General features: G+C 39.7%; 105 protein-coding genes, 1 tRNA gene, 1 other RNA gene, 1 pseudogene, 1 riboswitch and 2 other annotated features. Of the genes and pseudogenes, 99 read left to right on the top strand and 9 right to left on the bottom strand.

Features of this window, described 5'->3' with window-relative positions; genetic code table 11:
- Positions 1-637 precede the first annotated feature (637 nt).
- The 13 genes and pseudogenes from ltrA to CLV38_RS01480 all read left to right on the top strand — a co-directional run bounded on the left by ltrA (position 638) and on the right by CLV38_RS01480 (position 11,072).
- Positions 638-2,536, top strand: coding sequence for a group II intron reverse transcriptase/maturase (gene ltrA / locus CLV38_RS01540; protein WP_106190819.1), 1,899 nt, complete (start codon positions 638-640; stop codon positions 2,534-2,536).
- Between the two features lie 129 nt (positions 2,537-2,665).
- A pseudogene (locus CLV38_RS01535) lies at positions 2,666-2,812 on the top strand (JAB domain-containing protein); the annotation flags it as partial.
- A gap of 192 nt (positions 2,813-3,004) precedes the next feature.
- Positions 3,005-3,205: a cold-shock protein gene (locus tag CLV38_RS01530; protein ID WP_034302391.1), complete on the top strand. Its 201-nt coding sequence runs from the start codon at positions 3,005-3,007 to the stop codon at positions 3,203-3,205.
- A gap of 217 nt (positions 3,206-3,422) precedes the next feature.
- Complete coding sequence (locus CLV38_RS01525) at positions 3,423-4,433, top strand: rod shape-determining protein (RefSeq protein WP_106190593.1); 1,011 nt, start codon at positions 3,423-3,425, stop codon at positions 4,431-4,433.
- A 137-nt stretch (positions 4,434-4,570) separates the two neighbouring features.
- Positions 4,571-5,422 (top strand): rod shape-determining protein MreC, encoded by an 852-nt coding sequence (gene mreC / locus CLV38_RS01520; protein ID WP_106190590.1) that lies wholly within the window; start codon positions 4,571-4,573, stop codon positions 5,420-5,422.
- Position 5,423: 1 nt separating this feature from the next.
- On the top strand, positions 5,424-5,981 hold the full coding sequence (mreD, locus tag CLV38_RS01515; protein WP_106190588.1) for a rod shape-determining protein MreD: 558 nt from the start codon (positions 5,424-5,426) through the stop codon (positions 5,979-5,981).
- Between the two features lie 17 nt (positions 5,982-5,998).
- Entirely contained in the window at positions 5,999-6,676 is a 678-nt protein-coding gene (locus CLV38_RS01510; protein ID WP_106190586.1) for a septum site-determining protein MinC, read from the top strand.
- Positions 6,677-7,471 carry a septum site-determining protein MinD gene (minD, locus tag CLV38_RS01505; RefSeq protein WP_106190584.1) on the top strand — a complete coding sequence of 265 codons (795 nt, stop codon included), beginning with the start codon at positions 6,677-6,679 and terminating at the stop codon, positions 7,469-7,471.
- 47 nt (positions 7,472-7,518) lie between these two features.
- Positions 7,519-7,591 (top strand) — a sequence feature (ribosomal protein L21 leader region).
- Between the two features lie 47 nt (positions 7,592-7,638).
- Positions 7,639-7,950 carry a 50S ribosomal protein L21 gene (gene rplU, locus CLV38_RS01500; RefSeq protein ID WP_106190581.1) on the top strand — a complete coding sequence of 104 codons (312 nt, stop codon included), beginning with the start codon at positions 7,639-7,641 and terminating at the stop codon, positions 7,948-7,950.
- Between the two features lie 24 nt (positions 7,951-7,974).
- A complete protein-coding gene (locus tag CLV38_RS01495) occupies positions 7,975-8,316 on the top strand; it encodes a ribosomal-processing cysteine protease Prp (protein WP_106190578.1) in 342 nt (113 codons plus the stop codon).
- 13 nt (positions 8,317-8,329) lie between these two features.
- A complete protein-coding gene (gene rpmA / locus CLV38_RS01490; RefSeq protein WP_106190575.1) occupies positions 8,330-8,617 on the top strand; it encodes a 50S ribosomal protein L27 in 288 nt (95 codons plus the stop codon).
- Between the two features lie 237 nt (positions 8,618-8,854).
- Entirely contained in the window at positions 8,855-9,865 is a 1,011-nt protein-coding gene (locus tag CLV38_RS01485) for a class I SAM-dependent methyltransferase (RefSeq protein ID WP_106190573.1), read from the top strand.
- Between the two features lie 19 nt (positions 9,866-9,884).
- Positions 9,885-11,072 (top strand): acetate/propionate family kinase, encoded by a 1,188-nt coding sequence (locus tag CLV38_RS01480; RefSeq protein WP_106190571.1) that lies wholly within the window; start codon positions 9,885-9,887, stop codon positions 11,070-11,072.
- Between the two features lie 52 nt (positions 11,073-11,124).
- Here the strand turns inward: CLV38_RS01480 and CLV38_RS01475 are convergent, their stop codons facing one another.
- The 3 genes from CLV38_RS01475 to CLV38_RS01465 form a co-directional block, all read right to left on the bottom strand.
- The gene (locus CLV38_RS01475) at positions 11,125-11,580 is read right to left on the bottom strand and encodes a universal stress protein (protein WP_106190568.1); all 456 of its coding nucleotides are present in this window, start codon (positions 11,578-11,580) and stop codon (positions 11,125-11,127) included.
- A 127-nt stretch (positions 11,581-11,707) separates the two neighbouring features.
- Positions 11,708-11,895, bottom strand: a non-coding RNA gene (gene ssrS, locus CLV38_RS01470) — 6S RNA.
- 78 nt (positions 11,896-11,973) lie between these two features.
- Complete coding sequence (locus CLV38_RS01465) at positions 11,974-13,239, bottom strand: replication-associated recombination protein A (RefSeq protein WP_106190566.1); 1,266 nt, start codon at positions 13,237-13,239, stop codon at positions 11,974-11,976.
- Positions 13,240-13,427: 188 nt separating this feature from the next.
- Here CLV38_RS01465 and gshAB point away from each other — a divergent pair, with 188 nt between their 5' ends.
- The 6 genes from gshAB to recD2 all read left to right on the top strand — a co-directional run bounded on the left by gshAB (position 13,428) and on the right by recD2 (position 21,930).
- Entirely contained in the window at positions 13,428-15,698 is a 2,271-nt protein-coding gene (gene gshAB, locus CLV38_RS01460) for a bifunctional glutamate--cysteine ligase GshA/glutathione synthetase GshB (RefSeq protein ID WP_106190564.1), read from the top strand.
- Between the two features lie 19 nt (positions 15,699-15,717).
- On the top strand, positions 15,718-16,866 hold the full coding sequence (locus CLV38_RS01455; protein WP_106190561.1) for a cysteine desulfurase family protein: 1,149 nt from the start codon (positions 15,718-15,720) through the stop codon (positions 16,864-16,866).
- 45 nt (positions 16,867-16,911) lie between these two features.
- Positions 16,912-17,256, top strand: coding sequence for a DUF1831 domain-containing protein (locus CLV38_RS01450; RefSeq protein ID WP_245920513.1), 345 nt, complete (start codon positions 16,912-16,914; stop codon positions 17,254-17,256).
- Positions 17,257-17,420: 164 nt separating this feature from the next.
- Positions 17,421-18,545: a tRNA 2-thiouridine(34) synthase MnmA gene (gene mnmA, locus CLV38_RS01445; RefSeq protein WP_425427758.1), complete on the top strand. Its 1,125-nt coding sequence runs from the start codon at positions 17,421-17,423 to the stop codon at positions 18,543-18,545.
- Positions 18,546-18,684: 139 nt separating this feature from the next.
- Complete coding sequence (locus CLV38_RS01440; RefSeq protein WP_106190553.1) at positions 18,685-19,440, top strand: helix-turn-helix transcriptional regulator; 756 nt, start codon at positions 18,685-18,687, stop codon at positions 19,438-19,440.
- Between the two features lie 51 nt (positions 19,441-19,491).
- Positions 19,492-21,930 (top strand): SF1B family DNA helicase RecD2, encoded by a 2,439-nt coding sequence (gene recD2 / locus CLV38_RS01435; protein WP_106190550.1) that lies wholly within the window; start codon positions 19,492-19,494, stop codon positions 21,928-21,930.
- 45 nt (positions 21,931-21,975) lie between these two features.
- Here the strand turns inward: recD2 and CLV38_RS01430 are convergent, their stop codons facing one another.
- Complete coding sequence (locus CLV38_RS01430) at positions 21,976-22,890, bottom strand: diacylglycerol/lipid kinase family protein (RefSeq protein WP_106190548.1); 915 nt, start codon at positions 22,888-22,890, stop codon at positions 21,976-21,978.
- Positions 22,891-23,095: 205 nt separating this feature from the next.
- On the opposite strand from CLV38_RS01430, the gene CLV38_RS01425 reads away from it, so the two are divergent.
- The 11 genes from CLV38_RS01425 (at position 23,096) to CLV38_RS01375 (ending at position 33,331) form a co-directional block, all read left to right on the top strand.
- Positions 23,096-23,989, top strand: coding sequence for a YitT family protein (locus CLV38_RS01425; RefSeq protein WP_106190545.1), 894 nt, complete (start codon positions 23,096-23,098; stop codon positions 23,987-23,989).
- 310 nt (positions 23,990-24,299) lie between these two features.
- Positions 24,300-26,948: an alanine--tRNA ligase gene (gene alaS, locus CLV38_RS01420; protein ID WP_106190816.1), complete on the top strand. Its 2,649-nt coding sequence runs from the start codon at positions 24,300-24,302 to the stop codon at positions 26,946-26,948.
- 159 nt (positions 26,949-27,107) lie between these two features.
- Positions 27,108-27,365 carry an IreB family regulatory phosphoprotein gene (locus tag CLV38_RS01415; protein ID WP_106190543.1) on the top strand — a complete coding sequence of 86 codons (258 nt, stop codon included), beginning with the start codon at positions 27,108-27,110 and terminating at the stop codon, positions 27,363-27,365.
- The gene (gene ruvX / locus CLV38_RS01410) at positions 27,366-27,791 is read left to right on the top strand and encodes a Holliday junction resolvase RuvX (RefSeq protein WP_106190540.1); all 426 of its coding nucleotides are present in this window, start codon (positions 27,366-27,368) and stop codon (positions 27,789-27,791) included.
- A gap of 13 nt (positions 27,792-27,804) precedes the next feature.
- Entirely contained in the window at positions 27,805-28,134 is a 330-nt protein-coding gene (locus tag CLV38_RS01405) for a DUF1292 domain-containing protein (RefSeq protein WP_106190538.1), read from the top strand.
- Between the two features lie 176 nt (positions 28,135-28,310).
- Complete coding sequence (mltG, locus tag CLV38_RS01400; RefSeq protein ID WP_106190535.1) at positions 28,311-29,396, top strand: endolytic transglycosylase MltG; 1,086 nt, start codon at positions 28,311-28,313, stop codon at positions 29,394-29,396.
- Between the two features lie 83 nt (positions 29,397-29,479).
- Positions 29,480-30,118, top strand: coding sequence for a uridine kinase (gene udk, locus CLV38_RS01395; RefSeq protein WP_106190533.1), 639 nt, complete (start codon positions 29,480-29,482; stop codon positions 30,116-30,118).
- A gap of 161 nt (positions 30,119-30,279) precedes the next feature.
- Positions 30,280-30,753 (top strand): transcription elongation factor GreA, encoded by a 474-nt coding sequence (greA, locus tag CLV38_RS01390; RefSeq protein WP_106190530.1) that lies wholly within the window; start codon positions 30,280-30,282, stop codon positions 30,751-30,753.
- A 145-nt stretch (positions 30,754-30,898) separates the two neighbouring features.
- Complete coding sequence (liaF, locus tag CLV38_RS01385; protein WP_170068780.1) at positions 30,899-31,642, top strand: cell wall-active antibiotics response protein LiaF; 744 nt, start codon at positions 30,899-30,901, stop codon at positions 31,640-31,642.
- Positions 31,639-32,691: a sensor histidine kinase gene (locus tag CLV38_RS01380; RefSeq protein WP_106190526.1), complete on the top strand. Its 1,053-nt coding sequence runs from the start codon at positions 31,639-31,641 to the stop codon at positions 32,689-32,691. The genes liaF and CLV38_RS01380 overlap by 4 nt, the downstream gene beginning before the upstream one ends.
- Positions 32,692-32,695: 4 nt before the next feature.
- Positions 32,696-33,331: a response regulator transcription factor gene (locus CLV38_RS01375; protein ID WP_106190524.1), complete on the top strand. Its 636-nt coding sequence runs from the start codon at positions 32,696-32,698 to the stop codon at positions 33,329-33,331.
- 152 nt (positions 33,332-33,483) lie between these two features.
- Here CLV38_RS01375 and rnjA read toward each other — a convergent pair whose 3' ends face one another.
- Entirely contained in the window at positions 33,484-35,154 is a 1,671-nt protein-coding gene (gene rnjA / locus CLV38_RS01370) for a ribonuclease J1 (RefSeq protein WP_106190521.1), read from the bottom strand.
- Between the two features lie 242 nt (positions 35,155-35,396).
- On the opposite strand from rnjA, the gene CLV38_RS01365 reads away from it, so the two are divergent.
- From CLV38_RS01365 to CLV38_RS01355, 3 genes are all read left to right on the top strand, one after another.
- A complete protein-coding gene (locus tag CLV38_RS01365) occupies positions 35,397-36,176 on the top strand; it encodes a Cof-type HAD-IIB family hydrolase (RefSeq protein WP_106190518.1) in 780 nt (259 codons plus the stop codon).
- A 113-nt stretch (positions 36,177-36,289) separates the two neighbouring features.
- Positions 36,290-36,362: transfer RNA gene (locus CLV38_RS01360), tRNA-Ala, on the top strand.
- 45 nt (positions 36,363-36,407) lie between these two features.
- Positions 36,408-37,742, top strand: a complete 1,335-nt coding sequence (locus tag CLV38_RS01355; RefSeq protein ID WP_106190515.1) for a DUF1576 domain-containing protein — start codon at positions 36,408-36,410, stop codon at positions 37,740-37,742.
- A 34-nt stretch (positions 37,743-37,776) separates the two neighbouring features.
- Here the strand turns inward: CLV38_RS01355 and def are convergent, their stop codons facing one another.
- Entirely contained in the window at positions 37,777-38,352 is a 576-nt protein-coding gene (def, locus tag CLV38_RS01350; protein WP_106190513.1) for a peptide deformylase, read from the bottom strand.
- A 445-nt stretch (positions 38,353-38,797) separates the two neighbouring features.
- Between def and pdhA the strand changes: the two genes are divergently transcribed.
- From pdhA to pnp, 27 genes are all read left to right on the top strand, one after another.
- Positions 38,798-39,904, top strand: a complete 1,107-nt coding sequence (pdhA, locus tag CLV38_RS01345) for a pyruvate dehydrogenase (acetyl-transferring) E1 component subunit alpha (protein ID WP_106190511.1) — start codon at positions 38,798-38,800, stop codon at positions 39,902-39,904.
- A 2-nt stretch (positions 39,905-39,906) separates the two neighbouring features.
- A complete protein-coding gene (locus CLV38_RS01340; RefSeq protein WP_106190508.1) occupies positions 39,907-40,884 on the top strand; it encodes an alpha-ketoacid dehydrogenase subunit beta in 978 nt (325 codons plus the stop codon).
- An 87-nt stretch (positions 40,885-40,971) separates the two neighbouring features.
- The gene (locus tag CLV38_RS01335) at positions 40,972-42,378 is read left to right on the top strand and encodes a dihydrolipoamide acetyltransferase family protein (protein ID WP_281260029.1); all 1,407 of its coding nucleotides are present in this window, start codon (positions 40,972-40,974) and stop codon (positions 42,376-42,378) included.
- Positions 42,379-42,390: 12 nt separating this feature from the next.
- A complete protein-coding gene (gene lpdA / locus CLV38_RS01330) occupies positions 42,391-43,800 on the top strand; it encodes a dihydrolipoyl dehydrogenase (protein ID WP_106190505.1) in 1,410 nt (469 codons plus the stop codon).
- 117 nt (positions 43,801-43,917) lie between these two features.
- The gene (locus tag CLV38_RS01325; RefSeq protein WP_106190502.1) at positions 43,918-44,694 is read left to right on the top strand and encodes an inositol monophosphatase family protein; all 777 of its coding nucleotides are present in this window, start codon (positions 43,918-43,920) and stop codon (positions 44,692-44,694) included.
- 194 nt (positions 44,695-44,888) lie between these two features.
- Positions 44,889-46,721: a translational GTPase TypA gene (gene typA, locus CLV38_RS01320; protein WP_106190499.1), complete on the top strand. Its 1,833-nt coding sequence runs from the start codon at positions 44,889-44,891 to the stop codon at positions 46,719-46,721.
- A gap of 109 nt (positions 46,722-46,830) precedes the next feature.
- Positions 46,831-47,106: a DUF1507 family protein gene (locus CLV38_RS01315; protein WP_106190497.1), complete on the top strand. Its 276-nt coding sequence runs from the start codon at positions 46,831-46,833 to the stop codon at positions 47,104-47,106.
- Between the two features lie 72 nt (positions 47,107-47,178).
- Positions 47,179-47,484: a YlbG family protein gene (locus CLV38_RS01310; protein WP_106190494.1), complete on the top strand. Its 306-nt coding sequence runs from the start codon at positions 47,179-47,181 to the stop codon at positions 47,482-47,484.
- A 22-nt stretch (positions 47,485-47,506) separates the two neighbouring features.
- On the top strand, positions 47,507-48,064 hold the full coding sequence (gene rsmD, locus CLV38_RS01305; RefSeq protein ID WP_106190492.1) for a 16S rRNA (guanine(966)-N(2))-methyltransferase RsmD: 558 nt from the start codon (positions 47,507-47,509) through the stop codon (positions 48,062-48,064).
- Positions 48,065-48,562 carry a pantetheine-phosphate adenylyltransferase gene (coaD, locus tag CLV38_RS01300; RefSeq protein ID WP_106190489.1) on the top strand — a complete coding sequence of 166 codons (498 nt, stop codon included), beginning with the start codon at positions 48,065-48,067 and terminating at the stop codon, positions 48,560-48,562. It abuts the gene before it with no gap.
- Positions 48,563-49,600, top strand: a complete 1,038-nt coding sequence (locus tag CLV38_RS01295; RefSeq protein WP_106190486.1) for a SepM family pheromone-processing serine protease — start codon at positions 48,563-48,565, stop codon at positions 49,598-49,600.
- A 97-nt stretch (positions 49,601-49,697) separates the two neighbouring features.
- A complete protein-coding gene (locus CLV38_RS01290; protein WP_106190483.1) occupies positions 49,698-50,333 on the top strand; it encodes a helix-hairpin-helix domain-containing protein in 636 nt (211 codons plus the stop codon).
- A 90-nt stretch (positions 50,334-50,423) separates the two neighbouring features.
- The gene (locus CLV38_RS01285) at positions 50,424-50,897 is read left to right on the top strand and encodes a ComE operon protein 2 (RefSeq protein WP_106190811.1); all 474 of its coding nucleotides are present in this window, start codon (positions 50,424-50,426) and stop codon (positions 50,895-50,897) included.
- Between the two features lie 185 nt (positions 50,898-51,082).
- A complete protein-coding gene (locus tag CLV38_RS01280; RefSeq protein WP_170068779.1) occupies positions 51,083-53,251 on the top strand; it encodes a DNA internalization-related competence protein ComEC/Rec2 in 2,169 nt (722 codons plus the stop codon).
- A gap of 14 nt (positions 53,252-53,265) precedes the next feature.
- Entirely contained in the window at positions 53,266-54,291 is a 1,026-nt protein-coding gene (gene holA, locus CLV38_RS01275; RefSeq protein ID WP_170068778.1) for a DNA polymerase III subunit delta, read from the top strand.
- Between the two features lie 169 nt (positions 54,292-54,460).
- The gene (gene rpsT / locus CLV38_RS01270; protein ID WP_106190475.1) at positions 54,461-54,712 is read left to right on the top strand and encodes a 30S ribosomal protein S20; all 252 of its coding nucleotides are present in this window, start codon (positions 54,461-54,463) and stop codon (positions 54,710-54,712) included.
- 94 nt (positions 54,713-54,806) lie between these two features.
- Positions 54,807-56,792 (top strand): excinuclease ABC subunit UvrB, encoded by a 1,986-nt coding sequence (gene uvrB / locus CLV38_RS01265; RefSeq protein ID WP_106190472.1) that lies wholly within the window; start codon positions 54,807-54,809, stop codon positions 56,790-56,792.
- A 465-nt stretch (positions 56,793-57,257) separates the two neighbouring features.
- The gene (gene pyrR / locus CLV38_RS01260; protein WP_106190470.1) at positions 57,258-57,800 is read left to right on the top strand and encodes a bifunctional pyr operon transcriptional regulator/uracil phosphoribosyltransferase PyrR; all 543 of its coding nucleotides are present in this window, start codon (positions 57,258-57,260) and stop codon (positions 57,798-57,800) included.
- A gap of 214 nt (positions 57,801-58,014) precedes the next feature.
- Entirely contained in the window at positions 58,015-58,935 is a 921-nt protein-coding gene (locus tag CLV38_RS01255) for an aspartate carbamoyltransferase catalytic subunit (RefSeq protein WP_106190467.1), read from the top strand.
- A 15-nt stretch (positions 58,936-58,950) separates the two neighbouring features.
- On the top strand, positions 58,951-60,234 hold the full coding sequence (locus tag CLV38_RS01250) for a dihydroorotase (RefSeq protein WP_106190464.1): 1,284 nt from the start codon (positions 58,951-58,953) through the stop codon (positions 60,232-60,234).
- Entirely contained in the window at positions 60,231-61,322 is a 1,092-nt protein-coding gene (locus tag CLV38_RS01245) for a carbamoyl phosphate synthase small subunit (RefSeq protein WP_106190461.1), read from the top strand. The genes CLV38_RS01250 and CLV38_RS01245 overlap by 4 nt, the downstream gene beginning before the upstream one ends.
- On the top strand, positions 61,315-64,494 hold the full coding sequence (gene carB, locus CLV38_RS01240; RefSeq protein ID WP_106190458.1) for a carbamoyl-phosphate synthase large subunit: 3,180 nt from the start codon (positions 61,315-61,317) through the stop codon (positions 64,492-64,494). The genes CLV38_RS01245 and carB overlap by 8 nt, the downstream gene beginning before the upstream one ends.
- Before the next feature lie 33 nt (positions 64,495-64,527).
- Positions 64,528-65,457 (top strand): dihydroorotate dehydrogenase, encoded by a 930-nt coding sequence (locus tag CLV38_RS01235; protein WP_106190456.1) that lies wholly within the window; start codon positions 64,528-64,530, stop codon positions 65,455-65,457.
- Positions 65,447-66,160, top strand: coding sequence for an orotidine-5'-phosphate decarboxylase (pyrF, locus tag CLV38_RS01230; protein ID WP_106190453.1), 714 nt, complete (start codon positions 65,447-65,449; stop codon positions 66,158-66,160). Before CLV38_RS01235 ends, pyrF begins: the two co-directional genes overlap by 11 nt.
- A gap of 4 nt (positions 66,161-66,164) precedes the next feature.
- Positions 66,165-66,791, top strand: coding sequence for an orotate phosphoribosyltransferase (gene pyrE, locus CLV38_RS01225; protein ID WP_106190451.1), 627 nt, complete (start codon positions 66,165-66,167; stop codon positions 66,789-66,791).
- 138 nt (positions 66,792-66,929) lie between these two features.
- Entirely contained in the window at positions 66,930-67,199 is a 270-nt protein-coding gene (gene rpsO, locus CLV38_RS01220; RefSeq protein ID WP_106190448.1) for a 30S ribosomal protein S15, read from the top strand.
- A gap of 237 nt (positions 67,200-67,436) precedes the next feature.
- The gene (pnp, locus tag CLV38_RS01215; RefSeq protein WP_106190446.1) at positions 67,437-69,566 is read left to right on the top strand and encodes a polyribonucleotide nucleotidyltransferase; all 2,130 of its coding nucleotides are present in this window, start codon (positions 67,437-67,439) and stop codon (positions 69,564-69,566) included.
- A gap of 83 nt (positions 69,567-69,649) precedes the next feature.
- Here the strand turns inward: pnp and CLV38_RS01210 are convergent, their stop codons facing one another.
- The gene (locus CLV38_RS01210; RefSeq protein WP_106190444.1) at positions 69,650-70,630 is read right to left on the bottom strand and encodes a biotin--[acetyl-CoA-carboxylase] ligase; all 981 of its coding nucleotides are present in this window, start codon (positions 70,628-70,630) and stop codon (positions 69,650-69,652) included.
- A 167-nt stretch (positions 70,631-70,797) separates the two neighbouring features.
- Between CLV38_RS01210 and CLV38_RS01205 the strand changes: the two genes are divergently transcribed.
- From CLV38_RS01205 to CLV38_RS01175, 7 genes are all read left to right on the top strand, one after another.
- Entirely contained in the window at positions 70,798-72,480 is a 1,683-nt protein-coding gene (locus tag CLV38_RS01205; protein ID WP_106190442.1) for a ribonuclease J, read from the top strand.
- A 24-nt stretch (positions 72,481-72,504) separates the two neighbouring features.
- Positions 72,505-72,611: riboswitch (TPP riboswitch) on the top strand.
- A gap of 89 nt (positions 72,612-72,700) precedes the next feature.
- Entirely contained in the window at positions 72,701-73,267 is a 567-nt protein-coding gene (gene thiT, locus CLV38_RS01200) for an energy-coupled thiamine transporter ThiT (protein ID WP_106190439.1), read from the top strand.
- Positions 73,268-73,354: 87 nt separating this feature from the next.
- Positions 73,355-74,809 carry a cardiolipin synthase gene (cls, locus tag CLV38_RS01195; RefSeq protein ID WP_106190437.1) on the top strand — a complete coding sequence of 485 codons (1,455 nt, stop codon included), beginning with the start codon at positions 73,355-73,357 and terminating at the stop codon, positions 74,807-74,809.
- 434 nt (positions 74,810-75,243) lie between these two features.
- Positions 75,244-76,410 (top strand): betaine/proline/choline family ABC transporter ATP-binding protein, encoded by a 1,167-nt coding sequence (locus CLV38_RS01190; protein WP_106190434.1) that lies wholly within the window; start codon positions 75,244-75,246, stop codon positions 76,408-76,410.
- An 11-nt stretch (positions 76,411-76,421) separates the two neighbouring features.
- Complete coding sequence (locus CLV38_RS01185) at positions 76,422-77,054, top strand: ABC transporter permease (RefSeq protein WP_106190432.1); 633 nt, start codon at positions 76,422-76,424, stop codon at positions 77,052-77,054.
- A 14-nt stretch (positions 77,055-77,068) separates the two neighbouring features.
- Complete coding sequence (locus tag CLV38_RS01180) at positions 77,069-78,028, top strand: osmoprotectant ABC transporter substrate-binding protein (RefSeq protein WP_342751962.1); 960 nt, start codon at positions 77,069-77,071, stop codon at positions 78,026-78,028.
- A gap of 1 nt (position 78,029) precedes the next feature.
- Positions 78,030-78,719, top strand: coding sequence for an ABC transporter permease (locus CLV38_RS01175; protein ID WP_106190429.1), 690 nt, complete (start codon positions 78,030-78,032; stop codon positions 78,717-78,719).
- 55 nt (positions 78,720-78,774) lie between these two features.
- On the opposite strand, the gene CLV38_RS01170 is transcribed toward CLV38_RS01175, so the two are convergent.
- Complete coding sequence (locus tag CLV38_RS01170; RefSeq protein ID WP_106190427.1) at positions 78,775-79,095, bottom strand: hypothetical protein; 321 nt, start codon at positions 79,093-79,095, stop codon at positions 78,775-78,777.
- Between the two features lie 311 nt (positions 79,096-79,406).
- Here CLV38_RS01170 and CLV38_RS01165 point away from each other — a divergent pair, with 311 nt between their 5' ends.
- From CLV38_RS01165 to CLV38_RS01060, 22 genes are all read left to right on the top strand, one after another.
- Positions 79,407-80,279: a DegV family protein gene (locus CLV38_RS01165; RefSeq protein WP_106190425.1), complete on the top strand. Its 873-nt coding sequence runs from the start codon at positions 79,407-79,409 to the stop codon at positions 80,277-80,279.
- A gap of 114 nt (positions 80,280-80,393) precedes the next feature.
- Positions 80,394-80,440 (top strand) — a sequence feature (sodium ion sensor (DUF1646 type); this cis-regulatory element may regulate processes involved in with the transportation of sodium ions).
- Between the two features lie 41 nt (positions 80,441-80,481).
- Entirely contained in the window at positions 80,482-80,835 is a 354-nt protein-coding gene (locus tag CLV38_RS01160) for a hypothetical protein (protein WP_106190422.1), read from the top strand.
- Positions 80,795-82,753, top strand: a complete 1,959-nt coding sequence (locus CLV38_RS01155) for a V-type ATP synthase subunit I (protein WP_106190420.1) — start codon at positions 80,795-80,797, stop codon at positions 82,751-82,753. The genes CLV38_RS01160 and CLV38_RS01155 overlap by 41 nt, the downstream gene beginning before the upstream one ends.
- Before the next feature lie 35 nt (positions 82,754-82,788).
- Positions 82,789-83,265 carry a V-type ATP synthase subunit K gene (locus CLV38_RS01150; protein ID WP_106190418.1) on the top strand — a complete coding sequence of 159 codons (477 nt, stop codon included), beginning with the start codon at positions 82,789-82,791 and terminating at the stop codon, positions 83,263-83,265.
- Between the two features lie 111 nt (positions 83,266-83,376).
- A complete protein-coding gene (locus CLV38_RS01145) occupies positions 83,377-83,955 on the top strand; it encodes a V-type ATP synthase subunit E (protein WP_106190416.1) in 579 nt (192 codons plus the stop codon).
- A gap of 15 nt (positions 83,956-83,970) precedes the next feature.
- A complete protein-coding gene (locus tag CLV38_RS01140; protein WP_106190414.1) occupies positions 83,971-84,972 on the top strand; it encodes a V-type ATPase subunit in 1,002 nt (333 codons plus the stop codon).
- Positions 84,965-85,276, top strand: coding sequence for a V-type ATP synthase subunit F (locus tag CLV38_RS01135; protein ID WP_106190412.1), 312 nt, complete (start codon positions 84,965-84,967; stop codon positions 85,274-85,276). Before CLV38_RS01140 ends, CLV38_RS01135 begins: the two co-directional genes overlap by 8 nt.
- A gap of 66 nt (positions 85,277-85,342) precedes the next feature.
- Positions 85,343-87,073 (top strand): V-type ATP synthase subunit A, encoded by a 1,731-nt coding sequence (locus CLV38_RS01130; protein ID WP_425427759.1) that lies wholly within the window; start codon positions 85,343-85,345, stop codon positions 87,071-87,073.
- Positions 87,066-88,442: a V-type ATP synthase subunit B gene (locus CLV38_RS01125; protein ID WP_106190408.1), complete on the top strand. Its 1,377-nt coding sequence runs from the start codon at positions 87,066-87,068 to the stop codon at positions 88,440-88,442. Before CLV38_RS01130 ends, CLV38_RS01125 begins: the two co-directional genes overlap by 8 nt.
- Positions 88,443-88,447: 5 nt before the next feature.
- Positions 88,448-89,080 (top strand): V-type ATP synthase subunit D, encoded by a 633-nt coding sequence (locus CLV38_RS01120; RefSeq protein ID WP_106190406.1) that lies wholly within the window; start codon positions 88,448-88,450, stop codon positions 89,078-89,080.
- A gap of 136 nt (positions 89,081-89,216) precedes the next feature.
- Entirely contained in the window at positions 89,217-90,581 is a 1,365-nt protein-coding gene (locus tag CLV38_RS01115; RefSeq protein WP_106190404.1) for a patatin-like phospholipase family protein, read from the top strand.
- A 98-nt stretch (positions 90,582-90,679) separates the two neighbouring features.
- Positions 90,680-91,297: a guanylate kinase gene (gmk, locus tag CLV38_RS01110; RefSeq protein WP_106190402.1), complete on the top strand. Its 618-nt coding sequence runs from the start codon at positions 90,680-90,682 to the stop codon at positions 91,295-91,297.
- Positions 91,298-91,510, top strand: a complete 213-nt coding sequence (gene rpoZ, locus CLV38_RS01105) for a DNA-directed RNA polymerase subunit omega (RefSeq protein ID WP_106190400.1) — start codon at positions 91,298-91,300, stop codon at positions 91,508-91,510.
- 154 nt (positions 91,511-91,664) lie between these two features.
- Positions 91,665-92,864 carry a bifunctional phosphopantothenoylcysteine decarboxylase/phosphopantothenate--cysteine ligase CoaBC gene (gene coaBC / locus CLV38_RS01100; RefSeq protein ID WP_106190398.1) on the top strand — a complete coding sequence of 400 codons (1,200 nt, stop codon included), beginning with the start codon at positions 91,665-91,667 and terminating at the stop codon, positions 92,862-92,864.
- 13 nt (positions 92,865-92,877) lie between these two features.
- Positions 92,878-95,292, top strand: a complete 2,415-nt coding sequence (gene priA, locus CLV38_RS01095) for a primosomal protein N' (RefSeq protein ID WP_106190396.1) — start codon at positions 92,878-92,880, stop codon at positions 95,290-95,292.
- Positions 95,293-95,310: 18 nt separating this feature from the next.
- A complete protein-coding gene (gene fmt, locus CLV38_RS01090; RefSeq protein WP_106190394.1) occupies positions 95,311-96,276 on the top strand; it encodes a methionyl-tRNA formyltransferase in 966 nt (321 codons plus the stop codon).
- On the top strand, positions 96,263-97,609 hold the full coding sequence (rsmB, locus tag CLV38_RS01085) for a 16S rRNA (cytosine(967)-C(5))-methyltransferase RsmB (RefSeq protein ID WP_106190806.1): 1,347 nt from the start codon (positions 96,263-96,265) through the stop codon (positions 97,607-97,609). Before fmt ends, rsmB begins: the two co-directional genes overlap by 14 nt.
- Before the next feature lie 73 nt (positions 97,610-97,682).
- The gene (locus CLV38_RS01080) at positions 97,683-98,441 is read left to right on the top strand and encodes a Stp1/IreP family PP2C-type Ser/Thr phosphatase (RefSeq protein WP_106190392.1); all 759 of its coding nucleotides are present in this window, start codon (positions 97,683-97,685) and stop codon (positions 98,439-98,441) included.
- Positions 98,442-100,478, top strand: a complete 2,037-nt coding sequence (gene pknB, locus CLV38_RS01075) for a Stk1 family PASTA domain-containing Ser/Thr kinase (RefSeq protein WP_106190390.1) — start codon at positions 98,442-98,444, stop codon at positions 100,476-100,478.
- Between the two features lie 5 nt (positions 100,479-100,483).
- Complete coding sequence (gene rsgA / locus CLV38_RS01070) at positions 100,484-101,407, top strand: ribosome small subunit-dependent GTPase A (RefSeq protein WP_211295387.1); 924 nt, start codon at positions 100,484-100,486, stop codon at positions 101,405-101,407.
- A 3-nt stretch (positions 101,408-101,410) separates the two neighbouring features.
- The gene (gene rpe / locus CLV38_RS01065) at positions 101,411-102,061 is read left to right on the top strand and encodes a ribulose-phosphate 3-epimerase (RefSeq protein WP_106190803.1); all 651 of its coding nucleotides are present in this window, start codon (positions 101,411-101,413) and stop codon (positions 102,059-102,061) included.
- 2 nt (positions 102,062-102,063) lie between these two features.
- A complete protein-coding gene (locus tag CLV38_RS01060) occupies positions 102,064-102,708 on the top strand; it encodes a thiamine diphosphokinase (protein WP_106190386.1) in 645 nt (214 codons plus the stop codon).
- A gap of 64 nt (positions 102,709-102,772) precedes the next feature.
- Here CLV38_RS01060 and rpmB read toward each other — a convergent pair whose 3' ends face one another.
- Entirely contained in the window at positions 102,773-102,961 is a 189-nt protein-coding gene (gene rpmB / locus CLV38_RS01055) for a 50S ribosomal protein L28 (protein ID WP_106190383.1), read from the bottom strand.
- Positions 102,962-103,347: 386 nt separating this feature from the next.
- Between rpmB and CLV38_RS01050 the strand changes: the two genes are divergently transcribed.
- The 10 genes from CLV38_RS01050 to CLV38_RS01005 all read left to right on the top strand — a co-directional run bounded on the left by CLV38_RS01050 (position 103,348) and on the right by CLV38_RS01005 (position 115,053).
- Complete coding sequence (locus tag CLV38_RS01050) at positions 103,348-103,713, top strand: Asp23/Gls24 family envelope stress response protein (protein ID WP_106190380.1); 366 nt, start codon at positions 103,348-103,350, stop codon at positions 103,711-103,713.
- 45 nt (positions 103,714-103,758) lie between these two features.
- Positions 103,759-105,408 (top strand): DAK2 domain-containing protein, encoded by a 1,650-nt coding sequence (locus CLV38_RS01045; RefSeq protein ID WP_170068777.1) that lies wholly within the window; start codon positions 103,759-103,761, stop codon positions 105,406-105,408.
- A gap of 81 nt (positions 105,409-105,489) precedes the next feature.
- Positions 105,490-107,532, top strand: a complete 2,043-nt coding sequence (gene recG / locus CLV38_RS01040) for an ATP-dependent DNA helicase RecG (protein ID WP_106190378.1) — start codon at positions 105,490-105,492, stop codon at positions 107,530-107,532.
- Between the two features lie 21 nt (positions 107,533-107,553).
- The gene (gene plsX, locus CLV38_RS01035; protein WP_106190375.1) at positions 107,554-108,555 is read left to right on the top strand and encodes a phosphate acyltransferase PlsX; all 1,002 of its coding nucleotides are present in this window, start codon (positions 107,554-107,556) and stop codon (positions 108,553-108,555) included.
- A 169-nt stretch (positions 108,556-108,724) separates the two neighbouring features.
- Positions 108,725-108,964, top strand: a complete 240-nt coding sequence (gene acpP, locus CLV38_RS01030) for an acyl carrier protein (protein ID WP_106190373.1) — start codon at positions 108,725-108,727, stop codon at positions 108,962-108,964.
- Between the two features lie 218 nt (positions 108,965-109,182).
- Positions 109,183-110,187 carry an ABC transporter ATP-binding protein gene (locus CLV38_RS01025; RefSeq protein WP_106190371.1) on the top strand — a complete coding sequence of 335 codons (1,005 nt, stop codon included), beginning with the start codon at positions 109,183-109,185 and terminating at the stop codon, positions 110,185-110,187.
- Between the two features lies 1 nt (position 110,188).
- Positions 110,189-111,181, top strand: a complete 993-nt coding sequence (locus CLV38_RS01020) for an ATP-binding cassette domain-containing protein (RefSeq protein WP_106190369.1) — start codon at positions 110,189-110,191, stop codon at positions 111,179-111,181.
- A 2-nt stretch (positions 111,182-111,183) separates the two neighbouring features.
- Complete coding sequence (locus CLV38_RS01015; protein WP_106190367.1) at positions 111,184-112,143, top strand: ABC transporter permease; 960 nt, start codon at positions 111,184-111,186, stop codon at positions 112,141-112,143.
- Positions 112,144-112,179: 36 nt separating this feature from the next.
- Positions 112,180-113,127, top strand: coding sequence for an ABC transporter permease (locus tag CLV38_RS01010; RefSeq protein ID WP_245920512.1), 948 nt, complete (start codon positions 112,180-112,182; stop codon positions 113,125-113,127).
- 18 nt (positions 113,128-113,145) lie between these two features.
- Positions 113,146-115,053 carry an oligopeptide ABC transporter substrate-binding protein gene (locus CLV38_RS01005; RefSeq protein ID WP_106190365.1) on the top strand — a complete coding sequence of 636 codons (1,908 nt, stop codon included), beginning with the start codon at positions 113,146-113,148 and terminating at the stop codon, positions 115,051-115,053.
- The last annotated feature ends 290 nt before the right edge of the window (positions 115,054-115,343 follow it).

Genomic DNA, 115,343 nt, shown 5'->3' with positions numbered 1-115,343 from the left:
TGATACTCCGACATGCAATATTCGAATGTGTATATGAATATTGTGTGAAGCTCGGTAAAGTCGGCTGAAAGTTGTCGTAGTGCTAATTTTAGTAACCGAAAGCTAACCAGAGGTGGTTGGTACAACTGATAGGTCGGGAGTCGTAAAAAGCTTAATATGGTGAGAATGTGGTAAAACACTGACGAACTAGCGAATGAAATGTCTGTAAGTGGCGAACACTCAGAAATGAGTGTGCTTGATGAAAGAGTCAAGTGCGTTCCGTGGGCGAGTACCTATGGTGGTTTCGAAAGCTCCATGCACCGTTAAAGGCGGTGGAGAGAACGTCAGGCAAGAGCTAGCACCTACGTTTAGATATGGATAGAGTGAAGGGAACGTGGAAAGCTATCGACATGGAGAGTACACACTCGATGAAGTGGTAGGGAGGAAAGGATTCATCCATAACTTCCTTTAACGGTAGTGAGAGTAGTGGCATGAGCGTTGAAGTTCTTGTAATGAGAACCGAGCAATAGCCACAAGTCGAATGTCTATCAAATATTTCAACTCAATCACCTCAAGGATTCTCGTATGACTAAAAAGGTCACGAGTCCAGTTTGGAGCGTGATAAACCTTGAAAGAAAATTATAAGAAAATCCCAAGAATGAAAAACACACGGTTACGCCATGCTGAATATTATGGAATGACCGAAAAGTTGGATAAGCTTTTTGCAGAAAGTGAAGAAAACAAAAAATTTACGAATCTAATGTCGATTATCACCTCAAACGACAACATTCTACTCGCTTACCGTAATATTAAGCGAAATAACGGGAGTGCTACGGCAGGGGAAGACAAAGTTACAATCAATGATATCGAAAAATTAAGTACCAACGATTTCATTGCCATTGTAAAGAAACGATTCGTGCATTATAATCCTCGAAAAGTAAAACGAGTGGAAATCCCAAAGCCTAATGGAAAAATTAGACCTCTTGGGATACCTTCTATGTGGGATAGAATAGCACAACAATGTATCTTGCAAGTTTTAGAACCGATATGTGAAGCTAAATTCTATAAATACAGTTTCGGTTTCCGACCAACCAAATCTGCCGAAAATGCGATTTCCGCTTGTGCAGGCCGAATAAACAATAACAAAATGCAATATGTTGTGGATGTTGATATTCAAGGTTTCTTTGATGAAGTAAAACATTCAAAACTGATGCAACAAATATGGACTATGGGCATCCGAGATAAACAGTTACTCGTTATTATTCGGAAAATGCTCAAAGCTCCAGTCGTCCTACCAGACGGTAAAATTGTTTATCCAACTAAGGGGACACCGCAAGGCGGTATACTTTCCCCCTTGCTAGCCAATATCAATCTGAATGAATTTGATTGGTGGATTGCTAACCAATGGGAAAGTAAAAAGTGTCGTAACATAAACGACTACCTTAATAAGAAAACGGGACTGTATAGCCATCAATATAGATATAATCAGCTACGTAAAACTTCTAAACTGAAAGAAATGTACATTGTCCGCTATGCTGATGACTTTAAAATTTTTACGACAACACGCTCCAACGCCGATAAAATATTTATGGCTAGTAGAATGTGGTTGGAAGAACGTTTAAATCTTCCGATTTCTGAAGAGAAATCTCAAATCACAAACCTGAAAAAGAAAAGCAGTGAATTTCTTGGGTTTGAACTGAAGATGGAACGAAAAGGAACCGACCGTTCTGGGCGGAAAAAGTTTGTCTGTCAGTCCTATATAGCAGAAAAAGCACGAACGAGGATTAAAAAGCAACTTAAAGACCAAATCAAACTTATGCAAAAAGCTCCAAGCGGAACTGAACTAATTAAAAACGTTCAAATCTACAACAGTATGGTAATTGGCATTCACAATTATTACCAAATTGCAACACAGGTAAACGATAGTCTGATGCCAGTACAATACCAACTGACGTTAGTTAAACGTAATAGGTTAAAACAGTTTTCGCTTAGGAAAACATCTAACTATTCAATCAAAGACAAAGGAATCAAGCCTTATTTAAAATCAAAAATGACCAGATATATTAATGGGTATCCCATTATACCAATTGGATTTGTCAAAACAAAAAATGCGTTAATGCCCAAAAATGGTGTAAATAAATTCACCAAAGAAGGACGGGAATTGATGCATCAGGAACAAAAAGCTGTCCCAGACTGGAAAGTGCAATGGATTAGAAAACACCCAGTCGCTAACGGACGAGCAACAGTTGAGTTTAATGACAATCGAATTTCACTTTTCATTGCTCAAAATGGAATGTGTGCGGTAACTGGGGAAGAATTAATTCTGACTGAAATGGACTGCCATCATAAGACATTGTGGAGTGTCACAAAAGACGACAGCTATTCCAACCTAGTATTGATAACTAGGGATGTCCATAGGCTAGTACATTCAACAGAAAATGATATTATCCAGAAATATATCAGGATACTAAATTTAAATAAGGAACAGTTGGGAAAACTGAACAAACTGCGTCTATTGGTTGGAAACAAAGTAATTGCAAACGGGGATTACAAATAATTAGACAAGATTGAGGTAAATGAAATAGATAGACAATCGATGGAACGCCGTGTGCGATGAAAGTTGCATGCACGGTGTGAAGCGGGGGAAAAAGTGGAGATAATTTCAAAACCTTACCTATCGCTATCATCTGGCAATCCAGAACCCTCTGAAGCGGATCTATCTTTTACTAAAAGAATGAGTGAAGCTGGGAAATTGATTGGAATTGAACTCTTGGATCATTTCATCATTGGGGAAGATTCTTACATCAGTTTGAAGGAAATGGGCGAGCTGTAATAATTTGTGCATTTATCTTCTTTTATATAAAAGCCGAGTTTATTTGCTTGCGCTATTGATTTCATCATGATAATATGTAATTAGCATTTTGTTAGGGGAAAGAAAGACGTAATGTGTAGTAACATTCCAATCCGTACCTATAGCAATAATGTGAAATATAAAGTGCAAAAGGCACGAGGAGGAATTTTTAACATGGAAAATGGTACAGTAAAATGGTTTAACGCAGAAAAAGGATTTGGATTTATCGAGCGCGAAGGTGCAGATGACGTATTTGTACATTTCTCAGCTATTAACGAAGAAGGATTCAAATCATTAGAAGAAGGACAAGCTGTTACTTTCGATATTGAAGAAGGCGCACGCGGACCTCAAGCTGCTAACGTAGAAAAAGCTTAATCAACTTTAAAATTAGTTTCGACCGAGTGAGCATGATGCTTACTCGGTTTTTTAATGCTTAAATGACAGTGTAACGAATCGTTGCAAATATTAAAATTAAAATAAAGTCAATAACAGATAGTGCATAATCTGTTTTAAAAAGGTACAATAGCATAATGAATACTATTCTATAGTAATTAAATTTGTAAGGTTTTAATTTTGAAAGGAGATTTTCCGAGTGTCTTGGTTTAGAAAAAAAAATATTGGAATTGATTTAGGTACAGCAAATACTAATGTGTATGTTGAAGGTAAAGGAATTGTTTTAGGAGAACCATCTGTAGTCGCTAAAGACAGACAGACTGATGAGGTCGTAGCAGTAGGTGTAAATGCCCAAAAAATGATTGGAAGAACACCAGGCAGTATAGTAGCCATCAGGCCGATGAAAGATGGTGTAATCGCTGATTTTGATACAACAGCTGCAATGATGGAATACTTCATAGGTAAATCGCTTGGGAAGAGAGCATCTAAACCTAACGTACTGGTCTGTGTACCTGGAGGCGGAACGGAAGTTGAGAAAAGAGCTATTATTGATGCGACAAGAATGGCAGGAGCAAAAGATGCTTATCTGATCGAAGAACCATTTGCAGCCGCTATTGGAGCTGGATTACCAGTAAATGAGCCTACCGGTAGTATGGTAGTGGACATTGGTGGTGGGACTACTGATGTCGCAACTATTTCTCTAGGTGGAATCGTCAGCAGTCGTACGATTAAAATGGCAGGCGATCAGATGGATCAGTCCATCATTCATTATATAAGAAACAAGTACAATCTGCTTATCGGAGAACGTACAGCTGAAGCCGTTAAAATCCAGTTGGGCAGTGCATCCTTTGAGTCATCTAAAACACTGGAAAATATGGATATTAGAGGAAGAGATTTACTGACTGGTCTCCCTAAAACGATATCTATTCCGGCTACAGATATTGCAGAAGCAATCAGAGAAGTGATAGATGCCATTATTATTGCTGTCAAATCCACTCTAGAGGATACATCACCAGAAATCTCTGCCGATGTTATTGATAGAGGAATCGTCCTGACTGGTGGAGGCACATTGCTGAATCACTTAAGTGATATCATTGCTGAAGCAACAGAGGTTCCGGTATTTGTAGCAAGCAATCCACTTGATTGTGTAGCTATAGGAACTGGTGAAGCATTGAACCATATAGACATGTATAAAAAACAATCTAGGTAAAATGGGCGGGAAGGCGACTTCCCGCTTATTTCATGAAATAATAGATCTTATTTCGACATATTCTTAGCGAACTGCCTCTACGATAGACGTAAAATGTATGGTAAAATAAGCGAAGTTAATTATAAGAGGTGTTTTAGTTGAACCAATTTTTTACTAATAAAAAAATGATTGTCCTACTGATCAGTGTCATTATGTTTGTGTCTTTAATTTCTCTTTCTATTAGAAGTGGAGACAGTATTCCTTTTCTGCAGCAAGCATCTAATGATATTACAGCTGTAATGGGACGTGTTTTTTCACGCCCTGCAAATGCATTGACTTCTGTGTTCGAATCAGTCAGTGATCTGCAGAATACTTATGAAGAAAATCAGAGATTAAAAACAGAGATAGATAAAATTTATGAGCGACAGGCAGAAATCAGTGTACTGAGAGATGAAAACATGAGGTTGGGTGAAGAACTGGAACTGCAGAATTCGCTAACGGAGTTCCAGACAATTTCAGGTACCGTGATTTCCCGCAGTCCCGACAACTGGGTAGATCAGATCATCGTTGACAGAGGAAGTCAGGATGGAGTAGAAGTTGGGATGCCTGTCATGTCTGGAAATGGTCTGATAGGTCGTATTTCAGAAGTGAATCCAACCAGTTCTAAAGTAGTTCTGCTGACTAACATAGAGCAGACAGCCAATCAGGTTTCATCTGAAATTATTTTGGATGAAGAAATCGTTTATGGGCTGATCAGTGGATATGATAACAGTGCCGAACACTTGGTCATGTCTCAGATCACTTCTACGATTGAAATAGACGAAGGTGAACTGATTACGACATCCGGCTTAGGAGGCGTTATTCCTAGAGGTTTAGTAATAGGAGAAGTAGAAGAGGTTACTATGGATGCGCACGGTTTAGCTCAGCAGGTACACGTTAGACCTGCAGCTGATTTTGAGAATATCAGATATGTAACGATTATCAACAGACTAGCGGGAAGTGGGGAATAATATGGAGCAATGGAAGAAAGTCATCATTCCGATTGTTTTACTATTCTTCTCACTTTTACTGGATGGACTGATTGTTTCTTTATTTTACGAGCAATTGTCTGTCTCATTTGGCTTTATGTCTCCACGATTGTTAGTTCTAGTGGTGATCATACTGGCCTTTTATTTAGAGCCCAGACATATGTACACTCTAACATTGGTTTTTGGCTTTATTTATGACAGTTATTTTTCGGGAATACTGGGTATATATATGGCTGGTTTAACATTAGTCGCTTACTTCGTTATTCAGCTGAGAAGAATTTTTGATGCTAATGTATTGATTATGATTCTAATGTCTGTCATTATGCTGACTTTTCTGGAATTTTTTGTCTTTGGCGTTCATAAAGGAATCGATTTGACCGCGTTAACGACCCAAGAATTTTTGGCGACACGTCTATCGGCATCATTACTGTTCAATACGATTAGTGCAATAGTACTTGTTTTTCCGATAAAACAGGCTATTCAGCTGATTCAATCCAAAAATAAAGAAAAATCAGATAAATCCAGAATCACTTATAGATAAATAGTGGGGTGAATTTAATGAATAAAGCTGTTACTTTGAAGGGCAGAAAAGAAGGATTCCAACTTATTTTAGATGCGTCTGCTTCTATTGACTCAATACTTGAAGAAATTAAAGAACTCAAAGTACAACTAAAAAACGACACCCAAACGGGGCATGAATTAACCTTTTTCGTCAAATCTGGTATCAGAAAGTTGTCGAGTGATGAAAAAAAGCAGATAGAAGAGATAATCGAAGATGACCATTTCACTATTTCATCTTTTCAGTCTGAAGTCATTCTTATTGATGAGGCAATTAAGCTGCATAAGGCATCCCGGCCAAAGCTTGAGGTGAGAACAGTCAGGAGCGGACAGATACTGGACATTGAAGGCGATCTGCTGCTCATTGGAGAAGTACACCCGGGGGGCACAGTAAGAGCCACAGGCAGTATTTTTGTTATTGGTGAACTGAAAGGGATCGCACATGCAGGTTTCAATGGGAATGAAAATGCAATTGTATTGGCGAACTTCAGACACAATGCTCAAGTAAGAATTGGTGGAAATGTACACGTCGTCGAAAAAACAGAGAACAGTAGTGAACAGTCAGATGAACTGAAATTTGTTTATGTAAATGACTTACATATTATCGAGGTTTCACCTCTACACAATCTGAAAACGATTCGACCGGAAATAGGGAAACATTCAGGAGGGTTATTTTAAATGGGAAAAGCAATAGTTGTGACATCAGGAAAAGGTGGCGTTGGTAAAACAACGTCTACAGCAAATATAGGAACTGCTTTGGCGCTTCAGAGCAAAAAAGTATGTCTGGTAGATATGGATATTGGTCTTAGAAACCTGGATGTCATCTTAGGACTGGAGAACAGAATCATTTACGATATTATAGATGTCGTAGAAGGTAGAGTAAAACTGCATCAGGCAATTATTAAAGATAAACGGTTCAATGACCAGCTGTTCCTCTTGCCTGCTGCTCAGCATGCAGACAAGAATGCGATCAATGAAGAGCAAATGATCGAACTGATCGGTGAGCTGAAAAAAGATTATGAGTATGTCCTTATCGATTGTCCTGCAGGAATTGAACAGGGGTTTAAAAATTCAATCGCTGCTGCTGATGATGCGATTCTAGTAACGACTCCTGAGATTTCTGCTATTCGAGATGCCGACAGAATTATAGGTCTTATCGAACAGACAGATATTGGCGCACCGAAATTGATTATAAACCGTATCAGAAAATCAATGATGCAAAATGGTGATGTAATGGATATTGACGAAATTACCCGTCACTTATCAGTTGAATTACTGGGTATCGTTTTTGAAGATGATGAAGTCGTTCGGTCATCTAATAAAGGAAATCCTGTGGTGCTTGATCCGAGCCATGTAGCGTCTCAAGGCTATAGAAATATTGCCCGCCGATTACTTGGCGATACTGTTCCATTAATGAAACTGAAAGAAGAAAAGAAGTCTTTCTGGAAAAAGCTTTTCGGAAAAAAGAATTGACTATTTGAGTAATTATTGTTATTATACTAATGTTGTCTTTGTGAGCACCACAGCTACAACCGCTCAAATATAAGTTTTTAAGTGCTTCGGCCACTTATAATGGCGAGTCTTAGTGCAAGAATAAAATAGTCATATTTTATTCAAAATTTGAAGGAGGTGCAACAAGTATGTATGCAATCATCAAAACTGGTGGTAAACAATTTAGAGTTGAAGAAGGTCAAGACATCTACGTTGAAAAATTAGACGGAGAAGCTGGCGATACAGTAACATTTGGAGAAGTATTGTTTGTTGGAGGAGACGACACTGTTGTCGGAAGTCCATTTATCGAAGGTGCTTCAGTAGAAGCTACTATCGAAAAACAAGGTCGCGGTAAAAAAGTGACGACTTTCAAATATCGTCGTAGAAAAGACTCTCACACTAAAAAGGGTCACCGTCAACCATATACAAAAGTTTCAATCAAATCAATCAAATCTAACTAATAGTGATAAGGAAGCGTTTCTCAAATGATTGATATTCATTTCTATTTGGACAAGGAAGATATTTCTTCTGTCTTAATAACGGGTCATGCAGAATCCGGTCCGTATGGTCAGGATATTGTGTGTTCGGCAGTGTCTGCCTTGAGTATTGGAGCAGTTAACAGTCTGATCAAAATAGCTGAAGTCCCACTTGAAGTGGTTTCAGATAATGATCAAGGCGGTTACTTAAGCTTTGCGCTACCCGGGAAATTAAATGACAAGCAGATGGAAACAGCTCAGATCTTACTGAATAGCTTGTATCTCTCCCTTAGCAGTATCGAGGAAGAGTACACAGATTATTTAAAAATCAATTCCTCATCTAAAAAGTAATGGAGGTGCAATAATTATGTTGAAAATGAATTTACAACTTTTTGCTCATAAAAAAGCTGGTGGATCATCTACAAATGGTCGTGATTCTCAATCTAAACGTTTAGGTTCTAAACGTGCAGATGGACAAGTCGTTTCTGGAGGTTCAATTTTATACCGTCAAAGAGGAACTAAAATTCATCCAGGTGAAAATGTTGGCCGTGGTGGAGATGACACTCTTTATGCAAAAGTTGACGGAGTTGTACGCTTCGAACGAATGGGAAAAAACAAAAAGAAAGTTTCAGTTTACCCTGTCGCTAACTAATTACAAATAATTAAGGAATCACATCTGCTGATATGATTCCTTTTTTTTGTTCTCTGACAGTTAAACACCGGTCAACTGTCAGGATATACAAAGGATTAATCTTGTGAATATGGCGTAAATGAGTTAAAATGAATAGAGATACCCTTACTATTTATAACCAAAACTACTTATACTTTTTATCCCAGTATCTTGTATATGTCATGGTCAAACTAATTAGAGATGAAAGGATAATTTTTTTTGGACACAATTAATGTAGAAAAATTTTATTCTGTATTACTTGAATCATCCTTGCTGATCAAAGAGGGACTCGATTCAACTTTTATAGAAGCTTTAATAGAAACAGGTGAAAACATTATTGATGACGGGACAGTTCATGTTGAAAATGGATTGCCGACTGCTGAAACCCAGCAGCAGTTGACAGATATTTACAGTCGGATCGATTACCGGACATTGTCTGCCGAAGATAGAAAACAGGCGATTCAGCTTATTCTTATCAAAGCGGCAAAAGAAGATCTACTTCAACCGAACCATCAGCCGACCCCGGATGCTATCGGCGTTTTATTCAGTTATCTGATCGATTTGTTTTACTCGTTTGATCAGCCAGCTCATATTGCTGACTTTTCAGTAGGAACTGGTAATTTACTGTATACACTGTATACATCTCTTCATTCAGCTGACAGGAAATTGGTGTTTACTGGTGTTGAGAATGACGACTTACTGATTTCACTGACCTCAACACTTTCAGCTTTGATGGACATGCCGATCGAGTTGATGCATCAGGATGCGTTAAAACCATTACTGATTGATCCTGTGGATATCATGGTATCGGATCTGCCTGTAGGCTATTACCCAATGGAACTGAAAGATGATGCATTCAAGACGGCTATTAAAGAAGGACAGTCTTATAGTCATTTTCTGCTGATAGAACAAGGCTTGAATTACTTGAAAGACAATGGCCTTGCATTTTATTTATTACCAACCAGCACCTTTGAAGCAGTAGAAGTAAAATCACTGCTGTCACATATTCAAAGCGTTGGCCATGTTCAGGGAATCATCCATCTCCCTAGTGAATGGTTCAAGAACGAGCAATCCAAAAAATCTATATTGATAGCACAGAAAAAAGGCGATAAGAGCATACAGGCTAAAGAAGTACTTATCGCTACTTCTCCAAGCTTATCTAATAAAGAAGCGTTTAAAACATTCTTGTCAGATATCACTAACTGGAAGTCTGAACAAGGAATACACTAAATTTAAAGGAGCAATCGATATGACAAAAACAATTGCAATCAACGCAGGAAGTTCAAGTTTAAAATGGAAATTATACAACATGCCTCAAGAAAAGGTACTGGCTTCAGGTATCGTAGAGAGAATCGGCTTAAACGATTCTATATTCACTATAAAATATAACGACGGTGAAAAATACGAAACAGTCGTAGACATAGATGATCACGAAGTGGCGGTTGAAATGCTTCTGGAACAATTAAAAGAGTTAAATATTTTAGCTGATTTTAACGAAATTACTGGAGTGGGACACCGTGTCGTTGCTGGAGGAGAAATTTTCAAGGATTCTGCATTAGTAACAGATGAAGTTATCAAGCAGATTGAAGATTTATCTGAGTTTGCTCCACTTCATAACCCCGCAAATGCTACTGGAATCAAAGCATTCCGTAAAATTTTACCAGATATTACAAGTGTGGCTGTTTTTGATACATCATTCCATCAGACAATGCCTAAAGTAAACTACTTGTATAGTATTCCTCTTGAATATTACGAGAAACACAATGCACGTAAATATGGGGCACACGGAACAAGCCACAAGTATGTCTCTCAAAGAGCAGCAGAACTTCTAGGCAAGCCTTTAGAGGACACAAAAATCATTACGTGTCACTTAGGTAACGGCGCATCAATAACGGCTGTAGACGGCGGAAAATCCGTTGATACGTCAATGGGATTCACACCTCTAGCTGGTGTTACAATGGGAACACGTTCTGGAGATATCGATCCTTCATTACTTCCATTCTTAATGGAAAAAGAAGGTATCAAAACAATTGGTGGTATGATTGATATCTTAAATAATGAATCTGGATTAAAAGGACTGTCTGGTATCTCAAGTGATATGAGAGATCTGGAAGATGCCGAAGCGACAGATCCAAAAGCTGAGTTGGCGTTGCGTATTTTTGAAGATCGAGTCAGAAAATATATTGGATCATATGCCGCTACAATGAATGGTGTGGACGCTATTGTGTTCACTGCTGGTATTGGTGAAAATGGATCAGATACCCGTAAAAATGTAATTGATGGATTGACGTTCCTTGGAGCTGAAATCGATGAAGAGAAAAACAACGTACGTGGGAAAGAGAGAGAAATTTCATCTGAAAATTCTAAAGTTAAAGTCTACCTAATTCCGACTGATGAAGAAGTCATGATCGCAAGAGACGTTGAAAAATTCAGATAATTAGTAGACTAAAAAAAGCATTCCCAGTTGACTGGGGATGCCTTTTTTACTGTTACAGTTTATTATTCAAGTCAGTTCGGATAATCATGACATCACATTTAGCTTGTCTGATGACATATTCAGAAACAGATCCGACAAAGATGCGTTCGACTGCATTAAGACCGGTTGCTCCCAGCATAATCAGGTCCACATTTTCTGCTTCAGGGATTTGTTTAGCAATCATGACCTTTGGCGAACCGTACTCGAGAACGATTTTTATATCTTGAACGCCTTCTTTTTGTGCGTATTCTTTGTATTCGTTCAACGTATTCTTAGCTTCAACTCTCGCGTTATCAGCGATTGATCCGTCAAAAGTTGAGAATGACTGATAGGCTCTTGTATCGATCACATGAGCTAAAACAAGTACTGCACTATTACGTTTAGCTACCTCAACAGCTTTTTTAAAGGCTTTTTCAGCCTGAGAGGAGCCGTCGATAGCGACTAGTATAGATTTATATTCCTGCATCATACTAAACACGTCCTTCCTTCTTCTAGTACCTTAAGTATACTAAAACAAGCACGTGATAGCTAATAGAAACGATTTCACAAAAAAAGAGCGGGGACATAAGTCCACGCTCCAATTTAAGACTAAGTATAAGAAATCCGATGGTGCCGGTAGAACGCCAGTTTAGGTTGAACCCGCAAGTAGCAGGTGGGTTTCACCAGAAAAATATCTGACTTCCAAGTGATAAGGCATGTCATCAATTTTCCCTTTTGAATCCCAGTGTTTTAATACAATGTTCGGTCAACACGTAGTTTGGCATCGCGTACACCTCAGAATTCTTATCTTTATAGTAGCACAGAGAGGGTAATTAGTCAATGCAGATAGCTCGTCCTGACATTAATTTGACCACTAAGGCGTTTACTTGTTGTAAAACTTTTTCAGCTGTTTATTCAAAGCCTCTTCAAATTTTGATGTCAGGGAAGGGGCGTAATACTCTCGTTTTTTTATAGAATCCGGAAGGTACTGCTGACGTACCCAATGCTCCTGAAAGCTGTGAGGGTATTGATATCCTTCACCACTGCCGAGTTCTTTTGCCCCTTTATAGTGAGTATCTTTCAAGTGTGCTGGAACATCGCCCGTTTTGCCGTCTCGAACGTCCTGAAGGGCTTTATCGATTGCACTGATTGCACTGTTTGATTTTGGCGACAGGCACATTTCGATCACTGCATTGGCTAAAGGGATTCGAGCTTCCGGCAGCCCTATTTTTTCAGCTGTTTCCACGGCCTGCACGACGCGTGAAACCCCGGCAGGATTAGCCAGTCCAATGTCTTCATAGGCAGTCACTAGCAGCCTCCTAATAATAACTTTTAGTTCGCCAGCTTCGATGAGTCTGGCAAGATAATGAAGTGAAGCATGCACATCACTACCGCGTATTGATTTTTGAAAAGCAGAAATCGCATTATAATGCGCGTCTCCGTCTTTATCATGAGTCAAAGATTTTCTCTGAAGACATTCTTCGGCTACTGCCAATGTTATAGGGATATTTCCAGATTCATCTTTATTTGTTGACTTGACAGCTAATTCTAGAGCATTCAAGGCACTCCTTAAATCGCCGTTCGTGACCCTTGAAAAATAACTCAAAACAGAGGGTTCAATGGTTATAGGGTACTGCCCCAGACCGTTTTCATTATCGGCAAGGGCTCTTTTTAAAGCCTCTGTAATCTGCTGCTCAGTCAATGGCTGCAATTCAAATATCTGTGAACGGCTTCTGATTGCGGGATGAATCGAAATGTAGGGGTTTTCTGTTGTTGCTCCAATAAGGACAATACGGCCATTTTCGAGATGGGGAAGCAGGAAATCCTGCTTAGGTTTATCCAGGCGATGAACCTCATCTAGAAGTAATACAACAGTACCGCTCATTTTTGCTTCTTCGACCACGATTTGCAGATCCTTTTTGGTATCTGTTGCGGCATTCAAGAGCCGAAAAGCGTACTTAGTGGAACCTGCTATGGCACTAGCAATACTTGTCTTACCGATTCCAGGAGGACCGTATAAAATCATTGAAGATAACTGTTTTGCTTTTACCATTCGCCAGATTATTTTGCCTTCTCCGACTAAATGTTCCTGACCGACGATCTGATCGATCACGGAAGGGCGCATTCGATACGCTAATGGTTTATTCATGTCTGACTCCTTTATAATAGAACTGAGTGAACTAACTAAAGTATAGCATTTATAGAAAGAGTTTAAAACTGATTCGAACGATTGTTTGCTTTAAGTTGCCGACTTTTCTTCTAGGTTGATTGAAACCTTTATGATAAGATAGTACTTGATATTAGTAAGTAAAATCACACATATAAGGAAAGATAAGAATGACTATAAAAAATACAATCAAACAAAATAACCTGCAGCACTTATTAAAAAAAGCTTCTTTTGGAATCGAAAAAGAAGGGTTGAGAACCGAAATGAATGGGCAACTGGCTTTAAGTCTACATCCTGAGGGATTTGGTAGCCGAAATCATCACCCTTATATACAAACTGACTTCAGTGAGTCTCAACTGGAATTAGTGACACCTCCCAGGGAATCTATTGAAGAACAGTATCAATGGTTGAGGGCCTTACACGATGTTGTGAACCGGACGATTGATGAGGATGAATTCATATGGCCATTCAGTATGCCTAATCGTCTGCCCGATGAAAAAGATATTCCGATCATAAACGTATCTGATCAGAGTGAGATCGAGTACAGAGAACAGCTGGCATTCAAATATGGCAAGAAAAAACAGATGATTAGTGGGGTGCATTTCAACTTTTCATTATCAGAAGAATTTGTCGAGGCACTTAAAGCAGATAGGATGATGAGCCCTGAGGAAGTGACTGATTTCTGTAACGGCCTGTATCTTACGATGTCGCGTCATTATTTAAGGTACCAGTGGCTGCTGACCTATCTATTTGGAGCCTCTCCAGTTAATGATGAAACGTATGACAGCGACATTGCTGGACGTTATTATAGAAGTATTAGAAACAGTCCGTTAGGGTATCATAATACGTTCAGTAACAAGGTCTCTTATCAGACTGTCGAACAGTACGTAGAGGATATTGAATCGCTTGTAGCAGATAGAACGCTTATTGAAGAACGTGAATATTATGGTGCTGCCCGATTAAGAGGGAAAGGAAAAGCTGTACGTAATCTGATCAGTAAAGGGACTCGTTATGTGGAATTCCGTTCGTTTGACTTGAATCCATTTGACAGTATGGGGTTCTCTTATCAGCAATCAGTTTTCACCCATCTATTCCTATTGACGATGATCTGGATGGAAACAGAGCATTCTGAGGAAGATATAAAATGGGGAGCAGTAATGAACAAAGAAACATCTATGGAAAATCCGTTTAGCCCCTCACAATATAAAGAAGAAGGCCTTTCTCTTTTAAGTCAAATGTCTGCAGTAGCTTCGGAACTTGAAATGGATGAGATATACCATGAAGTCATTAAAGAAGCAGAGCGCTTGCTGAACAATCCTGAAGAAACACTGGCAGCAAGAATTGTCAGCGAACTTGAAAAAGGGAAATCCCATGTTGAACTGGGTATCGAATTAGGCAGAAAATACAAGGAAAAATCATTCGAAAAACCGTTTTTGCTAGACGGCTTTAATCAAATGGAAATGAGTACACAGCTCCTTCTATTTGATGCCCTGAAACTGGGTGTTGAGACGTCTGTCATTGATTTTAATGATCAGTTTCTTGAGTTTAAATATAATAACATTATCGAATATGTCAGAAATGGGAATATGACGTCCAAGGATACTTATATTTCTCACTGGATCATGGCAAATAAGACAGTGACTAAAAAACTGCTGAAACGATCTGGATTTAAAGTGCCGGGTGGAGAAGAATTTACTTCTGCTGATAAAGCTATCGACAGTTACGGGCAGTTTAAAGAAAAAGCCATCGTCATTAAACCTAAAAGTACAAATTATGGTATTGGGATCTCGATATTCAAAAAACCGGCTTCTTTTGAAGGATACTCCGAAGCTGTCCGTCTCGCATTCCAAGAAGATGAGCAGATCTTGGTCGAAGACTATATAGAAGGGACTGAATACCGGTTCTTTGTGATCAATGGAAAAGTCGAAGCCGTTCTACTCAGACAACCTGCTAATGTAATCGGGAACGGACAGGATACGATCAAAAAGCTGATCTCTGAAAAGAACCAGCACCCGTATAGAGGCGTAAAACATAGGGCGCCTCTTGAAAAAATAAAAATGGGCGAGATAGAACAACTGATGTTAAAAGAACAAGGATACTCTTTCGACAGTGTATTGGAAAAAGGAAAACAGGTATTTTTAAGAGAAAACTCGAATATATCTACTGGCGGAGATTCGATAGACATGACAGATGAGATGCATGAATCGTACAAGCAAGTCGCTGTAGCTATGGCTAAGGCACTTGAAGTTAATGTGACAGGGCTGGATCTGATTGTTCCTGATATCAAAATTCCCAGTACAGATAATGAACCTGGGTATGTCGTGATTGAAGCAAATTTCAATCCGGCTATGCACATGCATGCATTTGTTCAAAAGGGCAAGGGACGTAATCTTTCGGAGAAAGTAATCAACATGCTGTATCCGTCTATTGAACTATCCTGAACGTTAGAAAGGAAGTAACATGGAAAATTATATTTATCTAGACCATGCCGCGACCACTCCGATGCATCCTGAAGTAATTGATGTGATGACGGAAGCGATGACAAGTAGTTATGGAAATGCATCAAGTACGCACCGCATCGGTAGAGTGAGTAAAGGCATACTTGAAGAGGCTAGAGCAGTATTAGCTGCTAGTATTAACGCTGCCTCAAACGAAATAGTGATGACCAGCGGGGGAACCGAAAGCGATAATATGGCGATTATTAATACAGCAGTAAAGTACAGCTCGGTTGGAAAACATATCATTACGACTAATGTTGAACACGCCGCTGTGAAAGAGCCCTTAAAACAATTGGAACGCAATGGGTTTGAAGTGACCGTATTACCTGTTAACAAAGAGGGATCAATTACCATTCAGCAGGTAAAAGAGGCGATTAGAGAAGACACTATACTGGTTACTGTTATTTATGGGAATAACGAAATCGGGACACTCATGCCCATTACGGAAATCGGAGAATACCTGCTCACACTGGATCATAAAGTGGTCTTTCATACCGATGCAGTTCAAGCTTACGGGACGGAAGATATCCATGTCAAAGATCAGCATATCGACATGCTATCTGTTTCTTCTCATAAAATAAACGGACCCAAAGGCCTTGGTTTTTTATATGTGTCCGATGAACTATCCATTCCAGGTTTGATTCTGGGAGGACAACAGGAAAATAAGCGAAGAGCGGGAACTGAAAACATACCCGGCATTGCAGGATTCAAGAGGGCCGTGGAAATCAGACAGGCTAATAAACCGCAATTAAAAAAAGACTATCAGAAACTGAAAAATCGATGTATAGTATTATTAGAAGAGTCAGATTTAAAATTTGAAGTAAATGGATCAGTTGAGAACAGTTTGCCGCACATCTTGAGCGTGCACATTAAAGGTGTAGAGGCCGATAAACTCCTGATTCATCTGGACCTGGCCGGTGTTGCGGTTTCAATCGGGTCTGCCTGCTCTGCTGGAAATGTAGAGCCGAGTCATGTGCTGCAGGCTATTCACTCGAAAGCACATCCAGCGATAGAAGAAACGATCAGGTTCAGTTTTGGCTACGGCGTAACAGAAGCCGATATAGAAGCTGCAGTCCAAAAACTGGCAAAAGCAGTCAAATTTTTAGCCTGACCACTTTCTACAGAAGATATCAGTTAGTTAGAGAGGATGAAAAGCATGGCCACATTCAAGACAGATAGTTTACTGGGTAGTGAAACAAGGTATGCAGTAAGTGATGAAGCTAAGCGCTATACACTAAGAGACAATGGATTTTTAGAAACGAAGAACGGGGCTTTCCAGTATGAAAGAACATTAAGTATTCATGCTGTGGATAAAAAAGCACCAAAGTTGAAGATTGTCATCTCTAAAGAAATCGATGAACTTAAGGTGTCAGCCGTCACGTCCAACGGGCTTAAGAAAATCGATCTGTACAAGTCGGATCAGTTAGAAAAAGAGAGAGCATTTGCTGAGAATGTTCTATTAACGCTAGTTGAAGGACATGTGCTTAAAATAGTAAAATAAGATGAAAGACTCTCTTAATTAAGAGAGTCTTTTTTAAGGAATGATTAAAATAGGCAGCCAGGTCTTGATTTCTTCTTTTTAGTAAGTATAATGAAACAGACTGGAAACTTACGAACCTTCAAATTCGTACAAGCGTACAGAATTATAACAGAAATGATGGTGAAGTGATGACGAATAAAAATACAAGAGTCGTTGTCGGTATGAGTGGAGGAGTAGACTCATCTGTAACGGCATTGTTATTAAAAGAACAAGGATACGATGTTGTAGGTGTCTTCATGAAAAACTGGGATGACACTGATGAAAATGGCATGTGTACAGCTACAGAAGATTATAAAGACGTAGCACTGGTGGCCAATAAAATTGGTGTGCCTTACTATTCTATCAATTTTGAAAAAGAATACTGGGATAAAGTGTTCGCATACTTTTTGGAAGAATACAAGAATGGGCGAACACCTAATCCAGATGTCATGTGCAATAAAGAAATTAAATTTAAAGCCTTCCTCGATTATGCAATGAGTCTGGGAGCGGACTATGTAGCGACAGGTCACTATGCGCGAGTCAGTAGAGATGAGGATGGCACGACTCATTTACTAAGAGGAGTAGACTCGAATAAAGATCAAACCTATTTCCTGAACCAACTCTCTCAAGATCAGTTGTCTAAAGTGATGTTCCCGCTGGGCGAAATGGACAAGAGTGAAGTAAGACGGATTGCTGAAGAGGCAGATCTGGCAACTGCCAGGAAAAAAGACTCTACAGGTATTTGTTTTATTGGAGAAAAAGATTTTAAACAATTTCTGATGAATTACTTGCCTGCTCAACCGGGGAATATGGTCACAGAAGACGGAGAAGTAATGGGTAAGCATGACGGATTGATGTATTATACCATCGGTCAAAGAAAAGGACTGGGAATTGGCGGTAACGGAACATCTAACGAGCCCTGGTTTGTTATTGGGAAAAATATGGAAAACAATGAACTGATTGTCGGACAAGGGTTTACACATACTCACTTGTATGCAACGCATCTGACCGCCAGCCAGTTTACATTCACAACTGAAAAAGAAAGACCTGAGACTTTCAGTTGTACAGCTAAGTTTAGATACCGTCAATCTGATGTTGGCGTCACCGTTCATCTAAATAAAGAAGATAACACAGCACGTGTTGAATTTGATGAACCAGCTAGAGCCATCACACCAGGACAAGCCATTGTCTTTTATGATGGCGATGAATGTCTTGGCGGAGGCACAATCGACAAAGCATTTAAAGAATCTGAATTATTACAATACGTCTGATTTATCAGAAAGAGTCACTCTAGAGCTTAGTCTAAAGTGGCTCTTTTTTTGATGCTAAGACTAATAGGACTGATTGATTAAGCTGGCAGGATTATAGTATACTTATAGACAAAATTAGTCTCAGAGAAGGAGAAGACGCATGTATTTTTTTGAGAAACACGGGCTGGACGAAAAACAGACATTTAATTACTCTGTTTTGGAAAACATCTCTTTCCCTCTTCATTTTCATCGAGCATATGAAATAATTCTGGTCGAAAGCGGTGAAATGTCAATCAAAATAGAAGAGATGCAGTATACACTAAGGGCTCATGAAGCAGTTTTCATATTTCCAAATCAGCTTCATGAGCTGGTCACTGTGACCCATTCAGTTTGTAAACTACTGATCTTCTCACCTGAAATGGTTGGACAATTTTATTCTTCCTATAAACGATCGATACCCATAAATAATCAATTCACCATACTGTTTGACGTAAATGAGACTCATTTGGACACAGTTTTTGCTCAGAAAAGTCTGCTCTACAACTGTTGTGACGCTCTGATAAAGCAGACTAGTTTTGAAGGCATAACATTATCACCCCAGCGAAAGATTATTCAAAATATTTTACTGTATGTCGATACTCATTATGCTAACGAATGCACTCTAAAGACAGCTGCACAGACATTGCAGTATGATTACGCTTATCTGTCTAAATTATTTTATCAGTATACACAACTGACCTTTACTGATTACCTGAACCGTTACCGCATCACCCAGGCGACTTACTATCTGGAGAACACCGAATTGACCATTAAAGAAATCGCTCATTCCTGTGGCTACAATAATTTGAGAACATTCAATCGGAATTTTAGACAGTACAAAGCCAGTTCACCTTCTCATTATCGAAAAAACTTATAATTATTACTAGCCTAAAGCACAGGAGTCAGATAAACTGATAAGAGAGGAGGGATGGTCTTGCAGGAAAACTTATTTAAAAATGAAACAGAAAATTATATAGTCGGAGAAGTTCTGACTATTTATTATTCCAATCCCTCAAACTTTTACAAAGTTCTTTTAGTTAAGATAGAAGAGTCGGATGAAGAGGTAAAGGAAAAGCAAGTCGTTATCACTGGAAATTTTGGTCAGATTCAAGAAGGCGATAAGTATCGCTTTAACGGCAAGTGGACAGACCACCCGAAGTACGGTGTACAGTTTCAGTCGACAAAATATCTGAAAGAAAAACCATCGAGTGAAGAAGCCATTATAAACTATTTATCAAGTCCGCGTTTTAAAGGCATAGGTAAAAAGAGTGCGAAGGCTGTTGTGGACACTTTAGGAATCGATTGTATCGATAAAATTTTAAATGATGAGACTGAACTGGACAAAGTACCAGGACTAAACAGTAAAAAAAGGCAGCAGCTGATGACTGTATTGGAAAAAGAGCAAGGCATGCAAAAAATCATTATTGCTCTTAATGACATGGGATTATCCAACCAGTTAGCTTATAAAGTATATCAGCGCTTTGAAGGCCAGACGCTGACCACGATTCAAAATAATCCCTATATATTAATAGAAGAAATCGATGGGATCGGGTTCAATAGAGCTGATGCAATAGCGGAAGAGATGGGGATAGAAGGAGATTCTCCTGAACGCATCAAAGCCGGTATTCTTTATACGCTTGAAGAGAAGACGATGAAAAGTGGAGATACGTTTGTGGCGGCCGATTATTTATTAAATAATAGCATAGCCGTTCTGGAGAAAAGCAGGGCATTTCTGATCGATCCAGATCTCGTTGCTGAGAGCATTATCACATTAAGCAGAGAACAGGCTATCATCAAGGATGATGCCCGTTTTTACCTGCCTTCTTTATATGTGTCGGAGTGGGGTATAGCCAACGCCTTTGACCGGTTAGTTAATGAGTCAGATCAGCCTGATTTCAGTGAAAAAGAAATCAGTAAGAAAATAAAGGACTTCGAGAAGCGAAGAGGCATAAATTTAGGAAAGTCACAAAAAGAAGCCGTCAGAAACGCTATTCAATCTGAAGTGTTTGTACTGACTGGGGGTCCGGGTACTGGAAAAACAACTGTACTGGAAGTAATCGTCTCAGTTTATGCTGAACTGAATGATTTTAGTCTGGACCCTGCAGATTACAGCAATAAACCGTTTCCCATCTTATTGGCAGCGCCAACTGGGAGAGCAGCTAAGCGGATGAAAGAAACAACGGGACTTCCTGCCTCCACGATCCATCGTCTCCTTGGATTAACAGGGTCCGATGATGAGGAAGAGCTGCAGGAATCTGATAAAATTCTGAAGGGCTCGATGCTGATAGTTGATGAGATGTCAATGGTGGACACGTGGCTGGGGTATCAACTTTTAAAAGCAGTGCCGGATGATATGAAAGTTATTTTGGTAGGAGATAAGGATCAGCTTCCTTCTGTTGGACCCGGCCAGGTATTGAGAGACATCCTTCTGAGTAAGGCTATTCCTTATCAGGAGCTGACTGAAATTTACAGGCAGGGAGATGGGTCTTCAATCATAACGCTAGCTCATGAAATCAAAATGGGAGGATTGCCGGCAGATTTCACTGAGAAGAAGCAGGATCGTAATTTCTTTCCCTGCAGCACAGGAAAAGTTCAGGAGGTCCTGACTTTATTGGTCTCTAAAGCAATAGAAAAAGGCTATACATCTAAAGATATTCAAGTGCTCGCGCCAATCTACAAAGGAACTGCTGGCATTAACGAGTTGAACAAACTGCTGCAGAACCTTTTTAACCCAAAGACTAAAAATAAAAAAGAAGTTCAGCAGCAGGAAGGGGTTTACAGAATAGGAGATAAAGTTCTCCAGCTTGTAAATGACCCGGAGCGAAATGTATTTAACGGAGATATGGGGTTTATTGTGGGTATAATATCTGCCAAAGAATCAGAATTGAATGCGGAAGAATTAGTGATCGATTTTGATGGCACAGAAGTATCCTACCCCAGAAACGAATGGAAAAAAATCACGTTATCGTATTGCTGTTCTGTGCATAAGTCACAAGGATCTGAATATGATATGGTTATTTTGCCTCTTGTATTTGGATACGGCAGGATGCTGAAAAAAGATATTGTTTATACGGCCATTACCAGAGCCAGCAAAACGTTACTTTTATGTGGTGAGATAAATGCTTTTCAAAAAAGTATTACTGAGAATACAACCGCTCGGGAAACGTCTCTGACACTCAGGCTAAAAAGTCTGTCTGAAGAAACTGACGACTCTATAGAATCATCAGATTCAGATACCGCTAAGCACGCAGCTGGTATCGAAAAGGCTGGCAGCAGTGAACTGAGCGAAGGTTATGTCCTGACACCTGATGATGTCGAATTGACCAGAATCGATCCGATGATCGGGATGGACACAATTACCCCTTAAAAAAAGCATTAAAACTCGACACAAGGTCAGTTTTAATGCTTTTTTTCATAACCAGAATAATTGCTTGACAGTAGATATGGAAAGAGTGTGCGTATTTCTATCAATCAGTTCCCCATCTCTTTGACCGTACTGTTGGGAATCCAGGGTCAATTTACAGGAAGAGACACGGTACGAATGCATTTTTTTATGACTGAGGTGTGACTCTTTTGTGATGAGCATATAGAGTATCTGAAGCAGCTCTAAAAAATTGACTTTTTCAGCTACGACAACATCTATGTAGGAGTCAGTCGCATCGGCCAGAGGATGAATAGGGATTCCACCGCCGAAAAACTTATGATTTGCACAGACAACTAAGAGCACACTAGGATGACTGATTGTAAGATCCTTACTGTCAAGAGATAGAGAAAATGATTTCTGCGAAAAAAAAGCAGATAAAACGGAAAGCAGATAAGACGATTTTCCGATTGTCTTTTTACTTGAGGTCTGATCCAGTTTCGAAATAACCATCCCGTCTATTCCAAAGCCTATGCTGTTAACAGCAACGAGATTCTCTTCGTCAGTATGACAGTCCAATATATCAAGTTCAACCGGACTGTTCTTATTTATGATCCGCTCCAGAGACATCTGGATAGACTTAGATAAATCATGCGAACGCGCAAAATCATTACCGGACCCTGTAGGGATGTAAGAAACAGGTCTGTCTATTTTGGAAAGATACAGGCCACTTACGACTTCATTCAGCGTGCCATCACCTCCGACGGCAATGATTAGAGATTCCTGAGGTTCACTCTGAGCTAGTTCGCAGGCTAATTCAACTGCATGTCGTTTGTATTCTGTCGTATGTAATTCAAAGCTCATAGCGTGTTCTTTCATGTGTCTAGTCAATAACTTTCTTGTGTGTTTTCCTTTACGCGAGTGTTCATTTATTATAAATATCAGGTGGGTATAGTTAGTTGACATATTAATCACCAATTCTCTTTTAATAGCTATAGTATACGTGAAAAACAAAGAAATAATAGTCCGAAGATTAAATTTAGCAAATTAAAAAAAAATAATCTGTTAAAGGGTTGTATTGTTGTTATGCTGGGTGTTAGAATAGCTCAGTTGCTTAATTAAAAGAAATAAATTAAATAATGAATAATAAATAAGTCGAAGGAGGAATAAAATGTTAAGAATTGCAAAACGCTATACATTAAATGCGGTGGACTACGTCTATATCATTTTTGGTTCATTCCTTACAGCTATAGCATTCCAGGTGTTTCTATTACCCAACAATATCGTGTCGGGTGGGGTTTCTGGACTATCTATTGCCGCTAACGCCATGTTCGGTTGGAGTCCAGCCTTGTTTCAATATGCTGTAAATATACCACTGCTGATTCTCTGTTTTATCCTTTTAGGAAAAGCAGCTGGATATAAAACAATACTGGGAAGCATACTCTTACCCTTTTTCTTGATTTTTATTGGCCATTTTCCTGCTTTAACGAGTGACCCGTTACTTGCTGCCTTGTTTGGTGGTGGAATAACAGGACTTGGTATCGGAATCGTGTTCAGGGCAAAAGCATCTACAGGTGGAACCAGCATCATTGTACAAATCTTATACCAGTTTTTACACCTTCAATTCGGTCTTAGTACGATAATGGTTGATGGAGTCGTCATTATGATTGCCTTACTGGTCTTCGATGTTGAAACAGTCATGTATTCACTCATTGCACTCTTCATCGTCTCGCGAACGATCGACCTGGTTCAGTTAGGCTTCCATCGAAATAAAAATGTCTTTATTATTTCAGACAGCCCACAAGATATTCGCACCGAGATCCTTCACACTATGCAAAGAGGAGTGACCAATTTAGGTATTCGAGGTGGCTACGGCAATACTGATAAAGATATGCTGATGGTCGTCATACAAGAGAGAGAGTTTACCCTCTTAAAAGAGGTCGTTTTAAAAGCCGATTCAGATGCCTTCGTAGTGGCAATGCCTGCTAGTGAAGTGCTCGGAAGAGGGTTCTCGCTGGAAAAATATTTTCCAACACACGAAACGGACTGGACTGAAGAAGAATAGTCAGCTTGTGGGATTAAAGATTGACTAGCTGGCTAAACTGCGCTATACTTTTAACATTCACAAAGGATAAGCTGAAGAAACCTTTAGAGAGACATTCGCGGTGGTGAAAGAATGTCAAAAGACTTTGGTGCTCCCTTTTGATCAAGCATAAGAAATTATGCCGTTTCTTGGCGTTAACAAGACTAAAGAGGTAATGACTGACCGAATAAGTTGTTGCAAACAAGGTGGTACCGCGTACTGACGTCCTTGTATGTAACGAGCTTGTTCGGTCTTTTTATATGGACTAAAATAGAGGAATAGGGTGAAAAAAATGAAACAATTATCAAGTACAGAATTAAGACAGCTTTTTCTTGATTTCTTTGAAGAAAAGGGACATAAGGTTGAAAGAAGTGCTTCTTTGGTACCTGTAGAAGATCCATCTTTACTGTGGGTGAACTCAGGTGTTGCAACAATGAAAAAATATTTTGATGGAACAGTCAAACCAGCTAATCCCAGAATCGCAAGCTCTCAGAAGAGTATTCGAACGAACGACATCGAAAATGTCGGCGTTACAGCTAGACACCATACTCTGTTTGAGATGCTGGGTAATTTCTCAATTGGAGATTACTTTAAAACAGAAGGCATCGTGTGGGCATGGGAATTCCTGACCAGTCCTGACTGGATGGATCTGGATCCTGAAAAACTGTATGTAACAGTGTATCCAGATGATGAAGAAGCTTATACGATCTGGAAAGAAGAAGTAGGTTTAGAGGCGTCTCATATTGTAAAAGAAGAAGGTAATTTCTGGGATATCGGAGAAGGCCCATGTGGACCTAACTCTGAAATTTTCTATGACCGTGGGGAATCATTTAATGACCTTCCAGAAGGACATGAAGAAAACTATCCTGGCGGAGAAAATGAAAGATGGCTGGAAATATGGAACCTTGTTTTCTCTCAGTTCAATCACAAACCCAATAATGTATATGATCCGCTTCCGAATAAAAATATTGATACAGGGATGGGTCTGGAGAGAATGTTATCCATTCTTCAAGATGCTCCGACAAACTTTGAAACAGACTTATTCTTACCGATTATTGAAAAAGTCGAAAAACTATCTGGCATAAAATACGGAGAGACAGTTGAAAATAAAGTGAGTTTTAAAGTCATTGCCGATCATGTGCGTGCATTAGCTTTCGCAATCAGTGATGGAGCACTCCCTTCGAATGAAGGACGAGGGTATGTTTTAAGACGTCTGTTAAGACGCAGTGTCATGCACGGCCGCCGTTTATCAATTGAGAAGCCATTTTTAACTGAGTGTATTCCAGTAGTAGCTGACATTATGGAAGAACACTATCCTGAAGTTAAACAGAATAGTGAATTTATTTCCAAAGTCATTTTGAATGAAGAGGAGCGTTTCCTTGAAACGCTTGCTGCCGGTTTAGAGCGGGTCAATGAAATCATTGCAGATGCTAAGGATAAAAAGCAGTCAACATTATCCGGTAAAGACGTTTTCCAATTGTATGATACATTTGGATTCCCAATAGAATTGACAGAAGAAGTGGTCAGTGAAGAAAACTTGACTATCGATTATAAAGAGTTTGAGGAAGAAATGGCTAAACAGCGTGACCGTGCTCGTGCTGCCCGTCAGTCTGAAGGGTCCATGGCCGTACAGTCATCTTTGTTGAGTGATTTGACTGTTCAGAGTGAATTCACAGGCTATACAAAAGATGAAACAGTCAGCACTTTAGTAAAAATAATCAAAGAAGAATCGTTTGTTGAAACTGTAAATTCAGGTGACAACGTCAAACTCTTATTCGAGGAATCTCCTTTTTATCCTGAAAAAGGGGGACAAGTTGGCGATAGTGGATTGATTCTGGACAACGACAGTAATGTTCTGGCTGAAGTGAATACGGTCAAATCAGGTCCGGAAGGGCAGCCAGTTCACATTGTTACTGTGAGAAAAGAACTGACTGCTGACCAGGATTACACCCTTGTTATAGACAAAAAACGCAGAAGATTGATCGAACGTAATCATACGGCTACTCACCTTCTGCATCAGGCGTTAAAAGATGTTTTAGGCGATCACGCTAAACAGGCAGGTTCTCTAGTCGAAGAAAATCACCTGCGTTTTGATTTCACTCACTTTGGTCAAGTAACGGAAGATGAACTGGCTGAAATGGAACGAATTGTGAATCAGAAGATTCAGGAAAATTATGTAGTGGAGACTGTAGAAACGACACTGGCTAAAGCAAAAGAATTAGGGGCTATGGCATTATTCGGTGAGAAGTATGGGGAGCATGTCCGTCTGGTCATGATTGGCAACTACTCCAAAGAACTCTGTGGCGGAACCCATGTTAAAGCAACTGCAGAAATCGGCATGTTCAAAATTACCTCAGAAGCTGGTATTGGTGCTGGAACAAGAAGAATAACTGCATTGACCAGCGAAGGTGCCTACCAGTGGATGGAAGAGCAGCTGCGTATTTTAAACGATGCTTCTAAGTTAATGAAAGTTCAATCGCCTAAAGAAGTTCCTTCACGAATTAAATTGCTTCAAAAAGAATTGAAAGAATCGAATCAGGTGAATGAGTCATTACACGCAAAACTGGCAAATGCGCAAGCTGATGAGGTCTTCACCAATGTTAAGACAGTTGACAGTGTATCCTTTATTGCAGAAGAAATTAAAGCTAAGGATATGAATCAGTTAAGACAGCTGGCAGATAAATGGAAACAGGAAGATTACTCTGATGTCCTCGTTTTAGGATTAAAAGACGATGAAAAAGTGAATTTGATCGTCTCAATGAATCAGACTGCTGTCAAAAAGGGCTTGAAATCAGGAGATCTGATTAAGCATATTTCACCTTTCGTCAACGGTGGCGGTGGTGGACGTCCTGATTTTGCTCAGGCAGGCGGTAAGAAGCCTGAAGGGTTAAAAGATGCGTTGAGTGCTGTTACTGATTGGATCGAACAAAAAAACAGCTGATCGAAAGCAGTCAGTCATCTTACCTCCTAAGGCAAAAAGGGAAATCATGTTCAGATTACATTGTACTTTGACTCGTTTTCTAGTAAAATATAATCAAATAGAAACTTATTGAGAATTGAGCAATAAGGTTTTACGGAAAAAGTATGGAGGGAATAACTAATGAATTCAAATGACCATACCGTTCGTTTTAATGTTGAAAATGTAGACGAGCACAGTGTAGAAGAGACATTAAAAATTGTATACAAAGCTTTGGAAGAAAAAGGGTATAATCCCATCAACCAGATCGTTGGTTATCTTTTATCCGGAGATCCTGCGTATATTCCGCGCCACAATGATGCGCGTAACCTGATTAAAAGACACGAACGTGATGAAGTACTCGAAGAGCTTGTTACACACTATTTAAAGAGTGAAAAATAAATGCGGGTAATGGGTCTTGATGTGGGGTCCAAAACTGTTGGAGTTGCCGTCAGTGACTTATTCGGTTGGACTGCACAAGGAATTGAAACGGTTCAGATAAACGAATCTAAAAACGAATTTGGGTTTGAACGCCTGGGTGAGCTGATTAAAGAATATGAGGTTGAATCTATAGTCGTTGGATTGCCAAAAAATATGGATGGGTCTATCGGACCACGTGCCGAACTGTCTCTCACTTATGGTGAAAAACTGGAAGAACTATTTGCTCTGCCTATCATCTTTCAAGATGAACGCTTAACAACAATGCAGGCAACCCGTATGCTGATAGAAGAAGGAAACACGTCCCGAAAAAAGCGAAAAAAAGTTATCGACAAGCTGGCTGCCGTAATGATTTTACAAAACTACCTGGACCAGCAGTCAAATAAATAAAGGAGGCAATATAATGACAAAAGAGCATAACCATAACCATGATCACGATCATAACCACGAAGATGAGCACGAACACGAGTACATTACGATTATAGACGAAGAGGGCAATGAAGAGCTATACGAAATCCTGTTTACGTTTGATTCAGAGGATTTTGATAAATCGTACGTGCTGGTTTTCCCTTCTGGAACAACTGAAGGAGAAGAAGTTGAACTATCTGCATTTTCATACACTGAATCTGACGGCGGTTTAGAAGGTACACTTAGTGCTATCGAAACAGATGAAGAGTGGGAAATGATTGAAGAAGTTTTGAATACATTTATTAGTGATGAAGAATCTGATTAATTAAAAGGCAAAGGGATGGAGAGACTCTCCATCCTTTTTTAATGACTATGAAAAAGGGTTCGTATGGGAGGACTGTATTAAGAAATGTTTATGCGATCTAAAAATATCTTTCGATTAGATAGTAGATTGTGTATAATGATAAAGATAACTTACAAAGAAAAAAGGATGGACAGTATATGCCCAATAGACAATCTACTCATACTGTAAGAAAAATCGTTCTGAGTATTGTTTCTATATTAATAATTTTACTTATCGTATTAGCTGTTTCCGGCTATCATTATTATACGACGTCTTTAGAGCCTTTAGATCCGGAAAGTAATGAAGACTTACCGGTGGAGATTCCGATTGGATCTTCCCGAACAGACATAGCGCGTATTTTAGAGGAAAATAATATTATCCGAAGTGCATTTGTATTCAATTATCACTTGAGATTTACGGGTGAAGAGGGTTTTCAGGCAGGCTATTATCTGTTTTCTCCTGCGATGTCAACCGAAGAAATCGTCTGGTATCTTCAGGAAGGTGGTACGCCGATTACTGAGGAATCCACTGGCCGATTAACGATTCCTGAAGGGTATACCATAGAACAGGTGGCCATCGTAATTGAAAATCAGACAGACTATTCTATCGAAGATTTCTTTGAGTTGGTTGAAAGCGAAGAGTTCTTAAATGATATAGCGGAAGATTATCCACAATTACTCTCCGGCGCTATTGAACGGAGAGAAGAGACTCTTTACACGCTTGAAGGGTATTTATATCCTGCGACTTACGAATTTTTTGAGGAAACAACTCTTGAAGAGCTGGTGACACAAATGATATCTCAAATGCACAATGTGTTTGCCGGCTATTATGATGAAATCCAACAGAATGAAGCAACTGTTCATGAGATTCTCACTATGGCATCGTTTATTGAAAGAGAAGGCATCACTTACGAAGATCGTGAAGTCATTTCAGGTGTATTTTATAACCGACTGGCAATAGACATGCCGCTTCAGACAGACGTCAGTGTGACCTATGCACTGGGTGAGCATCAGGAGCGTATCACTTATGATGATCTGGAAGTGGATTCTCTCTATAACCTTTACGAACATAGAGGTCTGGGTCCTGGCCCCGTTAACAACCCGGATGAAGAATCGATCAGGGCAAGCATGTATCCGGCTGAGACAGACTATATGTTCTTTCTTGCAGATCTTTCTACCAGGCAAATATATTTCTCAGAAACATACGAACAGCACCTTGAATATCAAAATGAATACCTAAGATAGCATGAAGCATTGAGTTCATCACTGAGCTCAGTGCTTTTGTTGAGAGAGACATTTAAACTTAAATATGGAAGGATTCAAAAAACATGAGTAAGGTTAACAAACCGATAGTTATTGGCGTCACGGGAGGATCTGGAAGCGGAAAGACAAGTGTCAGTCAAGCCATCTATAATTATTTTCCCGGAAAATCAATCATGATGCTTGAACAGGATTCATATTATAAAAATCAGGATCATCTTAGTTTCGAAGATCGTTTAAAGACTAATTACGACCATCCTTTTGCATTTGATACGGATTTGCTGATCGAGCATTTGAATCAGTTGCTAGGCTATAACAGTATTGAAAAACCGGTGTATGATTATACAAGGCATACTAGAAGCGGCGATACGATCTTTCAGGATCCGAAAGAAGTCATTATTCTCGAAGGGATATTGATACTGGAAGATATCAGACTGAGAGAACTTATGGATATCAAATTATATGTTGATACCGATGATGACATAAGAATCATCAGACGGATCAAAAGAGATATTGAAGAACGGGGAAGAACCTTGGATAACGTTATTGACCAGTATCTGACAGTGGTTAAACCTATGCATGCCCAATTCATAGAACCAACCAAGAAATATGCTGATATCATTATTCCTGAAGGCGGCCGCAATCAAGTGGCTATTGATTTAATGACTACAAAGATTCATACTATATTTGAAGAGCGTGCCTTATAGTAAGGGACGCTTAATTTTTAAAAACGCTTTACATCATGATATGTTCATGGTATCTTAATTCCATTGAGAATTTAGTTGACAGTTTATTCTTAAATTATTTTAACATTTGCAACAATGAGCACAAATCAGAATCCTATTATTTTTATGAGGTGAAAGTATTGATGACAGAAAAAGTATACCCAATGACTGTAGAAGGCAAAGAAAAATTAGAAACCGAATTAAAACACTTAAAATCAGTTAAACGTAAAGAAGTAGTGGAACGAATCAAAATCGCACGTGGTTTCGGTGATTTATCAGAGAACTCTGAATATGAGTCAGCTAAAGATGAGCAGGCTTTTATTGAAGGACGTATCAGTACAATTGAAAATATGCTCCAGAACGCTCAAATCATAGACAGCTCTAACTCCAAAGATGGAGAAGTAACTCTAGGAAAATCTGTATCTTTTAAAGAATTGCCTGATGGTATTGAAGAAGAATATACGATTGTTGGTAAAGCGGAAGCAGATCCATTTTCAGGTAAAATCTCCAATGAATCTCCAATTGCTAAAGCAATCTTAGGCAAGCAGATTGGTGATCGCGTCCATATTACCACCCCTGGTGGAACAATGGAAGTTGAAGTAACTAACGTATTTTAATAATAAGTTGAACGGCCAAAAGAAGAGTTATCTTCTTTTGGCCGTTTTTTATGTAGTCCTTGAGACTGATTTTGTCAGTATGTTAGTGCTATTAAGTTTGAATTTAGATATACTTAACATATACCATCGAGAGGAGGAGTTACGCATGAGTTCAACTGTATATAAATCGGTCATGATATTACTATTTGTATGGTTGTTTTATCAAATATTTAACAGTTGGATGCTGCTGACATTTTTACTGACAGCATTACTTTTTTTGTTTTTATATAAAACTTCTCCTGGGACTAAAGCATCTAAATCACAGCAGTTGATTATCAGTGTGATCCTCTTCACCGCATCAGTTGTCTTCACAAATGCATTTTGGGCTATCATCAGCGTATTTCTAGTCGTTGAAATGAACACTGACAGTAAACTGTCCAGAACGGTGCGAGACCCCCTTTTTAGACGTAAACAGTACTGGCGGGAAAAAGATTTCGTTTCTGTCGACTTAACTAGTCATCTGGAAGAAGAGTCTAAGTTGAAATTCAGCAGAAATAAATGGTTTGGTGATGATTCCGTTGGAAAAGATGTTTTCAAGTGGGAGGATAAAAATTTTGTCAAAATAATGGGAGATTCATTTTTTGATTTGGGAAACACCATTATTCCTAAAAGAGAAAACACCATTATCATTAGAAAAGGAATAGGCGACATCAAGATTATCGTCCCCAAAGATATTGCATTATCTCTTGACATTAGTCTGGCTATTGGTAAATTGGTCATAGACAAAGAAGAGTATGATATGAAAAATGAAACGGTGAAATGGCAGAGTGACCATTATCATTCGTCGATCAGAAAACTGAGAATAGTATCAAACACGCTAGTCGGCGAAGTAGAGGTGATTTACTTATGAGAAAGGCTTTTTCTATTTTAAGTAAATTTTTCTTTCTCTATTTTTTCACCTTGTTGTTCATTACCGTCTTTATTTTACTTTCATTATCAGAAAATCAGTGGATTACAGTGCTCTATCAGGCTAATTTTGTAGGTGTCTCTCTGATTGTCTACCTGATTCTATTTTCATTTATCTTGTCGGCTGTAACACTGTCTTATCTTAAAGTATTCGAAAAGAAGAAGTTGAGAAAGGTAGCAGAAGGGTTGCGTATGATGAGCCAAGGGCACTATTCTGCCTCTATCTTTCTCGATATGTATTCACTGGATACGCCGTTACAGATCAATGAAGAAATCGATAAACAGTTTCTGAATTTACATGAAAAGCTGATGTTCATGGCAGATCAGGCATTGAAGAATGTACAGGAATCGATTGGAATCGATAACGAAACCAAAGAAGAAATTCTTGAAAAAGAAAGACACCGCATTGCCAGAGAACTGCATGACTCTGTCAGCCAGCAATTATTTGCGGCTTCTATGATGCTGTCTGCAGTTAATCAGCAAATCGATCACACCCCCGAGCCCATCATCAGGCAGTTAAAGATGATTGAACAGACTATTAATGCTTCTCAAACTGAAATGAGGGCGCTTCTTTTACATCTACGTCCCATTCAACTGGACGGAAAGTCACTTAAGCAGGGAATTGAACAGCTTTTAAAAGAATTGTCTTCAAAAATAGATATCAAAGTGCACTTTACGATTGAATCGCTAACAATGCCTCAAGCAATGGAAGACCATTTTTTTCGGATCGTTCAGGAATTATTATCTAATGTTCTTAGGCATGCAAAAGCACGTGAACTGGAAGTTTATTTAAATCAGAACGGCAATACTATCCAATTAAGTGTAATTGATGATGGGGTTGGGTTTGATGTGAAAGATAAAAGAACGGGTAGTTACGGGTTACATAATATTAGAGAAAGAATCGAAGGCATGGGTGGAAATGTTAGAGTCATATCATTAAAGGATGTAGGAACACGTATCGAAATAAACGTGCCTATAGTATCAGGAGGATAAAGGAATGATTCGATTATTATTGGTAGATGATCATGAAATGGTGAGACTTGGGTTATCGTCATTTTTTTCAATTCAGGAAGATTTCGAAGTAGTAGCTGAAGCTGAAAATGGAGAAATCGGTGTAGAACTTGCCTTGTCTCAAAAACCGGATATCATTTTAATGGATCTGGTAATGGAGGTAATGGATGGGACCGAAGCTACTCAGATTATCATGAAGAAATGGCCAGAAGCTAAAATCATGATACTGACCAGCTTTATTGATGATGAAAAAGTGTATCCTGCTATGCAGGCTGGTGCATGTGGGTATATTCTTAAAACATCTACCGCTCAGGAAATTGCACGTGCGGTAAGAGAAACATATAATGGACAGAATTACATTGAAGAAGAAGTCAATTCGATTATGGAAGAAAAGAAGGAAGAATCATCTAAACAATACCCTCATGAATTACTGACCAATAGAGAAAATGAAGTCCTTCAGCTTATAGCAAAAGGTTATACTAATCAGGAGATTGCAGATGAATTGTTTATTACGTTAAAAACAGTCAAAACTCATGTATCGAATATACTATCTAAACTGGATGTTGAAGATCGTACTCAAGTAGCTATATACGCGTTCAGACACGATTTAGTACAAGACTAAGGAACTACCTGTCGAATCCAACATTCTCCTTAAATTGACCGGCATCAGTCAATTGTTCTCTTTAAGGAAAGTGTTCAATGAGTAATGACGAATAGAGAACAGAAAAAAGGTTAGGAGGAATGAACGAACTATTCCTTCTAACCTTTTTGGTTTTAATTAGTTAAGATAACTGGTAATATGATCGGTTTTCTTTCAGTTTCTGCAAACAGGAATGATTTCACAGCATCTATCAAATCATTTCTCATTTTAAATTCATTAACTTGATCATGCTCGAACGATTTCTGAATGCTCTTGAAGGCAACTGTTTGTGCAGTCTGAATCAGCTCTTCAGATTCTCTCATATAAATAAATCCTCTTGAGATAATATCTGGACCGGCTAAAACCTCTTTTTTGTTGACGTCTATGGTGGCAACGACAACCACTAATCCGTTATCTGATAATAATTTACGGTCTCTGAGAACGACGTTGCCAATATCACCAATACCACTGCCGTCTACGTAAACGTCTTTAGCATCAAAATCTCCAGCACGTCTCGCAGATTCTTCGGTGAACGCAACAATCTGTCCATTATCCAGGACGAAACAGTTTTCTTCAGGAACACCAGTGTCTTGAGCGAGCTTGGAATGAATTTTCTGCATTCTGTGTTCACCGTGAATAGGAACAAAGTACTTGGGCTTCATCAATTGAAGCATCAGTTTCTGTTCTTCCTGTCCACCGTGACCCGATGTATGAATATTATTAATTTTACCGTGTATAACATTTGCTCCTGCCTCAAGTAGCTGGTTAATGACACGATTGACACTAACAGTGTTACCAGGGGTAGGAGAACTAGAAAAGATGACAGAGTCACCAGGTTGGATGGATATCTGTCTATGCGTTCCGTTAGCAATACGACTTAACGCTGCCATAGGTTCACCCTGAGAGCCAGTACATAAAATCAGCGTTTCATTTGCTTTGTATTTTTTTAATTCGTTTGGATGAATAAACGTGCCTTCTTCAGCTTGGATGTACCCTAATTCTTGACCGGTTTCCATTGCAGTAACCATACTTCGGCCAAATACAGCAATTTTTCTGCCCGTTTTGGCAGCTGCTTCCACAACCTGCTGACTTCTGGAGATATTGGAGGCAAACGTTGCGAAGATGATACGCCCGTCAATTTTGTTCATTAGATTACGGATTGACTCACCAACAACTTGTTCGGATTTAGTAAAATTAGGGACTTCAGCATTTGTACTATCAGACAGTAAAGCCAAAACACCTTCTTCACCGATTTTAGCCATTCTGTGAAGATTGGCTGGCTCGCCGACAGGGGTGAAATCAAACTTGAAATCTCCGGTTTGAACAATATTTCCATTTGGCGTCTTCACTACTATTCCGTAAGACTCCGGAACACTGTGAGTTGTTCTGAAAAATGAGATAGTTGTTTTACGGAATTTAATCACTGAATCCTCGTTAACTTCGTGAAGAGTAGCAGAACGGAGGAGATTATGTTCATTTAATTTATTTCTAATCAGAGCAAGTGCCAATTTATTAGCATATATCGGGATGTTTAATTGTTTTAAAAGGAAAGGGATACCGCCAACATGGTCTTCGTGACCGTGTGTGATAAATAAACCTCTGATTTTGTCCTGATTTTCAATCAGGTATGAGTAGTCTGGAATAACATAATCGATGCCTAACAGATCGTCCTCGGGGAATTTAATACCGGCATCAATCAGAATGATTTCGTCCTGAAATTGCACAGCGTATGTGTTTTTGCCTATTTCATTTAAACCACCGAGTGCATATACGGCAGTTTCATTGTTCTTAATATTTGGTTTCATCATTGGTCTCCTTATTTAATATAATTTTCAGTTTGCTAATGAATCTATTCAATCATGATTAATCTCATCAGGTCTGTTTAGTGACGAATAGTCACTGCTATAAATATTTTACCATAATGAAAATAATAAGTATAGGAAAGGAAATTTCATGAAAGAGGTGTCGCCTGCAAGTTTTGTCATTGAGAAGAACACTTTTTTTATATATAGTAGGGGAGGAGTTAAATTGAAAAGGACGTGTAGAATTGAAAAGTAATAAATTGTTTGTATTTGATATCGATGGGACACTGCTAGATGAGAATAAGACTATACCTGAGAGTACCAAGGAAGCAGTAAGACTATTGTCCCTTGAACACGAAGTCGCCATAGCGACTGGACGTAACCGCACGATGGCTTCAGATGTGATTAAAGAACTGAATATTGAAAACTATATTGTCTGTAATGGAGCAGCTGCATACTACAAAAATGACTCGATCTATACAAATTATTTAAATAAAAAAGAATTGGATGACTTGATAGAACTAGCTGATGAACATCAACATCAGATGGTTTATGAAACGGTTGACGAACTGAAGAGAAGAAACAGAAAACCTAATCAGCGAGTGGAAAAAGGAATGACTTTTGTCGGTTTCCCCGTACCAGAATACGATAAAAAGTTTTATCAGAAACAATCACTTGTCCAATGTCTGCTTTTTTATACCGAAGAAGAGGCCTCTATATACGAAGAACGCGGATTTGACCAATTTAGGTTTGTGAGATGGCACAAATCTGGAGTTGATGTTTTACCGGTTGATGGGTCAAAATATCTCACTATACAAAGGTTAGCGAACCATCTGGATATAGATAATAAAAATATAGTGGCATTTGGTGACGGCTTTAATGATATGGAAATGATAAAAAACGTGGGTATGGGAATAGCTATGGGGAATGCCGAGGAGGAAGTGAAAGAGGTCGCTGACATGGTTACAAGAAGCAGCAGTGATGATGGAATTCATGCTGCACTGAAAGAGTTAGGTTTTATTTAAAAGAATAGATAATTGTGTCAAACTTGTGAAAAAGCGCTTTATAAAGACACTTTATTTTACTGAAACAATAGACTTTTAACTGTCTTTCAGTAATAATTAAAAAGTGTCATTTTGGGGGTATAGCTCAGTTGGGAGAGCGCTTCGCTGGCAGCGAAGAGGTCGTCGGTTCGAGCCCGTCTATCTCCATACAAGATCAAAGTGTCCTGTACGCTAAAAAAAGGAGAAGCATAAGTGATTTCAGAAAACCAGTTGTATATTACACAGCATGATGTCATTTCTCAAAATGTGAAATATGGTTTTTTATTGAGTATTGCTTTACTGTTTGCTTCATTAGCTTTTGTTTTTAATACCCCTCTGGAAATTTACTCCGGTATGATCACTATTTTGACTTCACCAGCTAATTTGACAACTGATTATTTTGCATTAGCAAATGTAGGCGCAACATTATGCAATTCTGCGCTATTGACGGTTCATTCCATTGGCGTTATACGAATGACCAGAGCAAAAGTCAACGGTCCTATCATTGCGGCTGTTTTTACTGTTGCCGCGTTTTCTTTTTTCGGAAAGAATCTATATAATTCGATGCCGATCGTAATTGGAGCTTTTGCTTATGCTAGAGTTACAGAAGTACCGGCTGAAAAATCACTTCTCGCGGCCTTGTTTGGAACCGCTTTAGGTCCACTTGTCAGTGAAATCACCTTTAATATTGGCTTGCCGTTTCCTCTGGGTATTTTCTATGGCTACTTATTTGGCTTTATCGCCGGATTCGTCATCCCTCCATTAGCTAAACATTTTGTCGGATTTACCAAAGGGTTTAGTGTCTACAACGTAGGGTTTACCTGTGGAGTTGTAGGGACTATGTTTACATCCTTACTCAGAAGTACAGGTAGAAATATTGAACCCGTTTCAGTAATTTCAAGCGGTAACAATCAGGCCTTTACCATTATATTTTTATCTTTGTTTACATTTATGCTCATAAGCGGCTTATACTTAAACTCATGGACTTTAAATGGTTACAGTGCCCTTTTAAAACATTCAGGTCAATTGTCGACAGACTTCCTGAAAACGAATGGCTTTAGTGTTACGCTTATCAATATGGCACTGTTGGGCTATATATCTACGCTCTATGTCCTGTTTCACGGGGGAGAGTTAAACGGTCCTTCTATCGGTGGAATATTGACTGTGGTCGGTTTTGGAGCTTTCGGCAAACATATCAGAAATGTACTGCCGATATTGATCGGTGTTACATTGATGGGATTTTTAAATGATTATGATATGAGTGCAACATCAGTTGTCATAGCAGGGTTGTTTGGAACTACTATAGCACCAATAGCCGGACGGTACGGGACACTGATTGGTATTTTAGCTGGGGCTTTGCACCTTAGCGTCGTGAGTAACACTGGTTACCTGCATGGCGGAATTAATTTATACAATAATGGATTTGCAGGAGGCTTCGTGGCAGCCATCATGATTCCGCTGCTGGAAGCTGTACAATACCAGCAGGAGAAGAGAAAACAGTTGAGAGAACCTGTCGATCCTGCAGAAGAAATCAAAGTAAGCAAATAAAAAGAAGTGCGGATCATTCTCGCACTTCTTTTTTCTACTCTTCTTCAGATCCCAGGACCTCTATATTGTCAGGAAGAGCCAGAGGATTTTCAGGATCTATATGGTCGTAAAACATAACACCATTTAAATGATCGATTTCGTGTTGCACGACGATAGCCGGGAAGTCTCTTAAACGCACTTTTTTCTTTTCTCCGGTTAGTTCATAATACTCTAAAGTTACTCTTTTATGACGGGGGACATATCCGGGTACTTCACGGTCGACAGATAGACACCCTTCACCATCTGACAGACAAGTCTGTTGAACAGAATGACTGACAATTTTTGGATTAACGAGTATTGCACTGAACTCAGGATCAGAACTTTCAGGATCCTGTGACGGTACATGCACAGCAACCATTCTTTTTGAAACATCTACTTGAGGTGCTGCTATACCGACACCCGGTCTTAGTTCGTATTTTTCAGCTATTTCAGGATCCTGACTGTTAATTAGAAACGCCAGCAGTTCTTCTCCCAATTCAGTCATGCTGGAATCCAGTGGAAACGTCAGGGGTTCCGCTTTTTTTCTAAGTGTTGGATGTCCTTCTCTTATAACTTCATTCATTGTTATCATCATCATACCTCCTCGTATTATAGAACTCTTTTATTATTTTAACAGGTTTGGAGTCAAGTCGCATCTTAAAATACAATGACAGATAAAGTAAAACTATTCTAATAATAGATAGTGAAAACAATCACATTTAATTCCTTGAGAAAAATCTTAGTAGTACAAAATCATGCAGTAGAGCTCTTTTATATAACAGTTTTTTTCACTGTATTACTTTTGTTTGTAAGGATTAAATATCTTGACTGAAAACAGAGTGTAACAGTCGTATTGTGCATATAGTCACAACGAACTGGAATCGCCTTTATATCAAGGTTTTTCTTAGGCCTGCCTAGGGATTATCGCTTGCATTTCTACCCTAATCATGATAGATTTATAAAGGAATGGATAAAATTGTAACAGTAAAAAACATCTGTTACATTTAATTAGACAAACAGAGAGGAATGGGTAATCTATGGCAAAGCAACCAGTTGATTATGAAGCATTACTAAGTTCAGTAGAAGCTTCATTTCCGATGGTTCAAATTTTAGACAAAGATGGTAAAATCGTCAACAAAGACATTATGCCAGATTTATCTGATGATGAATTAGTAGAATTAATGAAAAGAATGGTATGGTCTCGTGTTCTTCATGACCGTTCGATGGCCCTTGCACGTCAGGGGAGATTAGGTTTCTATGCACCTACTATGGGTCAGGAAGCATCTCAATTAGCAAGTCATTTCGCATTCAAAAAACAAGACTGGTTCTACCCTGGGTATCGTGATGTACCTCAATTGATCCAACACGGTTTACCAGTATCTCAAGCTTTCTTGTGGTCTCGTGGACATGTAGAAGGAAATAACTACCCAGATGATTTACATGCAATTCCACCTCAAATTATTATTGGAGCACAATTTATCCAGGCAATGGGTAATGCTGTTGGACAAAAATTAGCAAATAAAGAAGACGAAGTGACATTCACTTATACTGGAGACGGTGGATCTTCACAGGGTGATGTTTACGAAGGTATGAACTTTGCCGGACGTTACAAAGCGCCTGTTGTTTTCTTTATTCAAAACAATGGCTATGCGATTTCTACTCCTCGTGAGAAACAGTCTGCTGCTATGACATTAGCTCAAAAAGCTGCAGCTGCAGGAATTCCGGGAATTCAAGTAGACGGAATGGATCCATTAGCCGTTTACGCTGTAACGAAACAAGCTCGTGACTGGGCTGTAGCTGGAAACGGTCCTGTATTGATTGAAACAATCACATCTCGTTTCGGACCGCACTCTACATCTGGTGATGATCCAACACGTTACCGTGAACAAGATTCATTCGATTACTGGGAACAAAGAGATCCATTGATCCGCTTCCGTAAATTCCTGGAAGAAAAAGGATTATGGTCAGAAAAACAAGAAGAAGAATTGATTGAACAAACTAAAGAAGAAATTAAACAAGCTGCTAAAGAAGCAGACCAAGCGCCTAAAATGCAGATTTCAGACTTCCTGAAAAACATGTTTGAAGAGCCTGGTCAAAATATTACAGAGCAGATTGAGAAATACGAAGCAAAGGAGAGTAAATAATCATGGCGAATCTTACAATGATTCAAGCAATCACCGAAGCACTTGATCAAGAAATGGCTCGTGATGAAAAAGTCTTGATTTTCGGAGAAGACGTAGGTAAAAACGGCGGAGTCTTCCGTGCAACTCAAGGCCTTTTCGATAAATACGGTGAAGACCGTGTCAATGATACTCCACTTGCTGAATCTGGAATCGGAGGAATGGCATTCGGTTTAGCTGTTCAAGGTTTCCGTCCAGTAATGGAGATTCAATTCTTTGGATTCGTATTCGAAGTAATGGATTCAATCGTTGGTCAAATGGCTCGTACTAGATACCGTATGGGTGGAAAATTAAACTTGCCTGCTGTTATTCGTTCACCTTTTGGCGGTGGAGTACACACTCCTGAAATGCACGCGGACAGTTTAGAAGGATTAATGGCTCAGTCTCCAGGACTTAAAGTCGTTATCCCTTCAAATCCTTACGATGCTAAAGGGTTACTGACAGCAGCAATTCGTGAAGAAACTCCGGTTGTGTTTTTGGAGCACATGAAGCTATACCGTTCATTCCGTGATGAAGTACCTGAAGAACAGTATACTATTCCTCTAGGCAAAGCTAATGTCGCTAAAAAAGGAACGGACGTAACAGTCGTTGCTTATGGCTACATGGTTCGTGAAGCTCTAAAAGCTGCTGAACAGTTAGAAAAAGACGACGTATCAGTAGAAGTTATTGATCTACGTACTGTTTCTCCAATCGACTATGAAACAGTTGTAGATTCCGTACAGAAAACAGGACGTATGGTTATGGTTCAAGAAGCTCAACGTCAAGCAGGTGTTGGAAATACAGTGATTTCTGAAGTTTCTCAACGCGCAATCTTGTCACTTGAAGCACCAATCGGCTTTGTTACTGCACCGGATACCGTTTATCCATTTGGACAGGTTGAAAACATCTGGTTACCAAGTGCTAAAGATATTACAGAATCTATCAAAGAAACTGTGGAATTTTAAATATTAATTGAATCCAAACTCAAAAGGGACACTCTTTTTAACTCATTCGAGTAATTAGAAAGACTGTTCCTTATTGAGTACTTTACTATGTCAAAAGATTTTAATATAGAAGGGAAGAAAAAAATAATGGCTTTTACTTTTAAACTCCCTGATGTTGGGGAAGGAATGGCTGAAGGCGAAATCGTAAGCTGGTTAGTTTCTGAAGGAGACACAGTTGAAGAAGGCGATTCGATTGCAGAGATTCAAAACGATAAATCAGTTGAGGAATTAGCTTCTCCAGTAGATGGAAAAATCAAAAAATTCTTGGTAGAACCTGGTACAGTTGCTTCAGTAGGAGATCCGATCGTAGAGATCGACGCAGAAGGTGACGTAAGCAGCGACGACGAAGGAACTGACTCTAAAGAAGAAACTGATTCTAAAGAAGCAGCAGCTTCTGAAACTGAAATGTCTTCTGAAGAAGCAGCTGCTGGAACTGAAAAAACGGATCCTGCTCAATCAGAAGGAGCAACTTCTGGCGATGTTGTCAAAACGTCTGATCCAAGCAAACGTGTCTTGGCTATGCCTTCAGTTAGACAGCATGCCCGTGATAAAGATGTAGATATCAGCCTGGTTGAAGCAACTGGAAAAGGTGGACGCACAACTAGAGACGATATCGATAACTTCCTGCAAGGTGGAGGCGTTAAAGCTGAAACTTCTGAAGATAAAGCAGAAGACAAAGCAACTAAATCATCAGCACCTTCAGCACCATCTGTTTCTACATCAGCTAAGCCTTTCAAATCCGGACGCTCTGACGAAGAAACAAGAGAAAAAATGTCAACAACGCGTAAAGCTATCTCTAAAGCGATGGTTAACAGTTCATTGACTATTCCTTCAGTATCACTGTTCGATGAAGTTGATGTGACTAAATTGATGGCACACCGTACGAAATTCAAAACGATTGCAGCTGAGCAGGATGTTAAATTAACGTTCTTACCTTATGTTGTTAAAGCAGTTATTGCTGTAATGAAAAAATTCCCAGCTTTAAATTCTTCAATCGATGATACAACAGATGAAGTTGTTTACAAAAACTACTTCAATATCGGAATTGCTGCTGATACAGAGCAAGGTCTATATGTACCTGTTGTAACTGATGCTGACAAGAAATCAATGTTCAGTATTGCTTCTGAAATCACTGAATTAGGCGGAAAAGCTCATGAAGGTAAATTGAAATCTAGTGATATGGCTGATGGATCAATTTCTATCTCTAATATCGGTTCTGTCGGTGGCGGTTGGTTCACTCCAATCATCAACTATCCTGAAGTCGCTATTTTAGGCGTAGGTCGTATTGCTAAAAAAGCAATTGTAAATGATGAAGGAGAAGTTGTTGCTGCTCCAATGCTGGCATTGTCACTAGTCTTCGATCACCGTGTTATTGACGGCGCAACTGGTCAAAAAGCGATGAACGAATTGAAACGTCTGTTAGCAGATCCTGAATTATTATTAATGGAAGGATAAGGTGAAACGTAAATGGTAGTAGGAGATTTCGCAATTGAATTAGACACAGTAGTTATCGGAGCTGGCCCAGGAGGATATGTTGCTGCAATTAGAGCAGCCCAAATGGGACAGAAGGTAGCTATTATTGAAAAAGAATACATCGGCGGCGTTTGTCTGAACGTTGGATGTATTCCATCAAAAGCATTGATTTCTGCTGGTCACAAATACCAGGAGTCATTAGATTCTACAGCGTTTGGAGTAACATCTGAAAATGTTAAAATCGATTTTGCTAAAACGCAAGAATGGAAAAACACTCAAGTCGTTTCAAAATTGACTAAAGGTGTAGAAGGTCTTCTTAAAAAGAATAAAGTTGAAATTCTTGATGGAGAAGCATTCTTTGTTGACGAAAACACTTTACGTGTAATGGGCGAAGATAATGCTCAGACTTATTCATTCAACAATGCGATTGTTGCTACTGGTAGCCGTCCGGTTGAAATTCCAGGATTTAAATTTAGTGATCGTGTATTAGATTCTACAGGCGCGCTGAACTTATCTGAGATCCCAGCTAAGATGGCAATTGTTGGTGGTGGGTACATCGGGTCTGAATTAGCAGGCGTTTATGCTAACTTGGGAACTGAAATTACAATATTAGAAGGATTACCTTCAATTCTTAACGGATTTGACAAAGACATGGTTAAATTAGTTGAGAAGAACTTCAAAGCACGTGGTGTTAACATTGTCACTGATGCTATTGCTAAAGAAGCTGTTGTCTCTGACAATGGTGTAACTGTTAAGTATGAAGCTAAAGGAGAAGAAAAATCTCTTGATGTTGATTACGTTCTAGTTACTGTCGGTCGTCGTCCAAACACTGATGAGCTTGGCTTAGAACAAGCTGGTGTTGAGATGCTTGATCGCGGTTTAATCAAAGTTGACAATCAGGGACGTACGAATGTTCCAAGTATCTGGGCAATCGGAGATGTGGTTCCTGGAGCAGCATTAGCACACAAAGCAAGCTACGAAGCAAAAATAGCAGCTGAAGCTATCGCTGGTAAGAAAGTTGCGGTAGATTACCGTGCGCTTCCTGCAGTAGCCTTTACTGATCCAGAAATCGCTTCTGTTGGTTTAACAGAAAGTGAAGCTAAAGATCAAGACTTAGACATTAAAGTTACTAAATTCCCATTAGGCGGAAATGGTCGCGCGTTATCACTTAACGCGACTGAAGGTTTCGTTCGTCTGATCACGACTAAAGATGATGATCACGTGATTCTTGGTGCACAAGTGGCTGGAATCAGCGCGTCTGATATCATCGCTGAATTAGGATTAGCTATTGAAAGTGGAATGAATGCTGAAGATGTGGCTATGACTATTCATGGACACCCTTCATTAGGTGAAACAGTTATGGATGCTGCTGAAGCAGCTCTAGGTTTCCCTATTCATATGTAATATCAAAAGAAAGGCCTTTAGTTTACTAGAGGTCTTTCTTTCTATACATAGTTATATATTGCAATTTTACCAGGACTTTATTACACTAATAGGATAAAGAAAAGAGGAATGAATGTAATGAATTTAAAAGACAGAGACAGTCTGATCCAAAAATGGCTGGTTGAAATTAAAGAGTATATTATTGAACAAAAAAATACTGATTTGAATATTGAGGAAAAAACAGCAGATAATGATTTAGTGACACGTATGGATAAATCAATCGAAGAACAGTTAGTAAAAAAAATCAGAGAGACCTTTCCGGAAGATAAAATAGTTGGCGAGGAAGGGTACGGAGATGATGTCAAAGATCTGACCGGGACGGTCTGGTTTATTGATCCTATTGATGGGACTTTGAACTTTGTCATGCAGCAGGAGAACTTTGCAGTTATGATTGCTGTTTATACAGAGGGTGTAGGTCAGTTAGGCTATATCTATGATATTACACACGATAAATTGTATTCTTCAACTAAAGGAGACGGCGTTCGTTGTAACGGGCAACAATTGGAAATACCTCTTGATCTGAATCTATCTAAAGGTTTAGTAGCGTCTAGTTCTGCTTTAATGTGTAAAGATCAATACCCCGCTGTCAGAAAAATTGGAGCAGAAAGTCTTGGGGTTCGGATGCTTGGATCAGCTGGATTGGAAACGATCGAAGTAGCTAAAGGCAACGTGTCCGCCTATATTGCATCTAACCTAAAACCATGGGATATTGCCCCGGGGTTATTATTCATGGAAGAATTAGGCATGACGGGAACGCAGTTTGATAATCAGCCAATAGACCTGCTGCAAAATAATAATATCGTCTTTGCGACAAAAAATGCTCACAAAGACATCATAGATATGTTAGAGAAATAAAAAAAAGTTGTAATTCACTTACTTTTATTGCTATAATGTTGTGTGCAACAAGACAGGATATCTGAGGAACATTTATTCTTGAGTTATACATTTCAAGATTAAGTGTTTTTTTTGTGAAAGAATATGAAAATATTATGAAAACTCAATTGATGCCTGCTATTAGACAAAGGAATTAAGAAATTTGGAGGAAATATATGATTAAAAGAGAAGATGTAAGAAATATTGCAATAATTGCCCACGTCGACCATGGGAAAACGACTCTAGTTGATGAACTGTTAAAACAGTCAGATACATTATCTGCTCACGGTGAGTTAAGTGAGAGAGCAATGGATTCAAATGATTTAGAAAAAGAACGTGGCATTACGATCCTGGCAAAAAATACTGCTGTTAACTATAAAGAGCACCGTATCAACATTTTGGACACACCTGGACATGCTGACTTCGGTGGCGAAGTTGAACGTATCATGAAAATGGTTGACGGTGTCATTTTAGTTGTAGATGCTTATGAAGGAACAATGCCTCAAACCCGTTTTGTATTGAAAAAAGCTTTAGAAATGAAATTGCGCCCATTAGTAGTTGTAAACAAAATTGATAAAGATACTGCACGTCCATCTGAAGTAGTGGATGAGGTACTTGATTTACTGATTGAACTTGAAGCAGATGAAGATCAATTAGAGTTTCCAGTTCTTTACGCTTCAGCGATCAATGGAACAAGCAGTTATTCTGCAGATCCAGCAGATCAGAAAGATACAATGGAACCTATATTTGAAAGCATCTTAAAAGAAGTTCCTGCTCCTGTAGACAACAGTGACGAACCGTTACAATTCCAAGTGTCGCTTCTTGACTACAGCGATTACGTTGGACGTATTGGTATCGGACGTGTGTTCCGTGGAACAATCAAAGTTGGAGACAACGTTACTTTAAGTAAACTTGATGGATCGACTAAAAACTTCCGTGTCACTAAATTATTCGGGTTCTTCGGATTAAGCCGTGTTGAAATCGACTCAGCCAAAGCTGGGGACTTGATTGCCGTTTCCGGTTTTGAAGATATTTTCGTTGGAGAAACTGTTACACCAGTTGACCATGTAGATCCACTACCGATCCTGCACATCGACGAGCCGACTTTACAGATGACATTTTTAGTCAATAACTCTCCTTTTGTTGGTAGAGAAGGAAAATGGATCACTTCCCGTAAAATCAAGGAACGTTTAATGCTGCAGCTTCAAACGGATGTATCATTAAAAATCGATGAAACTGAATCACCTGATGAATGGGTTGTTTCAGGACGTGGCGAATTACACCTTTCCATCCTTATTGAGAATATGAGAAGAGAAGGATATGAGTTACAAGTATCCAGACCCGTTGTAATCATTAAAGAAATTGATGGCAAGAAGTATGAGCCATTTGAAAAAGTTCAAATCGATACACCTGAAGAGTATATGGGTGCAGTTATTGAAAACCTGGGAACACGTAAAGCAGAAATGCAGGACATGATCCATACGGGTAATGGACAAGTTCGATTGATCTTCCTGGCGCCTGCACGTGGGTTGATCGGGTTTACTAATGAGTTCTTGTCAATGACTCGTGGATACGGCATTATGAACCACACATTCGATCAGTACCTTCCAATGATTGGTGGGAAATTTGGGGAACGAAGAAATGGTGCACTTGTATCTATGGAAAACGGTGTTGCTACAACGTACGGTATCATGAATATTGAAGAACGAGGTGTTATCTTTGTAGAACCTGCAACTGAGGTTTATGAAGGAATGATCGTTGGACAACATAACCGTGATAACGATTTGGCTGTTAACTTAACAAAAGAGAAACAGAAAACAAATGTCCGTTCTGCAAACAAAGACCAGACCAACGTCATCAAACGTCCGCGTAAAATGACACTTGAAGAATCGCTTGAATTCCTGGCGGATGATGAGTACTGTGAAGTTACGCCTGAATCTATTAGATTGAGAAAGAAAATATTAAACAAAAACGTTAGAGAAAAAGCAACTAAAAAATCAAATGGTTAATTTGACTAGGTTGTTTTAAAAGAGCGATATTTTATTTCATATTCACTTTCTATATGCTATACTTACTAAAGTATAGACTATTGAAGGATGAAAAAGGAAGGAAATGCCTATGGATCAGCTGCAGATTGCATTAGCAAAAGACGTTTTAAACGAGGATGCTAAACAGATTGCATCGTTAATTGAGAATCAGCAACATTTGTGTGTGTCGTGTCCTGCATTTGAAGAAGTGATTGATACTCAGATGTTCGGCTTTTCTAAAAAAGTGGAATTCGCTACTGCTATGGGTATGATCGAAGAAGAAGAAGGTCATTTGATGTTGAGTACCTTAGAAAAACATTTAAATGATGTCTATTCGGAAGCTTTTAATTCAACTAAAAACGATTAAACTATTTCAAAAAACCCTCTTCATGAGAGGGTTTTTTTGTTATAATGAAAAAAACTATTGTAGGTGAAAAGCATGGAACAGGAATTAAGTGAACGAGCCGGTCTAGTCGTATGGCTCTATACAACAAAATATGTAAATAAACTGAAACGGTATGGTCTAATTCACTATGTCTCTAAAAATATGAATTATGTCATCATGTATGTCAATCGGGATGAAAGAGAAACGTTATCCAAAACAATTAGTAAACAGCACTTTGTTAGAAAAGTTGAAGATTCTCATCAGTGCGAAATACCAAAAACATTCGATGGGATTTTGGACCAGGTCGTCGCTTTAGCTAAGGAAAAAGCGGATAACGAAACAACAGGTCAGGCTATTTAATTTGACAAAAAGGATGACGTAAATGAGAGTAATATCAGGTGAATATGGTGGACGAACTTTAAAATCGCTGAAAGGAACTACTACCCGGCCAACCACTGATAAAGTGAAAGAAGCGGTATTTCATATCATTGGCCCGTATTTTGATGGTGGAACTGTACTGGATCTTTATTCAGGCAGCGGTTCGCTGGGGATTGAAGCGGTCTCTAGAGGAATGAGTACGGCCTATCTTGTAGATAAAAACGGTGAGGCAATTTCTGTCATTGATGAGAATATCAGGATGACTAAAGAAGAATCCAAATTTGTCGTTTGGCGAAAAACCGATCATCAGGCTTTAGCAGAATTGAAACGAACTGATAAAAAGCTTGATCTGGTTCTATTGGATCCGCCTTATGCTCACGAAGAACTGAACAGTATCCTGCAGAAGCTGATTGATTTTGATCTTTTGAATGAATCGGCCCTAATCGTTTGCGAAACTGACAAAAGAGTGAGTATAGATTTCGGTGATGAGTCACTCGAACTGTATAAGGAAAAAGTTTACGGCGCATCTAAAATCACATTTTTTGAATGGGTGAATAAATAAGTGAGAAAAGCATTGTATGTTGGCAGTTATGATCCTGTCACTAAGGGACATCTCAATATTTTACAGCGGGCTTCACGACTGTTCGATGAAGTCATCGTGGTCGTCAGTGCCAGCACTGCAAAAAGTTACTGGTTTTCAGCTGATAAACGAGTGGATATGATTGAAGAAGCGTTGAAGAGTGAAGGTATTTCAAATGTCTCTGTCATGGCCCATGACGGGTTGACCGTCAGTCTAGCTGAATCAATAAAAGCGACTGTCCTTATCAGAGGGATTCGAACGATTAAGGACATGGAGTACGAAGTTGATATTGCAACGCTTAATAAAACTCAGAACTCAAGTATAGAAACCATTTTTCTGATTTCAGACGAAAGCTATCGGTCGATCAGTTCGACTATGGTGAAAGAAATTGCATTTTACAATGGGAAAATTGAAAAATTAGTACCTGAAAATGTCTCAATTGCATTAAAAGAAGCAGTCAAAAAGAGGCGGTCCGAATAATTGAAAAATAAGAAAATAGTAAAGTGGATTAGTTATACTCTGCTTCTTTATCTTTTCTTTTTTATACCAATTCCTTATTATATAGAACGACCCGGCAATGCTGTAGATATTAATCCTCTGATTGAAGTTGATGGAGCATCTCAAAACATTGAAGGACGATTGATGCTGACAACCATTGAAATGTTCAAAGCCACGCCCTTTACCTACTTTTACCAGTTTCTTCCTTATCACTCGATTGTCGGTGAAGAACAGTTGCTGGGTCAATTTGAAAATTATGATGAATACCGTGTCTTACAGCGTTATTTTATGGATAACTCTATTGATATGGCCAAAGCGGCAGCGTTTAATGCGTCAGAACTTTCTTATGATATAGATTATTTAGGTGTTTATGTCATGAGTATTGCTGAAGAATCATTATTTAATTCAGAGCTGGTTCTGGGGGACAGTATAGTTGCTATAAATGATCATCCTTTCCAGAACACTGATGAGTTTGTAGAACTGGTCAGTGAAAGAGAAGTAGGAGACACAATATCACTGGTTATTGAACGAAATGATGAACGTTCTGAAATCGAAGGCGAACTCATTATGCTGGAAAGCACAGGCCTTCCTGGAATTGGGATCAGTTTAGTTACTCGAACACAGGTCGAAACTGATCCTTTAGTCTCAATCAACTCCGGTAATATTGGGGGACCTTCAGCTGGATTAATGTTTGCACTGGAAGTTTATTCTCAATTAAATGACCTTAGGTTGAATAACTATCAGATTGCTGGAACGGGCACTATAAATGAAACAGGAGAGGTCGGTCGTATCGGAGGCGTAGAGAAAAAAGTAGTTGCCGCTGATAGAGAAGGGGCTGATATATTCTTTGTTCCTGATGATCTCGTTGACGAAGACATTCTTGATCTCATACCTGACTACAGATCGAATTATCAAGCTGCACTTGAGACAGCTGAAGATATCGGTACAGAAATGGACATTGTCCCTGTACGGCACATCAGTGAAGCTGTTGACTATTTGAATAATATCGCCGATCAGTAAAACTTATTTTCCATACTGGAAATAAGTTTTTTTGTTTTTGTCGTGAGTTTTTGTTTATTTAGTCAATATGTATATATAAGAAAGAGAGGAGGCTAACGTGAACGTTATTGAAAGACATAAAACGACTATATTAATCGGGTTGGGAATTATTATAGCTGGTTTATTTATTTACCAGACAGTCTGGGATCAGGCTGCTGATCAATTGGATGATTCAGAAAATATTACTTTGGAATCGATGGTCAGTCAAGGTGACGATGAGTCCACAGTATATGAAGAAATGGATGAGGGTTCTGACATTAAAAATCAGTCTTTGTATGTAGATATTAAAGGAGCGATACAGATGCCTGGAGTGTACGAAATGCAGAGTCATCAGCGAGTGATTGATGTCATTCAGAAGGCTGGCGGTTTGAAAGAGGATTCTGATTCTAATACAATCAATTTTGCCAGGCAGCTGGAGGATGAAATGATGATTTATATCCCGCACGAAGGGGAAGAAGTATATGTTGAGCTTGAAGGGGCACCTGAACCATCTAGCGAGGCAAGTATTAATATCAATCAGGCTGATCTGAACAGTCTGCTGAGTTTAAATGGGATAGGTCCTCAGAAGGCTCAGGAGATTATAGCATACCGTGAGTCAAATGGACCATTCAGTTCAATAGAGGACATTACAAATGTTTCAGGTATTGGGGAAAAAACTTTTGAAAAAATTCAGGATCAGATCACAGTTAACTGATGCACTATATTGCGTCGTAAGTTTCGCTCTTGTATACTAATTGAATAACATGATTATTATACTAGGACATTGATTGGAGTGAATATAATGATAGAAAGAATTCCATGGAATCAGTATTTCATGTCTCAAAGCATGCTGATTTCGATGAGAAGCACCTGTTCACGTCTGGCGGTCGGCGCAACGATTGTTAGGGATAAACGGGTCATAGCAGGGGGCTATAATGGCTCAGTAAGTGGTGATGTCCACTGTATAGATGAAGGCTGTTACGTTGTTGATGGCCATTGTGTGAGAACCGTTCATGCAGAAGCAAATGCTCTATTACAGTGTGCCAAGTTCGGAGTGAAGACAGATGGTGCCGATCTATACGTCACCCATTTCCCTTGTCTGCAGTGCACAAAACAGTTGATTCAGAGTGGTATAAACAAAATATACTATTTAAATGACTATCATAACCACGAATATGCAGTTGAATTACTTAATCGTGCAGGTGTTCTGTCAGAAAAGATAACGGTTCCGACTGAATTTTTTAAGAGTATTGAAAATGTGTACACTGAACCAGAATAAAGTTAATTTTGTCAATCCTTAAAGGAAGAGTGATATTCCCCTCGTTCCTCCTTTTTCTGTTTGTTTTGTCTATTCAGAGTAATCATATTATCTTGATTACCCTCACCATGTTTTATTTTGTGAAAATTTGTCGTTCTAAAAATACTCCTCTTATTCTAATTACTTTTACACTATTATCCTTAGCCTTGATTTCCAGATATGATGGTAAACAGGCTGAACCGGCGATTGCTGTTCAGGCTATCACCGGAGTGTTAGAAGTTAAACAGACTACCTGGAGGATAGACGGAGATCAGTTGAGATTTCAAGGGTATCTTAAAACTGATCAGTACCAGGGAGAAGTCGTGGTCAGATATACTATAAATTCAGAAATTGAGAAAGAAGAACTTCTATCAACTGTGCCTTCATTTTTGTCCGTGGAAGGAGAACTCGAATCTCCTCGTTCACAAACAAATTACAACCAGTTTGATTACCAGCTTTATCTAAAGAGACAACAGATTACGTCTATTTTTCAGAGCAGACAACTTTCCACGGTCCAGGCACCTTATTCGTTTTTTAGCAGGGAGTATCCGATTGATTCTTTACGGCAAATCATAATGACCTACTGTGATCGAACGTTTAAACAACATACAAGTAGTTACATCAAAGCCCTTATATTTGGTGACAGAAGAGAACTGTCTGAGGACGTCACCTCAGCTTTTAAAAATTTGGGTATTGTTCATTTACTTAGTATCTCAGGTCTGCATGTCTCACTGATCATCGTCATCGTGGATAAGCTATTGACAAAAATGACAGTGACCAGAGAATCAAATCGGCTTATACTACTAATACTTCTGCCGGTTTTTGGGTTTGCTGCAGGATTTGGTGTCAGCGTCTTCAGGGCGGTCATTCAAACGTGGGTCATGTGTATGTCAGATTTGAAAAAATGGTCATTTTCTTCTCTGGATTGTTGGAGTGTGGCGTTTGTTTTAGCTCTTCTTATAAATCCTACTATTCTATTCTCGATTGGATTTCAACTAAGCTACTCCATGAGTTTTTTGATTATATTTTTGTCTCAATTACCTATTTTTACCCAATCTACTAAGTTAAAGCAATTCATTTTATTGAATTTCATCCTATTTGCAGCATCCATTCCCATACTAAGCTTTCACTATTACGAATTTTCAGTGGGTGTGCTGCTACTGAATTGGTTGTACATTCCTTTTGTCTCATATCTTCTGATGCCAGGACTTCTTGTATTGTTTTTTCTTTCACCAGTCCTGTCATTAATAGATGGAGTGTTCTTTATCGAACAAATTGTAGAGATGCTTCTGATATTAATGGAAAAACTGACGGCGATAATTGACGAGTCCTTGTCACTGACTTTCATTTCCGGGCGCTTATCTGCAACTGTGATAATAGCCTGGATTGGTCTGATGGTAGTGGCATTGATTGTTCTGGAAAGCAGAAAGTCTTCACTTTATCTAATCAGTATAACGGCAATGCTTGTAATACTCATTTACAGTAACCGTTTTTCTCCTTTTGGTAAAATCGTTATGCTGGATGTTGGACAGGGGGATTCTATACTGATTAAGGAACCTTATAACAGAGGAAATTACCTGATTGACACCGGTGGTACCATACAATGGGGTGAGAAAGACGACTGGCAGTTAAGAGACAATCAGTTTTCATTGGGTAGCGATGTGGTTCTGCCTGTTCTGAAAGGGTTCGGAATAAATAAGCTGGATGCTGTTATTATTACGCATGCTCACTTTGACCATTATGGGGCATTAGCTGATATAGCCGATGAATTCCCTATAGACAAACTGATCATAAATCAGTTCACATACAGTAATGAAGCTTTCAAAAGTGAGTTGATGAATGTGACTGATCAGTCAATTCCTATTGTCATAATAGACAAGAACACTCAAAAGAACTTACCGAAAAATCTCAAACTGATCGGTGACCAATGGAGGGATGATGCCAATCTGAACAATCAATCTATGGTATTGATCGGGAAATATGGTAAACTGATATGGTTGTTCACAGGGGATATTGAAGAAAAAAGAGAGAGCAGTATCCTGTCTGAGTATCCTCATTTACAAGCTGATGTGTTGAAGGTATCTCATCATGGAAGTGCCACATCAACACATGCTGCATTTCTCGAACAAGTAGATCCCGAATACACACTGATATCAGTAGGGGGAAAAAACAGATTTGGGCATCCCGACGATGGGACGATCAGTCGGTTGGATGAGCATAATAGTGTGAATTACCGGACAGACACAGATGGAAGCATACTATATACCTACACAGATAACACATGGGTCAACCGGTGGCTGAATAAAAAAGGGTCTTTTAAAACAATCATTAAATGACAAGGGGTCTATGTATGAAAACAGCTTTTACTCAATTAAACGCGACATTAACTAAACAACTGAAAAATTGTTACCTGATTTGGGGAACAGAAGAACTGCTTTTTGATAATGCCATTAAAGCATTTAATAAACATATGGAAACCGGTAAAGAAGACCCTATGAACACCTACCACTTTAATCTTAAAGATACGCCAATAGAAGATGTTATTCATGAAGCAGAAAGTCTTCCTTTTTTTGGAGATCAGAAACTGATTATAGTACATGACAGTTTTATATTCAGTGGGAAAAAAGTGTCAAGTTCCATTACCCATAATATTGATCTGCTAGAACGGTACCTGAACGATCCTTCTGACTTTTCCACACTGGTCTTCCTGGCACCGTATGACAAGCTGGACAAACGGAAAAAAATAACTAAATCAATACTGAAAAAGGCAGAGGTCATTGAGGCTAATCCTGCTAAAGAAAGCGAGATTAGAAATTACCTGCAATCTTATTTCAGCGAGAAGGGATTTTCGATAGCTCCAGAAGCGATGAATCTTCTGCTGCAGTTAACTGACCATAATCTGACTAGATCGATCAAAGAAGCAGAAAAATTAGCTATCTACCATAACGGGCAACAAGCTATTACGATAGACGCTATTTCGAAGCTCGTATCAAAGTCACTTGAACAGAATATCTTTGACTTGAATGAAAGGGTACTAAACAAAAACGTGAAAGAGTCCATTGAATTATATCAGGATCTCATCACGCAAAAAGAAGACCCGATAAAAATTCTCGCATTGATGATAAGCCAGTTCCGTTTGCTGCTCCAAGTGAAGATATTGAAGAAGAAAGGCTATCAGCAGTCTGACATTGCAGCCATACTAAAAGTTCATCCTTTTAGAGTGAAGCTTGCAGTTCAGAAAGAGCAGAAGTTTCCTCAGGAGATCCTCTCGAAAGCTCATCATCTGCTGATTACTGCAGACCATGATATCAAAACCGGTAAGGTTGATCCGGAACTGCAGATCGAGCTGTTTATCTGGCAATTCTGCACACTCTAAATGGACTTGAGCTGAATTATTATTAAATTACCATTGAATAAATTGTCTCAATGTTGTAAAATGGGGAATGTTGAAGAAATCAACTGTGAAGGTTAATCAATTATTGCGTAATTACATGCAGTAAAATTAAACCCAATATAATTGAGATAAAATAAGGAGTGTTTTACCCATGCCAAATATGATACAAACAGTTAAAAGACAAAGACAAGACATTAAAAAGAGAGCTAACAATGTAGGACAAGCTACATCAATGAGAACATCTAAGAAAAAATTCCTGACAGCTGCTAAAAATAACGAAGAAAATGCTAACGAACTTTACGTTCAGGCAGTTAAAGCTATCGACAAAGCTGCATCAAAAGGAATTATTCACCCTAACAAAGCAGCGAGAGATAAATCTCGTTTAAGCAAAAAATTAGCTTAATAGTTTTTAAAGTATTCCCTCAAGACTCTAAGTCTTCGGGAATACTTTTTTTATGATAAACTATTTAAAGTAATCGTCTGAAAGGAGCAATATGATGGCCGAACAATCATTTAATTTAAAGTCGCTTTATCAACCAAGTGGTGACCAGCCTGAAGCTATAAAAAAACTGGTAAAAGGGATCAAGGAAAACCAGAAAGAACAAGTTTTGCTGGGTGCGACGGGTACGGGTAAAACCTTTACGATGTCTAATGTTATCCAGCAGGTCAATAAACCAACCCTGGTCATGGCACACAATAAAACCCTTGCAGGTCAGCTGTATACTGAATTCAAAGAATTTTTTCCAGATAATGCTGTTGAGTATTTTGTTAGTTATTATGATTACTATCAACCTGAAGCATATGTTCCGTCTTCAGATACGTTTATTGAAAAAGATGCCAGTGTCAATGATGAAATCGACAAATTGAGACACTCTGCCACCAGCTCCCTGCTGGAAAGACGGGATGTGATTGTTGTGGCGTCGGTCTCGTGTATTTACGGACTGGTTAACCCTAAAGACTACGCGGAGCATGTTTTATCTCTAAGAGCAGGTATGGAGGTCAGCCGAGAAGAATTACTCAGAAAGCTGGTCGATATGCAGTTTGAACGAAACGACATTGATTTCCAGAGGGGACGTTTCCGAGTTCGAGGAGATATTATTGAAATTTTTCTAGCCTCTCGAGAGAGTGAAGCTGTTAGAGTTGAAATGTTCGGAGATGAGATTGACCGGATAAGAGAAGTAGATGTACTCACCGGAGAAGTCAAAGCAGATTTATCTCACGTGGCAGTATTTCCAGCAACTCACTTTGTTTCGAATGATGAACAGACAAGGTCAGCCATTGAATCTATCCAGGCAGAATTAAAAGACCGCCTTGAAGAGTTTAAAAAGGACAATAAACTGCTTGAAGCCCAGCGTCTGGAGCAACGGACAAATTATGATATTGAAATGCTGATGGAAATGGGCTATTGCTCAGGTATCGAAAACTATTCCCGACATATGGACGGCCGTAAACCAGGGGAGTCCCCTTACACATTGCTTGACTTTTTCCCTAAAGATTCTTTATTTATTATTGATGAATCGCATATGACGATGCCGCAAATAAGAGGAATGTACAATGGAGATAAGGCAAGGAAACAGCAACTAATCGATCATGGCTTCCGCCTTCCGAGTGCTTTGGATAACAGACCGCTTCGTCTCGAAGAATTTGAAGAACGTGTACCTCAAATCAACTATATATCGGCAACACCAGCCGATTATGAAATGGATCGATCAAGTCAGGTAGTGGAACAAATCATTCGTCCGACGGGGTTACTTGATCCTATTATAGAAGTCCGTCCAATTAAAGGACAGATAGATGATCTGATTGATGAAGTAAATCAGAGAGTTGAAAAAGACGAACGGGTCTTTATCACAACCTTGACTAAAAAAATGTCTGAGGATCTGACTGACTATCTGAAAGAAGTCGGTATCAAAGTTCAGTATCTGCACAGTGACATCAAAACGCTGGAGCGGACCCAAATCATCAGAGACCTCCGTATGGGTAAATTTGATGTGCTCATAGGTATCAACCTTTTACGGGAAGGATTAGATGTTCCGGAAGTATCTATGGTCGCTATTTTGGATGCTGATAAAGAAGGTTTCCTTAGAAGTGCCCGTTCACTGATCCAGACGATAGGACGAGCTGCCCGTAACGAACAGGGGCGTGTTATTATGTATGCTGACCGCATAACCGATTCCATGAAGCAAGCCATGAGTGAAACAGAACGACGGAGAGAAATACAGGAACAGTATAATATAGAACACGGGATCACACCGACTACAATTAAAAAGGAAGTTCGTGATCTTATCCGAATCTCTACTGTCATTGATGATGAGGAAAAAGATTTATCTGAAGAAATCATCAAGCAGCTCTCAAGAGATGAGCGTCGAGAACTGATCGAGACGATGGAGCTGGAAATGAAGCAGGCTGCGAAAGAATTGGATTTCGAAAAAGCAGCTCAGCTGAGAGATGTCGTCATGGAGCTTAAGACAAAATATTCTTGATAAGAAAAGCGGGACGTACCGTTTAGCCTCGACAAGAAAATAGGAAATTTTCCCTGAATGAGCATACTGCGCAATGGGTAAATTTATCTTTTTCTCGAGAGGCTGGTACATGAAGCTAGACAACGGCTAAACTCATACTTTTATTAATGATTAAGAATAAGAGGTTGACTTTTTTAGTGCAAACCTTTAAAGTGAATTTAAATTGAATAGTAATCCTTTAAAAGATAGTCCAGTGAGGCTAAGAAGGAGCAGCAGGATCTCAATGCGTACCAGTGAGTACGGATGAGACCTTATAACAGGTGAGTTGTCTGACTTTACCTGATTTGCCTGAACATAACAATTGGCAGCACTCTTATCTTACATGGATAAGGGTGCTTTTTTTATGGAATCTATTCGAAAAGCAAGATAAGCACCATTGATCGAAAAGCAGCAGATCAATAGTTCATTCCAATAGGAGGAGAATACATGGAGAATCAGTCTAAAGTCGAAGTCGTCAATCAGGCAGCGATAGAACGCGCCTTGACTCGCATAACATATGAAATTATCGAAAAAAATAAAGGGGTCGAGCATCTTCTACTGGCGGGAATTAAAACCAGAGGGGTATTTCTGGCACACCGTATAGCTCAGCGAATCAAACAGCTTGAAGGGAATACAGTAGATGTTCTTGAACTGGATGTATCCTTATACAGGGATGACAGGGAAACAGAACAAAATGAGAACCCACTTCCCTTATCTGACTCTATCAGTATTAAAGGAAAAAAAGTGGTTATAGTTGATGATGTCCTCTATACTGGCCGGACAATCAGAGCAGCGCTTGATGCGATTATTGATTTAGGAAGGCCAGATAAAATATTCCTTGCTGTTCTGATTGATCGAGGGAACAGAGAATTACCTATCAGAGCAGATTTTGTAGGGAAAAATATTCCAACATCAAAAGAAGAAACCATTCAAGTCTCATTAAAAGAGACGGACGGCTATGATCAGGTCAATATCATTAAACTAAATTAATTTAATATATGTGAACTTTAAGTAGTGTCCTGAGAGACACTAAAGGTCGCAGGAACTGACAGAATAAGCTGGGAAAGTGTAATCAACTGATGCGCTCTCACAATCCTATCAGTCAAATCCTCCAGACCTTGTGCCGATATGGCAGCAGGTCTTTTTTTGAAATAAGAAGAGAACTTTGAAGGATCTTGAGGACAAAGATAAAAGGAGACATCCAATGACTAAAGTACAAACCAAGAGTAACCGTCATTTTGTATCACTGGAGCAGTTTGATAATACAGACATCATTAATATGATCAAAGCAGCAGTCGAATTTAAAAGGAACGGTCAGTTTCCTTCCTACACTGACAAATATGCAATCAACTGCTTTTTTGAACAAAGTACCCGGACACATAAGAGCTTTGAGATGGCTGAACGCCGTATGGGCATGCAGGTCCTTGAATTCCAGCCATCTATGAGCAGTATTCAGAAAGGTGAAAGCTTATATGATACGGTACTCACCCTTCAGGCTATCGGAGTAAATCTGATTGTCATTAGACACAGTGAAGAAGCCTATTACACCAAGCTGATTGAAAGTAAACATATTCATTGCTCGATTGTTAATGGAGGAGATGGAGCCGGCCAGCATCCAAGTCAATCGCTTTTAGACCTGATGACCATCTATGAAGAATATGGAACATTTGAAAATCTTGAAATAGCCATTGCGGGTGATTTGACTCATTCTAGAGTCGCTAAAAGCAACATGCAGATACTGAAAAGATTAGGGGCTAAACTATACTTCACTGGTCCGCAGGAATGGTATGATCCATCTTTTGAAGAATACGGAACATACTCAGCCATTGATAAACTGATCGATCGAGTCGATGTCATGATGTTGTTGAGGGTTCAGCACGAAAGACATAAGGAATCTGACAGTCGCTTCTCAAAGAGTACATACTTACAGAAGTATGGCATTACTTGCGAAAGAGAATCCAGAATGAAGCAGTCAGCCATAATCATGCACCCCGCACCCGTCAATCGAGGAGTAGAGATTGATGACAGTTTGGTTGAGTGCGAACGGTCTCGAATCATCACACAAATGGAAAACGGGGTCTATGCACGTATCGCTATTATTGATTCAGTATTAAAGCACAGATAAGGGAGAGGGAATCATATGTCACTTTTAATCAGGAATGCGTCCATCATAAAGAATGATCAGAAGACTCAGTTAGTTGATATATATATAGTGGATAAAAAGATTGCCGAAATAGCTGAGAATATAAAAAAAACTGCAGATAATGTAATCGATGCAGAAGGGCAATTGGTTACGCCGGGACTGATTGATGTTCACGTTCACCTGAGGGAGCCGGGATACGAATATAAAGAAACGATAGAGTCAGGGACTAAAGCTGCAGCTCGAGGAGGATTTACTACTATATGTGCGATGCCGAATGTAAATCCCGAACCTGATACAGTTGAACATCTCAATAGAATATTGGCGGTCATTTCTAAAGAAGCCAGTGTAAAAGTGAGACAGTACGTCCCGATTACAAAAGGGCTGACATCAGAGGAATTGACAGATCAGAAGGCGCTGCTTGATGCAGGTGCATTTGCCTTTACGAATGACGGGGTAGGCGTTCAGACAGCTGGAACAATGTATAAAGCAATGCAGCAGGCAGCACTTTTGAGGACGACGATTGTTGCCCATACTGAAGATGATTCTCTTCTGTTTGATGGGGGAGTAATGCACGAAGGAAAACGAAACAAAGAGCTGGGATTGCCTGGCATGCTCCAGTTGACCGAATCGACTCAAATAGCCAGAGACGTGCTGCTGGCTGAGGCGACAGGTGCGCATTACCACATTTGTCATGTGTCGTCTAAAGAAAGCGTGCGAGTCATAAGGGATGCTAAAAAAGCAGGAATCAATGTAACTGCGGAGGTTTCACCCCACCATTTACTGCTATGTGAGGATGACATACCAGGGGATACAAGTCAGTACAAAATGAACCCACCTCTTAGAGGGAAAGATGATCAGACAGCATTGTTAGAAGGGCTGGTTGACGGGACGATCGATATAATCGCAACTGACCATGCACCTCACAGCGACGAAGAAAAGAACGGCTCGATGATCGATTCTCCATTCGGGATAGTCGGAAGTGAGACTGCTTTTTCACTTCTGTACACTTATCTGGTGAAAACGGGAAAGTTGTCATTAAGTAAACTGATAGACAGTCTGACTGCAAGTCCGGCAAAGATTTTCGGATTTGAAGAAGGGGACCTTGAAGTCGGTGCACCAGCGGATATCGCTTGTTTTGATTTAACTTCCGACATAGAGATCAGAAAAGAGGACTTTCAGTCTAAAGCATCCAATACACCATTTTTGGGATGGAAGGTTAAGGGATCAACAGTATTTACTGTAGTGGACGGCCAGGTTATTTATCAGGAGGAATCTAAATGAAGAAAAGACTACTAGTATTGGAAGATGGGTCTGTTTTTAAAGGCTATGGATTTGGATCCGACAAAGAAACGATTGGTGAAGTGGTGTTCAATACCGGCATGACAGGCTACCAGGAATCTATTACAGACCAGTCCTACAATGGGCAGTTATTGACGTTTACCTTTCCTTTAATTGGAAATGCAGGAATAAACAGAGATGACTACGAATCTATATTCCCAACTACGAGAGCAGTGATCGTCAAGGAATTTGCCAGAAGACCGTCTAACTGGAGAAGTCAGATGAACCTTGATGAATTTCTAAAAGAAAAAGATATTCCCGGACTAACAGGTGTAGACACTAGAAGACTGACACGTGTTATTAGAGAACATGGCGCAATGAAAGCTATTTTAACTGATGATTCACGACCGATCGAGGAGATTACATATCAGTTGTCTCAAGCAGAGCTGCCAACGAATCAGGTCGAGCAAGTATCAACCACACAACCCTATGTCAGTCCACAAAATGGACGGAAAGTGGTGGTTGTTGATTACGGACTGAAGCATAGTATATTGCACGAACTGAATAAAAGAGACTGTCATGTGACAGTGTTACCCCATGATACAAAAGCTGAAACGATTCTGAATTTGAATCCGGACGGGGTTATGCTCACTAACGGGCCTGGTGATCCGAAAGATTTACCTTATGCACACGAAATGGTGAGGGAGCTTCAGAAACATGTTCCTATCTTTGGGATTTGTCTTGGACATCAGCTGATTGCTCTGGCAAATGGAGCTGAGACGTACAAAATGAATTTTGGTCATAGAGGGTTTAACCATCCTGTGCGGGAAATCGCGACGGGTAAAATTGATTTTACTTCTCAAAACCATGGCTATGCCGTTTCAGAAGAGTCAGTTGATAAAGATAAACTGATGGTGACACACATTGAGATAAATGATGAAACGGTTGAAGGGTTAAGACACCGTCATCATCCGGTTTTCAGTGTTCAGTATCATCCTGATGCAGCTCCTGGGCCTCATGATGCTGCCGGATTGTTTGATCAGTTTATTGAATTAATGGACGCTTGGAAGGTGGAAAACAGAGATGCCTAAAAGAACAGACATAAAACGAATTCTAGTTATTGGCTCCGGCCCCATTATTATAGGTCAGGCAGCCGAATTTGATTATGCAGGAACGCAAGCCTGCCTCGCACTGAGAGAAGAAGGATACGAAGTTGTCCTGGTTAATTCCAATCCTGCTACAATCATGACAGATAAAGAAATAGCAGATAAAGTTTATATAGAACCACTTACGCTGGAATTTATTTCTAAAATACTGCGTAAAGAACGTCCGGATGCTATCCTGCCGACTCTGGGAGGACAAATGGGACTCAATATGGCTATTCAGCTGGATGCAGCAGGCATACTTGAAGAACTGGACATTGAACTTTTAGGCACTAAATTATCTGCCATTAACCAGGCTGAAGACCGTGATTTGTTCCGTCAGCTGATGCGTGAACTGAACGAACCTGTTCCGGATAGTGACATTATCCATACCGTAGAAGAGGCTGTTGACTTCGCAAATGAAATCGGCTATCCCCTGATTGTTCGTCCGGCTTTCACAATGGGAGGCACAGGTGGAGGGTTATGTGACAACGAAAGTGAACTGAGAGAAATTGTCGCTAACGGGATAAAGTTATCACCGGCTCATCAGTGTCTGGTTGAAAGAAGTATTGCCGGATACAAAGAAATTGAATACGAAGTAATGAGAGACCATGAGGACAATGCGATGGTCGTATGTAATATGGAAAATATTGACCCAGTCGGTATACACACAGGAGATTCCATCGTTATAGCGCCAAGTCAGACTTTGACAGATAAAGAGTATCAGATGCTCAGAGATGCCTCGCTAAAAATTATTCGTGCTTTAAAAATCGAAGGTGGGTGTAATGTTCAGTTAGCGCTTGATCCTGACAGTTTTAATTACTTTATTATAGAAGTAAATCCAAGAGTCAGCCGATCATCTGCTTTAGCGAGTAAAGCAACAGGGTATCCAATTGCAAAACTGGCAGCGAAGATTGCAATTGGACTGACACTGGATGAAATGAAAAACCCAGTCACTCAGACAACTTATGCTCAATTTGAGCCAGCACTTGATTACGTAGTAGCCAAGATTCCCAGATGGCCATTTGACAAATTCGAATCAGGAGACCGTACTCTAACGACTCAAATGAAAGCAACAGGAGAAGTCATGGCTATTGGTCGTACCATTGAAGAGAGCCTTTTAAAGGCAGTCCGTTCTTTAGAGATAGGGGTCAGTCATCTGGAACTGGAAAGTCTGAAAACATTGAGTGAGGATCAACTGATTGCTAAAACGGTCAAAGCTCAGGATGATCGTCTGTTCTATCTGATAGAAGCAATTAGAAGAGGTTACTCAATCGAAGAGCTAGCTGAATTAACAAAAATCGATCTCTTCTTTTTAGACAAACTTCTGCATATAGTTGAAATAGAGGACCAGTTAAAAAACAGTAAAAATGACGTTGATCAGCTTTTATATGCTAAACAATACGGATTTTCTGACTCAGCTGTTGCAGGGTTATGGGATATGACGGAACAAGAAATCAGTCTTTTAAGAGAAGAAAAAGGTATACAACCAGTATTCAAGACAGTGGATACTTGCGCAGCTGAATTTGATTCGTCAACACCATATTTCTACAGTACGTATGAGGAAGAACAAGAAAGCATGGTAACGGAGAAGGAATCCATATTAGTATTAGGGTCTGGGCCGATAAGAATCGGACAGGGCGTTGAATTTGACTATGCAACAGTTCATTCTGTCAAAGCTATTCAAGCAGCTGGTTATGAAGCCATCATCATGAATAACAATCCGGAAACAGTGTCCACTGATTTTTCGATTTCTGATAAGCTTTATTTCGAACCACTGACTGTAGAAGATGTTATGAATGTCATCAAACTGGAGAAGCCCAAAGGGGTCATTGTACAATTTGGCGGTCAGACAGCGATCAATTTAGCTGAGCCGCTTGAAAAACTTGGCGTAAAAATATTAGGAACGACTGTCGAAGATCTGGACCGAGCTGAGAACCGAAATGCTTTTGAGAAAGCATTGAATGAACTCAACATCCTTCAACCAGAAGGCAGCACAGCAACTAACGAAAAAGAGGCGCTTATCATAGCTGAAAGAATCAGCTACCCCGTACTTGTTCGTCCAAGCTACGTATTAGGTGGAAGAGGGATGCAGATAGTCGATAATGCCAAAGATTTATCAAGATACATGAATGATGCCGTTAAAATATCATCAGACCATCCAGTCCTGATCGACCGTTATCTGATTGGGGAAGAAGTGGAAGTCGATGCAATATGTGATGGGGAGAATGTCCTCATTCCTGGAATAATGGAACATATCGAACGTTCCGGTGTCCATTCTGGTGACTCAATGGCAGTCTATCCTCCGCAGCGATTAACACAGAAAACAATCGACACAATAGTCGACTACACTGAAAAATTAAGTGCAGGCCTCAACTGCTTGGGGCTCATGAACATTCAATTTGTTATACATGAAGAGATCGTTTATGTAATCGAAGTAAATCCAAGGGCCAGTCGAACATTGCCTTTTTTAAGTAAGGTAACAGGGATTCCTATGGCTCAGGTCGCGACAAAGGCCATATTAGGCGAGTCAATTATAGAACAAGGGTATGAGCCCGGATTGTTTAATACACCAAATCTTGTCCACGTTAAAGCACCTGTGTTCAGCTTCTCTAAACTGCATAAAGTAGATGCGACACTTGGACCTGAGATGAAATCAACTGGTGAAGTGATGGGGAGTGACAGTACGCTTGAAAAAGCTTTATATAAAGCTTTTGAAGCAAGTGATATGCATTTGCCGGATCATGGGAAAGTAGTCTTTACTGTATCAGATGAAGACAAACAGGAAGCAGTCGATTTGGCAAAACGATTCCATGAAATTGGGTATCTGATTGTAGCGACTAAAGGAACAGCGGACGCATTCAATGAGGCTGGCATTCCAGCTGAAGCCATTCATAAATCAGCTAATGACAGTGACCAGTCTATTTTAGAAGTCATCATGTCGGATCAAGTGGACCTTGTAGTCAATACCATGGGTAAAAATATCGATGCCATGCAAGACGGTGTATCCATAAGAAAAGCATCTATTGAAAAAGGCATTCCATTAATGACTTCACTGGATACTGTATCAGCCATCATCAGCGTTTTAGAATCCAAAACATTCATGACTGCTGCTTTATAAACTTTTGACAACTAATTAAATGGAGGCAATCGAATGACTGATATGACTATTTCCTTACCGGGACTATCAATGAAAAATCCAATCATGCCAGCAAGTGGAACATTTGGATTCGGTGAACTGTACCATGATTTATATGACTATAATTCTCTAGGAGCTATTGTGCTGAAATCAACCACCTTAAACCCTCGTATAGGGAATCCTGATCCCAAGTATCATCCGCTGAAAAATGGCGCGTTAAATGCAGTAGGGCTTAAAAATCCTGGAGTTGACAAGGTTGTTTCAGAGAAATTACCCAGTTTAGCAAGGTTTTCAACACCCGTAATAGGGAGTGTAGCAGGAGAAACAGAAGAAGAGTTTGTAGAAGTAGCTAAAAAACTGAATCAGTCTGATATTATTAGTGCAATAGAGTTGAACGTGTCTTGTCCAAATGTAAAAGAAGGTGGACTGACCTTCGGTGTGGATCCAGTTAGTGTTGAACGTATTACCAGAAGAGTTAAGCAGGCAGTAACAGTTCCAGTTTATGTAAAACTTACGCCTAATGTTACCAATATAGTGACTATTGCAAAAGCAGCAGAAGCTGGTGGAGCTGATGGGTTAAGTCTGATCAATACAGTACTAAGTATGAACTTTGATGTGACGACTAGAAAGCCGGTACTAGGGAACACAATGGGAGGTCTTTCGGGAGAAGGGATTTTCCCCATTGCGGTTCGAATGATTTATCAGGTTTCTAACGACGTAAACCTTCCGATCATCGGTATGGGTGGGGTACAGACAGCGGATGACGTCATCCAAATGTTCCTGGCAGGTGCTTCAGCTGTAGCTATAGGGACTGCAACCTATAAAAATCCGGTCGTCATGAATGACATAATTGCCCAGTTACCTAAGCGAATGAAAGAACTTGGAATGGAGTCCCTTGAAGAACTGATTAAGGAAGTGAAAGAAGGGAAACGCCATGGACAATAAGCCGATTATAGCATTGGATTTTTCCACCGAGAGAGAAGTGAACGAGTTTTTAACCTTATTTTCGACTCAGGAATTAAATGTAAAAGTGGGAATGGAACTTTTTTATCAGCTAGGGCCATCCATCATCTACTCTCTTAAAGAAGCCGGACACGATGTGTTCCTGGATATCAAACTCCATGATATCCCGACTACTGTAAAGAAAGCGATGACGGGCATTGCTCGTCTGGGAGTCGATATGATAAACATGCATGCGGCTGGCGGAAAAAAAATGATGGAAGATGCCAGAGAAGGGCTGGTCATAGGAACTCCCGCTGATAAACAAAGGCCCTTGCTGCTGGCTGTCACTCAGCTGACCTCTACTTCAGAAGAGATGCTCAGGAAAGAACAGCACTCTGACTTGACGATGGAGGAAAGTGTCCTTCATTATGCGAGTCTGGCACATGTTGCTCAGGCAGATGGTGTGGTATGCTCTACTCATGAAGCAAATGCTATAAAGAGGAAGCTGGGAAAAGACTTTTTACGTGTAACACCAGGTATTCGTTTAGTGACGGACAGTGCACATGATCAGCATCGCGTTGCAACGCCATACAGGGCAAGAAAAATCGGGTCTTCACATATTGTTGTCGGCAGATCCATTACACAGTCAGCAAATCCAGTTGAGTCCTATGCAGAAGTTTTAAAACAATGGAAAGGGGACAATTAAGCTTATGACAGAGAATCAGACTATACCTCAGGAGTTATTAAGAATCGGTGCGGTCAATATCAGACCAAAACAGCCATATACATGGACAAGTGGGCTGAAAAGCCCTATCTACTGTGACAACCGATTGACTATGAGCTTTCCCGAAGTGAGAAATCAGATCATTAATGCCCTTGTTAATATGATAAAGACATACTATCCTGATACAGAAGTTATAGCAGGGACGGCAACGGCAGGTATTCCACATGCGGCATGGGTTGCGGATCGACTGAACCTTCCTATGGTTTATATTCGAAGTGAAGCAAAGAAACACGGTACGGGAAAACAGATAGAAGGAACGTTTGAACCAGGAGCAAAACTGGTTGTGATCGAAGATCTCATTTCAACAGGGCAAAGTGTTATAGATGCAGTAAACATTGCAAAAACTGAAGGAGCAGATGTTCTGGGAGTTGCTGCTATATTTACTTATGAATTATCTTTAGGCCAGAGTGCATTTGATGATTTAAATATTGAGTTCCACACTGTTACAACTTATACAAGTCTGGTACAGGCAGCATTACAGTCCAGCATGATAGAGGAAGAAGACCTGGATGCTTTGGAGAAATGGAAAAACAGTCCTGAAAGTTGGTCTTGAGGCTTGATTTTTCTTTGATAATCATGTAACATTTATACAGTGTTGAGAGCAATCTTACACAAAGACCTTTACTTGGTTTGTCGTTTCACCAACGCTTACTCAGTAAATGGATTCATAATCAGGAAAGAGGTGGAACAAATGGCAGTTTCTCAAGAAGAAAAACAACAGATCATTACAGATTACGCACGACATGAAGGGGATACTGGATCACCTGAAGTGCAAATCGCAGTATTGACAGCTGAGATTAATGAATTGAATGAACATGCTAAAAGACACAAAAAAGATTTTCATTCAATGCGTGGACTAATGAAAAAAATTGGTCACCGTCGTAACCTTTTAGCTTATTTACGTAACAAAGACATTACTCGTTACCGTGAATTGATTAAAAGACTTGGTTTACGTCGTTAATTTGTTTAAATCATATAGTCTTTTCCGGGACGATAGATTATCGTCTGGAATGAATACATCTGATTGAACTAATTAAACTAAGATATTTAGAGCGGGATTCTTAGGAATCTCGCTTTCTTTATAATTTAAATAAAATTCAGGAGCTTATTTGTCTACTATACAAATGTGAGAAGGCTTAAACAAGTCTATTGACATTTGTCTAGTAGGTTAGGCTTCCTGAAAACAAAGGAGAGTACTATGTCAAACAAACAAGTTTTCAAAACTAAGATTGGCGGCAGAGAATTGACTGCTGAGATCGGGCAAATGGCTAAGCAGGCCAATGGAGCTGTTTTGGTCCGATATGAAGATACTGTAGTCCTTACTGCAGCTGTTGGAAGTAAGAAACCAAGTTCAATGCCTTTTTTCCCATTAATGGTGGTTTATGAGGAAAAAATGTACTCAGTTGGTAAAATTCCTGGTGGATTTATCAAGCGTGAAGGCCGCCCTTCTGAAAATGCAACACTAACTGCTCGTCTGATCGACCGTCCTCTGCGTCCGATGTTTGCTGAAGGATTTAGAAATGATGTTCAAGTATATAATACTGTTATGTCTGTAAACCCTGATAACTCTCCGGAGATGTCAGCCATGTTCGGATCATCATTAGCTCTATGCATTTCTGATATCCCATTTAACGGACCTATTGCAGGAGTAACGGTTGGACGCGTAGATGGAAAATTCATCATTAATCCAACAGAAGAAGAAACAGAAAAAACGGACATCGAATTGATCGTTGCCGGAACTAAAGATGCGATAAACATGGTCGAAAGTGGAGCCGATCAAGTAGCTGAAGAAGATATGCTAGAGGCATTGATGTTCGGTCATGAAGCAATCAAAGAATTATGTGCATTCCAGGAAGAAATCGTAAAAGCGGTCGGACAGGAAAAAATGGAAGTCACATTGTTATTACCTGACACAGACCTCAAAAATGAAATTGTCGGTAAATTCAACGATCAGATGAAAGAAGCGATTCAGACATTTGATAAACAGGAAAGAGCCGAAAAAACAGGAGCATTGAAGCAGCATATAATTGAAACGTACGAATCAGAATATCTGGATTCACCTGATGTTGATTCTGTTATCAAAGATGTAAAATCAATCGTTGACGGAATGGAAAAAGATGAAGTCCGTCGCCTGATTACTGAAGAAAATACGAGACCTGATGGCCGTAAAGTAGATGAAATCCGTCCACTTGAATCCGAAGTAGCTATTTTACCACGCGTTCACGGATCAGGATTATTTACTAGAGGTCAGACTCAAGCGTTGTCTGTTGCGACTCTAGGACCGCTTAACGAACATCAGATCATCGATGGATTAGGCAGTGAAGACAGTAAACGATTTATCCATCACTATAATTTCCCTCAGTACTCGGTAGGAGAAACTGGACCAGTCAGAGGACCAGGCCGTCGTGAAATTGGGCATGGAGCACTTGGTGAAAGAGCGTTATCTTATATCATTCCTAATGAGGTTGACTTCCCTTATACAATTCGTTTAGTTGCTGAAGTACTGGAATCAAACGGGTCTTCCTCTCAGGCAAGTATCTCTGCCGGTTCGCTTGCATTGATGGATGCCGGAGTACCAATTAAAGCACCTGTAGGTGGAATCGCAATGGGGCTTGTTATGGAAGGCAGTAACTATACTGTACTGACTGATATACAAGGTCTGGAAGATCACCTTGGAGATATGGACTTTAAAGTAGCCGGTACCAGAAAAGGGATCACTGCTTTACAGATGGATATCAAGATAGAAGGAATCACTAAAGACATTCTAGAAGAAGCACTTGTTCAAGCCAAACAGGCCCGTCTGGAAATTCTTGATAATATCGAGGAAGCTATCAGCGAACCACGTAAAGAATTGAATCAATACGCGCCGAAGATCGAATCCATTAAAATCAAGCCGACTCAAATCAAAGTGGTTATTGGTAAAGGTGGAGAAACGATCAACAGCATCATCGATGAGACGAATGTTAAAATTGACATTGATGAAGAAGGTAATGTGTCGATTTACGGTCAAGATGCTGAAGGCATCAAGAGAGCAATCGAAATTATCGAAGAATTAACAGAAGAAGTTGAAATCGGGAAAGTTTATACTGGAACGATTAAACGAATTGAAAAATTCGGTGCATTTGTTGAAATTATTAAAGGGACAGATGGCTTAGTCCATGTTTCTGAATTATCTGACAAATACATCAAAGACGTGGCTAAAGAATTCTCAGTAGGAGATACTTTCGACGTTAAGGTTACAGAAATTGACGACAGAGGGCGAGTCAACCTTTCTCGTAAAGCTGTTTTAGACGAACTGAATAATAATAGTGACACGGACAACGTTTAAATAGGTTAAACACTAAAACACACTTTCTTTAAGATTCGGGAATGGCGGAATCTGAGGAAGTGTGTTTTTTGTTGTTCTCAGCATTAAATATAGCTGTCTTTTCCTCTGATAGAAAAATCCATAGTCTGAAGACTTTCGAGAGAATCTTGGCCTGCGTACTTTATAATTAATTCTCCAAGAGGGTTGATATCCACCACTTTGCCGGGTCTGTTCATTTCACCGCTGCGTACGATAATTTCCCGGTTCATTAGAATCGATTTTTCTTTACATATCGAGATAAATGGAGAGCTGTCATTTGTCAGTTCCCAGCTGGAATATAACTCGTCGAACCACTGGATGAAAGACGTAATCAGACTATTGGGATCTACTATTTTCTGCGTCTCGATAAGTAAAGAGGTGGCTTTTGATCGGAGATTGTTATCTATATCTTCAGTTGACATATTGGTGTTAATACCTACACCGATTACGATCCCCTCAAGAGAAGATCCGCTGAAATGTGACTCGGTCAAAATCCCAGCCACTTTTTTGCTGTTAACAATCATATCATTCGGCCATTTAATGGAGCTGTGTGTAATCTGATCAATAGCTTTGGATAGAGCTGCAGCTGTTAGTTGTGTAAGAAGCACAGCTTGCTTATTTTCGATAGCCGGTTTTAGAACAATTGAAAGCGCAATGGATTTTCCTAAACTGGCCTGCCAGTTCCTGCCCATCCTTCCTTTTCCATTGGTCTGAAAATCAGTCAGAATAATGTCCCCATGGGAAAATGAATTTAGTTTATTTAATGCCAGCTCATTAGTCGAAGGGATACGGTCCTTGAAGATCAGGTTTCGACCGATACGACGGGTCCTCAGATCAGCTTTAATGGAATCACTGTTTATGAGAGGAAGTTCAAATCGAATACCCTCTTTTGACTGATTCAGTGGGTAGCCTTTTTCACCCAAATCTGCGATTAAATCAGATGTATCTGTTTGTTTCAAGGTTAAAGTACGACCGATCTCATCTAAGGGAATACAGTCTGGATACTTGGATTTCAGTAATGCTATAAGGTGGGAAGAGTAGGTCATAAGAGACTCCTTTATAAAATTTATGAATAGTTTGAGTATACCGGATAAGTAGGAATTTGCCTATATCTATGCTATACTAAGTTTGTTATGTAAGAATACGGTAGACTACATAGGTGAAAAATACTATAAAATAAATGCTTTAAAAAGCTTATTAGAGGTGGAAAATAGTGAGTAATATCAAAATCATTCCTCTTGGAGGAGTAAGAGAAAACGGTAAAAATTTGTACGTAATAGAATCGGGAGAAGATATTTTTGTTCTGGATTGTGGATTGATCTACCCTGAGGACGAACTATTTGGAATAGATGCAGTTATCCCTGATTTCAGTTATCTTGAAGAGAATAAAGACAAGATTGCAGGCGTATTTTTAACACATGGACACGAAGATGCCATCGGAGCATTGTCATACTTTTTAGATACATTCAATGTACCTGTATTCGGATCTGAGTTAACGATTGCGTTAGCTAAACTATTTGTGAACCAGTCTAATCTCAAAACGACTTTTGATGACTATCATGTGATAGATGAACATACAGAAATCGATTTTAATGGAACGACCGTCAAGTTTTTCCGTACGACTCATACAATACCGGATTCAATGGGTATTTCTGTGCATACGGAAGAAGGAAATATCGTATATACGGGTAACTTTAAATTTGATCAAAGTGCTCAGGATCTTTATCGTACAGATCTATCCCAAATTTCTGATTTAGGTAAAGAAGGCGTACTAGCTTTGCTGAGTGATTCAGGAGAAGCAGAAAGTCCTACTGAAAACGTGTCAGAAATCAAAGTACAGGAAGAAGTGCTGGATACATTCCTGGATACGGATAATAGAATAATAGTCGCTGCAGTAGCCAGTAATATACTAAGAATTCAGCAGGTCCTGAATGCTGCTCACCAGTCTGGCAGAAAAGTCTTTATCACTGGACGCAATTTGGAAGCTATTTTAAAAACAGCAATGGACTTAGACAAATTGACTTTACCAGATGAAGAGCTCATCTCGCCAATCAGTGAAATCGGTAAATATAGTGATGACCAGATCCTGATATTAGAAACAGGATCTGCTGGAGAGCCAATTAAAACTTTAAACCGTATGGCTACTGGTAATCATGACCAAGTCAACATTAAAGAAGGCGATTTGATCTTTATTGCAACAAGCCCTTCAACGGCTATGGAAGTGATGGTAGCAGAAACAGAAAACCTGATATATAGAGCAGGTGGAACGGTAGTTAAGCTGTCCGGCAATCTTAAAGCTTCTGGCCACGCAACACCAAATGATCTGCAGCTGATGATCAATTTGTTGAAACCAACTTATTTCATTCCGATACAGGGAGAGTACCGCATGCTTGCAGCACATGCTGATCTGGCACACGAGACGGGTATTCCTTATCAGAACATCTTTATTCTGAGTAATGGAGATGTCGTGAGTTACGCTAAAAACAAAATGACTCAAAGTGGACAGGTTTCAGCAGATAATACGCTTATAGATGGAATCGGCATTGGAGACATCGGGAATATTGTTCTCAGAGATAGACGTCTGCTCTCTGAAGATGGAATCTTTGTAGCAGTGGTCACCATTGACCGCAAGAAACAGCGAATCGTTTCAGATCCTCATATTGTGACTCGTGGCTTTGTTTTCGTTAAAGAAAGTCAGGACCTGATAAATGAGTCATCTGAAATTGTTAAAAACATCGTGAAGAAAAATCTGAAGCACAATGACTTTGACTGGGGTTCTATCAAACAGGACATCAGAGAAGGTCTGAACAATCATTTATTCAAGAAAACCAAAAGAAGACCGATCATTCTTCCAGTTATTATGGAAGTTAATCAAAACAGACGCTTTACAAGATAAGATATTACGATATAATTAAAACAGATACTGTACTAGGGGAGTCAATGGCATTGGCTGAGAGTGAACTTTAAGTTCAGACCCTTTGAACCTGTACGTTCATTCGTGCGTAGGAAGAGTACTTAAATGAGACTAAATACTTGAAGTATGCCGTTTTACGCTTTCGGTGTCTTCTATTGTCTCCTCCCTAGTTCAGTAAACTAACTAGTGGAGGAGATTTTTTATGCGTAACAGGAAATTAAGAATTTATCTGGAAGGGACGTTGTTTGCGGCACTTGCAATGGTGCTGTCCTTTATCCCTTCTGGTATCGGATCATCTTACAGTGTGTCACTCGGAATGATTCCTCTGACGTTTTTTGCGATCAGAAGAGGATTTGGACCTGGTATCTTTGCTGGTTTTTTATGGGGAGCTCTGCACTTTGTAACAGGGTCTGTCTACATGCTGAATGTTTACCAGGTTATCATTGAATACACGATCACTTATGCAAGTATTGGGCTGGCTGGTCTTTATTCAGGCGCTATTGTCCAGGAAATACAGTCCAGTAAGTCCAGTAGAGTTAATATGCATATCACCTTGGCAGTATTTGCGGGAGCCCTAGGCAGGTATTTCTGGCATTTTATAGCGGGATGGATTTTCTGGGGAGATTATGCTTTATGGGGGTTGAGTGCCATGAGTTTTTCCCTGATCATGAACGGTCTAAGTATGATTTCTACCGCATTCGTCACTGTTATGGTTCTGCTGATGGTGTATAGCAGATCGCCATTAGTATTTATACCAAAATCAAAATAAGCACTATTTCATACAAGATAGTGGACAGTTTATTATAAGCTAATGTACACTTAGATAAATATCCCCGAAAGGGTAAAGGAGACAACTATGAGTATCTTTAGTTCGCTGATTTGGGGATTTATCTTCCTGAACTCTGCATTAGCTATTTTCACAGTTTTTAAAGATAAAGAGAGAGATATTGCCGCTACATGGGCATGGCTGCTGGTTATCACTATGCTGCCGGGAGTAGGGATCTTTTTTTATATGTTTTTGGGACGTAAAATTTCCAGAGAGTCTATTTTTGATCTGCAGAGTCAGGATAGAATCGGAATGCCGCAATTAGTTGAATCTCAAAAAAAATTGATTGAATCTGAAAATCTGGATGTACCGGAATCAAATTATCAGGACAAAACATTCGAAATGGTGCGACTTTTTCTGGAAAGCAGTCAGTCTGTTTTGACTAAAGGGAATAAAGTCTCCATTATCAGTGATGGTGAAGATAAGTTCAATCAGTTGATTGACGACATTAAAAAGGCAGAACATCACATTCATGTCACCTACTATATCTTCAGAGGAGATAACATAGGGTTGAAACTGCTGAAAGCTTTAGAAGAAAAAGCTAAGCAGGGAATTGAAGTAAAAGTATTATATGATCCTGTGGGTGCTAGAGTATTAGGAAAACATTTCTTTGATCAGCTGGAGTCTTATGGAGGTAAAGCGGAACCGTTTTTCGGATCAAAGTTTTTCCTGATCAACCTGAGACTCAACTACAGAAATCACCGTAAAATCGTCGTGATTGATGGTAAAGTGGGATATACCGGCGGATTTAATGTAGGGGACGATTACCTGGGCTTATACGAAGAAATGGGATATTGGCGCGATACACATTTAAGAATTGAGGGTAATGGGGTCTTAACCTTACAAACTCGATTTTTGATGGACTGGAACGCGTCTGTTAAAGATAAAAATGTCGAATATGAGGAACAGTATTTCCCGTTCTCTTCATTAATAGGATCAACTGACATGCAGATCGTTTCAAGTGGACCAGATAATGAAATGCAGTCGATAAAAAAAGGGTTTATCAAAATGATCAGTATGGCAAAAGAATCCGTTCTCATCCAGACCCCGTATTTCATACCTGATGAGGCTTTGATGGAGACCATTAAAGTGGCTATTTTATCAGGGATCAATGTGAAACTGATGATTCCCAACAAACCTGATCATCCTTTTATTTACCGAGCAACTCTAAGCTACGCTGAAGAATTGATCATGAGTGGGGCAGAGGTTTATATATATGACAATGGCTTCCTTCATTCGAAAGTGATCGTAATCGATGGCGAGATTCTCTCTGTAGGGACGGCCAATTTTGATATCAGAAGCTTCAAGCTGAATTTTGAAGTGAATGCCTTTATATATGATCGTTTCCTTGCTAAAAAGCAGGTCAGGTTATTTAATGACGATATGAAAGTATCGTATCCACTCACTGAAGAAATGATCAAAAACTATTCTAAATGGGAAGTCTTCAAGCAGCAGTTCAGTCGTCTGTTTTCTCCCATCCTTTAAGAAAAAGTTGACTTCCGGGTCAGCTTTTTTTGTTATCTGATTATTTTCACATTGAATTATAATATATTAATGTAAAGTAATTTATAATATGCAAAATCTTTAAAATGGTTTCAACGCGATCAGGTTAGCTGGAAATAGCTGAAACCGTCGCGTTTGCAATTTTGTCATCTTTCTGTAATAATAAATAAGGACCTTTCATATTGCATCTTTATGTATAGAGATTTGCATATAATTGCTGTTTGAAACTATAGATGTCAATTGGGACTTGATTTAAATTAAAATCAGGTGAGAGTTCGATTGATACATACAACTGTTTTGCATTTAAGTCTGTATGATCGATAAAGAGTTTAGCTCTTTTGTATCTCATGCAGTTTTTTTGTGAGATTAACTACCGCTCAGATAATAGGCGGAATACTATTAAAGGAGACAAGATCATGATTGAATTCAAAAATGTGTCAAAAATCTATGGTGATGGAACAAAGGCTGTAGATGAAGTGTCTTTTACAATTAACGAAGGTGAGTTTGTCGTCCTGATCGGAACTTCCGGAAGTGGGAAAACGACAACGATGAGAATGATCAATCGAATGATTGATTCCACATCTGGTGAAATACTGATTGACGGGAAAAATATTAAAGATGAAAATGCGGTCGAGTTAAGAAGACGAATCGGATATGTGATTCAGCAGACCGGTCTGATGCCTCATATGACCGTCTATGAAAATATAGTAATGGTACCGAAGCTGCTGAAATGGGATAAAGACAAAATGCGTGAAACTGCCGAACGTCTGCTGGATAAAGTTGACATGGGCACAGAGTTTCTGGACCGCTATCCACAAGAATTATCTGGTGGTCAACAGCAAAGGATTGGCGTAATCCGTGCATTAGCTGCTAATCAGGACATTATCCTCATGGATGAACCTTTTGGAGCACTTGACCCGATCACTCGTGACTCTCTGCAGGAATTAGTGAAGCATCTGCAGGAAGAAATGGGTAGAACCGTTGTATTTGTTACGCATGACATGGATGAAGCTTTAAAACTGGCTGATAAGATAGCTATTATGTCAGAAGGTCAGATTATTCAGTACGATACACCAGACAATATACTGGCAGCTCCAGAAAATGAATTTGTAGAAAGTTTCTTAGGTGAAGATCGCCTTCAACAGCGTTCAACTATGCAGACGGTCGACCAGGTGATGGTTAAAAAACCGATCACGGTGACATCTGATATGACCTTAGCCGAATCGATACGGGTTATGCGTGACCGCAGAGTCGATACGTTATTTGTAACGGATACGAATCATGTCCTTCAAGGCGTCGTTGATTTTGAAGGCATTAATAAAAATCGTAAGAAAGCAGCTACTGTTGACGAAATCATGTCGCATGTGTATTACGTTAAATCGGGGACACTTTTGAGCAGTGTTGCAGACAAAATGCTGAAACGCGGGTACAAAAATATACCAGTCGTTAATGAAGAGGGTATACTTGAAGGGCTTGTCACCAGAGCCTCGCTAGTTGATATCGTGTACGACACCATCTGGGGAGACGATGAAGAAGTTGAAAGTATGCCACTAGAAACGACTCAATATCAAGAATCAGAATAGGAGGGAAACACATGGCAGATTTTTTTGCTAATTATGGATCCCAAATGATGCGTTTGATTTGGGAACACTTATATATATCAATGATCGCACTTGGACTCGGTGTAATAGTTGCTGTCCCATTAGGTGTAGCACTGACTAGAACGAGTAAGCTGGCTACGGTCGTTATAGGGCTTGCATCGATATTGCAGACCGTACCTTCTCTAGCTTTACTCGCTTTAATGATCCCTCTTTTCGGGATTGGACAGCTACCGGCTATTGTCGCACTGTTTATTTACTCATTGCTTCCAATTTTAAGAAATACCTACACTGGAATGAGAAAAGTGAATCCGTCACTTGTTGATGCCGCAAGAGGCATGGGCATGACTGAAATACAGTTAATCAGAAAAGTTGAATTACCACAGGCAGCTCCCGTCATCATGGCTGGTATCCGTTTGTCAGGGACTTATGTTATTGCATGGGCAGCTTTGGCATCGTATATCGGAGCAGGCGGTTTAGGCGATTTTATATTTAATGGACTGAATTTATATATACCCGAACTAATTATAGGCGGAACGATTCCTGTTACGATTTTGGCATTGCTTGTCGATTTCGGGCTGGGAATGCTAGAGAAAAAGGTCACTCCGAGAAATCAAATCTCAGGATAAGAGAAAGGCTGATAATGATGAAATTGACAAAAAATGTTAAAGTCGCTGCACTTATGACTACAGCAGCATTCACCACGGCTTGCTCTCTTCCTGGATTAGGAGTAGGGCTTGCAGAAGAAGGTAATATCACCATCGCGACTCAATCTTCTACAGAAATGGTCATTCTGGGTTATACCGTCCAGGGCATGGTTAACCATTATTCTGAAATCAATGCAGATGTTATCCAGAATCTTGGGTCATCCACAATGGTCACTCAGGCACTTGCTCAAGGAGATGCGGATGTCGCTGCCGCGAGTTATACTGGGACGGCATTGACCGGCGATTTGGGTATGGACCCGATAACTGATCCGGACGAGGCAAGGTCAGCCGTTACAGAAGGATTCGAAGAACAATATAATATGAAATATTACCCATCATACGGGTTTGAAAATACGTATGCATTTCTAGTGACAAGAGAACTTGCAGAAGAAAACAATTTGGAGACCATCAGTGATCTTGAACCTATTTCCGAAGATTTGACTGCTGGAGTAGATAACTCCTGGATGGAACGAGAAGGGGATGGCTACAGAGCGTTTCTCGATACGTATCAGTTTGATTTTGATACCGTTTATCCAATGGAAATCGGACTGGTTTATGATGCAGTTCAATCAGGGAACATGGATGTCGTATTAGGCTATTCTACTGATGGTAGAATTGCGAGCTATGATTTAGTCTTCCTTGAAGATGATTTGAACTTTTTCCCACCTTACGATGCCAGTCCTTCTGCCCTATTTGAAACAGTAGAAGAGTATCCTTTACTGGATGACATTTTATTGAAAATGGAAGGCGTTATTGAGACAGAGGTCATGCAGGAAATGAACTTTATAGCTGACGAATATTTGCTGGAGCCTGCAACAGTTGCTCGAGAATTCTTAGAAGCCAACAATTATTTTGAAGACAGCGAACCATATCTTGAACCAGTAGGGGGGGAATAGCATGCTGAATTTAGAAGGATTAGATGAATTAACTCAAATGAACACGTTGCAACAGCTGATTTATTATGTTCAGGAAAATGGATCTTATTTATGGGAACAGTTTTCCAGACACTTTCTTATCTCGATTTATGGTGTCCTGTTTGCTGCTATTGTGGCTATTCCAATAGGCTTTTATATTGCAAGGCACAGTAAACTGGCTGATTGGGTAGTGGGAGCGGCAAACGTAATCCAGACTATCCCATCATTGGCAATGTTGTCTATACTGATGCTGGGATTCGGAATAGGCGTCACGACCGTTATTATTACAGTATTTTTATACTCTCTGTTACCTATAGTTAAAAACACATATGCAGGGGTAAAGAATGTAGACAATGCATTAATGGATGCTGCTAAAGGTATGGGAATGACTAGATGGCAGCAGACGTACAAAGTTGAGCTGCCCATGTCCATTTCTGTTATCATGGCAGGACTTAGAAATGCTTTAGTCGTAGCCATCGGTGTTACAGCGATAGGTACTTTTATCGGTGCAGGTGGTTTAGGAGATATTATTCAGCGAGGAGTTAATGCTTCACAGGGTGGCGCAATTATACTGGCTGGTGCAATACCAACAGCTTTAATGGCAGTCGCAGCTGATTTAGTACTCGGTTGGCTGGAGAAAAAATTAGATCCATCAAGTCGCATTAGAACATAAAAAATAAACACTCTATAGGACAGCGAAGGCTGAATTTTCCTATAGAGTGTTTTATTTAGTTTACTATTCTGATATGTCTGATGTCTTTTGCATTTAACAGATAAGTTGTGTGGTTGTTGGTGGTTTTCAGTATGATTTGGGCTGATCGAGGAGAGAATGAAGCTGTTCCTCTATATTCGTTGATCTGATCCGAATAAGCGGTAGGATTGACCTGAACGATTATACGCTGCTGTTTTCTCACTGCCTGTTTTAAAAATAGTAACAACTGATTTTTGGGCATCTGCGGCTGAACTTTTGACAGATTTGAAAAAAGTGAACCGTATCCTTTTTTAAAAACGTCAAATATATGATGTGTTTCAATAGCTAATTTACTCATAATTACCCTCCCAGAACATATGTTACCTTTATTATATCTTACGAACATACATTCGTCAATCCGAAAAGCCGATATTTTTTGCAAATTATCCAGCAGGCAGGCTTAATTTACATGGAGGTTAAAGTGAAGGCTATGTAATGAACCACCGTACTGAAATGTTATAATTGAAGAAAACCGTCATTTTAATGAACTCAATTGGATGATGTCACTCATAACCCCATCCTTTTTTCTCTAAATGGACAAGTTTTATTTCTATTTAGCTGAATTAAACGTATAATAATAGATGGATACAATAAAGGAGTGGATGAAAAGTGGAGTACCAGTTAATATCAGATTCCTGCAGCGATCTGCCTTTAGACATAGTAGACAAGTATAACTTGGACATTGTCAATTTCACGACCAATATAGGCGGAGAAGACCTGGTTGATGATATGGGGAAAACATTTGATAAGGCGGCTTTCTTTCAGCGTTTGAAAAATGGAGAAACGGCTTCGACATCTCAAGTGAATGTACACTCATATATTGAGAAGTTCAAGAGCTACGTGGACCAAGGAATACCTGCTGTATACCTTGCCTTTTCTTCAGGATTGTCTGGGTCATACAATAATGCTCTTCAGGCCAGAGAAATGCTCAAGGAAGAGTATGGTGATATCGATTTATCCATCATAGATACGAAGGCAGCCAGTCTTGGAGAAGGCTTATTAGTCTATGAGGCTGCTAAACGTAAAAGCGAAGGCTACAGTAAAGAACAGCTGATTGAGTGGGTAGAGGAGAATAAACTCAATTACCATTCATGGGTGACTGTAGATGACATCAAACATCTGCAGCGTGGTGGACGCATATCAGCCACTGCTGCTACAGTGGGATCTTTGCTGAGTGTGAAACCGATTATTGTCATGAATCAGGAAGGGAAACTCATTCCTGTCGCTAAAATAAGAGGACGTAAGAAATCTATTCAGCATCTGATCGATCAGACGATTAATAACATCAAGGATGAAGAAGAACATGCGATTTTTATTGGGCATGTCGGAGTGCCGGAAGAGGCTGAACTGATCAAGACTCAGTTACTCGAAAAACTGAGCCCTGGAGAATGTATTATTTCGAGTTACGGTCCAACAGTTGCATCTCACACTGGATTTGGATCATTAGCAGTCTTCAGTTACGGAGAAATACGTCAGAATTAAACAAAGCATCTATTTTATTATGCCCTTATATCCCATTATATAAATATGTTCTAGTTGACACTAATTTTGCGAGTGTGCTATTATAAAATCTGTTAGTACAAATAATATGAATGCGGTTGGGCGTGAGCTTTCAAGGTTTATTTCTTCTAGGGCGAGAAGAAAGCTTGTTAGCTGCGCCCTTTTTGTCGAAAGGGGGAGAAAGATGAATCGTGAAGCTATTAATTATGTGAAAGAAGCAGAAGCTAGAGTTGAAGAACTCAGAGCCGATGCAGAAAAAGAAATAAAAGACATCAAAGAAGGCAAGGCTCTCAGAATCGATAAAATAAAAGAGCAAACTGAACATGAACTTGCCGCCTACCGTAACGAACAAAAAGAACAGTTGGAAACAAAGCTAAAAAGAGATGAAGATCTTCTGGAAGAGCAAGTAGCAACAGACGTTCAACGATTTAATGAAGCATACGAACAAAATAAAGAAAGATTAGCCAATCGAATAGCAGAGGAGGTATTGCATCGATATGGCCATAGCCAAAATGAAAAAGCTGACTTTATTAGCTGAACACGCTAATAAAGAAGCGCTGTTGAAAAGCGTTCAGGAAATGCAAAGTCTAGAAATCATCCCGTTAGCTGAAGACATGGAAGACGAACTGCTGAAAGACTTTGAAACGAATATCTCAAATAAAGCAGCTTCAGATATGGATACTCGTCTACAGGATATTGAATATTCAATAAATTACCTGAAGGAGTATATCGATCAGCCGGGACTGTTTGAAAAACTGAAATCTAAAAAAGAAGTATACTCGCTGAAAGATCTTGAGAAGCATGTAGAAAAAGCAGATATTGAGGTTATTTTAGATGACGTTTCAAAAATGGAAACTAAAATCAATCAGCTGGATGAGCAGATCAAAGATTTGAAGCAGGAAGAAGCCTTTCTCAGAAAATGGCGTGCACTGAATTTCATGCCGGAAGAAGTTAAAGGATTCAAGCTGATGGACGTTATTGTAGGCTCTGTTGATAAAGAGCATGCTGAAGAATTAGTAGAATCACTTAAAGAAAACGGTAAGATGTATTTCGATGAAATATACAGACGAAGTGATGAAGTTGCTTATCTTATCATTATACCCAAAGCAGAAAAAGCACATTTTGATCAGGTGATCGGCCAGTATAGTTTCAGAGCATTAAATTATAAACATGATCTCCTGCCGGAAGATGCCTTATATAATAATCTGACTTCTCAAAAAGAACGACGTGAAGAAAGACAGTCGACTATTGAGACCATGAGTAAATGGAAAGACAGATTTAAAGATTTAGAATTGGCGGAAGAATATTATTATAATATTTCTGAAAGGCAGAATGCTCAGTCACTGTTCATCGACAGTCATCATCTCTTCCTGTTATCAGGCTGGATAGAAGAAGATAAGGTAGCCGGGCTGAAAAAGAATGTTGAACGGACGATTGGGGATAACGAAGTTGTCATCCTATCTGATGATATTCAAATGAGAGAATACGCAGATGTTCCTATTGTATTGAAGAACAACAATCTGGTGCGTCCTTTTGAAATGATCACAAAAATGTTCAGTTATCCAAAATATAACGATGTGGATCCAACACCTCTGATGATGCCATTCTTTATGGTGTTCTTTGGAATAATGAGTGCGGATCTTGGATATGGACTACTGCTGTTTGGAGTGACACTTTTTGCATTAAAGGCTCTAAATATAGAAGGGTCGACGGGAAGTTTTGTTAAGTTCCTTCATATATTATCCTATCCGACTATGGCATTTGGTGTGTTCTTCGGAAGTTTCTTTGGGATCGAACTTCCCATACAAGTCTTTTCACTGCAGGATGATGTTCTGGAAATCATGGCGTTTTCTGTCGTGTTAGGATTAATCCATCTTCTCTACGGACTAATATTAAACGGAAAAATCAAGAACAGACAAGGGCAGAGAGCCTCAGCGTATGTTGATGGTTATGCCTGGTTCCTGATGCTGATCGGGTTTATCTTATGGATAGCCGGAGCAATGCTGCTCAACAATCAGCTGCTTACTCAAGTAGGTATCGGTCTGGTCGTATTAAATGCAGTTGGAATCTTAGCTGTATCAGCCATGTCGAGTTCCAATAAAGCGCTTGGCCTTGGACTGGGTGCCTATAATTTGTATGGCATTTCAGGATACGTAGGAGATATTGTCAGTTATACAAGATTAATGGCTCTAGGAGTCGCAAGTGCGAATATCGCTATGGCTTTCAATATGATCATAGGGTTCTTACCTCCTGTAGCCCGCTTTACAGTGGGGATACTCATAATCATCGCCTTACACACGTTAAATATTGCCTTAACATTCTTAAGTGCATACGTGCATACTTCTCGATTACAGTATGTTGAGTTTTTCGGGAAATTTTACGAGGGTGGCGGGAAACCACTAACTCCGCTTAAAATGCTTGAAAAGCATATTTGGATGGAAGATAACAACAATTAATAAAAATATAATTAATTAAATGGAGGAATAGGATAATGAGTAACTTTGAAATGTTTTTTGGTGACAATTTAGGATTTGTATTTGGTGCAATTGGTGTTGGACTGGCAGTAATCTTGTCAGGTATCGGATCTTCTAGAGGTGTAGGTTCTGCTGGTGAAGCAGCAGCTGCATTGACTAAAGAGCAACCGGAAAAATTTGGTCTGGCATTAGTACTTCAGATGCTACCGGCAACACAGGGTCTTTACGGATTCGTTATCGGGCTGTTGATTATCATCAACCTGTCTACTAATCTGGATGTTTCAACAGGGTGGTATTACATGATGGTTGGTTTACCTGTAGGATTCACTGGTTTGGTTTCCGGAGCTTTACAAGGACGAGTATCAGTTGCTGCTATGCAGATACTGGCACAAAAACCTGAACATACAACTAAAGGGATTATATTCTCAGCTATGGTAGAAACGTACGCTATCTTAGGTTTCGTTATCTCCCTGATGATGATCATCTTCATGTAAAAAATGATTTAAAAGGAATTTGGCATTCAGTGAAAGATAGTAATCCTTTTACGATTGAAACTAAATTCCTTTGTTTCATTTTATACTATTACTCTGAACAGGAGGGAAACCATGGCAGATTTAAAATTACTAACAGAGCGTGTTGTTGAAAAAGAAAAAGCAGTCATCAGAAAAGAAGTTGAAGAGGCCAAAAACAAGGCTGAAGATGATGTTCAAGCTGCTGAAGCACAAGAGGTTCAAAAACGCTCACAAACTAAAGATGATATTAAAGCAACATATGAACAGGAATACACAATTAAAAAAAATACCCTTGAAATTAAAAGAAGAAATGAAGTGTTAGCGGGTAAGCAAGTTATTCTGACTAACGTTTTCAAGGAAGCTAAAGATAAACTGGACACATTAAATTCAGAGTCATTCAAACAATTTACATCAAATGTACTGAAACAGTTTCAGCATGAAAAAGAGATTGTACTCAAACTCGGAGAAAAATCTGTTGGATCAATTGACAGTGCTTGGCTGGCTTCAAATAAACCGGCCCAGTTAACTGTTGTCCTTGCAGATGAGTCTGTACCAAAACAATCAGGATTACTGATAGAAAAGGATGGTATTGAATATAACTTCTTATTCGATGCTTTAATAGATGATGCTAAAATCGATATATTACCAGAAATTTCTAAAGAACTGTTTTAAGGGAGGAGTATTGAATTGAAAGATAGCGCTTATGGATCAAGTAATGTTCTCATACGTATCTATGAGAATGATCTCCTCACACGGTCTCATTTTGAGAGGATGCTGACAGCAGATACTTTTGAAGAAGCTGTTAATGTCCTGCGTGAGACACCTTACCGTAATGATGTAGAAAGAATCAAGGAAGATAAGAACTATGATTCAATGTTCATGAACGAACTGCACCAGACGTTCGACGAACTCTTTGATATCGTACCCAATAAAGAACTGATTGAGCTGGTCGGCCTAAGATATGCATACCACAATCTTAAAGTATTGTTTAAGGGAGAATTTACTGAACAGGAATTGGATCATCTTCTTATTCCTATCGGTCGATACCCTATTTCCGAACTCCGACAAGCTGTTCGTACAGGCGAATCTGAAGTCCTGCCAGTAGAATATTTGGATAGTATCAATGAAGTACTGGAAGATTACAATGAGTACCATAATGTACAGGCAGTGGATATCATTCTAGACAGACGGTATTTTACTCACCTGAGACTTCTGGCTGATCAGACAAAGGAAGACAAAATTCCTGAGTTGATCGAGACGTTTATTGATTATAACAATTTCTCCACATTGATCAGAGGAATGAAGCAGAATAAGAATAGGAACTTTTTATATACTGTTCTTTCAAGTTCAGGATCTATTCCAAAAAGCGATTTACTGGATATTGCAGAGAATGGACATCAGTATGCTTTGCAGTATTTCAGAAGCACAGATTACAGAAAACTGATGGAACGCTCGCTTGATAGTGAAACTAACGAGATTTCCACGGTTAAAGTCGATCAGGAAACTGATGATGCCTATATGGAAATTATGAGAACTGCAAGATTGGAATCATTTGGACCGAAGCCCGTATTGGCTTATTTATACGCCAAAGAGATCGAGGTCAAAAATCTTCGTCTGATTCTTTCCGGTAAAGAAAATGGTGTGTCATCAGAGGCAGTAAGAGAAAGGATGCGATTGAACTATGCCTAGTAAAATTGGAGTCGTAGGGGATAAAGAATCCGTACTGGCATTTAAGATGCTTGGTTTCTCAGTTTTTTTCGCATCAGAAGCGAAAGAAACACGCCGATTGATCGATAGCTTAGCGGATAAAGATTATGGTGTGATTTATTTGACGGAACAATTGGCAGAATTAGTTCCAGAAACGATTACGCGCTATGATGCTAAAATGAAACCTGCCATCATTTTGATCCCTAATCATGCAGGCTCACGTGGGATTGGTAAAAAACGTGTGCAACAGAATGTCGAAAAAGCAGTGGGTCAAAATATTTTATAGGAGGGTACGAATTTGAGTAAAGGAACAATTGTCAGTGTTTCAGGCCCTTTGGTTACAGCAAAAGGGATGCAAACAGCTAACATACAAGATATTTGCCGAGTCGGGAAATTAGGACTGATTGGTGAAATTATTGAAATGAGAGACGATGTCGCGTCTATACAGGTTTATGAAGAAACATCTATGGTTGGACCGGGAGAAGAAGTTGAAACGACAGGAGAAGCGTTATCTGTTGAACTGGCTCCAGGAATGATTTCACAGATGTTCGATGGTATCCAAAGACCCTTAGATGAATTCATGAGAAAAACGGCTAGTAACTTCCTTGAAAGAGGAATGACTATCGAACCATTGAACCGCAGTACAAAATGGGAATTCACTCCTTCAGTAGAAGAAGGAACTGAAGTCGTTGAAGGAGATATCGTTGGTATAGTTCAAGAAACTAACGTTATTGAACACCGTATTATGGTTCCGCATGGTGTTAAAGGAACAGTTAAAACCATAGCAAGCGGTTCATTCACTATTAGTGAAACGATTTATGTTCTGGAAACAGAAGATGGAGACAAAGAGTTTACAATGACTCAGAAATGGCCTGTACGTAGAGGTCGTCCAATCAAACGTAAATTGAACCCTGTAGAACCACTGATTACAGGACAACGTGTTATCGATACACTATTCCCTGTAGCTAAAGGTGGAGCTGCTGCAGTTCCTGGTCCTTTTGGAGCCGGTAAAACAGTTGTTCAGCACCAGATCGCTAAATGGGCTGATGTTGATTTAGTTGTCTATGTTGGGTGTGGAGAACGCGGAAATGAAATGACGGACGTTATCAATGAGTTCCCAGAACTGATCGACCCTAATACAGGCGAATCAATCATGGCGCGTACTGTATTGATAGCAAACACGTCTAATATGCCCGTAGCTGCAAGGGAAGCCTCTATCTATACTGGAATCACAATCGCTGAGTACTTCCGTGACATGGGCTATTCTGTAGCTGTTATGGCTGACTCAACTTCAAGATGGGCAGAAGCCCTTCGTGAAATGTCAGGGCGTCTTGAGGAAATGCCCGGTGATGAAGGGTATCCAGCATACTTGGGATCACGTCTTGCTGAGTACTATGAACGTGCAGGAATGGTCGTTACTTTAGGCTCTACTGAGCGTAAAGGGAGCATCACAGCTATCGGAGCGGTATCCCCTCCAGGAGGAGATACGTCTGAACCCGTTACTCAAAACACATTGCGCGTAGCCAAAGTATTCTGGGGACTGGACAGTGCATTAGCACAACGTCGTCATTTCCCTTCAATCAACTGGTTAAATTCTTACTCATTATATAGTAATGAAATGAATGACTATGTCGGTAAAAAACTGGATGTGGACTGGAATACGATGGTCACACGTACAAAAGCATTGCTTCAGGATGAGTCGGAACTTCAGGAAATAGTTAGACTTGTAGGAGTAGAATCATTATCTGAACGTGATCGGTTGAAACTGATCGTTGCGCGTATGATACGAGAAGACTTCTTGCAGCAGAATGCATTTGACGATGTTGATACTTATACATCTCGTGACAAGCAGTATGAAATGCTCCACACTATTTTGACATTTGAAGATCAGGCTGCTAGAGCAATGGAATTAGGTGCATACTTTGATGAGATTACCAAAGGCACTGAGAACGTTGTTGAACGTATAGGCCGAATGAAATTTATTCCAGAAGAAGAAATGACTAAGATCAAAGGTATTCGAGATCAGTCAGAGAAAGATATCCAGACAGTATTAGAGAAAGGTGGTGTAGAATCAGATGCTTAAAGAATATAAAACAGTAACCGAAATCGTTGGACCACTGATGACTGTCCAGGGTGTCGAAGGAGTCAAATTTGACGAGCTTGTAGATATCGAACTACAGACAGGTGAACGCCGAAGAGGTCAGGTACTGGAGATCAATGGAGATAAAGCTGTTGTTCAGTTATTTGAAGGATCTACTGGTATCAACTTAGAAGACACCAAAGTTCGTTTCTTAGGAAAACCATTATCACTAGATGTTTCTGAAGATATGATCGGACGGACTTTCGATGGTATGGGACGAGTCAATGATGGTGGACCTGATTTGATTCCTGAAAAAAGCCTGGATATTAACGGTATGGCAATCAATCCAATCGCCAGAAATTATCCTGATGAATTTATCCAGACAGGGATTTCAACAATTGATCACTTAAATACGCTTGTCCGTGGACAGAAACTACCTGTATTTTCTGGTTCTGGACTTCCTCATAAAGAACTGGCTGCTCAGATTGCCAGACAGGCGAGTGTAACTAATGCGGATGAAAAATTCGCGGTTGTATTTGCGGCAATTGGTATCACCTTTGAAGAAGCCGAATACTTCATGAACGACTTTAAGAAAACTGGAGCGATCGATCGTTCTGTACTCTTTATCAACTTGGCAGACGATCCCGCTATCGAACGTATCGCAACACCAAGAATGGCATTAACAGCTGCTGAATACCTTGCTTTTGAGAAAGACATGCATGTTCTGGTTATCATGACAGACATGACTAACTATGCAGAAGCTTTACGTGAAATTTCAGCTGCTAGACGTGAAGTGCCTGGACGTCGAGGTTATCCTGGTTATCTGTATACAAACCTGGCTACATTATATGAACGTGCCGGACGTCTGGAAGGAACAAAAGGATCTGTTACTCAAATTCCGATATTAACTATGCCGGAAGATGATATTACACACCCGATTCCTGACTTGACTGGGTACATTACTGAAGGACAGATCATATTGTCTCGAGAATTGTACAACCAGGGGTATCAGCCGCCAATCGATGTTTTGCCCTCTCTATCCCGATTGAAAGATAAAGGGACGGGTGAAGGAAAAACAAGAGGAGACCATGCTCCAACGATGAACCAGATTTTCTCTGCTTATGCGCAGGGGAAAGAAGCGAAAGAGTTGTCAGCGGTCTTAGGTGAAGCTGCATTATCCGATACAGATAAAAAATATGTTGAGTTTACAAATAAATTTGAAAAAGAATATGTTAACCAGGGGAACTACACTAAACGTACGATCCAGGAAACCTTGGACTTAGGTTGGGATCTGCTTAAAGTATTGCCTCGTGGTGAATTAAAACGTATTAAAGATGATATGCTGGACAAATACTTGCCAAAGGGAGAGTGAGGTAGATGGCTAAATTAAATGTCAACCCCACTCGTATGGAACTGGCCAATTTAAAGAAACGATTAAAATTGGCCACCAGAGGACATAAATTGTTAAAAGATAAACAAGACGAACTAATGCGTCAGTTTATTCAGTTAATTAGAAAAAATAATGAGTTGCGAATCGAAGTTGAAGAAAAGCTTGAAAAAGCCATGCAGTCATTTGCGATGGCAAAATCATTATTACACGAAAATTATATTGAAGAACTGATGGCAGTGCCTAGTCGAACAGTGTCTTTGAATATCGATCGTAAAAATATCATGAGCGTTCGTGTGCCTCAGATGAACTTTCATTATGATGATCATACGAGTGATTCTAATGATTTGAGCTATGGTTATTTAAACTCCAATGGTGAATTGGATCTGACATTCGAGGCTTTGACTGAAGTCATGCCGAAAATGCTTGAGCTCGCAGAGATTGAAAAAACGTGTCAGCTAATGGCTGATGAGATTGAAAAAACGAGAAGACGAGTCAATGCATTAGAATATATGACGATTCCTCAACTGGATGAAACAATCTACTTTATTCGAATGAAGCTTGATGAAAGTGAACGTTCGGCCATTACTCGTTTAATGAAAGTTAAAGATATGGGTCAATAACTAAATAAAACAGTAAAAGCAGGGGAACAGGTTGAAAAACCTATTCTTCTGTTTTTACGGTTGTACATAGTGTAACGCTTTGTAACCGGTCAGTTCTTAGATATACTTAAGATAACGTGAAAGGTGGCTCAGTTTGATGAATCATTCTTTTTTCTTAGATGACAGTAAAAAAAGAGCGTTGGTCTTTGGCGGCGGAGGGTCTAAAGGCTCTTATGAGATCGGCGTATGGAAAGCATTGGATGAACTGGAGTATAAACCGGACATTGTGACAGGGACTTCCGTAGGGGCTCTTAACGGCGCATTATTTATACTGGGAAATGTAGCGGAAGCAGAAAAGATGTGGAAGCAAATTGAGACAGGTAACGTACTAGATATTAAGGGCCCATTGAACATTAGAAGCTTTAAAGATTATAGGCGGACTCTGACAGGGTTTCTGATCAAAATTATCAGAGAAAAAGGAATCAGTTCAAAACCGCTCGAGGATATGGTCAATTCCTTTGTCGATAATGAAAAAAAAATTAGAGAAAGCGGCATTGAGTTTGGACTGTCTGTGACCAATTTAAAAACGATGGCAGTCGAATACTTTTTCTTAGATGATATTGAAGAAGGGAAGTTAAATGACTATTTATTGGCCAGTGCGTCTGCTTACCCGGCTATTCAGAAAAAAATGATAGATGGTGTCCCGTATGTTGATGGCGGCTATAGAAATCAAATTCCCATTAACATGGCACTGGATAAAAAACCGGATCAGGTGATTGTGGTCGATATTCATGGACCCGGTCTCTTGAAATATGACAATCGGTTCGAAGAATGCGACTCGTTATGGATCAGAACCAAATGGCCTCTGGGGGATATGTTATTATTTGACACCCACCGGACAGAAGTTAATATCCAACTAGGATACTATGAAACACTGAAACTGGCTGTGCCTGAAAAATACGCAGGTGTCTGGTATACATTTTCTTATGAGAGTGTTCAGGAAGAGAGAGCCCCTTTTTATACTGTGCTGCATGAACTGCTGAATGGACATAGAACTCGTGGCCTCTATCATTTCATCAAAGAAGAGGACCATCAGCTCCCTTTACTGAAAGAGCTGACCAAAAGATGGAAAACAGAGATTACAGAAAAGAATATGTCGCTGGCTATGCTTGAACTGACGGGTAAAGTATTTAATATGATTCCTGACCGAAAGTATGAAGTGGCTGACTTTCAGGATGAGATCCGTCATCGGTTAACTAAAATGAGAGATGAAGAACACCTTGATCCAGTTGAAGAATTTCAGCCCCGCTTTATTTTGAGCGGAAAAGAATGGTCAGAAGAATTTTTTGAAGGGTTGCCCATGATATCTAACAGATCCCTGATCAGTCAAATACTGGATAAATTGGAAGATGACACAATGAACTGGGACAACCCTTTCTACAGATTGCTCATCATGACTCGGCCGTTTCCGTTTGTCATTGCTCTATACTGTAAATACTTACTGGAGAAGCAAGATATATAAAGATATATTAGTTAAAATAACATTTCATTTTACTGGATATATATGGTAGAATTGAGGATAAGTTTTCATTGAGAAATTGTGTCGGGAAGGAAGTACAGATGAAAGATAGAGGATTGTTGATAGTCTTGTCTGGACCTTCAGGAGTAGGTAAAGGGACAGTTAGAAAAGCTATTTTTGATAATTATTCAAATGAATTTGACTACTCTATATCAATGACTACACGTCATAAACGTGCTGGGGAACAAGAAGGCATTGATTATTTTTTCAGAACCAAAGAGGAATTTGAACGATTGATCGCCGAAGATGGACTGCTGGAATTTGCCGAATATGTAGGGAACTATTACGGGACTCCCCTAAAATATGTCAATAAAACACTTGATGAAGGAAGAGATGTCTTTCTCGAAATCGAAGTGCAGGGCGCTTTAAAGGTGAGAGAAAAAATGCCGGAAGGTATATTTGTATTTTTATCTCCCCCTGATCTGGAAGAATTGAAGTCACGTATTGTTAATCGCGGGACTGATAGTGATGAGATGATCGAAAAGCGTATGCATAAAGCTGCTGAAGAGCTGAAACTCATTCAGTATTACGATTATGTAGTGGAAAATGATACAGTCGAAAATGCGGCTCGTAAAATTCGAAACATTATTGAAAGCGAACACCTCAAGGTTACAAGAAATCTAAAAGAATACGCTGAAATTATAGAGGAGATGGAATAAATGCTTTTATACCCTTCACAGGATGATTTATTGAAAAAAATCGATTCAAAATACTCACTTGTCATATTGGCTGCTAAACGTGCCAGACAATTACACAATAATAAACAAGCATTGATGCTGGATTCTTATCAAAGCAAAAAAAATGTGGGTAAAGCATTAGAAGAAATAAAATCAGGCGATTTAGTTATTGATCCTGACAGCATTACAAAATAAAAAGGTTGAAGCCTCTGTTCATCTGTTTGTTAAAGACTCGTTCTTTAGCAGGCAAGTTCAGAGGTTTTTTCTAGTGATTGCGCAAGTCTAACTATTATAAAGACTTCGCAGCAGATAATTGGTAAAATAGAAAAAAGACTGATGAGGTGGAGAAATGATAGAAGGAAAAAAAATCGCTTTATATGTAACAGGTGGAATTGCAGTGTACAAAGTGGTGGATTTACTGCGGGAACTGATCAAACAGGGAGCTGAAGTACGAGTGGCAATGACGACCAGTGCCTGCGAGTTCGTTTCTCCTTTGACGTTCCAGGTACTGAGTAAATACACGGTTTACACTAACACCTTTACAGAAGATAATCCCGAAGTCGTTAATCACATCAATATTGCGGACTGGTCTGACTTTTCTGTTGTCGCTCCACTGACTGCTAATACGCTGGCAAAGCTGGCAAACGGCATTGCTGATAATTTTGTCACATCTGCTTTACTGGCGACGACCAACCCGGTATTCGCAGTCCCGACGATGAATGCTAATATGTATACAAATCCTGTGACGCAGGAAAACATTGAACGGCTTAAAACTAGAAACTATAAGGTTATGACACCAGATACTGGGTTTTTGGCAGAAGGATACAGCGGACAAGGCCGTTATCCTGAAAAGAGTCGCATCATTGAAGAATTGGAATCTTATATACACAGTGTTTCCAACGCCCTTCCCCTAAAAGGGAAAAAGGTCATTGTGACTGCGGGTGGAACGAAGGAGCGAATCGATCCTGTAAGGTATATATCGAATGATTCCTCAGGTAAGATGGGCCATGCGCTCGCTATAGAAGCCTGGAAACAAGGAGCAGATGTCACGCTTGTATCAGCCAGTCAACTGGAAAGCCCAGCTTATATCGCCCGGGTACAGGTCGAATCAGCACAGGACATGCAGGATGCTGTCTTAAAAGAGTTTGATCACGCAGATGCTGTTATAATGGCAGCAGCTGTTTCTGATTATGCTCCTGTTAAAATGGAAGAGCAGAAAATGAAGAAAAAAGATGAGCTCACGTTACAGTTTAAAAAGAACCCGGACATCTTAAAAGATCTGGGACAGAAGAAAAAGACCGGGCAGGTTCTTATAGGCTTTGCTGCTGAAACTCATGAACTTCTGAATTATGCTGAAGAAAAACTGACTGCCAAGAATGCTGATCTGATTGTAGCCAATCAGGTCGGCGTGAAAGATAGAGGATTCAATGTAGATCAAAATGAAGTCACATTGTTGTCTAAAAATAATCCTCCCCGCACTATTAGTCTTCGTAATAAATCAGACATTTCTGCTGAAATAATCGAATGGCTTATTAATTTTATGAACTGAGAGGATATTTAATATGTCTCTACTTGCAGATGTTATAGTAGATGTTCCGACACTACAGACTAATCAACCGTATTCCTATAAAATACCCGACCAGTTCGCCGAGTTTATCCAAAAGGGCATGCGTGTAGTCGTTCCTTTTGGAAAAGGCGGGAGAACAGTTCAGGGGTTTGTTGTCGGATTCAATAAGGAATCAGATTATTCAGGTGATTTGAAAGCGATCCAGTCTTTAATGGACAATACACCAGTTCTTAGTGATGAGCTGATAGCACTGGGAAAAGATTTGGCTTACAAGACATTCAGTTTTCGGATCAAGTGCTATCAGACGATGCTTCCTGCAGTTCTTAAAGCGAAATATGTCAGGCAAATTCATCTGATAGATGAGGTTGATGAAAAAATCCTTTTCGATCTTTTCAAAGGAAAAGACAGTATCACCTGGGAGGAAGCGGAGAAGCTAAAGGCTCTGGACTTGGTTCTCAAACTGGAAAAAGAAAATAAAGTCCATATCGATTATGAAGTAAAAGATAAAACAACCACTAAAAAAGTCAAGTATCTTAAACCGTTGATGACGTTTGAACAGCTGGAAGAAGAAAAGATGAGTATCTCAAAAAATGCCCATAAACAGGTCCTGTTTTTGAATCTCCTTCAGCAGATAGCAGAAGAAGAGCTTGTAGAAGTATCCAAATTTAAGGAATATGATCTGTCTTTAGCTCAGCTGCGAACGGGTGAGAAAAAAGGGTGGTGCGAGATTATTGAAAAAGAGGTGCTGCGTGATCCTTTTGCGGCAATCACTTTCGAAACGACATCCCCGCTCGTCTTGTCGCCAGATCAGTCTGCAGCTTTTGAAGCGATAAATGAGTCAGTGCAGTCTGATGAGCATAAAGTATTTCTGCTCAAAGGAGTCACAGGAAGCGGTAAGACGGAAGTCTATCTTCAAACGATTTCAGAAGTGATCGATAAAGGGCAGGGGGCATTGATGCTGGTTCCTGAAATTGCTCTGACACCTCAAATGGTTGAACGGTTTAAAAGTCGCTTCGGTGATCAAGTAGCGGTACTCCATAGTGGCTTATCAGATGGGGAAAAATACGATGAATGGCGTAAAATCGAAAGAGAAGAAGCGAAAGTAGTCGTTGGTGCACGCTCCAGTATTTTTGCGCCTCTAAAACATATTGGCCTGATTATTATAGATGAAGAACATGAGACCACGTATAAGCAGGAGGAGTTTCCTAAATACCATGCGAGAGATGTGGCAATATGGCGTGGACAGTATCATAACTGTCCAGTTATACTGGGAAGTGCTACTCCGTCTCTAGAATCTCGCGCACGTGCCTCTAAAAAGGTCTATACGCTTCTAGAATTGAAGGAACGTGCCAATAATGCGTCTATGCCTGAAGTGAAGGTCGTGGATATGAGAGATGAAGCCAGAAATGGAAATCGCTCTACTTTTTCAGTCACTTTAAAAGAGGAGCTCCTCAAGCGAATCGAGAAAAATGAACAGTCAGTGTTACTGCTGAACAGAAGAGGGTATTCCTCATTTGTCATGTGCAGAGACTGTGGTTTCGTATTGGGGTGTCCAAACTGCGATATATCTCAAACACTTCATATGGATACTAAAAAGATGAAATGTCATTACTGTGGCCATGAGGAACAGATTCCCCGCACTTGTCCGGCCTGCCAGAGTCAATCCATCAGGTATTACGGAACAGGCACACAAAAAGTTGAAGAGGAGCTGCAGGAGCTGATCCCACATGCGCGTATTATTCGAATGGATGTGGATACAACCAGAAAAAAAGGCGCTCATCAAAAACTGTTCAAGCGGTTTGAAAAGAAGGAAGCAGATATACTGCTGGGAACACAGATGATAGCTAAAGGCTTGGATTTTCCAGATGTTACTTTAGTTGGCGTAATCAATGCGGACACGTCCCTTGGATTGCCCGATTTCAGATCGGCTGAGAAAACGTTTCAGCTGCTGACGCAGGTCAGCGGACGTTCCGGAAGAGGTGAAAAGACCGGAGAAGTCATTGTGCAATCCTTCAATCCGGATCATTACGCTATTCAGCTGGCCAAACACCATGATTATGACGCTTTCTACAAGAAAGAAATGAATTTAAGGCGGCTGAGTGATTATAGTCCGTACTATTTTCTGCTGAAGCTTTCCGTCAGTCATGAAGATGAGATGACAGCAGCAAAAAAAATCCATGAATTTGTCCAGTTTTTGAAGCCGTCTCTATCTGAAAAAGCGATCATCCTTGGACCGACTCCGAAGTCGATTGCCCGGACGCATAATCGCTATCATTTTCAGACCTTAATTAAATATAAAAATGAAGAAAAATTGAAAGAAGCCTGCCATGAACTCTTACAATCTACTCAAAGAGAACAGGCGAAAGGGTTATTTATATCGATCGACTATCAACCGATCGATTTCATCTAATTAGAAAGGAAGGAACATATGCCTAAAATTGTATTTATGGGAACACCTGAATTTTCGGTTCCAATACTCGAAGGATTAATACAAGAGGATGACTATCAGGTCATTGCAGTAGTGACTCAGCCCGATCGAAAGGTCGGACGAAAAAAAAAGCTGACTGCTCCTCCAGTAAAACAGAAAGCGTTGGAATATGATATACCTGTCCTGCAGCCAGAAAGATTGTCTGGCTCTCCTGAACTGGATCAGATTATAGAGATGGCGCCTGATCTACTGATTACAGCTGCATATGGTCAATATGTTCCGACCAGATTACTGAATGCCCCCCCTTATAAAGCGATCAATGTTCATGCTTCTTTGCTGCCTAAATATAGAGGGGCTGCGCCGATTCATTATGCGCTTATAGAAGGGGAGAAAGAAACCGGCGTAACCATCATGTATATGGAAAAAGAAATGGATGCCGGTAACATTATTTCTCAGCGGTCGATTCTGATCGATCAGACCGATACGGTCGGAACACTCTTTGATAAGTTGAGTCTAGTAGGAAAAGACCTTCTGATAGAGACGCTACCAGCTATTTTCAGTCGGACCAATCAATCAGTAGAGCAGAATGTAGCAGATGTTACCGTTGCGCCAATGATTTCTCCTGAAGAGGAAAAAATCGACTGGCAGACACGTGCTGATAAAATAGAAGCAAAAGTTCGTGGGATGAATCCTTTTCCGGGAGCCTACACGATGTTAAATGGCAAGCGGTTCAAGATTTGGCTTGCTGAAGCTATAGAGGCTCAAAACAATCAACAACCTGGAACAATCGTTAAACTGACAAACAAAGAAATGTGGGTTCAATGCGGAGAGGCTACAATACTGTCACTATTACTGGTACAGCCATTTGGAAAACCGAAGATGGCTATCGAAGATTATCTGCCCGGAGCCATCAACCATTTAACAGAAGGAGTAAAATTTGAAGAATCAGAAAATGAACGAGAATAGTCGATACCTCGCCTTAGTTATACTGGAAAAAGTTGAACGGAATCAGTCGTTCAGCAACATAGTCTTGAATGAAACAATCAACAAACAAAATTTATCTAAAGAAGATGTTGGTTTTTTGACTGAACTGGTCTATGGTGTCATTCAAAATAAACTGAAGCTGGATTTTCAGCTTGAACCCTTTATTAAGAAACAGAAAAAAATTGAAAGCTGGGTCAGGCAATTACTTAGACTGTCCTTGTACCAGATGACTCTGCTGGATAAAATACCGACCCATGCTGTAGTAGACGAAGCTGTTCAGATAGCAAAATTTAAAGGACATAAAGGAATCGCCGGATTTGTAAATGGCGTACTGCGATCGATCGACCGTAAAGGCGTCAGATCAGTTGACGATATCCAGGATCCAATCGAAAAACTATCTGTATCCTTCAGCTATCCGACTTGGATCATAGAATTGCTGGTCGATGAAGTGGGTATTCAGGAAACGACAGAGATCGTTGAATCATTAGCTTCTCGGGCTAAAGTCAGTTTAAGAGTCAATACGCACATGAAATCAGTCGATGAGGTCATGTCACAGTTAACTGAAGAAGGCTTTCAGACGAAAAAAAGCCAGGTGTCCAGCAGCGGGCTGATTTCTCAAAATGGTCTGCCCGTTACTTCTTCTCTTTTTAAAGAAGGAGTCATTACGGTTCAGGACGAAAGCTCCATGCTCGTAGCTGAGGCACTCCAGATAAAACCGGAAGATCGTGTATTGGATGCTTGTGCTGCACCTGGTGGAAAAACAACGCACATTGCCACTTACCTTGACACTAATAGGGGTGGAAAAGTGGTTGCTTTAGACTTGCACGAGAAGAAGATAAAAAAAGTGACTGAAAATGCCGATCGTTTAGGATTGGCTGATGTAATCGAGACACATGTAATGGATGCAAGAGACAGCGTAAATCATTTTGCGTTGAATTCTTTCGATAAAATACTGATTGATGCTCCTTGCTCAGGACTCGGACTTATGAGAAGGAAACCGGATATAAGGTATCAGAAACAACTAAAAGATATAGAAGCGCTGCAGAAAGTGCAGCTCGATATTTTATCGTCTGTCGCGCCCTTGTTAAAATCGGGTGGACGACTGGTATACAGTACCTGCACTATTACAAAAAAAGAAAATGATGAAGTTGTTAACGCCTTTTTAGAAACGCATAAAGACTTTGAGATTGAACCAGTATATACTGTAAATGAAGAGGTAAGAGTGACAGGAGATGATTTCCTGCACTTATATCCGCATCAGCATAATACTGACGGCTTTTTCATAGCATCATTAAAAAAATCAGAAATCAACTAATTATTGCGAAGGGCAGTCAGTGTTCTACTGGTTTGTCTGCCGCCTACATAGGGTAAACTTGGAGTGATTTAAATTGGATACTTACAAACAGACGCATATAGGAATGAGAAACTCTAATCAGGATTATACAGACTTATTTTATAATAAAAGCAATCAGTTACTGGCTGTATTGTGTGATGGAATGGGCGGTCACAAAGCGGGAGACATTGCCAGCGAAATGGCTGTGCTGCTGCTGGGGCATCACTGGAAAGGAACGACCTTTGTTTCGCCTGAAGAAGCACAGGAATGGCTTGAGGTCCATATCAATATGGCTAATCAGCGTATCTACAGAGTAGCTAAACAATACAGTGATTTTCAAGGTATGGGAACAACTCTGGTTGCTGCCGCGTTTATAGACGACGGTATTCTCATTGGGAATATTGGAGATAGTCGGGCTTACCAGCTCAGCAGAGACAGCAAACAGATGACGGTCGTGACGGAAGATCATTCTTTCGCCAATGAGCTTAGACTGACAGGCGAGATTACAGAAGAAGAAGCTAAAATCCATCACCAGAGACATACACTGACCCGATCATTAGGGGTCTTTGATAAAGTCAGTATCGACTTTTTTGAATTAAATAAACAAGACACTCAATTGGTCATGCTGTGTTCAGATGGACTGTCTAACGGCATCGAAGAGAAAGAGATGAAAAACATAGTGTTAATGGAAAAGGATTTGAAAGGCATATCAGATCGACTGATTGAAACCGCCTTGAAGAATGGATCGACAGACAACATTACGGTCTGTCTGATCGAACTGGATACATCATTATTAGAAAGGAGGGGAGAGTAATTGATTCCTGGAAAAAGAATAAGCAACCGGTATAAAATCATAAGAGAAATCGGGTCCGGCGGTATGGCTAATGTCTACCTTGCAGAAGATCTGATTCTGGAACGACATGTTGCTGTCAAGCTGATGGCTTATAATTTCCATAATGATGAGGCCAGTATTAGACGGTTCAAAAGAGAAGCGCTCTCTACAACTGAACTGACACATCCGAATATCGTCAACGTTGTTGATGTAGGAGAAGACGACACACCGTATATCGTTATGGAATTCGTAGACGGCTATGATCTGAAGGAGTTTATTAAGCAGAATCAACCGATCCCCTACAAAAAATCGATTGAAATCATGTCTCAAATTTTAGATGCAGTAGAATATGCACACAATCACAATATTATTCATAGAGACTTAAAACCGCAGAATATTCTGATCGATCATGATGAAAATGTTAAAATAACTGATTTTGGAATAGCGGTCGCTCTTTCTGAAACATCTATTACTCAAACAAACTCATTACTTGGATCTGTTCATTATATTTCCCCGGAACAGGCGAGAGGAAGCATGGCAACGAAGCAGTCTGATATTTATTCTCTAGGTATTTTGCTGTTTGAATTATTGTCCGGTAAAGTGCCTTTTGATGGTGAATCGGCTGTCTCTATTGCGCTGAAACACTTTCAAAATGATATGCCTTCTTTGAAAGACAGGGACAGCTCTTTACCGCAGGCACTTGAAAACGTTGTGTTAAAAGCGACTGCAAAAGAATCATCAGTGCGTTACCAGTCAGTCGCAGAGATGAAAACGGATCTGATGACATCCCTTTCTGAAGAACGGAGCCAGGAAGCTAAATTTGTACCTGTTCCACAAACAGACGACACAACGCGTATGCTAGAGCCTATCAAACCTGTAAAACAAACTGATACTAAAGTGTATCAAAAAGAAAGTGAAACAGATTCTGCTGAAAAGGAAACGGATAAGACAAACGGTCAGTCAAGGAAACGAAGACGCAAAGGCTTACTGTTCGTTATTATTCTGCTGCTGGTTCTGATCAGCTCACTTTTGGTTTTCAGTATGACGAGACCACGAGAAGTTTCGGTACCTGATCTAGCTGGATTATCTATTGAAGAGGCGGAAGACGAGCTTGGGGCATTAAATCTACAGATCGGTGATATCGAAGAACGCCACCATGAAGAAATCGAGAGCGGATTAATTATCCAGTCGAACCCTAGCACTGATGCAATCCTGCGGGAATATGCAGCAGTTGACCTGATCGTTAGTCTTGGAGAAGAACTGGTCTTGATGGAAGATTATGAAAATGAATCATATGAAGATGCTAGAGCTGAACTGACTGAATTAGGATTTACAGTCGAAAGAGATGAGGCCTTCAGTGATGATACTGCTGAAGGAAATGTGATGTCCCAGACTATTGAAGCTGGAGAAGAAATTGTACCTAGTCAAACAACAGTGACTTTAACAGTAAGTAGAGGACCAGAAGGATTTGCACTTAGACGACTGATTGGATATTCCTCAATTGGGGTGGACGATTATGCCAATGATCTGAATTTGTCTGTCACGATCACTAATGAGCCTCATGACAGTATTCCAGAAGGTCAAGTGGCCAGCCAGTCTCCTGAACCGGGTACAACCGTTTATCCAGGCTCACGTATTTCAGTTGTCTTTTCAACAGGCCCTGAAGAACCGGAATTCATCAGCTTCGATAAAGGCATCATTATCGAGTATGAGCCAGTCGAATCGCAACCGGATGAGTCCGATACTGATGAAGAGGATACGGAAAGTGACGCTGATGAAGAAACAGATACAGATGAAGAAGACGAAAGTGCGCCAGATAATACAGAACCCAATGAAATTGAAATTTATGTTGAAGATGCAGAAAACACATTCGATGAGGTTTACAGAAGGTTCGATATTTTTGAAGATACTCCTGAGATCATCACATTTATTGTGGAAGAAGGTCAAACGGCAAGTTATAGAGTAGTCCGCAATGGTGAGACTATTATTGAAGAAACGGGTATTGGACCAAATGACTAGAGAGGATGGGATATGTGAAACAGGGACGAATCATAAAAGCACTTAGTGGATTTTACTATATCCAGACTGAAGAAAAACAAGTGTACCAGACAAGACCGCGTGGGATATTCAGAAAACGGAATGAAACGCCACTAGTAGGAGACAAAGTTAAATTTACCTTTGATTCAGTAAAAGAAGGCACTCTAGAAGAAATAAGTCCACGTAAAAATGAGCTGACCCGGCCAACTGTAGCAAATGTGGACATCGGATTTGTCATTATGTCTATAGTAGATCCTGATTTTTCAACATCGTTACTGGACCGTTACCTGGTATCCATAGAACAGTACGATATCCGTCCGATCATTTACATTACTAAAACTGATATCGCTAATGAAGAAGAATACAATAACGTTTCAGCATTAGTTAATCAGTACAGGACCATCGGCTATGAGGTTATCATGCCTGAACGGGAAACAGTGTTGTCACGAGAGGACACACAATTGCTTTTCGGAAAACTGGTCGAGGAAAAACTGGCTGTATTTATGGGTCAGTCAGGCGCAGGGAAGTCGACTTTGCTGAACAAGCTGGATCCTAATCTGGATCTGAAAATTGGGGAAACCTCAAAGTCTTTAGGTCGAGGGCGTCATACAACAAGGCATGTAGAACTTGTCCCGCTTTTAGGCGGCTTGATTGCAGATACCCCAGGCTTTAGTGCCATACAGTTCGATGAATTAGCCGTACAGGACTTGTCTGAGTGTTTCCCGGAGATTTGGGAAACAGGGAAGCAGTGCCGGTTCAGTGGCTGTATTCACCAGAATGAGCCGAATTGTGCAGTTAAAGAAGCTGTGGAGAACCAGCTGATCGCTAAATTCAGGTATACGAACTATTTATCTCTTCTGGACGAAATACAAAACAGAAAACCAAGATATGGTAAGAAGAAAGGAAAGTAAATGATGAAGATAGCACCTTCAATATTAAGCGCTGATTTTGCGGAATTGAAAAACGACATTCATAAAGTGGAAGAAGGAGGAGCAGATTGGATCCATGTCGACACAATGGATGGTCACTTTGTTCCAAACCTGTCTTTTGGCTCTAAAATTGTCAGCGCCATTAGACCCCACACTACTTTACCGATAGATTGCCATTTGATGGTCGAAAATCCTGAACACTATATTGAGGAATTTTCAAAAGCTGGAGCTGATGTGATATCAGTTCATGTAGAAAGTACAAAGCATATCCATAGGGCACTGCAGATGATCAAATCAAACGGAGTGAAAGCGGGAATCGTTATTAACCCCGGGACGCCGGTCTCCATGATTGAAGACAGTTTGCCGATGGTCGATATGGTATTGGTGATGACTGTCAATCCTGGATTCGGGGGACAAACCTTCATACCGGAAACGCTAAAAAAAATCGAACAGCTTGATGCACTGAAAAAGACTCAGCAGCTGACATTCGAGATAGAGGTTGATGGAGGCATTAACGCCGAAACGGCCAAAGCCTGTGCGGACGCCGGTGCAACAGTTTTAGTGGCAGGATCATATGTATATAATGCACCAGATGCAAAAGAGCGTATCCAGAGCTTAAAAGATGCGGTGAACTGACAGTGATCAATACAGTTCACATCATACTGGGATCACCCGAAAACGATGAACTGAAATTCAATCTAATGGATAATGATAGAGTCATCGGGGTGGACCGCGGAGCAGTACTCGTTTTGAACAAGAACAGTCGGCTGGATCTGGCAATAGGCGATTTTGATTCCGTTACTTCTGCTGAATTACAAGATATAAAGGCAAGAGCAAAGGACTTCAGGCAGTTTCAACCTGAAAAAGATGATACAGATGCAGAAATTGCTTTAAAATGGGCAGAAGACCTGTATGACCCTGAAACAATCGTCATACATAACTGGACTGGTGGACGGATGGACCATTTGCTGAATCTTCTGTTTTTTGTGTATCAGCCCAGGTTTGAGAAGCTAATTGAAAAAGTCGTGTTTAAAAATAGCATCAATACGATTCGTTTTTATAAAGAGGGACATTATGTACTGGAGAAGGAAGAAGGAAAGTATTACCTGGCAATTATTGGGATGACAGCTTTGAAGGGTCTGACGATTGAAGATGTGAAGTATCCGGTTGACAAGCTGGATACAGATTATCCCGTCACCCTGGTGAGTAATGAAATAATAGGAGATACCTGTCGAGTATCACTGGATGAGGGACTGTTAGCAGTCATACAAAGTGAAAAATAAACTAAAAAAGAACGGGGGTCAGATTTAAAAAATCAGACCTTACCGTTCTTTTATCGTTTTCGTTTTAAACGCGTTCAACTTTACCTGATTTCAAAGCGCGGGCTGAAACCCAGACTTTTTTAGGTTTACCATCAACCATAATACGAACTTTTTGTAAATTCGCACTGAAGGTACGTTTAGATTTGTTATTAGCGTGAGAGCGATTATTTCCGCTTCTAGCTTTACGTCCAGTTACAAAACATTCTTTAGCCATTTTTTCTCCTCCTTCGTGCTTAGCTCTATCGTTCAAAGCTAACTCATACTTATATAAAGTATCATATTTGAGGTCATGAAGCAAGTGTTTTTTGATAGTTTCAAGGAGTTTTACTTTACAGAGGCATCAGGTACGGGAATCTGAATCGGAAATTAAGAAATAAAAGAAGGATTAGACCTTTAAGACAGAAAAAATCTACAAAAGTAAGTCAGAACAGTGTATACTAGAGTGTAGTATGTATATAAATCGTATCGATATCTTCAAGAGGCAAGCTCTGTAGCAACTTGTCTTTTTTTATGCGCGTCGATATGCTAAAATATGTTTGACTATCAAAGAATACCTTTTAAAAACTCTGAATATATATGGTATAAGAAAGGGGAAAAAGGATGAGTGTACAAATGAATAACGAATTTGGAACGATAGAAATGTCTAGTGATGTGATTTCAACTGTAGTGGGTGGAGCAACTACAGAAATTTTCGGCATAGTGGGAATGGCCAGCCGGAAACATGTGAGAGATGGTATTAATGAAATATTAAATAGAGATAATTATTCCAGAGGCGTAGTGGTTCGTCAAGAAGACGATGGAATTGCAGTGGATGTTTATATCGTAGTCAGTTATGGAACAAAAATAACAGAAGTATCCAAAAATGTTCAGGAACGTGTCAGATACCAGCTGGAACATGATTTGGGTATTGTAGCTGCATCGGTCAATGTATTTGTTCAAGGCGTAAGAGTTCAAAATGATATTTAAGCCAACGTCACAGTAGTCTTTGTGGCAAAGGAGGAATTTGAAAAAGTGGATGTTAAGAGTTTAAAAACAAAAAAGTTTAAAGATATGGTGATTTTGGGTAGAAAACGTCTGGATGAACAAACTGAATATGTCAACTCTCTGAATGTATTCCCAGTGCCGGATGGAGATACAGGTACTAACATGAATCTTTCATTTACAAGTGGAGTCAATTCAGTTAAAGAATCAACAAGCGAAAAAATGGGAGAAACAGCTCAGGCACTCGCTAAAGGACTGCTTATGGGTGCTCGAGGAAACTCAGGAGTGATTTTATCTCAGCTTTTCAGAGGATTCTCAAAAGCAATAGAAGGAAAAGATGAAATAAATGCTCAGGACCTTGCGGAAGCTTTCCAGGGCGGAGTTGATTCTGCATATAATGCAGTTATGAAACCTGTCGAAGGAACGATTCTGACAGTGGCAAGACAATCTGCGAAAGCAGGGATGAAGAAAGCAGAAAGCACGGATAATGTCATCGAAGTCATGGAGACTGTATTAAGTGCTGCTAAAAAATCTCTTAAAAAGACACCTGATCTTCTGCCTATCTTAAAAGAAGTGGGCGTAGTCGACAGTGGAGGTCAAGGATTAGTGTATATATATGAAGGATTCCTTTCTTCCTTGACTGGAGAAGAACCTGTCGAAGAAGAACATGAACTGGCTGAACTGGTCCGCGCTGAGCACCACCGCAGCGGAGTACATGAGCATGTTTCTAGTGAAGATATTCAGTTTGGCTATTGTACTGAAATCATGGTACACATCGGAGAAGGCGAAACAGTTGAAAAAGAGTTCGATTATGACGAGTTTCGTAATTACTTAGATAAAGTGGGCGACTCCCTTCTAGTTGTAGCGGATGATGAAATCATTAAAGTGCATGTGCACACCGAAAAACCTGGAGATGTCATGAACTATGGGCAGAAATTCGGATCGCTTATGAAAATCAAAGTAGATAACATGAGAGAACAGCATTCAGAACTATCTGACAATTCCACTAAAGCAGCAGCTAAAAAAGATTTTGCAGTAGTGGCTATTGCACCAGGTGAAGGCCTGAAAGTGTTATTTGAAAGTTTAGGCGTTGACTGTGTCCTGCAGGGTGGACAAACAATGAATCCGAGTACGGAAGATATCGTGAAAGCAATGGAAAGTGTTCCGGCTGACAACTATATCATTTTACCCAACAATAAAAATATATTCATGGCTGCAGAGCAGGCGGCTCAAGTTATTGAGGCAAATGCAACAGTAGTTGAAACTAAAACGATTCAACAGGGATTAACAGCAATGCTTGGATACAATCCTGCACAGGATCTGGACACCAATAAATCTAGCATGACAGATGAACTCGGTCTCGTAAAATCAGGTCAAGTGACCTTTGCAGTTAGAGACACAGAGATTAACGGCTTGACTATTCGTAAAGATGATTACATGGGCTTGATCGACGGTGAAATAAAAGTAACCGAGTCAGACATGTATAATGTAACGGTCGAAACAATCAGACAAATGATCGATGATGAAAGTGAAATCGTCACACTGCTGGTTGGTGAAGAAGGAACGATGGAAGAAACAGAAAAAATCGGGGCTTTTATTGAAGAAGCGTATTCTGAAATAGAAGTAGAAATTCACGCTGGCGATCAGCCGGTATACCCTTATCTGATTTCTGTGGAATAAGGATTAACTAGAGGAATAGAAGAAACGACTTGTTATTCTGTTGTTTCCTCTATTCCTATTTTTATAGAAAGGAGAGAGCAATTGAATAAAACTATTCAAGACCCTGTCTCCGTCCTGTCAGGTGTAGGAGAAAAAAGAGTAGAAGCCCTTAATGAATTAGGTATTTTCACAGTAGAAAACCTGCTGACCCACTATCCTTTCAGATATGAGGATCTGACGGTCAAAGCCATAGATGAAATTGAGGACAACGAAAAAGTTGTTTTGGAAGGTGTTGCTATTTCTGACGGTGTTGTGTCTCATTTTGGACGAAAGAAAAACAGGCTGACATTTCGAATCAACTGCGACCATGTTATTGTAACCGTCACATTTTTTAACCAGCCTTTCCTTCAAAAACAGATACAAGCCGGAAAAGAACTGAAAATCTTTGGAAAATGGGATGTCAATAGGAAACAGCTCAATGGAATGAAATTATTAGCTGTCAGTGGTGACAATCAGAATTCAGAAGCTATCTATCATACGACCAAGAAAATCAGACAGTCGACATTATTAAAGCTTATCAGGCAGGCATGGGATGGCTATCATTCAGTAATTGACGATACTCTACCAGATCTGCTGCTAAAAGAATTTGATTTGTTGAGTATGGCAGACACCATTTATCACATGCATTTCCCGGAGACGGATGTATTCATGGAAAAGGCACGTTATTCTGTTATATTTAGAGAATTCTTCTATTATCAGCTTAAGCTGGGCTGGCGCAAAAAACAACTGAAAAATGCTCAGTTAGGTAAAAGCCTGAACTATAATGTGGAGGCGTTAAAAGAATTTTTTAGTACGTTGCCCTATGAACTGACAGATGCTCAAAAGAGAGTCGTCAATGAAGTGTGTAAAGACCTAAAATCGCCTAGGCAAATGTTCCGGCTGATTCAGGGCGATGTGGGAAGCGGAAAAACAGTTGTTGCAGCGGCTGCTATACTGGCTGCCAAAACAGATGGAAAACAAACCGCCTTCATGGCGCCAACTGAGATACTGGCTACGCAGCATAAAGAATCACTGGAGGACATGTTTAAATATATAAACATAAAGGTTGCGTTGCTGACCGGGTCCACTAAGAAAAAGGAAAGAGACCGTATTCTGGAAGAACTAGGAGAAGGAACGCTTGACTGTATTGTCGGGACCCATGCTCTGATTCAGGAAGGAGTGAATTATCACTCATTGTCCTTAGTTATCACAGATGAACAGCACCGGTTCGGTGTTAATCAGCGCAAAGCATTGAGAGAAAAAGGGATGCACCCAGATGTATTATTCATGACAGCTACACCAATTCCTCGAACACTCTCCATTACTGCATTTGGTGAAATGGACGTTTCAGTGATTGACGAAATGCCAAAAGGGCGTAAAGCTATCTCGACATACTGGATCAGACCCAAGCATTTTGAGCGGTTGCTGACCTTTGTCAAGAAAGAACTGGACAAACGACACCAGATTTATGTCATCAGTCCCTTGATAGAAGAATCCGAAATGATGGATCTGGAAAATGTAACAGAATTACATGCGACTTATCAGAAGGCTCTGGGGCCTCATGTTAAGGTAGGGCTGCTGCACGGAAAGATGCCTTCTTCAGAAAAAGAAGCAGTAATGGCTGACTTTCAGGAGAACAAGTTGAATGTTCTGGTCTCTACTACAGTTATAGAAGTTGGCGTTAACGTTCCTAATGCGACCTTGATGGTTATTCATGATGCCGACAGGTTTGGTCTGGCTCAACTGCATCAATTGAGAGGCAGAGTAGGGAGAGGCTCTCAGGAATCCTATTGTATCCTTATCGCTAATCCCAAAGGCGAAAAAGGGGCGGAACGAATGAAAATCGTGACTGAAACGACTGATGGATTTGTCTTAAGTGAGAAAGATCTGGAGATGAGAGGTGCTGGAGATATGTTTGGGTTTAAACAGTCCGGTATCCCTGAATTTAAAGTGGCAGATTTAGTTGAAGATGCTCCTATACTGGAAGAGGCCAGGGCACAGGCTATCCTTTTGCTTAACAGTGACTCGTTTTATCAGGAGGATCAGTATCTTAAGCTAAGAGAAGAAATTGGGATCATAATTAATCAGCAACCTATATTAGATTAAAAGAATTAGGAGGAACAAAGAGTGAGAATTGCAGTAGACGCAATGGGTGGAGATCATGCCCCAAAAGAAATAGTAAAAGGCTGTATTAAAGCGGCTAAAGAATTTAAGGATGTTACATTGGTGTTATATGGAAAAGAGGATGCGATCCGGGCTGAACTGACTGAGACATATGAAAATATTGAAATCGTTCACGCTGAAGAAACTATTAAAAGCGATGATGACCCCGTCAGATCAATCAGAAGAAAAAAAGAATCCTCTATGGTAAAAGCGGCTTATTCTGTTAAAAACGGTGAGAATCATGCTCTGTTCTCAGCAGGGAATACTGGAGCGCTGCTAGCTGCTGGGACGCTTATAATAGGGCGTATGAAAGGAATAGATCGACCTGGTCTTCTGGCTACATTTCCATCTCTTTCAAATGAGCGGGCTGTTTTCAATATGATTGATGTTGGCGCAAATTCTGATTCAAAACCATTGAATATCGATCAGTACGCAACACTTGGATCTTATTATTCGAACCATGTTCACGGAGTGTCTAACCCGACAGTCGGGTTATTAAATAACGGGACTGAGGAAAACAAAGGAAGTGAGCTCTCAAAAGCAGCTTACAAATTACTGAAAGAAAATACTGCAATTAACTTTATTGGTAACGTCGAATCACGAGATTTGCTGAATGGAGTAGCTGACGTAATTGTAACCGACGGATTTACTGGAAATGCAGTATTGAAAACAATCGAAGGAACAGCTCTCTCGCTTATGGGCGTGATCAAAAGTGCTATAATGGATAACGGTATCAAATCAAAATTAGGCGGACTGCTACTTAAAGACAGCTTAGGTGATATTAAAAACCTGCTGGATTATTCGAAATATGGTGGTGCTGTACTCTTTGGACTCAAGGCACCAGTGATAAAAACACACGGATCTGCTACTGAAGAACCTGTGTATCACACAATTAAGCAGATTAGAGGAATGTTAGAATCTAATTTGCTGGAAGATCTTATCCAGCATTTCGAAACACGGGATTGATGTACAAAGTGTAACAATAGACTTTATACTGTAATTTTATTTCAAAAAACATGGAAATATTAGTTTGAATGCGATACAATTATCTTTGTGAATCAAATGATATTTTAATAATAGATTAATCTTACTAATGCTATACGAATTTATCTAATTAATAGAGGAGTAGAGAAAAATGAGCGAAAATGAAATTTTTGAAAATGTAAAAAGAATTATTGTAGAGCGTCTGGGAGTAGACGAAGATAAAATTACTCGAGATACTACATTCAAAGACGATCTTGGTGCCGATTCTCTGGACATAGTCGAATTGGTTATGGAAATGGAAGATACGTTTGGTAAAGAAATTTCAGATGAAGATGCTGAACAGATCACTACAGTCGGAAAAGCTGTCGATTATATACAGTCTACCCAATAGTTTAATTTGAACAAATTTTGTCATTGTCAGATTAATTAGAATTAAATTAGAAATACCCCTTGAAAATTTAACTGATTGTTATAAAATTAAAGAATAGTATTGATATGTTAAGAAAACAGGTGTATAATTCGATTTATATTATTAAGCTTTTAATTAGAAATACATGAAAGTTTAATAATCTTCTCAATCAAGAGAAGTAGAGCATAGGAGGTTAAGTAGTGGCCGTCGAACGTAGTTTGTTAGAGGTTAACAACTTAGAAACAGGTTTTAGATTTGGAGACGTTTATCATAATGCTGTTGATGGTGTGTCGTTGACACTGAAAAACAATGAGATTTTAGCAATAGTTGGAGAATCCGGCTGCGGCAAATCAACATTGGCAACTTCAATAATGGGTTTACATGATCATAAAAACACTGAGATTAAAGGAGAAGTATTATATAAAGATTTAAACCTTCTCGATCTAAACGAAAAGTTGTATAACCGTATAAGAGGAAATGACATCGGAATGATTTTTCAGGATCCACTGGGATCACTTAATCCACTGATGACGATTTATAATCAGATATCAGAATCACTTGAATATCATTCAGATTTAAATGAAAATCAGCGTAAAGAAAGAGTACTAGAGTTACTTAACCAGGTTGGTATTCCCAGACCTGAGCAAATCATGAAAGCTTATCCTCATGAATTATCTGGGGGGATGAGACAAAGGGTCGTTATAGCAATTGCGTTGGCTAACAAACCACCGATTATTATTGCTGACGAACCAACAACAGCACTTGATGTGACCATTCAAGCACAGATTCTGGACTTGATGATTGATATCCAGAATGAAACAGGATCTGGAATTATCCTGATCACTCATGATTTAGGGGTTGTTGCAGAAACGGCTGACAGAGTAGCGGTAATGTATGCTGGACAAATAGTTGAAGAAGCTCCGGTGGAAGAATTGTTTGCAAATCCTAAACATCCATATACCCGTTCATTACTTAATTCAATCCCTCACGAACTGGAAAGTGATGATGATGAGCTGCATGTTATACATGGTACAGTTCCTTCATTATCTAAACTGCCAAGAAAAGGCTGCAGATTTGCACCCCGTATTCCTTGGATACCTCAAGAGGCACATGAGGAAAATCCAGTTTTACATGAAGTGAGTCCAAACCACAAAGTGAGATGTACATGCTGGAAGCATTTCCACTTTGAAGGGGAGGAAAAATAGAATGGGATTTATCGAAGTTAAAGATCTAAAAGTTCACTACCCTATACGTGGGGGTGTCTTAAATACAATCCAGGATCATGTTAAAGCAGTAGATGGTGTGAATTTGACTATTGAAAGCGGAAAAACATACGGTCTGGTAGGAGAATCCGGTTCTGGTAAAACAACGATCGGTAAAACGATCATCGGCTTGGAAAAAGCCACATCAGGACAGATTATATATGAAGGACAAGAAGTGACAAACAGAGCAAGAAGCCGTCAAAAGAAATACGCAGCATATAATAAAGATGTTCAAATGATCTTCCAGGATGCGACATCTTCAATGAATCCTAAAAAACGGATATTAGATGTCGTTGCTGAGCCGATGCGTAATTATTTTGACTATACTCCAGATGAGATCAAACGAAAAGTTGTTGATTTGCTTGAGATCGTAGGAATGAACTCAGAAGCTATGTACAAGTATCCACATGAGTTTTCAGGTGGACAGAGACAGAGAATCGGTGTTGCAAGAGCTGTAGCCAGTGATCCTAAACTGATCATTGCAGATGAGCCGACTTCCGCACTTGATTTATCTGTTCAGGCACAGGTACTGAACTTTATGAGACGTATACAAAAAGAATTTAACTTAAGCTATTTATTTATATCTCACGATTTAGGTGTAGTCCAGCATATGTCAGACGACATTGCCATCATGCATAAAGGACGATTTGTTGAGCAAGGGTCAAAATCTGCAATTTACACTAATCCTCAGCATATCTATACAAAACGTTTGCTGTCGGCTATTCCAGATATGGATCCAACGACTAGAGCTGCTCATAAAGTAGAACGCCAGCGTGTTGAAGCTGCTTATGATGCACAGGAAACGAATTATTACGATCCAGATGGAAGAGTGTACGATTTACAGAATTTTGGGGAAAACCATTTGGTTGCTTTAAAACCGGATGAGCCGAACGCCTCTTTACAGAATGAAAACGTACAAACAGGAGGGGAACGTTAAATATGTGGAAGACAATTTTCAGACGTTTGCTATTAATGATTCCTCAAATTATTATTTTAAGCATTCTGATCTTTATTATTGCTGACTTTATGCCTGGTGACCCATTCAGAGGATTAGTTGATCCCAATCTTGACCCGGCGCAACTTGAGATACAGCGCGAAGCATTTGGCTTAAATGATCCATTGCCTGTCAGATACTTTAGATGGGTTGGAGACGCACTTCGAGGGGACTTTGGTCGAAGCTTTAATTACCAGCAGCCAGTTGTTACCGTCATTGGCAGAAGACTTGGCAACACAGTCAGACTTTCAGTAGTGTCGGTCATTTTGACTTATGCAATAGGGTTGCCTTTGGGTATTCTTGCAGGGCGTTACAACGAGTCAGTATTGGACAAAACAATTTTAGTTTATAACTTTGTCAGTTTCGCTGTTCCAGTTTTCGTTTTGGCATTGCTCCTTGTCTGGGTATTTGGATATAATTTAAATTGGTTCCCATCAAGAGGAACAATCAGTATAGGCGCCGATACGACTTGGGAAAGATGGACGAGTATGCTGTATCATCTAATGCTTCCAGCTATCACAACAGCAATTTTAGGAACCACTTCTATCATTCAGTATTTAAGAAGTGAGATAATTGACGCTAAAAATTCTGATTATGTAAAAACAGCCCGTTCTAAGGGTGTACCTATACAAAAGGTCTATACTAAACATATTTTCAGAAATGCATCTTTACCTATCGCATCTGGCTTTGGTTTTACAATTGTAAGTATATTTACCGGGTCCATTTTTATTGAGCAAATCTTTAATTACAGTGGTATGGGATTTTTATTCCTTCAATCAATTCAAACACGTGATTACAGTGTCATCTTTGTATTAGTATTGTTCTATGGTGTTATGGGCTTAATTGGAACTTTACTTTCGGACTTAATTTTGATGGCAGTGGATCCTCGTATTCGAATCGATTAATATAATTTATTTTATAGAAGGGAATGAGTAAATCTTATGGCAACGAATCAAGATGCTGAAGCAGCTGTTTTGTCAGACGATATGGCTGCGTCTTCACCACCAATGGGAATAAAAGTAATTATAAGAGAATTTATGCGAGACAAACTCGCTCTAGCCTCATTAATTTTATTAGTTGTTTTACTAGTAACAATTTTCATCTGGTCATTTTTATTAGATCAGGCACAAGTAACTAACGTCAGCTTATGGGATTCCTATTTACCTCCTATGGCTTTCAGTGAGGATCCTGTTCGTGAAGGCACTCGATTCTTATTGGGAACTGATTCAGCAGGTAGAGATATATTTGGTTTACTTTTAATTGGTGCCAGAAATTCTCTAATGTTAGGCTGGTCAGTTGCCTTAATAACAAGTGCCATCGGGATAGTAGTTGGTATCTTAGCGGCATACTATGCTGGCCTGGTTGATAACATTCTTATGCGGATCATCGACTTTATTATGATCCTTCCGCAGTTGATGATCATTATTATATTTGTAACTATTGTACCTACTTATAATGTGTTTACCTTTGCACTCATATTAATAGTTTTCAACTGGCATGGACAAGCCCGTTTCATTAGGGGCCGAGCTCTGACAGTAGGCCGTTTAGATTTCATCAGTGCCTCCAGAACTATGGGGACACCTTCGATTGTTATTATGCTTCGCGAAATGATGCCTAATATCAGTTCATTGATCATTGTTAACTTGACATTGAACTTTGCAGGCAGTATTGGATTAGAGACTGGGTTAACCTTCCTTGGATTCGGGTTACCAACCGGAACACCAAGTTTGGGAACATTAGTAGCACTTGCCAGAAACCCAGATATTCTGGCAAATAGAGCATGGGTTTGGTTACCGGCTTCAACACTTATTTTAGTGTTGGTGTTGTGTATAAACTACGTCGGTCGCGCGCTTCAACGTTCGGCAGACGCTAAACAAAGATTAGGATAAGAGAAGGGGAGAAAAAATATGTCAAACAAGAAAAAATATAGCATGCTTGCGAGTACTGCTGCTGTAGCGTTTATCTTGGCTGCGTGTGGGAATGGCGATACTGCAGACACGGATAACGGAACAGACGACAACGGGGCTACTGAAGAAGAAGTAGATGTAGACGAAGATGCTGAAGGTAACGGAGATGGCGAAACTGCTGCTGATGGACCTCAACCGATTGAATTCGAAACGCGAGTGGAGAATGAAGGGGAAGCAATCGATGGAGGAACAATGAGTATTGGGTATGTTTCCGATTCTCCATTCACAGGTATATTCAGCTATGAGTTATACTCTGGAAATCCTGATGCAATCGTTATGCAATATACAATGGGTGCATTAGTCGGAACAGATGAGAACTATCAATATGATGATTCTGGAGCTGCCACAGTAGAATTGGATCAAGATACAAACATTGTGACGATTACGCTTCAAGATGGCGTGTTATGGCACGACGGTGAGCAAGTAACAGCTGATGATATCGCGTTCACTCACGAAATCATTGGACACCCTGACTATCCTGGTGTGCGTTACAGTTCTGATATGCAAAGCATCATTGGTATGGAAGCATACAAAAACGGTGAAGCTGACAGCATTGAAGGAATCACAGTGGTTGATGATCTGACGCTTGAGATTGAATATGAATCAGTTGGAGTGCAAATGCTTCAGGCTGGTGGTGGAGTATGGGCATATGCTGCTCCTCGTCACTATCTGGAAGATATTCCAGTTGCAGAATTAGAATCTTCACCTGAAATTCGTGAGAGACCAATCGGATTCGGACCATTCATGGTTGATAATATTGTCCCAGGTGAGTCTGTTTCTTATACAAGATTTGAAGACTATTACCGTGGAACACCAAACATCGAACGTCTTGAATTAGAAACCGTTCCTAGTTCAACAGCTGTAGCAGCAATGGAAAATCATCAGTTTGATGTATTCCTTTCTATGCCAACAGACCAATATGAAAACTTTGAAAATATTCCTGGTTATACTGTAATAGGAAGACCGGAAAACTCATACACTTATATCGGATTTAAATTAGGTGAATGGCAGGGTGCTGTAGAGGATGACGAAGGCAATGTTGTAGAGCCACCTCAAAACGTTCCAAATCCTGATGCAAAAATGGCTGACAAAAACTTGAGACAGGCAATGGCTTATGCTATCGATAATGATGCTGTTGGTGCCCGTTTCTACCAAGGGTTACGTAGCCGTGCTAATTCACCAATCATTCCTAACTTCGCAGACTACTATAACGAAGATCTGGAAGGATACCCAAATGACCCTGACCGCGCAATTGAATTGCTTGATGAAGCTGGATACGAAGATACAAATGGTGATGGATTCCGTGAGACTCCTGAAGGCGAAGAATTAGTTATCAACTTTGCTTCAATGTCAGGTGGAGACGTTGCTGAACCGATTGCTGAGTACTATATGCAGTCATGGAGAAATATTGGACTTAATGTTCAACTTCTTGACGGCCGTTTACATGAGTTCAACTCATTCTATGACCGTGTAGAGGCTGATGATCCTAATATTGATATCTACCAAGGAGCTTGGGGAACAGGTTCTGACCCGACTCCAGATGGATTATATGGTCGTACTGCTCCATTTAACTACACTCGTTGGGCAACAGAAGAAAACGATGAGTATATGGAACAAATGCTTAGTGACCAAGGCTTCGACGTTGAATGGCGTGCTGAAGTATTTAGAGAATGGCAAGAGTACTTCATGGAAGAATTACCTATTATCCCAACATTATTCCGTAATGAAGTTTTCCCAGTTAACAATCGTGTAGGAGCATACGACATCACTGTCGGAGAAGATCCGGATCTTGATGGTGTTGGAATCCACACTTGGTACCTGACTGACGAAGACAGAGCTACTGAATAACAGCAATACCCAGGCAATATAGTTAACTGATAGACTATCTAAATTTTCGCTCATAACATCGCTCAATCGCCTAAAGAGATTCGTTTCTCTTTAGGCGATTTTTTTGTGCGCCCGGCATGGGCGATAACTTGGTGGTGAAAGTCCACTACAGACTTGGCAGTAGGAACTGTTAGCGAAAGACAAGGGTGTCCGCCATGAGGCGGAATCTGAAGGAAGTCGGACGCAAATGCTTGCACTGACGAACAGAAACTTCATACCAAGGCTTAATAGAACGGATGAGCTTGCAAGAC

The sequence above is a fragment of the Alkalibacterium olivapovliticus genome (genome assembly GCF_003003275.1).
Classification (GTDB): Bacteria; Bacillota; Bacilli; order Lactobacillales; family Carnobacteriaceae_A; genus Alkalibacterium; species Alkalibacterium olivapovliticum.
The sequence above is the reverse complement of the archived record's forward strand: the minus strand, read 5'-3'. Positions and strand labels throughout refer to the sequence as shown.

What these genes read in the sequence shown, in the direction of transcription:
- CLV38_RS01010 (WP_245920512.1), top strand. Translation starts at nt 112,180, where the DNA reads ATGGCAACGAATCAAGATGCTGAAGCAGCTGTTTTGTCAGACGATATG.
- CLV38_RS01170 (WP_106190427.1), bottom strand. Translation starts at nt 79,095, where the DNA reads ATGAGTAAATTAGCTATTGAAACACATCATATATTTGACGTTTTTAAA.
- CLV38_RS01135 (WP_106190412.1), top strand. Translation starts at nt 84,965, where the DNA reads ATGCCTAGTAAAATTGGAGTCGTAGGGGATAAAGAATCCGTACTGGCA.
- CLV38_RS01315 (WP_106190497.1), top strand. Translation starts at nt 46,831, where the DNA reads ATGGATCAGCTGCAGATTGCATTAGCAAAAGACGTTTTAAACGAGGAT.
- CLV38_RS01425 (WP_106190545.1), top strand. Translation starts at nt 23,096, where the DNA reads ATGTTAAGAATTGCAAAACGCTATACATTAAATGCGGTGGACTACGTC.
- mltG (WP_106190535.1), top strand. Translation starts at nt 28,311, where the DNA reads ATGCCCAATAGACAATCTACTCATACTGTAAGAAAAATCGTTCTGAGT.
- rsmD (WP_106190492.1), top strand. Translation starts at nt 47,507, where the DNA reads ATGAGAGTAATATCAGGTGAATATGGTGGACGAACTTTAAAATCGCTG.
- CLV38_RS01125 (WP_106190408.1), top strand. Translation starts at nt 87,066, where the DNA reads ATGCTTAAAGAATATAAAACAGTAACCGAAATCGTTGGACCACTGATG.
- CLV38_RS01530 (WP_034302391.1), top strand. Translation starts at nt 3,005, where the DNA reads ATGGAAAATGGTACAGTAAAATGGTTTAACGCAGAAAAAGGATTTGGA.
- typA (WP_106190499.1), top strand. Translation starts at nt 44,889, where the DNA reads ATGATTAAAAGAGAAGATGTAAGAAATATTGCAATAATTGCCCACGTC.
- CLV38_RS01255 (WP_106190467.1), top strand. Translation starts at nt 58,015, where the DNA reads ATGACTAAAGTACAAACCAAGAGTAACCGTCATTTTGTATCACTGGAG.
- mreD (WP_106190588.1), top strand. Translation starts at nt 5,424, where the DNA reads ATGGAGCAATGGAAGAAAGTCATCATTCCGATTGTTTTACTATTCTTC.
- CLV38_RS01415 (WP_106190543.1), top strand. Translation starts at nt 27,108, where the DNA reads ATGAATTCAAATGACCATACCGTTCGTTTTAATGTTGAAAATGTAGAC.
- liaF (WP_170068780.1), top strand. Translation starts at nt 30,899, where the DNA reads ATGAGTTCAACTGTATATAAATCGGTCATGATATTACTATTTGTATGG.
- coaBC (WP_106190398.1), top strand. Translation starts at nt 91,665, where the DNA reads ATGATAGAAGGAAAAAAAATCGCTTTATATGTAACAGGTGGAATTGCA.
- CLV38_RS01050 (WP_106190380.1), top strand. Translation starts at nt 103,348, where the DNA reads ATGAGTGTACAAATGAATAACGAATTTGGAACGATAGAAATGTCTAGT.
- def (WP_106190513.1), bottom strand. Translation starts at nt 38,352, where the DNA reads ATGATAACAATGAATGAAGTTATAAGAGAAGGACATCCAACACTTAGA.
- cls (WP_106190437.1), top strand. Translation starts at nt 73,355, where the DNA reads ATGAGTATCTTTAGTTCGCTGATTTGGGGATTTATCTTCCTGAACTCT.
- CLV38_RS01510 (WP_106190586.1), top strand. Translation starts at nt 5,999, where the DNA reads ATGAATAAAGCTGTTACTTTGAAGGGCAGAAAAGAAGGATTCCAACTT.
- CLV38_RS01340 (WP_106190508.1), top strand. Translation starts at nt 39,907, where the DNA reads ATGGCGAATCTTACAATGATTCAAGCAATCACCGAAGCACTTGATCAA.
- holA (WP_170068778.1), top strand. Translation starts at nt 53,266, where the DNA reads ATGAAAACAGCTTTTACTCAATTAAACGCGACATTAACTAAACAACTG.
- CLV38_RS01480 (WP_106190571.1), top strand. Translation starts at nt 9,885, where the DNA reads ATGACAAAAACAATTGCAATCAACGCAGGAAGTTCAAGTTTAAAATGG.
- gmk (WP_106190402.1), top strand. Translation starts at nt 90,680, where the DNA reads ATGAAAGATAGAGGATTGTTGATAGTCTTGTCTGGACCTTCAGGAGTA.
- CLV38_RS01175 (WP_106190429.1), top strand. Translation starts at nt 78,030, where the DNA reads ATGCTGAATTTAGAAGGATTAGATGAATTAACTCAAATGAACACGTTG.
- CLV38_RS01005 (WP_106190365.1), top strand. Translation starts at nt 113,146, where the DNA reads ATGTCAAACAAGAAAAAATATAGCATGCTTGCGAGTACTGCTGCTGTA.
- CLV38_RS01235 (WP_106190456.1), top strand. Translation starts at nt 64,528, where the DNA reads ATGACTGATATGACTATTTCCTTACCGGGACTATCAATGAAAAATCCA.
- pdhA (WP_106190511.1), top strand. Translation starts at nt 38,798, where the DNA reads ATGGCAAAGCAACCAGTTGATTATGAAGCATTACTAAGTTCAGTAGAA.
- CLV38_RS01190 (WP_106190434.1), top strand. Translation starts at nt 75,244, where the DNA reads ATGATTGAATTCAAAAATGTGTCAAAAATCTATGGTGATGGAACAAAG.
- CLV38_RS01475 (WP_106190568.1), bottom strand. Translation starts at nt 11,580, where the DNA reads ATGATGCAGGAATATAAATCTATACTAGTCGCTATCGACGGCTCCTCT.
- CLV38_RS01250 (WP_106190464.1), top strand. Translation starts at nt 58,951, where the DNA reads ATGTCACTTTTAATCAGGAATGCGTCCATCATAAAGAATGATCAGAAG.
- ruvX (WP_106190540.1), top strand. Translation starts at nt 27,366, where the DNA reads ATGCGGGTAATGGGTCTTGATGTGGGGTCCAAAACTGTTGGAGTTGCC.
- CLV38_RS01325 (WP_106190502.1), top strand. Translation starts at nt 43,918, where the DNA reads ATGAATTTAAAAGACAGAGACAGTCTGATCCAAAAATGGCTGGTTGAA.
- CLV38_RS01310 (WP_106190494.1), top strand. Translation starts at nt 47,179, where the DNA reads ATGGAACAGGAATTAAGTGAACGAGCCGGTCTAGTCGTATGGCTCTAT.
- udk (WP_106190533.1), top strand. Translation starts at nt 29,480, where the DNA reads ATGAGTAAGGTTAACAAACCGATAGTTATTGGCGTCACGGGAGGATCT.
- rpoZ (WP_106190400.1), top strand. Translation starts at nt 91,298, where the DNA reads ATGCTTTTATACCCTTCACAGGATGATTTATTGAAAAAAATCGATTCA.
- rplU (WP_106190581.1), top strand. Translation starts at nt 7,639, where the DNA reads ATGTATGCAATCATCAAAACTGGTGGTAAACAATTTAGAGTTGAAGAA.
- CLV38_RS01130 (WP_425427759.1), top strand. Translation starts at nt 85,343, where the DNA reads ATGCAAACAGCTAACATACAAGATATTTGCCGAGTCGGGAAATTAGGA.
- CLV38_RS01430 (WP_106190548.1), bottom strand. Translation starts at nt 22,890, where the DNA reads ATGTCAACTAACTATACCCACCTGATATTTATAATAAATGAACACTCG.
- pnp (WP_106190446.1), top strand. Translation starts at nt 67,437, where the DNA reads ATGTCAAACAAACAAGTTTTCAAAACTAAGATTGGCGGCAGAGAATTG.
- lpdA (WP_106190505.1), top strand. Translation starts at nt 42,391, where the DNA reads ATGGTAGTAGGAGATTTCGCAATTGAATTAGACACAGTAGTTATCGGA.
- CLV38_RS01495 (WP_106190578.1), top strand. Translation starts at nt 7,975, where the DNA reads ATGATTGATATTCATTTCTATTTGGACAAGGAAGATATTTCTTCTGTC.
- fmt (WP_106190394.1), top strand. Translation starts at nt 95,311, where the DNA reads ATGCCTAAAATTGTATTTATGGGAACACCTGAATTTTCGGTTCCAATA.
- CLV38_RS01210 (WP_106190444.1), bottom strand. Translation starts at nt 70,630, where the DNA reads ATGACCTACTCTTCCCACCTTATAGCATTACTGAAATCCAAGTATCCA.
- rpe (WP_106190803.1), top strand. Translation starts at nt 101,411, where the DNA reads ATGAAGATAGCACCTTCAATATTAAGCGCTGATTTTGCGGAATTGAAA.
- thiT (WP_106190439.1), top strand. Translation starts at nt 72,701, where the DNA reads ATGCGTAACAGGAAATTAAGAATTTATCTGGAAGGGACGTTGTTTGCG.
- ltrA (WP_106190819.1), top strand. Translation starts at nt 638, where the DNA reads ATGAAAAACACACGGTTACGCCATGCTGAATATTATGGAATGACCGAA.
- alaS (WP_106190816.1), top strand. Translation starts at nt 24,300, where the DNA reads ATGAAACAATTATCAAGTACAGAATTAAGACAGCTTTTTCTTGATTTC.
- pyrF (WP_106190453.1), top strand. Translation starts at nt 65,447, where the DNA reads ATGGACAATAAGCCGATTATAGCATTGGATTTTTCCACCGAGAGAGAA.
- CLV38_RS01155 (WP_106190420.1), top strand. Translation starts at nt 80,795, where the DNA reads ATGGCCATAGCCAAAATGAAAAAGCTGACTTTATTAGCTGAACACGCT.
- CLV38_RS01335 (WP_281260029.1), top strand. Translation starts at nt 40,972, where the DNA reads ATGTCAAAAGATTTTAATATAGAAGGGAAGAAAAAAATAATGGCTTTT.
- acpP (WP_106190373.1), top strand. Translation starts at nt 108,725, where the DNA reads ATGAGCGAAAATGAAATTTTTGAAAATGTAAAAAGAATTATTGTAGAG.
- CLV38_RS01450 (WP_245920513.1), top strand. Translation starts at nt 16,912, where the DNA reads ATGGCCACATTCAAGACAGATAGTTTACTGGGTAGTGAAACAAGGTAT.
- CLV38_RS01180 (WP_342751962.1), top strand. Translation starts at nt 77,069, where the DNA reads ATGATGAAATTGACAAAAAATGTTAAAGTCGCTGCACTTATGACTACA.
- rsgA (WP_211295387.1), top strand. Translation starts at nt 100,484, where the DNA reads ATGGGATATGTGAAACAGGGACGAATCATAAAAGCACTTAGTGGATTT.
- priA (WP_106190396.1), top strand. Translation starts at nt 92,878, where the DNA reads ATGTCTCTACTTGCAGATGTTATAGTAGATGTTCCGACACTACAGACT.
- CLV38_RS01120 (WP_106190406.1), top strand. Translation starts at nt 88,448, where the DNA reads ATGGCTAAATTAAATGTCAACCCCACTCGTATGGAACTGGCCAATTTA.
- pyrR (WP_106190470.1), top strand. Translation starts at nt 57,258, where the DNA reads ATGGAGAATCAGTCTAAAGTCGAAGTCGTCAATCAGGCAGCGATAGAA.
- rsmB (WP_106190806.1), top strand. Translation starts at nt 96,263, where the DNA reads ATGAACGAGAATAGTCGATACCTCGCCTTAGTTATACTGGAAAAAGTT.
- carB (WP_106190458.1), top strand. Translation starts at nt 61,315, where the DNA reads ATGCCTAAAAGAACAGACATAAAACGAATTCTAGTTATTGGCTCCGGC.
- CLV38_RS01380 (WP_106190526.1), top strand. Translation starts at nt 31,639, where the DNA reads ATGAGAAAGGCTTTTTCTATTTTAAGTAAATTTTTCTTTCTCTATTTT.
- CLV38_RS01150 (WP_106190418.1), top strand. Translation starts at nt 82,789, where the DNA reads ATGAGTAACTTTGAAATGTTTTTTGGTGACAATTTAGGATTTGTATTT.
- CLV38_RS01145 (WP_106190416.1), top strand. Translation starts at nt 83,377, where the DNA reads ATGGCAGATTTAAAATTACTAACAGAGCGTGTTGTTGAAAAAGAAAAA.
- rpsO (WP_106190448.1), top strand. Translation starts at nt 66,930, where the DNA reads ATGGCAGTTTCTCAAGAAGAAAAACAACAGATCATTACAGATTACGCA.
- CLV38_RS01375 (WP_106190524.1), top strand. Translation starts at nt 32,696, where the DNA reads ATGATTCGATTATTATTGGTAGATGATCATGAAATGGTGAGACTTGGG.
- uvrB (WP_106190472.1), top strand. Translation starts at nt 54,807, where the DNA reads ATGGCCGAACAATCATTTAATTTAAAGTCGCTTTATCAACCAAGTGGT.
- CLV38_RS01245 (WP_106190461.1), top strand. Translation starts at nt 60,231, where the DNA reads ATGAAGAAAAGACTACTAGTATTGGAAGATGGGTCTGTTTTTAAAGGC.
- CLV38_RS01020 (WP_106190369.1), top strand. Translation starts at nt 110,189, where the DNA reads ATGGGATTTATCGAAGTTAAAGATCTAAAAGTTCACTACCCTATACGT.
- CLV38_RS01015 (WP_106190367.1), top strand. Translation starts at nt 111,184, where the DNA reads ATGTGGAAGACAATTTTCAGACGTTTGCTATTAATGATTCCTCAAATT.
- minD (WP_106190584.1), top strand. Translation starts at nt 6,677, where the DNA reads ATGGGAAAAGCAATAGTTGTGACATCAGGAAAAGGTGGCGTTGGTAAA.
- rpsT (WP_106190475.1), top strand. Translation starts at nt 54,461, where the DNA reads ATGCCAAATATGATACAAACAGTTAAAAGACAAAGACAAGACATTAAA.
- pyrE (WP_106190451.1), top strand. Translation starts at nt 66,165, where the DNA reads ATGACAGAGAATCAGACTATACCTCAGGAGTTATTAAGAATCGGTGCG.
- CLV38_RS01160 (WP_106190422.1), top strand. Translation starts at nt 80,482, where the DNA reads ATGAATCGTGAAGCTATTAATTATGTGAAAGAAGCAGAAGCTAGAGTT.
- CLV38_RS01185 (WP_106190432.1), top strand. Translation starts at nt 76,422, where the DNA reads ATGGCAGATTTTTTTGCTAATTATGGATCCCAAATGATGCGTTTGATT.
- CLV38_RS01440 (WP_106190553.1), top strand. Translation starts at nt 18,685, where the DNA reads ATGTATTTTTTTGAGAAACACGGGCTGGACGAAAAACAGACATTTAAT.
- gshAB (WP_106190564.1), top strand. Translation starts at nt 13,428, where the DNA reads ATGACTATAAAAAATACAATCAAACAAAATAACCTGCAGCACTTATTA.
- greA (WP_106190530.1), top strand. Translation starts at nt 30,280, where the DNA reads ATGACAGAAAAAGTATACCCAATGACTGTAGAAGGCAAAGAAAAATTA.
- CLV38_RS01455 (WP_106190561.1), top strand. Translation starts at nt 15,718, where the DNA reads ATGGAAAATTATATTTATCTAGACCATGCCGCGACCACTCCGATGCAT.
- recD2 (WP_106190550.1), top strand. Translation starts at nt 19,492, where the DNA reads ATGGTCTTGCAGGAAAACTTATTTAAAAATGAAACAGAAAATTATATA.
- CLV38_RS01465 (WP_106190566.1), bottom strand. Translation starts at nt 13,239, where the DNA reads ATGAATAAACCATTAGCGTATCGAATGCGCCCTTCCGTGATCGATCAG.
- rpmB (WP_106190383.1), bottom strand. Translation starts at nt 102,961, where the DNA reads ATGGCTAAAGAATGTTTTGTAACTGGACGTAAAGCTAGAAGCGGAAAT.
- CLV38_RS01115 (WP_106190404.1), top strand. Translation starts at nt 89,217, where the DNA reads ATGAATCATTCTTTTTTCTTAGATGACAGTAAAAAAAGAGCGTTGGTC.
- rnjA (WP_106190521.1), bottom strand. Translation starts at nt 35,154, where the DNA reads ATGAAACCAAATATTAAGAACAATGAAACTGCCGTATATGCACTCGGT.
- CLV38_RS01405 (WP_106190538.1), top strand. Translation starts at nt 27,805, where the DNA reads ATGACAAAAGAGCATAACCATAACCATGATCACGATCATAACCACGAA.